The organism is Methylotuvimicrobium sp. KM1 (genome assembly GCF_044788715.1).
Classification (GTDB): Bacteria; Pseudomonadota; Gammaproteobacteria; order Methylococcales; family Methylomonadaceae; genus Methylotuvimicrobium.
On the sequence record NZ_CP173170.1, the window covers coordinates 3863264 to 3978606 of the forward strand.

97 protein-coding genes and 5 pseudogenes (2 of these 102 running past the window's edge) are annotated in these 115343 nt (G+C 46.1%); 53 read left to right on the plus strand and 49 right to left on the minus strand.

The features are described 5' to 3' along the window. Positions 1-263: the 3' portion of a hypothetical protein gene (locus ACINK7_RS16550; protein WP_404356940.1), read on the plus strand. The gene continues 148 nt to the left of window position 1, outside the view; the window shows 263 of its 411 coding nt (coding positions 149-411); its start codon lies off the left edge, out of view; its stop codon occupies positions 261-263. A gap of 568 nt (positions 264-831) precedes the next feature. Here ACINK7_RS16550 and ACINK7_RS16555 read toward each other — a convergent pair. The 3 genes from ACINK7_RS16555 to ACINK7_RS16565 all read right to left on the minus strand — a co-directional run bounded on the left by ACINK7_RS16555 (position 832) and on the right by ACINK7_RS16565 (position 4891). Next, the gene (locus tag ACINK7_RS16555) at positions 832-2334 is read right to left on the minus strand and encodes a VPLPA-CTERM sorting domain-containing protein (RefSeq protein WP_404356941.1); all 1503 of its coding nucleotides are present in this window, start codon (positions 2332-2334) and stop codon (positions 832-834) included. Positions 2335-2489: 155 nt separating this feature from the next. Further along, a complete protein-coding gene (locus ACINK7_RS16560; protein ID WP_404356943.1) occupies positions 2490-3935 on the minus strand; it encodes an HDOD domain-containing protein in 1446 nt (481 codons plus the stop codon). Positions 3936-4282: 347 nt separating this feature from the next. Beyond that, positions 4283-4891 (minus strand): DedA family protein, encoded by a 609-nt coding sequence (locus tag ACINK7_RS16565; protein ID WP_404356945.1) that lies wholly within the window; start codon positions 4889-4891, stop codon positions 4283-4285. A 106-nt stretch (positions 4892-4997) separates the two neighbouring features. Between ACINK7_RS16565 and ACINK7_RS16570 the strand changes: the two genes are divergently transcribed. Together ACINK7_RS16570 and ACINK7_RS16575 are read left to right on the plus strand one after the other, a co-directional pair. Further along, positions 4998-6611, plus strand: coding sequence for a SagB/ThcOx family dehydrogenase (locus ACINK7_RS16570; protein ID WP_404356947.1), 1614 nt, complete (start codon positions 4998-5000; stop codon positions 6609-6611). 59 nt (positions 6612-6670) lie between these two features. Further along, complete coding sequence (locus tag ACINK7_RS16575; protein WP_404356949.1) at positions 6671-7252, plus strand: DUF4405 domain-containing protein; 582 nt, start codon at positions 6671-6673, stop codon at positions 7250-7252. Between the two features lie 43 nt (positions 7253-7295). Here the strand turns inward: ACINK7_RS16575 and ACINK7_RS16580 are convergent, their stop codons facing one another. Continuing rightward, entirely contained in the window at positions 7296-7895 is a 600-nt protein-coding gene (locus ACINK7_RS16580; protein WP_404356951.1) for a DUF3365 domain-containing protein, read from the minus strand. A gap of 692 nt (positions 7896-8587) precedes the next feature. On the opposite strand from ACINK7_RS16580, the gene mgtE reads away from it, so the two are divergent. The 3 genes from mgtE to ACINK7_RS16595 all read left to right on the plus strand — a co-directional run bounded on the left by mgtE (position 8588) and on the right by ACINK7_RS16595 (position 11365). Continuing rightward, entirely contained in the window at positions 8588-9940 is a 1353-nt protein-coding gene (gene mgtE, locus ACINK7_RS16585; RefSeq protein ID WP_404356953.1) for a magnesium transporter, read from the plus strand. A gap of 289 nt (positions 9941-10229) precedes the next feature. Then, positions 10230-10709 carry an inorganic diphosphatase gene (locus ACINK7_RS16590; RefSeq protein ID WP_404356955.1) on the plus strand — a complete coding sequence of 160 codons (480 nt, stop codon included), beginning with the start codon at positions 10230-10232 and terminating at the stop codon, positions 10707-10709. Positions 10710-11044: 335 nt separating this feature from the next. Continuing rightward, complete coding sequence (locus tag ACINK7_RS16595) at positions 11045-11365, plus strand: hypothetical protein (protein ID WP_404356957.1); 321 nt, start codon at positions 11045-11047, stop codon at positions 11363-11365. Between the two features lie 216 nt (positions 11366-11581). Here ACINK7_RS16595 and istB (ACINK7_RS16600) read toward each other — a convergent pair. Then, a pseudogene (gene istB, locus ACINK7_RS16600) lies at positions 11582-12046 on the minus strand (IS21-like element helper ATPase IstB); the annotation flags it as partial. A gap of 616 nt (positions 12047-12662) precedes the next feature. Here istB (ACINK7_RS16600) and ACINK7_RS16605 point away from each other — a divergent pair. The 9 genes and pseudogenes from ACINK7_RS16605 (at position 12663) to ACINK7_RS16645 (ending at position 24041) form a co-directional block, all read left to right on the plus strand. Further along, a complete protein-coding gene (locus ACINK7_RS16605) occupies positions 12663-14171 on the plus strand; it encodes a YfjI family protein (RefSeq protein ID WP_404356958.1) in 1509 nt (502 codons plus the stop codon). A gap of 211 nt (positions 14172-14382) precedes the next feature. After that, positions 14383-15279: a ParB/RepB/Spo0J family partition protein gene (locus tag ACINK7_RS16610; protein ID WP_404356960.1), complete on the plus strand. Its 897-nt coding sequence runs from the start codon at positions 14383-14385 to the stop codon at positions 15277-15279. Positions 15280-16015: 736 nt separating this feature from the next. Further along, complete coding sequence (locus ACINK7_RS16615; protein ID WP_404356962.1) at positions 16016-17029, plus strand: inovirus-type Gp2 protein; 1014 nt, start codon at positions 16016-16018, stop codon at positions 17027-17029. A gap of 347 nt (positions 17030-17376) precedes the next feature. Next, positions 17377-17517, plus strand: a complete 141-nt coding sequence (locus tag ACINK7_RS16620; protein WP_404356963.1) for a hypothetical protein — start codon at positions 17377-17379, stop codon at positions 17515-17517. Between the two features lie 214 nt (positions 17518-17731). Beyond that, positions 17732-19432 (plus strand): hypothetical protein, encoded by a 1701-nt coding sequence (locus ACINK7_RS16625; RefSeq protein WP_404356965.1) that lies wholly within the window; start codon positions 17732-17734, stop codon positions 19430-19432. Between the two features lie 407 nt (positions 19433-19839). Next, a pseudogene (locus tag ACINK7_RS16630) lies at positions 19840-20498 on the plus strand (SOS response-associated peptidase). Positions 20499-20581: 83 nt separating this feature from the next. Beyond that, positions 20582-21922: an N-6 DNA methylase gene (locus tag ACINK7_RS16635; protein WP_404356967.1), complete on the plus strand. Its 1341-nt coding sequence runs from the start codon at positions 20582-20584 to the stop codon at positions 21920-21922. Between the two features lie 5 nt (positions 21923-21927). Further along, on the plus strand, positions 21928-23511 hold the full coding sequence (gene tnpC, locus ACINK7_RS16640; protein WP_404356968.1) for an IS66 family transposase: 1584 nt from the start codon (positions 21928-21930) through the stop codon (positions 23509-23511). Positions 23512-23663: 152 nt separating this feature from the next. Then, entirely contained in the window at positions 23664-24041 is a 378-nt protein-coding gene (locus tag ACINK7_RS16645) for a YceK/YidQ family lipoprotein (RefSeq protein WP_404356969.1), read from the plus strand. 91 nt (positions 24042-24132) lie between these two features. Here the strand turns inward: ACINK7_RS16645 and ACINK7_RS16650 are convergent, their stop codons facing one another. The 4 genes from ACINK7_RS16650 to ACINK7_RS16665 form a co-directional block, all read right to left on the minus strand. After that, a complete protein-coding gene (locus tag ACINK7_RS16650; protein WP_404356971.1) occupies positions 24133-24342 on the minus strand; it encodes a DUF3820 family protein in 210 nt (69 codons plus the stop codon). Further along, positions 24342-24605 carry a hypothetical protein gene (locus tag ACINK7_RS16655; RefSeq protein WP_404356972.1) on the minus strand — a complete coding sequence of 88 codons (264 nt, stop codon included), beginning with the start codon at positions 24603-24605 and terminating at the stop codon, positions 24342-24344. Before ACINK7_RS16655 ends, ACINK7_RS16650 begins: the two co-directional genes overlap by 1 nt. Before the next feature lie 9 nt (positions 24606-24614). Continuing rightward, positions 24615-24926, minus strand: a complete 312-nt coding sequence (locus ACINK7_RS16660) for a hypothetical protein (RefSeq protein ID WP_404356973.1) — start codon at positions 24924-24926, stop codon at positions 24615-24617. Between the two features lie 205 nt (positions 24927-25131). Continuing rightward, positions 25132-25362 carry a tyrosine-type recombinase/integrase gene (locus tag ACINK7_RS16665; protein WP_404361469.1) on the minus strand — a complete coding sequence of 77 codons (231 nt, stop codon included), beginning with the start codon at positions 25360-25362 and terminating at the stop codon, positions 25132-25134. 100 nt (positions 25363-25462) lie between these two features. On the opposite strand from ACINK7_RS16665, the gene ACINK7_RS16670 reads away from it, so the two are divergent. Then, the gene (locus ACINK7_RS16670) at positions 25463-25747 is read left to right on the plus strand and encodes a type II toxin-antitoxin system Phd/YefM family antitoxin (protein WP_404356974.1); all 285 of its coding nucleotides are present in this window, start codon (positions 25463-25465) and stop codon (positions 25745-25747) included. Beyond that, positions 25728-26156, plus strand: a complete 429-nt coding sequence (locus ACINK7_RS16675) for a growth inhibitor PemK (protein WP_404356976.1) — start codon at positions 25728-25730, stop codon at positions 26154-26156. The genes ACINK7_RS16670 and ACINK7_RS16675 overlap by 20 nt, the downstream gene beginning before the upstream one ends. A 265-nt stretch (positions 26157-26421) precedes the next feature. Here the strand turns inward: ACINK7_RS16675 and ACINK7_RS16680 are convergent, their stop codons facing one another. Continuing rightward, positions 26422-26865 carry a hypothetical protein gene (locus ACINK7_RS16680; RefSeq protein ID WP_404356978.1) on the minus strand — a complete coding sequence of 148 codons (444 nt, stop codon included), beginning with the start codon at positions 26863-26865 and terminating at the stop codon, positions 26422-26424. Between the two features lie 684 nt (positions 26866-27549). On the opposite strand from ACINK7_RS16680, the gene ACINK7_RS16685 reads away from it, so the two are divergent. After that, positions 27550-27987, plus strand: a complete 438-nt coding sequence (locus ACINK7_RS16685; RefSeq protein WP_404356980.1) for a hypothetical protein — start codon at positions 27550-27552, stop codon at positions 27985-27987. Positions 27988-28027: 40 nt separating this feature from the next. Here the strand turns inward: ACINK7_RS16685 and ACINK7_RS16690 are convergent, their stop codons facing one another. The 3 genes from ACINK7_RS16690 to ACINK7_RS16700 all read right to left on the minus strand — a co-directional run bounded on the left by ACINK7_RS16690 (position 28028) and on the right by ACINK7_RS16700 (position 31191). Further along, entirely contained in the window at positions 28028-29026 is a 999-nt protein-coding gene (locus ACINK7_RS16690) for a site-specific integrase (protein ID WP_404356982.1), read from the minus strand. Then, positions 28993-29577: a tyrosine-type recombinase/integrase gene (locus ACINK7_RS16695; protein WP_404356984.1), complete on the minus strand. Its 585-nt coding sequence runs from the start codon at positions 29575-29577 to the stop codon at positions 28993-28995. Before ACINK7_RS16695 ends, ACINK7_RS16690 begins: the two co-directional genes overlap by 34 nt. 372 nt (positions 29578-29949) lie before the next feature. Further along, positions 29950-31191, minus strand: coding sequence for a site-specific integrase (locus ACINK7_RS16700; RefSeq protein WP_404356985.1), 1242 nt, complete (start codon positions 31189-31191; stop codon positions 29950-29952). Between the two features lie 140 nt (positions 31192-31331). On the opposite strand from ACINK7_RS16700, the pseudogene istA (ACINK7_RS16705) reads away from it, so the two are divergent. From istA (ACINK7_RS16705) to ACINK7_RS16720, 4 genes and pseudogenes are all read left to right on the plus strand, one after another. Then, positions 31332-31820, plus strand: a pseudogene (gene istA, locus ACINK7_RS16705) (IS21 family transposase); the annotation flags it as partial. Further along, complete coding sequence (locus ACINK7_RS16710; protein WP_404361470.1) at positions 31815-32543, plus strand: Mu transposase domain-containing protein; 729 nt, start codon at positions 31815-31817, stop codon at positions 32541-32543. The pseudogene istA (ACINK7_RS16705) and the gene ACINK7_RS16710, both read left to right, overlap by 6 nt. Then, the gene (gene istB, locus ACINK7_RS16715; protein WP_404356987.1) at positions 32536-33294 is read left to right on the plus strand and encodes an IS21-like element helper ATPase IstB; all 759 of its coding nucleotides are present in this window, start codon (positions 32536-32538) and stop codon (positions 33292-33294) included. The genes ACINK7_RS16710 and istB (ACINK7_RS16715) overlap by 8 nt, the downstream gene beginning before the upstream one ends. Next, entirely contained in the window at positions 33291-33482 is a 192-nt protein-coding gene (locus ACINK7_RS16720) for a hypothetical protein (RefSeq protein ID WP_304898736.1), read from the plus strand. Before istB (ACINK7_RS16715) ends, ACINK7_RS16720 begins: the two co-directional genes overlap by 4 nt. 54 nt (positions 33483-33536) lie before the next feature. On the opposite strand, the gene ACINK7_RS16725 is transcribed toward ACINK7_RS16720, so the two are convergent. Continuing rightward, positions 33537-34394, minus strand: coding sequence for a tyrosine-type recombinase/integrase (locus tag ACINK7_RS16725; RefSeq protein ID WP_404356989.1), 858 nt, complete (start codon positions 34392-34394; stop codon positions 33537-33539). 633 nt (positions 34395-35027) lie between these two features. Here ACINK7_RS16725 and ACINK7_RS16730 point away from each other — a divergent pair. From ACINK7_RS16730 to ACINK7_RS16785, 12 genes are all read left to right on the plus strand, one after another. Beyond that, positions 35028-36977: a DUF3987 domain-containing protein gene (locus ACINK7_RS16730; protein ID WP_404356990.1), complete on the plus strand. Its 1950-nt coding sequence runs from the start codon at positions 35028-35030 to the stop codon at positions 36975-36977. Positions 36978-37212: 235 nt separating this feature from the next. Further along, entirely contained in the window at positions 37213-38091 is an 879-nt protein-coding gene (locus tag ACINK7_RS16735) for a ParB/RepB/Spo0J family partition protein (protein WP_404356992.1), read from the plus strand. Positions 38092-38567: 476 nt separating this feature from the next. Further along, positions 38568-39584 (plus strand): inovirus-type Gp2 protein, encoded by a 1017-nt coding sequence (locus ACINK7_RS16740; protein WP_404356993.1) that lies wholly within the window; start codon positions 38568-38570, stop codon positions 39582-39584. Between the two features lie 926 nt (positions 39585-40510). Next, complete coding sequence (locus tag ACINK7_RS16745) at positions 40511-40675, plus strand: hypothetical protein (RefSeq protein WP_404356995.1); 165 nt, start codon at positions 40511-40513, stop codon at positions 40673-40675. 3 nt (positions 40676-40678) lie between these two features. Then, on the plus strand, positions 40679-41014 hold the full coding sequence (locus ACINK7_RS16750) for a hypothetical protein (RefSeq protein WP_404356996.1): 336 nt from the start codon (positions 40679-40681) through the stop codon (positions 41012-41014). A gap of 92 nt (positions 41015-41106) precedes the next feature. After that, entirely contained in the window at positions 41107-41397 is a 291-nt protein-coding gene (locus ACINK7_RS16755; protein WP_404356998.1) for a DUF6794 domain-containing protein, read from the plus strand. Next, positions 41394-43097 carry an esterase/lipase family protein gene (locus ACINK7_RS16760; RefSeq protein WP_404357000.1) on the plus strand — a complete coding sequence of 568 codons (1704 nt, stop codon included), beginning with the start codon at positions 41394-41396 and terminating at the stop codon, positions 43095-43097. Before ACINK7_RS16755 ends, ACINK7_RS16760 begins: the two co-directional genes overlap by 4 nt. 145 nt (positions 43098-43242) lie before the next feature. Next, entirely contained in the window at positions 43243-43869 is a 627-nt protein-coding gene (locus ACINK7_RS16765; protein WP_404357002.1) for a cold shock domain-containing protein, read from the plus strand. A 22-nt stretch (positions 43870-43891) separates the two neighbouring features. Further along, on the plus strand, positions 43892-44224 hold the full coding sequence (locus ACINK7_RS16770; protein WP_404357004.1) for a hypothetical protein: 333 nt from the start codon (positions 43892-43894) through the stop codon (positions 44222-44224). A 322-nt stretch (positions 44225-44546) separates the two neighbouring features. Continuing rightward, positions 44547-45068 (plus strand): NERD domain-containing protein, encoded by a 522-nt coding sequence (locus ACINK7_RS16775; protein ID WP_404357006.1) that lies wholly within the window; start codon positions 44547-44549, stop codon positions 45066-45068. Positions 45069-45254: 186 nt separating this feature from the next. Then, positions 45255-46244, plus strand: a complete 990-nt coding sequence (locus ACINK7_RS16780) for an AAA family ATPase (protein ID WP_404357008.1) — start codon at positions 45255-45257, stop codon at positions 46242-46244. After that, the gene (locus ACINK7_RS16785) at positions 46245-48728 is read left to right on the plus strand and encodes a S8 family peptidase (RefSeq protein WP_404357009.1); all 2484 of its coding nucleotides are present in this window, start codon (positions 46245-46247) and stop codon (positions 48726-48728) included. It abuts the gene before it with no gap. A 3-nt stretch (positions 48729-48731) separates the two neighbouring features. Here ACINK7_RS16785 and ACINK7_RS16790 read toward each other — a convergent pair whose 3' ends face one another. From ACINK7_RS16790 to hsdR, 5 genes and pseudogenes are all read right to left on the minus strand, one after another. Beyond that, complete coding sequence (locus tag ACINK7_RS16790) at positions 48732-49301, minus strand: hypothetical protein (protein ID WP_404357011.1); 570 nt, start codon at positions 49299-49301, stop codon at positions 48732-48734. Between the two features lie 15 nt (positions 49302-49316). Beyond that, the gene (locus ACINK7_RS16795; RefSeq protein WP_404357013.1) at positions 49317-50093 is read right to left on the minus strand and encodes a phospholipase D-like domain-containing protein; all 777 of its coding nucleotides are present in this window, start codon (positions 50091-50093) and stop codon (positions 49317-49319) included. Next, positions 50084-51685, minus strand: coding sequence for a restriction endonuclease subunit S (locus ACINK7_RS16800; protein ID WP_404357014.1), 1602 nt, complete (start codon positions 51683-51685; stop codon positions 50084-50086). The genes ACINK7_RS16795 and ACINK7_RS16800 overlap by 10 nt, the downstream gene beginning before the upstream one ends. Then, a pseudogene (locus ACINK7_RS16805) lies at positions 51678-53228 on the minus strand (N-6 DNA methylase). Before ACINK7_RS16805 ends, ACINK7_RS16800 begins: the two are co-directional and overlap by 8 nt. A gap of 17 nt (positions 53229-53245) precedes the next feature. After that, positions 53246-56716, minus strand: coding sequence for a type I restriction-modification system endonuclease (gene hsdR / locus ACINK7_RS16810; protein WP_404357016.1), 3471 nt, complete (start codon positions 56714-56716; stop codon positions 53246-53248). Positions 56717-57122: 406 nt separating this feature from the next. Here hsdR and ACINK7_RS16815 point away from each other — a divergent pair, with 406 nt between their 5' ends. Then, complete coding sequence (locus ACINK7_RS16815; RefSeq protein ID WP_404357017.1) at positions 57123-57635, plus strand: recombinase family protein; 513 nt, start codon at positions 57123-57125, stop codon at positions 57633-57635. A gap of 5 nt (positions 57636-57640) precedes the next feature. Here the strand turns inward: ACINK7_RS16815 and ACINK7_RS16820 are convergent, their stop codons facing one another. From ACINK7_RS16820 to lexA, 9 genes are all read right to left on the minus strand, one after another. Next, entirely contained in the window at positions 57641-58111 is a 471-nt protein-coding gene (locus ACINK7_RS16820) for a hypothetical protein (protein ID WP_404357019.1), read from the minus strand. Between the two features lie 349 nt (positions 58112-58460). Then, positions 58461-58907, minus strand: coding sequence for a hypothetical protein (locus tag ACINK7_RS16825; protein ID WP_404357021.1), 447 nt, complete (start codon positions 58905-58907; stop codon positions 58461-58463). Between the two features lie 409 nt (positions 58908-59316). Then, on the minus strand, positions 59317-60312 hold the full coding sequence (locus ACINK7_RS16830; RefSeq protein WP_404357023.1) for a DUF697 domain-containing protein: 996 nt from the start codon (positions 60310-60312) through the stop codon (positions 59317-59319). Further along, on the minus strand, positions 60309-61763 hold the full coding sequence (locus ACINK7_RS16835; protein ID WP_404357025.1) for a YcjX family protein: 1455 nt from the start codon (positions 61761-61763) through the stop codon (positions 60309-60311). Before ACINK7_RS16835 ends, ACINK7_RS16830 begins: the two co-directional genes overlap by 4 nt. Positions 61764-61765: 2 nt before the next feature. Beyond that, positions 61766-62848 (minus strand): hypothetical protein, encoded by a 1083-nt coding sequence (locus ACINK7_RS16840; protein ID WP_404357027.1) that lies wholly within the window; start codon positions 62846-62848, stop codon positions 61766-61768. Positions 62849-63824: 976 nt separating this feature from the next. Next, positions 63825-64244: a lysozyme inhibitor LprI family protein gene (locus ACINK7_RS16845; protein WP_404357029.1), complete on the minus strand. Its 420-nt coding sequence runs from the start codon at positions 64242-64244 to the stop codon at positions 63825-63827. Beyond that, on the minus strand, positions 64241-64756 hold the full coding sequence (locus ACINK7_RS16850; RefSeq protein WP_404357031.1) for a hypothetical protein: 516 nt from the start codon (positions 64754-64756) through the stop codon (positions 64241-64243). Before ACINK7_RS16850 ends, ACINK7_RS16845 begins: the two co-directional genes overlap by 4 nt. A gap of 147 nt (positions 64757-64903) precedes the next feature. Further along, positions 64904-65047 (minus strand): hypothetical protein, encoded by a 144-nt coding sequence (locus ACINK7_RS16855; protein WP_404357033.1) that lies wholly within the window; start codon positions 65045-65047, stop codon positions 64904-64906. A 29-nt stretch (positions 65048-65076) separates the two neighbouring features. Then, positions 65077-65703 (minus strand): transcriptional repressor LexA, encoded by a 627-nt coding sequence (lexA, locus tag ACINK7_RS16860; protein ID WP_404357035.1) that lies wholly within the window; start codon positions 65701-65703, stop codon positions 65077-65079. Between the two features lie 115 nt (positions 65704-65818). Between lexA and ACINK7_RS16865 the strand changes: the two genes are divergently transcribed. The 4 genes and pseudogenes from ACINK7_RS16865 to ACINK7_RS16880 all read left to right on the plus strand — a co-directional run. Continuing rightward, the gene (locus ACINK7_RS16865; RefSeq protein ID WP_404357037.1) at positions 65819-66253 is read left to right on the plus strand and encodes a LexA family protein; all 435 of its coding nucleotides are present in this window, start codon (positions 65819-65821) and stop codon (positions 66251-66253) included. A gap of 276 nt (positions 66254-66529) precedes the next feature. Then, positions 66530-67276: a hypothetical protein gene (locus ACINK7_RS16870; protein WP_404357039.1), complete on the plus strand. Its 747-nt coding sequence runs from the start codon at positions 66530-66532 to the stop codon at positions 67274-67276. Positions 67277-67791: 515 nt separating this feature from the next. Further along, entirely contained in the window at positions 67792-68433 is a 642-nt protein-coding gene (locus tag ACINK7_RS16875; protein WP_404357041.1) for a hypothetical protein, read from the plus strand. 55 nt (positions 68434-68488) lie between these two features. Continuing rightward, a pseudogene (locus tag ACINK7_RS16880) lies at positions 68489-68554 on the plus strand (NrdJb); the annotation flags it as partial. Positions 68555-68982: 428 nt separating this feature from the next. On the opposite strand, the gene ACINK7_RS16885 reads toward ACINK7_RS16880, so the two are convergent. From ACINK7_RS16885 to ACINK7_RS16960, 16 genes are all read right to left on the minus strand, one after another. Beyond that, entirely contained in the window at positions 68983-69654 is a 672-nt protein-coding gene (locus ACINK7_RS16885; protein WP_404357043.1) for a hypothetical protein, read from the minus strand. Positions 69655-69664: 10 nt separating this feature from the next. Further along, positions 69665-70735 (minus strand): ParA family protein, encoded by a 1071-nt coding sequence (locus ACINK7_RS16890; protein ID WP_404357045.1) that lies wholly within the window; start codon positions 70733-70735, stop codon positions 69665-69667. A 66-nt stretch (positions 70736-70801) separates the two neighbouring features. Beyond that, complete coding sequence (locus ACINK7_RS16895) at positions 70802-71026, minus strand: hypothetical protein (protein WP_404357047.1); 225 nt, start codon at positions 71024-71026, stop codon at positions 70802-70804. 31 nt (positions 71027-71057) lie between these two features. Further along, positions 71058-72260, minus strand: a complete 1203-nt coding sequence (locus ACINK7_RS16900; protein WP_404357049.1) for an NYN domain-containing protein — start codon at positions 72258-72260, stop codon at positions 71058-71060. A gap of 3 nt (positions 72261-72263) precedes the next feature. Next, positions 72264-73154 carry a glycerol kinase gene (locus tag ACINK7_RS16905; RefSeq protein ID WP_404357051.1) on the minus strand — a complete coding sequence of 297 codons (891 nt, stop codon included), beginning with the start codon at positions 73152-73154 and terminating at the stop codon, positions 72264-72266. A gap of 55 nt (positions 73155-73209) precedes the next feature. Next, a complete protein-coding gene (locus ACINK7_RS16910; protein WP_404357052.1) occupies positions 73210-74364 on the minus strand; it encodes a topoisomerase DNA-binding C4 zinc finger domain-containing protein in 1155 nt (384 codons plus the stop codon). 14 nt (positions 74365-74378) lie between these two features. Continuing rightward, positions 74379-75962, minus strand: coding sequence for an IS66 family transposase (tnpC, locus tag ACINK7_RS16915; protein ID WP_404357054.1), 1584 nt, complete (start codon positions 75960-75962; stop codon positions 74379-74381). Between the two features lie 156 nt (positions 75963-76118). After that, positions 76119-77054: a hypothetical protein gene (locus ACINK7_RS16920; RefSeq protein ID WP_404357056.1), complete on the minus strand. Its 936-nt coding sequence runs from the start codon at positions 77052-77054 to the stop codon at positions 76119-76121. A gap of 615 nt (positions 77055-77669) precedes the next feature. Then, the gene (locus tag ACINK7_RS16925; RefSeq protein WP_404357058.1) at positions 77670-78020 is read right to left on the minus strand and encodes a hypothetical protein; all 351 of its coding nucleotides are present in this window, start codon (positions 78018-78020) and stop codon (positions 77670-77672) included. A 405-nt stretch (positions 78021-78425) separates the two neighbouring features. Beyond that, complete coding sequence (radC, locus tag ACINK7_RS16930) at positions 78426-78899, minus strand: DNA repair protein RadC (RefSeq protein ID WP_404357060.1); 474 nt, start codon at positions 78897-78899, stop codon at positions 78426-78428. 124 nt (positions 78900-79023) lie between these two features. Then, positions 79024-80778, minus strand: coding sequence for a DUF4942 domain-containing protein (locus tag ACINK7_RS16935; RefSeq protein WP_404357061.1), 1755 nt, complete (start codon positions 80776-80778; stop codon positions 79024-79026). Between the two features lie 138 nt (positions 80779-80916). Further along, on the minus strand, positions 80917-81837 hold the full coding sequence (locus ACINK7_RS16940) for a hydrolase or metal-binding protein (protein WP_404357063.1): 921 nt from the start codon (positions 81835-81837) through the stop codon (positions 80917-80919). Positions 81838-82032: 195 nt separating this feature from the next. Beyond that, positions 82033-83049 carry a YqaJ viral recombinase family protein gene (locus ACINK7_RS16945; RefSeq protein ID WP_404357065.1) on the minus strand — a complete coding sequence of 339 codons (1017 nt, stop codon included), beginning with the start codon at positions 83047-83049 and terminating at the stop codon, positions 82033-82035. A 269-nt stretch (positions 83050-83318) separates the two neighbouring features. Next, entirely contained in the window at positions 83319-84287 is a 969-nt protein-coding gene (locus ACINK7_RS16950) for a DUF932 domain-containing protein (protein ID WP_404357067.1), read from the minus strand. 14 nt (positions 84288-84301) lie between these two features. After that, the gene (locus tag ACINK7_RS16955; protein WP_404357069.1) at positions 84302-84661 is read right to left on the minus strand and encodes a hypothetical protein; all 360 of its coding nucleotides are present in this window, start codon (positions 84659-84661) and stop codon (positions 84302-84304) included. A gap of 259 nt (positions 84662-84920) precedes the next feature. After that, positions 84921-86156, minus strand: coding sequence for a hypothetical protein (locus ACINK7_RS16960; RefSeq protein ID WP_404357070.1), 1236 nt, complete (start codon positions 86154-86156; stop codon positions 84921-84923). A 299-nt stretch (positions 86157-86455) separates the two neighbouring features. On the opposite strand from ACINK7_RS16960, the gene ACINK7_RS16965 reads away from it, so the two are divergent. Together ACINK7_RS16965 and ACINK7_RS16970 are read left to right on the plus strand one after the other, a co-directional pair. Then, positions 86456-87538 carry a tyrosine-type recombinase/integrase gene (locus ACINK7_RS16965; protein WP_404357072.1) on the plus strand — a complete coding sequence of 361 codons (1083 nt, stop codon included), beginning with the start codon at positions 86456-86458 and terminating at the stop codon, positions 87536-87538. Positions 87539-87995: 457 nt separating this feature from the next. Then, positions 87996-89096: a Fic family protein gene (locus tag ACINK7_RS16970; protein ID WP_404357073.1), complete on the plus strand. Its 1101-nt coding sequence runs from the start codon at positions 87996-87998 to the stop codon at positions 89094-89096. A 184-nt stretch (positions 89097-89280) separates the two neighbouring features. On the opposite strand, the gene mobH is transcribed toward ACINK7_RS16970, so the two are convergent. Both mobH and ACINK7_RS16980 read right to left on the minus strand, forming a co-directional pair. Next, entirely contained in the window at positions 89281-91152 is a 1872-nt protein-coding gene (gene mobH / locus ACINK7_RS16975) for a MobH family relaxase (protein ID WP_404357075.1), read from the minus strand. Positions 91153-91754: 602 nt separating this feature from the next. After that, positions 91755-92015: an IS3 family transposase gene (locus tag ACINK7_RS16980; protein ID WP_404357077.1), complete on the minus strand. Its 261-nt coding sequence runs from the start codon at positions 92013-92015 to the stop codon at positions 91755-91757. Positions 92016-92772: 757 nt separating this feature from the next. Between ACINK7_RS16980 and ACINK7_RS16985 the strand changes: the two genes are divergently transcribed. From ACINK7_RS16985 to ACINK7_RS17020, 8 genes are all read left to right on the plus strand, one after another. Continuing rightward, the gene (locus ACINK7_RS16985) at positions 92773-92931 is read left to right on the plus strand and encodes a hypothetical protein (RefSeq protein WP_404357079.1); all 159 of its coding nucleotides are present in this window, start codon (positions 92773-92775) and stop codon (positions 92929-92931) included. A gap of 746 nt (positions 92932-93677) precedes the next feature. Then, positions 93678-95180 (plus strand): N-6 DNA methylase, encoded by a 1503-nt coding sequence (locus ACINK7_RS16990; protein ID WP_404357080.1) that lies wholly within the window; start codon positions 93678-93680, stop codon positions 95178-95180. After that, the gene (locus ACINK7_RS16995; protein ID WP_404357082.1) at positions 95177-96679 is read left to right on the plus strand and encodes an N-6 DNA methylase; all 1503 of its coding nucleotides are present in this window, start codon (positions 95177-95179) and stop codon (positions 96677-96679) included. Before ACINK7_RS16990 ends, ACINK7_RS16995 begins: the two co-directional genes overlap by 4 nt. Further along, positions 96672-97823, plus strand: coding sequence for a restriction endonuclease subunit S (locus ACINK7_RS17000; RefSeq protein WP_404357084.1), 1152 nt, complete (start codon positions 96672-96674; stop codon positions 97821-97823). The genes ACINK7_RS16995 and ACINK7_RS17000 overlap by 8 nt, the downstream gene beginning before the upstream one ends. After that, a complete protein-coding gene (locus ACINK7_RS17005; protein ID WP_404361471.1) occupies positions 97823-100885 on the plus strand; it encodes a type I restriction endonuclease subunit R in 3063 nt (1020 codons plus the stop codon). The genes ACINK7_RS17000 and ACINK7_RS17005 overlap by 1 nt, the downstream gene beginning before the upstream one ends. A 349-nt stretch (positions 100886-101234) precedes the next feature. Continuing rightward, complete coding sequence (locus ACINK7_RS17010; protein WP_404357086.1) at positions 101235-101609, plus strand: hypothetical protein; 375 nt, start codon at positions 101235-101237, stop codon at positions 101607-101609. A gap of 240 nt (positions 101610-101849) precedes the next feature. Beyond that, positions 101850-107414: a DUF3883 domain-containing protein gene (locus tag ACINK7_RS17015; protein WP_404357088.1), complete on the plus strand. Its 5565-nt coding sequence runs from the start codon at positions 101850-101852 to the stop codon at positions 107412-107414. After that, positions 107414-109117: an NERD domain-containing protein gene (locus ACINK7_RS17020; RefSeq protein ID WP_404357090.1), complete on the plus strand. Its 1704-nt coding sequence runs from the start codon at positions 107414-107416 to the stop codon at positions 109115-109117. Before ACINK7_RS17015 ends, ACINK7_RS17020 begins: the two co-directional genes overlap by 1 nt. Positions 109118-109220: 103 nt before the next feature. Here ACINK7_RS17020 and ACINK7_RS17025 read toward each other — a convergent pair whose 3' ends face one another. Then, positions 109221-109565 carry a group I intron-associated PD-(D/E)XK endonuclease gene (locus tag ACINK7_RS17025; RefSeq protein ID WP_404357092.1) on the minus strand — a complete coding sequence of 115 codons (345 nt, stop codon included), beginning with the start codon at positions 109563-109565 and terminating at the stop codon, positions 109221-109223. Positions 109566-110286: 721 nt separating this feature from the next. On the opposite strand from ACINK7_RS17025, the gene istA (ACINK7_RS17030) reads away from it, so the two are divergent. From istA (ACINK7_RS17030) to ACINK7_RS17040, 3 genes are read left to right on the plus strand one after another with little or no spacing between them, the layout of a single operon-like run. Next, a complete protein-coding gene (gene istA / locus ACINK7_RS17030) occupies positions 110287-111921 on the plus strand; it encodes an IS21 family transposase (protein ID WP_404357093.1) in 1635 nt (544 codons plus the stop codon). After that, on the plus strand, positions 111884-112642 hold the full coding sequence (gene istB, locus ACINK7_RS17035) for an IS21-like element helper ATPase IstB (protein WP_404357095.1): 759 nt from the start codon (positions 111884-111886) through the stop codon (positions 112640-112642). Before istA (ACINK7_RS17030) ends, istB (ACINK7_RS17035) begins: the two co-directional genes overlap by 38 nt. After that, positions 112639-112830, plus strand: coding sequence for a hypothetical protein (locus ACINK7_RS17040; protein WP_404357097.1), 192 nt, complete (start codon positions 112639-112641; stop codon positions 112828-112830). The genes istB (ACINK7_RS17035) and ACINK7_RS17040 overlap by 4 nt, the downstream gene beginning before the upstream one ends. 577 nt (positions 112831-113407) lie before the next feature. Here the strand turns inward: ACINK7_RS17040 and ACINK7_RS17045 are convergent. Next, on the minus strand, positions 113408-113698 hold the full coding sequence (locus tag ACINK7_RS17045; protein WP_404357099.1) for a hypothetical protein: 291 nt from the start codon (positions 113696-113698) through the stop codon (positions 113408-113410). A 407-nt stretch (positions 113699-114105) separates the two neighbouring features. Here ACINK7_RS17045 and ACINK7_RS17050 point away from each other — a divergent pair, with 407 nt between their 5' ends. Next, positions 114106-114762 (plus strand): hypothetical protein, encoded by a 657-nt coding sequence (locus tag ACINK7_RS17050; RefSeq protein ID WP_404357101.1) that lies wholly within the window; start codon positions 114106-114108, stop codon positions 114760-114762. Here ACINK7_RS17050 and ACINK7_RS17055 read toward each other — a convergent pair. Next, positions 114757-115343 carry the end of a conjugal transfer protein TraG N-terminal domain-containing protein gene (locus tag ACINK7_RS17055; RefSeq protein WP_404357103.1) on the minus strand. The gene runs 928 nt beyond the window's last position, so only the last 587 of its 1515 coding nucleotides appear in the window; its start codon lies beyond the right edge, outside the window — the gene reads right to left on this strand; its stop codon occupies positions 114757-114759. The genes ACINK7_RS17050 and ACINK7_RS17055 overlap by 6 nt on opposite strands.

Here is a 115343-nt window from a genome sequence, read left to right on the forward strand (position 1 = left end):
AGCATCTTTTTCATACCAGCCGGCACACGACTCAGGTTATCGTTTTTTACATCATGTGGGGTCTGTTTATTGGCGCCGCTTATTGGTTCTATCATTATTCAAAACAATTATATTTCAACATCAAAGCTGAATTCCCGGATTGGTTGTTTAAAACCCGCGAACAGGCAACATTAAATTGGAAGGTATTGCCGTTTAGTAAAAAAATCAAAATGATTTCCGGTTGCTCGCTCGGCGCGGCATTTGTCGCCGTAATCGTTTTATAAATTCTCCCGATTCAAAAAGGCTTTAGTTAAAACGCCATACCCGCTACCTAAAGCCAGGGAATAAAAGCTTGGTCCCGTCGATGACACTTAAATATATGCGACACTCCCATTTGCAAGCCAAATTTCGGCACTGGGGAACGCGTCAAACGACCATGCTTAGGCTTGAACCCTCGCCAAAATGGATTGCCACGGAGAACGGACATTCGGATTTTGCATGAGCAATAATTCGCCGAACACCCCGGCGTCTTTATATACCAATACCGAAATTTGACGTACGAAAAATATAAACTGATGAAGGGGAACATTCCATCAGATTAAGTTCTTGCCGATAGGAAGCAATTTCCCCCTAATGCTTCCGTGCTTTGAGAGTTGGAAAATAGGATTTTCCAACTCTTTTTTTTGCCTTTCGCCTTGTGAAGGTCAACGGTAAGGAATATGTGCAAAATCACTTCCCAAAACACTAAGCTTTCTGGAGTTTCGGTGACTCATTTGACAGGAAGCTGCAACCCCAGATCCTTCCTATCGAGCAACTGCACCCTTTTATGACCGTGCGCGTTTATAGAAACCTTTACGATCCCGAACGAAATCTAAAGCGGACCAAACCCAATAATCCTGTCAGAAAAAACCAAAACCCAGCCGGCAAAGGCACAGGAGTGAAAGAAGATACGCGCCAAGCTAGTGCAAAATCCCAGTTAAAATCCTCATCGTCCACTGCAACTACCCTCAACTCATAGTCCCGTCCACCGTCCAGAACGACCCACAAATTCTCTGTATTATCAATAGCGCTGGTTGAGCTTGCAAAGAGATCCTCGTTGCCGTCGGTTACATCATATATAAACAAATCCAGATTATGGAGTTTGGCAGAGGGATTAAAACCGGGACTACGGTTATCCCCGATATCGATATTCCAAACCAACGATACCGACAGTTGCATTCCGTCGACCGCGGTCGTTGCAAAAGAGTAAGAAGCGACGTCGTTACTACCCTGTGCGCCGCCAAAACTCGTATCGTAATCCCAGCCAAGCCAATTGACGGCTGCAGATCCTTGGTCTTGCATGCTACTTTGTTGGCCGGCATCCATAATTTGATAATTATTGTAGACATTCAGTTGGCCTGCTCCGAATCGCACATCGAGACCATTTTGGGCTTGGTTTATCGCGTCGGCGCGATAGTCTGTAATCTGCGCTATCGTATGAAAATTTTGGGTCGCTCGGTCGGCACCGGCCATCATGATCGCTTTGATAACTTCCGAACGTTCGCCGTTATAGATCGTGTCTCCATTGCTGATCACGGCAGCCGGTCCCTCCGCGATGGTTTGCGCTTGTTCGATTAGCATCGCAGCAGCCCCGGAAACCGCGGCGGTCGCACTGCTCGTCGTACCAAAAGGAACCACCAGATCGTGTCCCGACCTATCCGATGCATAAACCGAATCCAGCGCCATAGTGCCTTTTTCATGCTGACCGTCGGTACGACCGACCGCAATCACATTAAAGGCATTACTGATCAGAGGCTTTTGAACCGATCCGTTATTTACACCGACAACTTGAATAAATTCATCTTCGTCGACCAGCCAATCGATGCGGTGCAAAATATCCAAAACATCATGCGTATTAACCAACTCTCCGACCCAGCTATGATTAGCAATACGGCTACCGCTAACGGATGGAACAAGAATTGAGCCTGCACTCAAAAATCCACTCTGCAGCCAGTTGCTTGCCGAATAAATGTCGACCTCAATGATACCCGGAGCCATAGAACCGGTATTTCCATAGAACAACTGCGCAACGCCTGTCGCATGCGAAGACAGACCATTCGAGGGAGGAACCGATTGATCTACTATTATTTTCCCTGTGAACTGAGTACTAACCGTATTCGGCATCCAGAAGCCGACATTGAAATCGGTTGCGCCTACGGCGGCCTCAACTTGTGTGACTTTAATGCCGGCACCATCGGGAGTGTTCATTCTCAATTCCGATAGCAATTGGTTATAACCAATATCGTCACGATAATCGGCTTGAGCTTGGACCGTTAATAAGAAAAAAGGAAGAACCCAAAATTTCAGCTTTTTCATTTTGCTACCGATCATTAAAAAGAGGAATGTTCATTGCTGCAATTTCCAGTTCGAGCAGTTTCGACGATCCTAGGGTGTGCTGTCGAGGAACGCTACAAAACTCATAGCACCAGGAAGTTATTTTTCACGAAATCCAAAGTGCCCCTATCAAGACCTTACCTCGCTTGCATACGGTAGAGAGATAGACCAATATTAGCCTGTTGAACAAAATGTTTGAACGCCTTGAGATCATCCTCGGTCAATTCGAGATTGCTGTAGGCTCGATCGCAATAAATTAGGCCGATAGGTTTGTCGCCTGAACAAACAGCCATCAATAAACAAGATTGTATACCGATCGTCTTAACATCGCTTGCGCTATACAAATATTTGTTTTCTTTCGGGTTTATCCAATAACCCTCGTGATTGGCAATCGCTTGAAAAAACAAATTAGGCGGAGACTTACTAAGCTCAAAGCGAATCTTTTGTAAATAACTATCCTTACGCCAACCCAAAGCCACTTTCTCCAACAATGCATTTTTATCTTTTGTTAAAAGAGCGAAAATGGTCCGATCCATGCCGATTCCACGTTGAATACCCTCCAATACGGTTTCAAGCAACAGATTGATATCGATTCTTCCGCTTAATATTGCGGTAATATCTTGCAAAATTTGAAATTGCAAGACTTTTCGATCCACATTTTGCGCCGATGCATTCGATTCGGAATTTTGCCGAACATTATGTTGAATTAAATTCGAAGCCTCCGTTGCGCCGAAATGGCAAGCAATGTTTGCCGCAATGTCGGTATTTTTACGGAGACCCGCCTCAATCGCTTCTTTCGATTGGCCTGTCATGGTCTCGATTTTTTCGACACAGGCGTAATAACTTTGGGTACCGACTCCTTCTCGTAACGCTTCGACGACTTCGCAGCCGACGCGAACGAATTTAACACGCGGATCAACGTCTCTGGTACTTTTTTTAATAGCCGCTTCGATCAAACCTTTTAAATTCCAAGTTTTGCACAATGAAATATCCAAATCAGCCAGTTTGAAACCCAGCACTTGCTTTTCGGCCGCTTCGTTGCTTAGGCCATTTTTCAGCAAAGCCTGAATTCTATCGCCCTGTGCTCCGCAAAAACACCAAAAGGCGATGCTTCCGATATTTTTGAGCAACGCTGCGATAAAAACTTCTTCGGGCGAAGGATCTTTCGCTGCGATCGCCAAAGCCTTGGCCTGAACTGCCGCATGAATAGCTTTGGCGATTTCTTCATTGGCGCGTTGCCTGTTATTCGGCAACAAAATCGCTTCAAAAAGCGAGCAAGCCAGCGTCAGCTCTCGAATGACCTCGATACCGAGAATCACAATGGCCCGAGATACGGTCACCATCTGTTTTCGCGAAGGGTTGTAATAGATACTATTACTTAGCTTTAATAGCTTTGCGGTTAGATTAGGATCTTGAAGTATCACAGGAGCCAGTTCCATCGCGCCTTTCTTTTCGTCCTCTAAAATATAGTTGATACTCTGCACGGTATCGGAAAATACCGGCATTTCCCGATCGCGCAATACTGATGTCCAATCCTCAAGCGACCGAGGCTCACCTTTAATTTCAGCGCCCTGTATTTTCATGCTTAGCTATGTTGTAATTATTCTTTAACTATTAAAGCGCGCAATCAGAATATGGCGCGGCTGCTCGACAGACAGTCATTTTCGCCAAGCACATACATCCCGCACTCTTTTTTAGCTTCAAATTGGGAATTGCTAACCGAACCGGCTACTAAACTCATAGATCAAGGAAATTTTTTATCACGAAATGCTTAGCTCAATCACCGCTGAAGCTTAGTGCTCACCCCCTGTATTTAAAACAAGTTAGAACTTTGGCTATTCCTTGAAACAGGGGATATTATTTAAATAACCTCCCCTATCCTCTCTTTTTGGAAGAAAGCACTGAATACTTGCCCGCTGACAACCTATCATTAGCAAATATTTTTCCCTTTCCTACGCCGTTGTTTAACATGAAAAAACAAATAGCTCCCGATAATTGCCGCTAAAACAAATACTACGATATTCGCTTGCATGACATATGACACGACTACCTTCCCGTAATGATAGTACAGCGAGAAGAATACAACCGTCGAAATCGTGCAAGCTAATAAGTCCGCCAATGCAAACTTGATAAAACTCATCTTACCTAGCCCCGCGCACAAAAACAGCCCGTTTCTAACCCCAAAAGGAATAAAGCGCCCTAATATCAGCGTTGCAATACCGTGACTTTCGTAATAGGCATGAATCTTTTCGACCCTTTTTGGAGGCACCATTTTAGCAAAAAAACGAATATGTACGATTTTAGGCCCGACAATTCGCCCCAAACTATAGCAGATCAAATCCGAACCGTAAGCACCTAGATAGACTGCGGCAAATAAATAAGGCAATTGATCCGGATACTGCCTTGCCAATACCCCCGAAATAAACAGCATTGCATCCTCGGATACCGGAATATTGAGACCCGCCAACAACAGCGATCCGAAAATAATAAAATGAGCGTGTTCAATATGAGCTTGGATGAGAGCTATCAGCGTTTCCATGAATTAATCAAGTATAAATATGTTTAAAATTTATTTGCCTCGTCATGGCAGAGCCATGCAGAGTGTTTTAAAATCGGTTTGTCGATCACTCACTTCTGAAACAAGCATGACACCACCCCAACTCAACAGCATACTGGAATATCACCAACGAACCAAACACCATTTGGACCGTTATGCCAAAGGCCCAAACGGACTCGATTGGGCCGATCAACCGGACCCGTTCAGACGTTTCGAAGGCAGCGAACGATTTCAACTGCCTTTACCCAAAAACACCCCCTCACCAACCTATAACGAGCTTCGAAACCCCGATCTAATAACAGCACAGCCATTCAACCGAAATAACCTGGGTCTTATGATGGCATTGAGCTTCGGACTTTCCGCCTGGAAACAATACGGCGAGGATCGTTGGGCTCTGCGCTGCAACCCGTCCAGCGGTAATCTCCATCCGACCGAAGCCTATCTAATCAATACAGTGGACACAGACCTTCCGCCCGGTGTTTATCATTATTTGAGTCACGACCATGTCTTGGAAATGCGCGGTAATTGGCGTCAGACGCCGGCATTTAGCGGGATATTGATCGGTTTGAGCTCTATCCATTGGCGGGAAGCCTGGAAATACGGCGAACGCGCATTTCGCTATTGCCAACATGACATCGGCCATGCACTAGGCGCGTTGCGCTATGCAGCCGCCACTCTGGGTTGGTCGGTCGAACTGCTGGCCGAATGCGGCGACGAAGCGATTGCGCGACTATTAGGTCTGGACCGCCACGATGAGTTCATTGCAGAGGAAAACGAAGCCCCCGACTTATTATGCCGAATTCACGCCGGCTCTCAGATATCTCCGGACGAATCGGTTAGTCGCTACCTAGCTGAACTTAGCATCGACAATTGGTTTGGCAAGGCCAATCGCTTGAGCCGTTACCACCATTTTCATTGGCCGTTAATCGATTCAGCAGCGCAAGCTGCTGCCAAACCCGTCACAGAAGAAAACCACCGGCATCCGGCGATGGCCGTATCGCCCCAATTAACAAACGCTTCCACAAGCGCGTTCGAAATCATTCGGCAGCGGCGTAGCGCTCAACATTTCGACGGTCAAACTCCGATCGAGCTAAATCATTTTTATCGCATTTTGCAAGTCACGATGCCTGAAAACCTAATCCCCTTCGACCTTTGGCGTTGGCCTGCGAAAATTCATTTATTTTTATTCGTGCATCGCGTCGAAGGCTTGCAACCGGGTCTCTACGCCCTACCGCGGAATCAGGCAAGCCTTGAAATACTGAAGGAAAGCACTCGCCCCGAATTTACTTGGCAAAAGGTCGAAAGCGCGCCTGAAACATTAAAACTGTACAACTTACTCAACGCCGATTGCCGTCGCGCAGCCAAAACGCTATCGTGCCATCAAGATATCGCCGCCGATAGCGCCTTCAGTTTAGCGATGGTCGCAGAGTTCGGCGATGAATTGGCAAAAGAACCGTGGCAATATCGCCGTCGATTTTGGGAAAGCGGCTTGGTCGGCCAAGCATTATATCTTGAAGCCGAAGCCATAGGAATGCGCGGAACCGGCATCGGCTGCTTTTTTGATGAAGCGGTACACGAGGTTCTGGGAATAAACGACACCGGCCTACAAAGCATTTATCATTTTACGATCGGCAAGCCATTAGAAGACAGCAGACTTCAAACGCTGGCGCCGTATTTTCATCTACACAATGAACCACGTTAAGCTTTTTGAAGAGCAAAGCTCAAGCAGTAACCTTTCAAGCATTTGCGGATAAACCGACAATGAAACGTAGCCATTTAAATTTCATCATCGATATAGCAGCCTTCGCGGGTTTTGTTTTTCTCACCACGACCGGGGTGCTGCTACGCTATCTGTTACCGCCCGGTAGCGGGCGTTTCGCGACAATTTGGGGGATTGACCGTCATCAATGGGGAACCGTTCATTTCTGGGTATCGGTACTTTTTTTCGCGATATTGGCGTTACACTTATTACTGCATTGGCGTTGGGTTGTCGGCTTCATTTCGGGACGTGTTACGGAAGGGTCGGGACTGCGCTTAGGACTGGGCCTAGTCGGCGTACTGACTTTGATCGCTTTCGCCGCTGCGCCGCTAGTCGCACCGATTGAAATATCGGGAGCATCCGGCAAACAAATACGTGCATGGAATAACGGACCTCTAACAATACGAGGCAGCATGACTTTAACAGAGACAGCGGAGACAGCTGGCGTACCGATCGAATATATACTTGAAAGCCTTAATTTACCCGAAACAACGAACAAAACGTCAAAACTAGGTCCATTAAGCAGACAATACAACTTCACGATCAGCGATGTTAGAAAAGCCGTAATCGACTATAGAGAATAAAAAAGGCTCTATATCGGAATAGTTGCCCCCAAAAACATTTTTTCTATTCATGAGCAAATATCTGGCGTTTAATCGAAATCGCACCGCGTATTTCGCCGACACTATAATTTATTGCGTCGTCATTCGGGTATTCATGCGCCAATATCGTTTTAACCCCATCAGGTATATCTTCCGCTTTACCATGACATTGCAAACACATCGGCTGAGTCGGTATGGCTTTCAGGTAACGAAACCAAAGCCCATCCACTTCATCTACGATTGCGGACATTTCGAGCTCGTCGGTAGGTTCTCCAGACAAGTGATGCCTATCAAAACCTTCCAACTCCCGCCGCTCCCAGGTATCAGGAACTCCCATCGATTTGTTGCGCGATTTAAGCGATACCCGTTTCACAATCCACCCGTCTTTCGAATAATCGGCTGCCATTGCCGGCGCAATTTGTTTACAAACAATGAACGCGTTTTCCTTGTCGGCTGTTTCCAGTAAGGATTTCAGCTTTCTACCCAGCGACTGCATGAACTCATGGGCTGTTGCACGACTTTGTTCCAGATAATGAATTTGCTCTTTTGGGCTGTCGGCAAAGACACATGTCGAAGAAGCCGAAGCGATTAAAATCAAAAGACTTTTAGTCATGAATTTTGGCATTTTATGCTCCTGATATGGAAAAGTTGAATAAGGCTGACATGACTTTAAGCCCCTCAATTCGCCCTTTGACAAGAGGGGGCCATTACGAAAAGAATAAAAATATCGTAATAACCTGAACTATCAAGACAACAAAAATTCGAGATAAGCCATCTAATCCGTATCATCTTCATATCCCAATAATAAGCCTAAAACAACGCAGAGAATAAATAATATTTATAAATCAAAGATTTAAAATTATGAGACTTATTTAATAAGCTATGTGAGCTGAATTGATCAGCGCTATCCAACGAGCCGGTTATGGAAAGTTCCAGTCGAAATATTATAATAGATTTACACAATCCCTTTATAATGTCTAACGCGCATTCCTTTCCCGCTACTTTACTCCCTTTATACTCAAAAAATGGCTACCTTTGTGAAGTTATGGGGTGTGGCTGCCGACATCCCTGGCGTTCGAGCGCTGCCGTCAAGCCTCCATGGATGGGTTTACCGCCCAGCATCTAAATTATCCCAGCTAATTAATCATAGCCAATGGGCTATGGAATTTAGGTGCCGGGTGAACGGCGGTCCTCGATAGACATATCCCATACCTTTTATTCCTAGACGGTCTTGCGATCAAAAGGGAGTAGCGACAACCTAATTCAGTTTGTTTCCGCTGCGGGCAAACGCGTTCGCAAATAAAAAGAGACATAAATATGCCGACCGCCATCCTGAACGACTACTTGCGCCGTGCGATTGAGCGTAAAGATTACCAAGCCGTTCGTCAATTTCTAGAAGAGTTTCAAGCTGTCGACCTGGCCGAACTGCTGCAAACCGTTCCGGTCGATGGTGCACGCGAACTTTTGATGTACTTACCGGTTGTGCAACGTGCGTCGGTTTTCGGGCATTTACCGGTCGACTGGCAATCACAATTAACCACCGCAATGACCGATAAGGAAGTATCGCAGTTGCTACGTCATCTCGACGCCGACGAAGGTGCCGATTTGCTCCATGTTTTGCCTGAACACCGTCACGATCGCGTACTGCGTAAGATCGCTCATGCCGAACGCGAAGCACTCAGACGCCTAGCGAGTTACGAAGAAGGCACAGCCGGCGCGATCATGACCAGCGATTATATGACCGTACCTGCCAAAATCACAGTCGGCGAAGCACTCGACGTTATTCGCAAAAGCGCTCCTAGCGCCGAATTGATATACCAAATATATACCGTCGACGCTCAATATCGTTTAATCGGCACGTTATCGTTACGCGAACTGATCATGAACAAACCGGAAGCGCAAATTAAGGATGTCATAACTACCGACATGGTCAAAACAAAGCTATCCGCCAAGCAAGAAGATGCCGCTAAATTAATCAGTCGTTACGATTTACTAAGCTTGCCGGTCGTCGACGATGACGAGCGTTTGGTCGGCATCATTACCTATGACGATGCAATGGACGTTGCCGAGGCAGAGGCAACCGAAGACATGCACAGAGGCGCAACGATCGGCCCATTGGCCGGCAACTTTCGCGATGCGAGGTTATTTACGCTTTACCGCAAGCGCATTCTCTGGTTACTGCTCTTGGTCTTCGGTAATTTAATTTCCGGTGCTGGAATCGCTTATTACGAAGATACGATTGCCGCTTATGTCGTACTGGTATTCTTTTTACCGCTACTCATCGGCAGCGGCGGCAACGCCGGATCGCAAGCCGCGACACTGGTCGTGCGCGGCATTGCCACCGGCGATGTCGCAATCAGCGACTGGGGAAAATTGCTACTGAAAGAAATCGCCGTTGCAAGCGGATTGGGCCTAACCATGGCCGCTACCGTTTCATTGCTCGGCGTTTATCGGGGCGGCTTCGACATTGCCTGGGTGGTCGCACTGAGCATGATCTGTATCGTAATGATCGGAAGCCTGGTGGGGCTCTGTCTGCCTTTTATCTTGAACCGATTGGGCTGGGATCCTGCCACCGCTAGCGCGCCCTTAGTCACGACGATCGCCGACGCCTCCGGCGTGCTGATTTATTTTTGGATAGCAAATTGGATACTGCATTTGCCGGCGCCTTAATCCATACTTATCAAGCTAAAATAGGCCAATCCACTTCTGCCCTTTTCCAAGCTGCTATTAAAGCATGTAGCCCGTATGCAGCGCAGCGGAATAGGGGAATGGCGCAGCTCCGAGCTTCCCGGATTGCGCTACGCTCCATCCGGGCAACGCTGTTAGGACTCGGCGGAAAAGGTCGACAGTGACGGGGGTGAGATAAAGGATTTCTGGTATAAAGCACGGACGTATTTAACCAGCCCCTAACGGGCACCCCGGTGCCAAATTTCGATCTACGACGGATTATATATTTCAGATGCAATCTTTAAACACTCTAGAACAAGCCCCTTTGGTTAATGTCATTATTGAAACGCCTCGCGGCAGCTTTTTAAAGCGGGGTTCCACTGGAAAGCTGGACTTTATCTCTCCGTTGCCCTGTCCATTCAACTACGGCTCAATTCCGGCTTATATCGGTACGGACAGCGATTTTTTGGATGCGGTCGTGCTGGGACCGCGTCTTCCTTTAGGAGCATCGATTTCAGTTTATGCATGGGGAACCGTTGGAATGATCGATGGAGGCATTTATGAAGATAAACTGATATGCGCTCAGAAACCCATCTCTGTGAGACAACAGCGGCTTATTCTTCTGTTTTTCATGGTTTATGCCAAGGCCAAATATCTGCTGAATTTAATCAAGGGGCGCAAGGGGCACAACAGCTGTGAAGGCTGGCACGATGCTGCAAGCGCACTAGCCAGAGCAATACCCTGTATTCATCAGGGCAAGAATGCAGTTTAAACATTGGACTGGCTGGTTGCTATACCCGTAGATCAAAATTCGGCACCGGGGTGACCGTCAAAGGACGCCGTGAATACGTCCATGTAGGTCCCTCACCTAGCGCTAGGTGAGGGACCGATCACCCTTGAACTTCTTTAAACACTGCCGAAATTGAAGTGCGAAAGGTATAACTCTTGAAGGAACTCTGGCTTTCATCGCTAGTCGTAAGTTACGGAGATAGTAAAACGTCGGTGAGTTTGTTGTGTCATCACGCAGATTCACCGACATTTTTATGCTCCAGGTTTTCGCTATTATTCCTTTCAATCACCTTTTCGGCATTCCCTCGGCTCCGACTCATGTTTAGAATTTACAAACGAACCATTCGTATTGGCACGACAAACGACCCCCAACGGCGACTTGAATATCACGTCGAAGAAAATTCCAATTCTAGCCTCGCCAAAATCCTGGCTATTCCGGCCATGATCGCAGCAGCTGTCGTCGGCGCTCTGGTCTTGTCCGTGTTTTTTGCCGTATTGTTGATCCCGTTGAGTATTGTGGGCTTCAAAGCGTGGCGACTGATCAAAAGCGCTCAGCAAAAATCGGTTCGGCAATCCCAATCCGAGCCCGATAGCATTACCGCTGAATACACCGTTGTTTCTGATGACGATAAGCCGTAAGTTAAATGAACACTAATCGTAACTATTCAGCCCCCGGTAATTATCGTTCTCACGATTTGCGTCACTGCCATTAATTTAAGCTATGTATGCGGTAATAGTTGAAAACTACCCACCACTACCGGAAGCGCTTATAAATCCAAAGTGAATTGTAGGTACGCTGCGCTTACCTAATGCCGGTGTCAATCAGCGTCCAAAAATTCCCATAGGTTTAGTAAGTTAATGGGTTTTAATACCGGTTTTTCGATGCTTGAATCGATAAGATTCATTGCCGGTTTCCAGGATGTCGCAATGATTCGTAATCCGGTCTAAGAGCGCTGTTGTCATTTTGGCATCGCCAAACACCTGAACCCATTCACTGAACTTGAGATTGGTTGTGATAATCAAGGATGTGCGTTCATATAGCTGGCTGATCAGATGAAACAAGAGTGCGCCACCGGATTCCGGAAACGGTAGGTATCCGAGTTCGTCGAGAATGACGGCATCGACTTGAATCAGCTTGCGAGCTAAGGTTCCGGTTCGCTCTAACTGTTTTTCTTGCTGCAAACAGTTGACTAGATCCACCGCATTAAAGAAACGGACACGATTGCCTCGGTGGATCGCGGCTATTCCCAGGGCCGTGGCGAGATGCGTTTTTCCGGTTCCGGTGCCGCCGACCAGTATTAGATTATGGGCTAATTCCATTAGTCGCCCAATTTAGGTGACGGCTGAATTTCTCGCTGATAAACCGGCTCGCTTGTTGTGGTGAGATGTTTTCTAACGGTAGGACAGGAAATCTTCAATGACCTTGCGATCGAACTGATGGATTCCCCACTGACAAAAGACCCTTTGGATTTCGGCAATGATATCCATGTATAACACTCCAGGATTCTCCGGCTAAAAACCGGTTATTGAAACAACTGGGCCGGCAACTTTTCAACGCTGTTTTCCCCAGAACCCTGGTAAGTTTTGCACGCTGATTAACACCAGAACACCTAGCAGCTAACATTTCTGGCACACCGGGACACATTTTGGCCACATAAAAACACAAGGCATAAAAAAACCAGTCGCCCCGAAAAAGCTAACTGGTTGTTTTATTAAGTATTTGGTGGTGGGTCGTGTGCGATTCGAACGCACGACCATCGCATTAAAAGTGCCTTCGTCTTATTTTATTTCTTTAATTATCAACTAGTTACTATTTGGCTTTTCGTTCGCAAACCTAATAAAGCCAAACGTAGCCCACATTAAAATCGTCAAAAAGTCGCCAATACTCTTTAGCGATTTGGCAAACGGGCGATTCTTTTTAAAGAGGTAAATTCAAATGAATCAGTTCAATCCAAACAACTTCCCTGTCCAATCTCTCCCGCCCTTGATCAAAAATGTGGTGTTGGAAGCGGACACTAACACGGGTTTTCCGATCCCATTGATCGTGAATTCGTCCCTTGCAGCGCTCTCCGCCTCCTGCCAAAACCAAGTTGACGTGGAGCTGCCGTATGGCTCTCGATCACCGGTTAGCTTGAATTTCATTTTGGTCGCTGATTCTGGCGAGGGAAAATCCCCCACAGATCGGATGTTTAATAAGCCATTCAGGGACTTTGAAGCCGAGCAAAATAAAAATTCAGACCAAATATTGGCGCATTATCAGGCTGACTTAACCAGCTGGGAAATCGAAAAAAATGCCCTTGAATTTGAAATCAAAAAGGTAAAAAAATTGAAAGTGACTGCGAGCGATTCTTGTCGTAGCGCTGAACTAGTCCTCCGGGAGGAAAAGCTTCAGAAACAACTGAAAGTGCATCTTTCCAGTAAATCAATATCGCCGTTAAGGTACAAAATTATTCAAAGCAATACCACTCCTGGAAAACTTGCATTGGATTTGTCAGAAAATGTGCCAACCGCTTATATTTTCAGCGATGAAGGCGGAACTCTACTGAAAGGTCATCTTGTCAAAGATTTGGAAATGCTAAATCGAGCTTGGGATGGTTCCCGAATCCAAGTTGACCGACTTAATTTGCCTGGCATAAACGTTGAAAGCCCCAGGGTTACGATCAATGTTCCAGTTCAACCAGAAGTGTTCACAAACTATCTTAATCGACGCGGCAAAGAAGCTCGGGGGGGTGGTTGGTTTGCTCGCTGCTTGGTGGCTTGTCCCTATTCGACAAAGGGGGAACGCTTTCTAAGCGATAGGCCTCAATTTACGGAGCATCTCAATCTATTCCAAAACCGTATTACCGAGTTGTTAATCCAAGATGAGCAAGAATTACAACAAGGTAGGTTAGAAAGAAAACTACTGAAGCTTTCCGATGAAGCTAAAGAATACTGGTATTTTTTTCATAACCAATTGGAATACGACCTGAAGCCCGGCGGATATCTGGTCGATATATCCGATTTTGCTTCGAAAATCACCATTACCCTTTGCCGAATGGCTGCCCTTTTTCATTATTTCGAAGGGTATGAAGGCGAGATTTCACTCCTTACTATAAGAGCTGCCGGAAATGTTTGTAACTGGTATATCGGCGAATTTAAACGGCTATTCGGTAAAAAACCGGAAATCCCGCTAGAAGTTCAGGATGTATACTCACTTGAGCAGTTTCTTCTCCGATGGAGCCAAACACATCCGGGTAACGGCTACATGTTGAAAAGCTTTATCACTCAGTATGGTCCAAGTTCGCTACGTTCGAATAAGGGGCGACGAGAATTCGCCATTAACGCGCTTGTAATGCAAGGAAAAATTGGCATCTATGTCCAAGGAAAGGCTAAATTAATCGGACTTCACCAATCTTTATTTAGTCAGCAATATCCATCGTGCCCCCCTTTGCTACCCGTGTATTAGTCTCTTAAACCGCCAGCCTTCATTGATTGGCGGTTTTATGACCATTCTCAATACTGGTATTTAATCTCATGGTGTTTTTTCACCAAAATATTTAACTCTCAAAAAAGGGTTATTAGCAATTTTTAATGCCAGGGGTAATCGCGCTGCTGACACTACCAAAGGTTACAGTATTAGTAGCACATGATATTAAACTCTAAAACTTTCACAAACTATGATAAATTCAAATTTTAAAGAACAATTACAATCGCCTGTCCCCACAGGAGAATATTGTCTGATCGATGTCGATCAAATCGATCCAAATCCAGCTCAGCCCAGAATCAATTGTAATAAAGAATTATTAGACAACCTCACACAGTCAATCAAGGAAAACGGCTTGCTTCAGCCGATCATTGTTGAAAAATCGGGAGACCGGTATCAGATCATCGCAGGTGAGCGACGATGGCGAGCACATTTGATTCTGAAAATGCAACAAATCGAAGCGTTAGTGCGGACAGTTGGCGACCAAAGCAACGCAGTTCTAGCTCTAGCTGAAAATATAGCCCGAGAGGATTTAACTGATTATGAAATAGGCAAAGCGATTCGAAGGATCGAGGATGATTTTCCCAATAAAAAAGACCTTGCTGAGGCTATTGGCATTAATCGTGGCGATATGTATCGCTATTTGGCTTTTGAGCGCCTACCCGATTTCATCTTGAACGATCTAAATCGTGATCCAACATTATTGTCACGTTCTGCCGCAGAGCAAATTAAAAAAATGTTAGCCCATCATAAAAATTCCGACGCAGTTCGAAAGTTTTTAGAAACTGCGTGGATATTACTCAAAGAAGGAAAACTTCAACAAACCAAAGTCACTCGATTTGTTGACAAAAAACTCAAGGAAGTCTACGGGATAAATCAGGTTGCCACTGAAGACGTTCTAGAAGATGAAGATGGCGGCCAGCTTGGACGGGTAAAACAAACTGGTAAGTACTGGGCCATTGAGTTGGGTGTTGATGTATTTGACGAGGATCAGCGGTGCCAGATTCTACGTTTTATCCATGGCTTACGCAGCGACCACTCCGGAAGTGTCGCAAGTTGCGACAACTTAGACGACCGATGCACGCCGTGAAAGAAGCATCACGGAGGTTCTCAAGCTAACCGGTAACTCGATTACCAGAGCCCAGCAGACGGGCTTAGATTGCCATTCTGCATGCCCATTTCGATTGGGTGGCTCTGTATTCGGCTGCTAATTCCGCTAATTTAGCAACATTAGCAGGTGTTTTTTGACGGGTTATTGTTTTTTGAACCAGATGATTCGATTTTCCAATTCACGCCTAGTGGTTAATAGGCGTGTCTCTTTATAGCAGCAGAAAACTATTTCATGTTGCTAATAATATGAACCAGCACTATCTTGGTATAAATTCAGGATTTCAATTTTACTTAAATTTAAATTAATTTGATTCTGCTTATCAAGGAATACTAGGGATTTCTGATCGCTGTTAATTTTGCATTAATATTTTATTAATTAAAACTCATTGCTACCAATACCAGTTCAGCAGTATTGCTACCAATAGAAGCATTACCAGCCAGGCCGTTATTAATAACTATTAACAGCTTGGTAGACCAACAGCTCAATTAATAACCGCTTAGCAATAAAAGCATAACCGATGTTTGATAGGCGTTAGACTTCTATGCATCAAGCCTGAGCGGTAAGCAATACTCATCTCTAGCTCCTCTGACAAAGTGTTTCCTTCATACTATTACTGTTGTTTTTAACGATGGATTGTTTTGAGCAATCCATCAAAAACAATAAACAAGGCAGTGCAGGTTCATAACTAAATCCATTTCATTCAAGAGGTTTTACTATGAACAATTTAAGCAATCATCTCTTCCACATAGGTCAACTGACTCAGAAGATCATCAATCAACACCACGACCCACTCTACACGGTCATAGATCGCGGTCACGGTTGGAAACTCGCAAAACCAACCGCGCTAGCGATCCAGATCATGGATGCGGTTGAGCAATGTCTATATGAAGTCAAGGAAGGGTTTCCGATCTACGGTATCCATCCTTATGTAAATGTTTTTGTCAGCAATGCACTCGATTGTAATCTGATATTTGCCATCGAACAGCATCGAGCAATAAGAAAAGAAAATAATCTCTATCAGGTCGGAGTCGACTATAAAGCGATGTTAAACCTCATCATACGGATGAAAACATTCGTAAAACAGGTAGTGGAAAGCACCGGTACCATGGAGTTCGAACAATTCGTTAACAAAGCACATTGTTCTGCCAAGAAAAACCATGCTGGCATGATTCGCTATATCGATTCGTTATTCGAGCATTATGCCCGTTTAATCGTCATTCGTCTTGACTTACATGAGGACAGTCCCATCCTCTGTCCAGAGGACATAGAACTTAAATACAGGCAAGTGAAAAAAGACTATCAACATCTACAAAACAACGCCAAGATGAACAGCATGTTCAATACGATGGTGGGTCATATTTGGTCGTTAGAGTATGGACCTGAGCGCGGTTTTCACTATCATTTGGTCTTATTCTTTGATAGTTCAAAGATCAAAAACGACGTGATCCATGCACAGAAGATCGGTGAGTACTGGAAATCCGTTATTACCAATGGGCGTGGTTCCTATTGGAACTGCAATGCATATAAAAACCAGTATCATCAGTGTGGTATTGGTGAGATCAATTACAGTGATGTTGAAAAGATTAACTACCTGAAACAAGCCGCTGCTTACTTGATTAAAGTCGATCACTACGTTCGTGGGCTGACACCGGATAGCGCAGACACCTTTGGTCGTGGTGAGATACTACCCCCAAGAACCAGTACTGTTGGTAGACCGAGAGCAGCGTAATACGCTGATTTGTTCATCGGTACCGTTGGCATTTGCTTACCATATGGGCGTGTCAACGGTACTTCTTCTTAATCAATGGAAACAGTGATTGTTTGTCATGATTGCAGAGATAGGGTTACTGTTGGACAATTGATTTGAAAGGATAGAAGAACAGTTACTCAAACAGATTGACTTAAAGATCGGACATTGACCAACAATAATACCCTCTATACGCCGTTATCGATCAAGGTAAGGTTTGTGTTAAGTAACTCTTTGTCGTTAACACACGCGATCTATGATGCCCTAAGAGGCTATTTGTATCCATTACCGATTCAGTTTCCGCTACATGATTCAATACCAAGAACAACATGTTCTTTCAAAGCGTTAAAAACCCTAATAGTATGGAAAGCGTTGAACAACATGCTGCATTTAAAAAACAACATGATCAGTATCAAATCAATAGTGATTATCCAATCATGCTGGGGTTAATGAACCAAATGCATGCTTGAATTTCTCAAATAAGAGAAGAAACAAAAAGCGAAGCATTTAAAACGATCATTTCTAATGCTAATTCGCACACAGTATAGATTGCGATTCAACGGCATTTTTCGGTTTGATGATTGATGACATCAGAATTAATAGGGTACTTCTCGTCCGTAATTGACTCCTTGTACTATCCTGTTATCGACATGATTTAGAAGTTAATCCTTTTATGGACAAGACATGATCGACAGCATTTTCGAGAAATACCGAATTCCAGTTGAATTACCCAGAGATCCGCTTGGTACGCTGTACTTTATTCTTCGTAAAGCCGAGCTGGTGAAAAATCTGACTACTAATGAATGGGGCTGGCTGGAATCTCAGCGCCTTAACGATGCAATTTCGCTTATTAAGACCCAAGAAGAAAACCGGAAGATAATCGAGGATTACCGAGCCGTAATTGCTGAAACTGTTAGAAATGATTTGGCCTCACTGCGTCACAATCGATTTGTTCGGTCGCATGTGTTGACGGTTCCATTGCCGGAATCCGATCGGGCTTTGGCATTTTTTAAAGTTCATAACCGAGAGGAGTTGGCAGAAAACGAATTAGCCTTGATCGATAAGACGTATAAGCATTTCTTATCATTCAGCAAACTCAAAGAAAAATTCGCTATCACCGAAGACATTCCCTTCGATCAAAATTCCGTTCACCGGTTATCAAAAGTTACGTTCAAGCAAGCCTTATCTGCAAGCGACTTTGAATGGCTTTTACAGAACAGAGTGTTTTCAGTATTTCATTTCATAGAACCGCAAGCCAGGTCATTATTCAGTCAGTATCAATGTAATGCGACTACATTGGCAGTCGATGGTCTTATTCAGATGTGTTCGATCCTGCAAAAACTGAATGAGGGCTCACTGCCCACGGAAACCGAACAACAATTTTTAATCCAGCATCAATGCCTGGCAGCCTTGGCCTCCGTTCAGTCACTTGAATTTATTGCTCTGAAGAAGCAGTTCCGTGCGTCGGCATTTACATCGGATGATCCAGGTCAACATCTATTTAGGGTGCTGCGAAAAATCCGTGACGAAAAACCGCTCACAGAGCCTGACGTCAATTATCTCAAGAAGCGAAAATTGTTAGAGACGCTTAAGTTTATCTATAAACGTAAAGCGGATGCGTTGACCGACAAAGTCAGACAAGGCCATGGCTTAACCGACGATGATATCGTGTGGTGTAAAGAACACAACTTCGAAGACATCATTTTTCTGGCATTGAAAATTGATTTTAACGTCACGCGACGCATCGATGGCATTGAAAGCCAACTCTATTCAATACTCGTCAAACTCATTGAAAATCAGCGTTTATCGGATGATGACCTGATTTGGCTAGAGGGGGAAAAGCTGTTTTATCCTGACACGGCGATATTTGTTACCCATCATCATCTTGAGGCACTACATTCCGAAGAGGGATTTAAGCGTACCAAAGGCCACTGGAATCTAGTCAATGCCAGCGCCCATTGGCGTAAAGCCAACAAACCGCTCTCTGCCTTAAAGTTGACCAATAACCTGCAACAACTGCGCTTGCTAAAAGAAGCGAAATTACGGTCTGCGTTATTCACGACTCGCGGCGGCGCATTGCGCGATCTTGATCGACTGACGGATGCCGAACACTGTGCCTTGGAAGCGATCAGTCATTTTTCCAGTAGCCATAACCCGTATACGCTGATGGGAGCACTTTGTTACGACACCGGGCGCTTTGATGAAGGCGATCAATGGTTTGAAAAAGCCATTCAACGGGGCGCTAAAACCAAGGATCAAGAATCTGAGATCAAACGTATTCTGCAGAAGAAAAAGGGCAAAGAGCGTCAACAGATCATCAATCACTTATTGGCAAAAGACTCGTGGCGATTTGCCTGGGTCAGAGACTATGAATCAAAACCTTAGTTCATTTATTGCTTGCGCGTATATCTGCTGATCAAGGGTTGTTTACAATAGCAGATTGAATAAGAGGCAATGCTCGAATGCGAACTTTGCAATTTAAAAAGTGGATTGGGTATAGCTGCAAAGAATATTGATGACTCAGGAATATATCCCTGCTTTGGCAGTAATGGTTTAAGAGGGTTTACCAAGAGTTTTACCCACAATGGCAACTATGCATTGATTGGAAGACAAGGGGCATTATGTGGCAATGTCCAATATGTGAAAATCGTATAGAGATTCAAAACGGTGGGCTACAATTTCCTTTTCGATTAATTGGCAGGTGGAGTGAATCTCCAAGGGAACACATGTATTCGTTTGATCAAATAACACGAACTGGCAAACCTCTTCTTTAGTCATATTGCTAGTAATAAATGTGCGGACGCTACAACCTCATCGCAACACCGGAAAGCATAGCGGAACATTTTCAGTTACCGCGCTTGCCGCGTTTTGAAGCGAGCTACAACATTTGTCCTGCGCAAAAAATTCTGTGTATCGTTGGGCTAAATGATAAGTCACTAAAAGCGGTCAATCTGTTTTGGGGCTGGTGCCTTCGTGGTCAAAAGACGATAAAAACAGTCATCACCTGATCAACGCCCGTGCTGAAACGATCAGAGAAAAACCATCCTTTCGCGCGGCGTTCCATAAACGTCGCTGCTTGATTGTAGCAAGCGGTTTTTACGAATGGCAAAAGCTGGAAAGCGGTAAGCAAGCTTTCCACATTCACCGGCAAGATCATGGTCTATTCGCATTTGCTGGATTATGGGAATATTGGGAGCACGACACAAAAACGCTGTACTCCTGTACTATTATCACCACCGCAGCAACAACACTGATGCAACCGATTCACGAACGTATGCCGGTTGTTATGCTAAAAGACCACTACAGAGACTGGTTGAATAAATCTGCGACTAATGATGAAGTGTTTCCGCTACTGGAAAATTCCGCTTACACTGATATGACGACCACTGCGATTAGCGATTACATCAACAATCCGCGTCATGATCATCAGCGCTGCGTGTTAGCCATATAAAAAGGCCATTATCGCTACTGATTGAATCAACTGAACCAACATAACTTGCAGGCAGCAAGCGTTATAAACAATAAGGAACCCACATGGCAAAAGCGCCAAAAGTCGTCAAAGAAGAACCGCTGGAAACCCAACTCTGGAAAGCTGCTGACAAGCTTCGCAAAAACATAGATGCTGCTGAATATAAGCACGTCGTGCTTGGGCTGATTTTTCTCAAATACATTTCCGATGCGTTTGAAGAACATTTTGCCAAACTCCAAGCAGGTGAAGGCGAATACGCCGGTGCTGATCCAGAAGATAAAGACGAGTACCAAGCAGAGAACATTTTCTTTGTGCCTGCTGAAGCACGCTGGTCGTTCTTGTTAGCCAAAGCCAAACAACCGGAAATTGGCAGCTTTGTTGACGGTGCTATGGATGCGATTGAAAAGGAAAATACCTCGTTAAAAGGCGTGCTACCCAAAGTCTTTGCCAGACAAAATCTTGATCCCACCAGCTTAGGCGGTTTGATAGATTTGGTCGGTAACATTGCGTTAGGTGATGCCAAAGCGCGTAGCGCGGATGTGTTAGGTCATGTATTTGAATACTTTCTCGGTGAGTTTGCACTGGCGGAAGGCAAGCAAGGCGGTCAATTCTATACACCGCGCAGCATCGTTGAATTATTGGTTGCCATGCTGGAACCCTATAAAGGCCGGGTGTTTGATCCTTGCTGCGGTTCCGGCGGTATGTTCGTGCAATCGGAAAAATTCGTTGAAGAACATCAAGGCCGTATCAACGATATTTCCATCTACGGACAAGAAAGCAACCAAACCACTTGGCGGCTGGCCAAAATGAATCTGGCGATTCGCGGTATAGACAGTTCGCAAGTTAAATGGAATAACGAAGGCTCGTTTCTCAATGATGCGCACAAAGATTTAAAAGCGGATTTCATTATTGCCAATCCACCGTTCAACGTCAGCGATTGGAGCGGTGAATTGTTGCGTACTGATGGCCGTTGGCAATACGGTACGCCACCAGCCGGTAACGCCAACTTTGCTTGGCTACAACATTTTATTTATCACTTGTCACCGACCGGCAAAGCGGGTGTGGTTCTGGCAAAAGGCGCATTGACCAGTAAGACCAGTGGCGAAGGCGAGATTCGTAAAAATCTGGTCACTGACGGCAACTTGATGGATTGCATTGTTAATCTTCCGGCTAAGCTGTTTTTGAATACGCAAATTCCAGCCGCGTTATGGTTTATGAACCATGGTCGTAACAATGGACATCCACGTAAAAACGAAATTCTGTTTATTGATGCGCGTAACTTGGGTCATTTGATCAACCGTCGCACGCGTGAACTATCGCATCGTAACTATTCAGACCCTCACTACAAAAATCATCCAATCAGTCACTCAAAAACTGTATTTTTAAGCCACCAAGACGTAACCTGAGCACCATGCAACTGAGCGATCATGACCTAAACCAACTGGATGAAGACAAGCTTCTGGACTTGCCAGAAGAGGATTTGCGTCGCCTTTCGATTCGCTTGCTCAACGATCTCAAGGAAGCACGCGAGCGCTTGAAGCAAAACTCGCGCAATAGCTCCCGGCCATCCAGTAGTGAAGCACCGTGGGATAAAGCGAACGATACAGCCAGTGACACCGATGCTATAGACGCTGGTGAAGACACGCCGGACCAGGAGGCAGATAATACCTCTCCCGCGCCACCCGCTAAAAAATCCAAACAAGAGTCTCAAACCGACGCGTCTCAAGCTTCCGATGATGTGCGTAAACCCGGTAAGCAACCCGGTGCGCAAGGCTTCGGTAGACAGCAAGTCCTGCCGGTGACCGACTATCAAGACCATCGTCCCGAGCTTTGCGCGTGTTACGGTACTGTGTTCACGGCAAGTCAGCAAAAAGCGTATACCGCTTTTGATACCGTTGACCTCACCTGGGCTGACGCGAACGATCCGGGCTTGAGATTGATCGCGACGCGGCATACCTATTATGAAGCAACGTGTCACTGCGGCCATGTGACGCGAGACGAACCGTATCGTCACGTGCCCCACGGCAGTTTGCCGAACGTCGTGTGCAGCGAATGGCGCCTGGTCGGCCCGGGTTTGGCCGCCTTGATTGTGTGTCTGGCCTATCGCATGCGGCTATCCCGAGAACGCATCCGCGAATTCTTGCAGGATTGGTTAGGGTTAAGTCTCAGTGTCGGCACCATCAACAACACCCTGCATGAAAGCGGCGCGGCGGCGATGCCGATCGAAGACGAACTCATTGAGGCGGTGGTCAATAGTCAATTACTGCATGTCGATGAAACGTCCTGGATGGAACTGACGACCTTCTTATGGCTGTGGGTGTTCAGCACCGATAGCGTGACCGCCTACTGGATTGCCTACCGCAGCGCCGAATTGATCGAGAACCTCTTGGGCGCGGATTACTTGGGCTGGCTCATGAGCGATGGCTGCCAAGTCTATCGCAGATACCCGAATCGTGCGCGCTGCTGGGCGCATCTGCTGCGCAAAGCCCAAGGGCTGGAAGAGAGCTTCGACCCCGTAGCACGTCAGTTCGGCAAGCAAACACTGACATTGCTGAATACGCTGATGAACGCGATTCGGGAGGCCCGTGTCGACCCACCCGACAAACCGTTGACGGAAACCTTTCAAGAATCACTGGCGCTCTATCGAGCGCTATGCGAAAGCCTGCGCGAAGCAACGCATAAAAAGACGCGTGAGCTGGCCGGTGAAATGCTCAATGATTGGGATGCGATCTTTCAGGTCGTTGCGTCCTATCATTTGCCGTTGACCAACAACGAAGCCGAGCGGGCACTGCGGCACTGGGTGATTTTGAGACGCATCAGCTATGGCACTCGCACCGAACAAGGCTCGCGGGTATTCGCCATTTTAATCAGCGTGATCGAAACCTGTCGTAAAAGACAGCAATCCCCTTGGCTTTATTTGGCTCTCGTCATTGATCATCAGCGGACCGGGTGGCCAATTCCAAAATTGCCTCCAGTGGCCCGGGGGTCTGAATAATTACGAAAGTGGCGCTGATGTCAACGTTATCTAAATTGCAAATTAATCAATAAACGACAGTTCAATACTTTTAATGATTTAACATCAAAACTTGTAATCGGCGTAAGTTTGCAACCCTTCTTTCTTCGTAATGCCTAGATTTAGCAGCGCTGATGTCGTGTTACTGTCATTCACGACTTAGAAATTTTCTCAACAGCTACGCCGTCAGAAACATAACCCATCCAGTGCTTATTCGTTGCTACAGGACAGCGGTGATAACATTTAAGAACGCCCTATACGTAGTAGTTTGCATCATCGGACTATTAGGTTGCGCAACTTTCAAAAGCTTAAACGCTGAGGTTCCCTTGTATGAGCGCGATTTCATATACAGCGGAACCCGATTAGATTGGGCAGCATTACAAAATGACAATGTGACAATCCGAAAATCCAAGGCTGAACCACCAAGCTATCCGCTCGTTGATTTGCCTTTCAGCTTTGCTATGGATTCTGTGTTTTTGCCGTTAGCGATCAGTGCGGAAATTTTTCACTGATGGCAGTTTCTAAAACTCGTGATCGTCGTAAGCCTAAAAATCTTCAGAGTACGCCATTACGGTAAAAATCATGTTGGCCTTTGATTCGTAGTTATTTTCTCAGTGGGTCAAGTATTGACTTCAACCCATTGTGGTCAATCTCCTGCATCAGCGCCAATAACCGGCCCAGTTCACCATTGGGAAAACCTTCGCGTGCAAACCAATTGAGGTAGTGTCCAGGCAAATCGGCAATAATTTGCCCTTTGTACTTGCCAAAAGGCATGGCCAACGTAACTAGCGTTTTTAAATCTTCAGGATTCATCAAGCCAGCTCTACACCGATAAAGTGGCCCTCAGCATCCATGTTCAAACGCAAGCGCCCGTAACAAGATTTCTGGTCACATTGGCAACCGGAACCCTCCATGATGCTTTCGAGAAACGTCACATAAATCAGCAAATGGACGGAATGCCGTTCGAGGATTTCATAGGCAATCGAATCGCTGATGATCCAGCCATTTTGTGTGCAAAAAGCACTGAGCTGATTGCTGGTTTCCAGTAGTTGGGTGATGGCTAAGGCTTCAGACATAGATTGTGTCTACTTCTGGTCTTTATCCGAAATCACAGTGTATTCAGCAGCAAGGCTTTCACCTTTATTTTGACTGACAGATTGCTGTTGTGCGGTTCTGATCAGTCGCCATGCTCTATATGCTATAAAGCCAAACGGAATTAACAGCGCCACAAAAAATACGGAAAAAACCAGTGTGCCTACGACAGCTCCGGCAATCATGACTGGAATCGCTAAGAACTTGGAAATCTTTGAACGATCATTGACTTCAACTTGATATTCAATCTGCTGCGGGTGCAATGTAGTACCAAGATGAATGGATCGCTTGTAGACTTTGAACATGCAGCTCACCAAAAGCTAAACTATAAAAAAGCACTGTCAGATTGACGGAATAAATAAAAATATGAAGCAAAAAAATGTCGGTGCAACTGTTTGTTAACGGTACAGATACACCGAAATTTTAATTTTACTATCTCCGAAAATAAGACTTTGATCTTCAGATGAAGTTCCTATTACGGAGTAAAAAGATCAACTATTTTTTTACCGACTACAGCTCATAGTCATCATAAGTCTGCAACATTTCTTCCTTCGTGATACCGAGATAACGCAGCGTAGACCTAATGTTGCTGTGATTCAGCACTTTTGCAATCTTTTCTACAGGGACGCCGTCTTTGTACATGGCCATGCCGCGACTCTTACGCATGCTGTGCGTGTTGATCGTCAGTCCGAGCATATCGCCAGCTTCCTTGAAAACATGACTGACTGAGACGCGACTAATCGGGTTACTATTAAATCATGACTCTTGCTTCAATCAGGCGACGCTTTGCAAAAATCAGTAATTCACGTAAAATGTGCAAATTACGTAAATAGGAGGGTTTATGCTAGAGGTTTCTGCTACCGACTTTGTCAAACACTTCGGACAGTATCGCGAACGCGTTCAGCGTGAAGCAATTGCTGTAACCAGTCACGGTAGAACCAGTGGCTTTTTTGTATCTGAAGAAGAATACAAAGAATACTTGCAGCTAAAAGCGAATGCTCGGAAAGCTTATAGCATCAGTGATTTGCCTGCAGACACTATCAACTCGCTGGCAACTTCGGTGATGAGCTCGTCGCACGATCATTTGAACGAGTTGATGGATAGTGATGGCGCTCCCAACTCCTGAGGCTGGACTTGTTATTTCTTACGCTTACCTATGGAGCAATGAGTATAAGCAAGGGAAGCTTGAAGGACTGAAAAACAGACCCTGCGCAATTATATTGGTTGTGCAGAATGAAGAAGGCGGCAAAAAAGTCACTGTTGCCCCTATTACCCATACACCTCCCTCAAATCCAGATGCTGCTATTGAAATACCAATAAAGGTGAAAAATCATCTGGGATTGGATTCCGAACGGTCATGGATCATTTTGAATGATTTTAATGAATTCCTATGGCCCGGCTATGATTTACGCCCGATAGCAGCTATGGATAACAAAGTTGACTATGGTGTTTTACCTCCACTATTTTATACACAAATTGTCAGCAAAATTTTAGAGTTGCGCCAAAAGGCAAAAAGCGTTACACCTCGGGATTAGAGCGGTATCCCAATAAAGAAATGACGAGTTGTATCAAATGCGGACTTTCATGGATTTGCTGACTGCCGATAAATCTAACTGACTTGGTGCCGTTTACGGTTGAATCTGGCGAGTGCTTACGCAATATTTGATTCTGAACACCTGTTTGGAATGTTTGAAACAGGATCGATTAAATGATCTTTTGGCAAATATACAAACCCAAGCATCAGAACGAGATCAGACAATAAATGTAACGTACTGGCCTAAACCAGTACGTTACTTGTGTTTAAAATTTCATCGAGTCGAATTCAGATGGGTAGCCAGGATTGGCTTTCTCGATCTCCAGTTGATAGCGATTAAAGCGTTCACCGGGTTGCTTACCAAAAAACTTAATCAGGATTGCGTCGCCCACTTCAGCCTGTTTTCGTTTCATGCCTTCTTGTAACCAACCACTTAAAAAAGCCGAAGCGAGTTCACCTGTATCAGCGAGTTTCACGGTCACTGTATGTTGCTCGCCGTACACAGGGTGCTCAAAGCTATGGACGCTATTAATAGTGCCCAAAATATCGCCATCTCGTTCAAAGTTCCAGTGCTTGACATTATCGTCCGAGCCTCCATTCCCGTCACCGTTGGCAATTGCTCTTAATCGTGCGAATTTATCTTTTGGATTATTTGTTGTAAAAACCAGCCCAAACCCGCAGTTATTTGCCGAATAGTAAAATCCCCGCACGATCTCCCCCCTGCCTCAAATAGCCTGCTGAAAAATCGTGATGGAGGTTTTTTTTACGAACTCGATTCATCACTAATCAAGCAAAACATCACGGTCAGCGGTATAAAGAGCGGTGTCGTTGAGAGAAGGTATGACGCCACCAAGATTTGACGGTCAACGCTGACGCCATACCCCCAAAACCGTGCCGAAGCACGATCCTCAGTGTGACACATCTGAGGAATAAATCCAGCCCTCATCGGCCTCTTTGTCGATGTGCCGCACCGCCCGCCTTTATCATTGTCACCGTTGTCATGCACAGGTCATCATCTGCTCAGGTTGTGATCGCGGCCAGCGTTATTGCAGCCGCGAATGCGCCGTGTCCGCTCGTTTAGAGTCTCGCAGGCGTGCCGGGAAAAAATATCAGTCTACACGCTCAGGTCGCTTTCATAATGCCGACCGTCAACAACGGTTTCGAGAACGACAGAAACAAAAAGTAACGCATCAGGGTTCCTTACCGGTGACCGCTCATGATGTACTGAAACGTAAGCGCACTGGGCTCAAACAAACCGAGTCCATCGATCTCATGGACGGTGATTTGCGTTGTCACCATTGCGGTGCCGTTTGCGGGCCATTTTTACGCCGGGATTTTGTCCATGCCGGTCGGAATTTACCGTTATTCCGGAATCGATATGCTGGTGAGGGGGGATGATGACCATCAATAAAGACATTGAAGCGAAAATACTGCGTTATCATTTTGTGGAACAGTGGCGAGTCGGCACGATTGCCTCACAGTTGGGCATCCATCATTCCGTTGTTGACCGCGTGTTATCGCAAGCAGGCTTCCCGAAGGTTGAACGCTCGCCGCGGGCATCGATCATCGATCCGTATTTGCCGTTTATCCGGGAGACCTTGGCGCAGTTTCCGACCCTGACGGCCGCCAGGTTGTATGAGATGGTGAAACAACGGGGTTATCCCGGCGGCCCCAGCCAGTTTCGCCAGCGCATCAGTCAACTGCGCCCGCGCCGACAGCCGGAAGCCTATTTGCGCTTAAAAACCTTACCCGGTGAACAAGCCCAAGTCGATTGGGGATTATGCCGAGGAGTAAAACACCTCTGCGCTCATGCCTTGAATAGAAAGCTATGACGCATTCCATGCCTTAAAACACTCGGCATTATTCGTTTTCTTAAAGCGACTTGAGAAATGCAAGTAACGTATCGTCAGGCTGGTAAACGTCGACACTTCCCTCATGTGGTGCAACCTTAGCAAGGATTTTCTCTTTCATGGCTAAATCAGCTTCCAAATAAATCTGTGTCGTTTCAACCGATTCATGACCAAGCCAAAGTGCGATCACTGTGGTGTCGACACCCGCTTGTAGAAGCTCCATGGCCGCCGTATGCCTCAGTACATGAGGCGATATTTGCTTGCTTTTGAGTGACGGACATAGGCTGCTGGCGGTTTCCACATGCTTTTTGAGTAAGTATTCGACACCATCATTGCTTAATCGACTGCCGTTCCGATTAGGAAACACCAACTGCCCATCGCCGGGAGGCAGCCTTGTCAACCAAGCTCGCAATACCGCTGTCGTCTGTTTGGTCAATGGCGTGCAACGTTCTTTTCGGCCTTTGCCGATGACATGAACATACGCCCCCGCATCCAGATGAACATCTTGGCGAGTCAGACCGGTCAATTCCGACAAACGCAACCCGGTTTGCATTGCCAGCAGTAACCAAGCGCGATCACGACAGCCAGACCATGTGTTGCCATCAGGAGAGGCCAGCAAGGCATCGATTTCTGCTCGATTTAGAAAATTAATCTGCCGATGGGTATAGCACTTACTTGGAATGGCCAAGATGCGCTGGATTGGTTCTGACTGGGCGGGCAACTCGAACGCAGCAAACCGAAAAAAAGAGCGGATGGCCGTGAGACGAAGATTGCGACTGCGAGCTGAAATACCTCGGCTTTTCTGAAGATCGTCTAGAAAATCGCAGATCAATGGTGCATCAATATCTTCCCAGGTTAAATTGGAGGGTTCTTTGCCAAGTCGAGTTTTAGAAAATTGTAACAAGAGACGAAAAGTGTCTCGATAGGAACTTATCGTATGCGGGCTTACGTGCTGCTGTTGAGTCAACCTCTGAGTAAAAAAGCGTGTTAGCAAAGTCGGGAAATGGGTGCTGGTTGCCATGATACCTGCTCCCAACGTTGATCTAATCGGGCGGCGGCTATCGCCATCAATTCCGGAAATGCCGAGAGGTACCAATAGGTGTCTCTGATCTCAACGTGACCGAGGTAAGTCGACAGAATAGGAAGTTTCCGCTCTATATTTTCGTTGGCGTGATACCACTGCAATAGAGTGACCACTGCAAATCGGTGACGAAAATCATGCAGATGGGGTTTACGGTTTCTAAGAAGACCGCACAATTTAATCCTTTCCAACAAGCTATTAAATGTATCCCTGACAGTATCGTAACCCAAGCGTTTACCTTTGCAATTGACAAACCAATAGGAAATTTGCTGTCCGGCTACAAACTGTTCTCGGCATAGACGATAATCGGCCAGGACTTCCACCGTGCTGGAATGCAGGGGGATTAGGCGAGACTTACCAAACTTGGTCGAGTCAATGGACAGAATACCCTCTTCCAGATCGACATTATCCAAGGTAAGTCCCAGAGCTTCGCTAATGCGCAGACCGGACACGCTTAACAGGCCAAACAGGCAATAGTAGGTTTTACCCACAAAAGGGCGGCTTGGACAAATTTGTAAGGAAGCTTGCAACAGTTGATGAATATGGTCATCCGAGAAGAAGAACGGTGTAGGCCGTTGATACTGGATGGGTAATAATCCTGTGGGCGGAATTTCTGTACGGGGATCGAACGCGCGACAATAGCTTGCAAAAGCGAACATAGCACAAACGGGCTGACCATCGGCCTTTATGCGCCGATTTTGGCTGGGTTGCCCAAGCGAGCGCATGGTTTGTGGAAATAAAGTCGGCTTGCTGTTGTTCCATAAAGGAAACAAACGATGACAGACTGGCGCCGTCACTACGTAATTTGTATCCCAAGGCACGTCGCAGGGTCAGGTAATCCTGCAATAATGTTCGCAGAGTACTCATGCCGCACCTCCCGGCCAAGGAAGACTGAGTGGACGAAGTGATGTGAAATCAACTTTCGCATAAATGCCGGTTGTTTTTGGGTGCTGATGCCGTAATAGGCTACCGATTTCGTTAAGGGTTGCACCTTGTTTTAACAACTTGACAGCCAATGCATGACGGAACTGATGAGCACCGCGGTGAAGCGTTACAATTTTGGCTCGCGTGAGTGCAGTATTCACAATCGTGCCTATGGTCGCTTCTCCCCCAAGCCCACGGATGGGAGCATGATCCCGCAAGAATAGCGCTCGATCATGGCTTGCCGGCCGGCCGTTCTGCAGGTATTGGACAATTGCTTCGCCAACTTCGGACGGCAGAGGCAAGGACGCGATTTTATGGCCTTTGCCGACCACACGGATGCTTCCCGATTCCCAATTGATGCTATCCAGTGTCAACGAAACAATTTCGCCTGCGCGCAGGCCTAAATGCACCAACAACATCAGAATGGCATAATCTCTTTTCCCGATGGAGGTATCGCGAGGGCAATGCGCCAAAACGGCTTGAATATGTTCGGGGGCGATTGCTCTGGGAATTCCGCTCATCGACCAGTTCGGCACCTTTGGAACGGCGGCAGCCAGATTGGAATAAATAGCACCGCGATATCGGAGGTAGCACAGAAACGATCGTAAGGCAGTTGTTGCGGATTTCGCTACGGAGGAACTTTGCCGTAACGCCTCGCGTTTGATAAATCCGATGACATCCTGAGCACAAATAGAAGCAAAATCCAAAGGCTCATTCCCAAAACGTTCGAACAGAAATCGCTCGATAACCGGGCTATATTTGATGATTGATTTTTCGGATAGCTCCCGTTCTTCCCGCAAATAGTGAGCGTATGTCTTTACGGCTTGTTGAATGGGCGTCAACTTCTCGGGTGCGGTTGATTTCCGTACCACCTCCAACTGGCACAGGAAATCCATAAACCGGTTCACAGCGGCCTTTTCCCCGGATTTCACAGCGCTCTTTAAAGCATGCGCCTTAAAAAAACTAGAGACATGCGCTTCGTTTAGAAAGTTTATCGTGATGGCTTTTTTCTGGAGCCATTTGCTGAAATAGGCCACCGCACGAATTTGCCGACCGATCAAATGGCGTTTGAAGCCCTGTTCATCCAGTCGTGTTGCGAAGGAATCAAGGTAAGGCACCAACGGACCTTCCGGCTCATGCAATAAGTTCCACAATCTATCATTTTCTATAATCTCTTTCATTTTGACTCTCCTTTCAATTTACAGGCTTATGGAAGGAGTCATACTATGCCGAGTCGTAGAACCGAGATATCTGCGCGGGCAAGCCTACTCTACATTTTCTCGGCATAGTCCGGAACTCCGCATAGTGGGGACACTTTGGTTCGATTCAAATCGGCAAAGCCAAACGACCGTTAATGGCGTTTGTGATGGTGTTGAGTTGGTCGCGGCACATCTATTTGCAGTTTTACCTCTCTCAACAAATGGAGAACTTTCTACGCGGCCATGTGGCGGCGTTCGAAGCCTGGAACGGTTTACCCAAGGTGCTGCTCTATGACAATCTCAAGTCGGCCGTGCTGGAACGCCAAGGCGACGCCATCCGTTTTCATCCCACGTTACTGGCCTTATCCGCGCATTATCGCTTTGAGCCACGCCCGGTCGCTGTCGCGCGCGGCAATGAAAAAGGCCGTGTGGAGCGGGCGATTCGTTATATCCGGGATAACTTTTTTGCCGCGCGGCATTTTCAAACACTCGACGAGCTGAATCAACAGGCCGATCAATGGTGTCAAGGCGTTAGCGGCGAGCGGCGCTGCCCGGAACATACCGAGCTGACGGTGCAGGAGGCTTTTCATCAGGAACAGCCGAGTTTGCTCACTCTGCCGGACAACCCGTTTGATACCCGTGAAAGGACACAGGTCTCGGCCCGAAAGACGCCTTATATCCGCTTTGACTGGAATGATTACTCGATTCCGCATCAGCACGTACAAAAACCGCTGACGGTGATCGCCGATCTTAAGCGGCTATGCATCCTGGATGGCGAACAGGTGATTGCCGAACATCGACGCAGTTTCGATAAGGCTAAGCAAATCGAAGATGAAAGCCATATCAATTCCTTATGGCTGCAAAAAACCAACGCCAAGCAGCACCGGGGGCAAGACCGCTTAAGCGCCGCTTCCGCGCATACTCCTCTCTTCCTACAGCAGTCCATCCAACGGGGCCATGTGTTAAAAACTACGGTCCGGTTACTCAATCAGCTATTGGATGACTATGGCCGGGACGAATGGCACAGCGCGCTCGAAGAAGCGCTCAAACAGCAATCGCCCTACCCGCAAGCGGTGCAGCAAATCCTGGAACGCCGGCGTGATGAAAAACGGCAGCCGCCGCCCCTGGCCGTCGCGGTGCCCGATAAAGTCAAGCCGTACCACATCAAAGCGGTCAACCTGGCTGAGTATGACCAACTCAATACCAGTCACGAGGACGGCCCCGTCAATGACAGCGAACAAGAGCAGGAGAAGGAGCAAAAGAAAGCGTCAGAGCAAGAGCCAGAACCAAAGAACGCTATAACAACGATAAAAAGGGGGGAAAACCATGATTGATGCCGAACAACTCAAGCAACAAGCGATTGAGCTCAAGCTTCATGGTGTGCAGGCGCATTGGCATGAACTGACGCCAGCACAGTATCCCTGGCTGGAAACCCTATTAAACTGGGAACGGCAAGAGCGAAAACAACGTTCACTGGAGCGCCGTTTAAGCCACGCCAAACTGGGGCGCTTTAAACCCTTAACCGAATTTGATTGGCAGTGGCCGGATAAAATCGATCAACACGCCATACACGCGTTAATGCAATTGGATTTTTTAACCGGGGCCAATAATATCATCCTACTGGGCGGAAACGGCGTGGGCAAATCAACCCTGGCGCAAAACCTGGGCTATCAAGCGGTGATGCACGGCCATACCGTCTTGTTCACAACGACCGCCAACATGCTCAATGACCTGGCCGCCCTGGACAGTGACAACGCCCTGCGGCGAAGAATCAAGCACTACGCCAAACCGGCTTTGTTAATCATCGATGAAGTCGGCTATCTCTCCTACAGCAACCGCCACGCGGATCTGCTGTTTGAAATCGTCAATCAACGATATGAACAACGTTCAACGCTGGTCACCACCAATCGACCGTTCGCCGAATGGAACGAAGTCTTTCCCAATGCCGCTTGTGTCGTCTCCCTGATTGACCGGCTGGTTCATCATAGTGAAATCATCGCGATCGAGGGAAAATCGTATCGCATGAAAGAGGCCAAAGAACAGGCGACGGAACGACGCAGCAGACAACAAGGGGGCGCCAAATGAAAATACTGAAAATCACTACCCATTGGACACCGGAAGAGGCCGATTGCGTCTATCAGTTCCTCGATGATTTGAAAGAAGCCATTTGGCAACGTTATGGTGAGGATATCCTGGACATGTACAAAACAATACAGGATGAACAACAGGCGGAACATGAGGAGTGCGATTTCAATGATGAGATCCCGTTTTAGCAGGTCGTTTTTTTAATGCTTTTAAAATGTGCCGTCCGCCGTTATTTTTGGTATTTATCCTGCGGCAAATAGTTGCGGGTTTAGGTCGGCGTTAACAGTACTTGAAGGAAACAATAAACCGTTCCCGATTTCCCGATACTTTTTTAGTTCGTCCATAGTCACGCTCGGAATGGGCGTGTGTCGTGGCGCTCCGTTTTTGGTATCGGACAAGAGAGCCAAGCCATTATCAAAGTCGATATCTTTCCAGCGCAATCCCTCCAGTTCGCCCTTTCGCATGCCAGTGGTTAAGGCCATCACGACCTTCAGATAAAACTTGCCGCCAATGTTTTTTGCCGCTTTGAGTAAGCGAGGTTTTTCCTCATCGGATAAATATCTGACAATTTTATTATCGACCCTTAATGAACGGACACGTTTGCAGGGGTTTTCCTCGATGTATTGCTCCAAGACACTGTCATCCTCCTGTTGCAATGTCGCATAGTCCAGAATCGCTGAAAGAACGGCGAGGTGTTTATTGTACGTTGCCGGAGCTAATGATTTTTTTGCCTTGAGAGCGCCCCGAATAAGTTCCGGTGTGATATCTGAAAGCAGGATTTTGCCTAAGCTTTGCTCCCACCATAAAACAAGACGTGCACGATCATGATCCTTGCCTGTCCACCATTGCATATATTCATCGGCTAATCGACTGAAAGTCACTGCACAGGGCGTAATGCCTTTAGCCTCGTTTTCCTGATGATCTAAGATAGTTCTGGTTCCCCATGTCTTAGCATCGGCTTTACGTCTAAAGGTTTTGGATTTGATATCTTTACCAGATTTGGTAATGATTGCGCGATAACGTGTATCGCCATTTTTAAGAATGATTTTGCGGATGTGGAAATTTAGCATCTGTGCTTCCTCTTTAAAGAGAAAAAACAAGACTACTGTAGTCGCCTGTTTAGTACACAGTTACTAAAGTTTAAAATCCTTTTAAACCTTTGATTCCTGAAAGGAAATTTGGTGGGTCGTGTGCGATTCGAACGCACGACCATCGCATTAAAAGTGCTATATTAATTTTTAAGTCATTGATTTGATTTAACTAAAACAAATGGCTCTCACGTTGCTTTGTCTATTTGTGCACATCCTTGCATATCCAATTTACCCAGATTTTACCCACCATTGAGATCGAACTGAACAAATGACCGAAAGCTTTTTTCCTTCCCGTTCTGACCTGAAGGAAATATATAGCCAAGGTCAACTCTCCGGTAAACATCAATCCTGCTTACCACGTTAATAATAACAAATCAATACCCGATTGCAATTAAGCAACCGGTCATTGGCCTTTCAGTACAAATTTGTAATTTTATTGCTGCTTTCATTTCGAAGCAGTTATTCAACAATACTGAAAGGACAAAAAATGAACCTTCAATCTATCGACAAGAATCAAACTTCAGGGTCAAGTACTTACGGGCAATCCTCATCGTTCAGGCCAGTTCAAGCGGCATCTGATAAATTTTTTCAGAATATATTCGGTAATACACGCCTCGTCGTAATATTCTTGGGGAAATAGTTATGTACGAAAAACAAGTAGACCGTAGCTATGGTGAGAAAATTGAAAAATTCAACAGTATATACGATCTCCATTTACTGCTTAGAGGTGCGAGATTCGTGGAAGACATCAATGCAGTAAAATTTGAGTTTATAGATCGTATCCTATATTCGCTTTATTACGATTCTAATAGTGTGAGACTCGACGTCCAATTGAACTGCCAAAATGGTTTAATTGACATCTACATTTCCAATGGCGTTGTGCTTGAAAATTCGTTTGACGTTTACGTTTATTTCTACCACGCTGGAAATGCAACAAATGCACTTAATTGGGAATATGATCAGCGAATTAATATAGCTCAACCACAAATTCGGCAACTACCTTCTCAATATCAGCAAAGTCAACAGTGTCAAGGGTGGCCTTACCAACCACCGCCACCTCCTACACCTCCTACTTTTCAAGGCTATCCAAAACCGACTTTGGATATTGATTTTGTTTTGGATAATTCGATACCAAAGCAATATTTAAAGCTGGAAGATTGTCTTCACGATAAAGATTCGTTGTCTTGTAAATTACCTCAATATATTAGCCACAAAACGGACATCTCTAACGGCACAAATATTATGCTGACTTTGAGTGTATTTAGTGGACTGACCAGTAAACGCTTCAAATGTTCTTATAAAGATGGACGTACTGTTTCTATTGGTTTGTATGCAGTTTTGGAGCAAAGTTCTGGTACAAGTAAATCACTCGCCCTTTCAATACTACTTGAACCGTTCAAAAATATGATCGAATCAAAGATTTCTGAAATCAAATCGAGCATTCAAGAACAAGAAAAGAAATTAGACAAATTGAACGAATCGCTTGCGGGATGCACAACGAAAGAAGACAGGGCATACAACAAGAAACAGATAGCAGAAACGAAGAATTTGGTTAAAAAGCTCTATAAAAAGCTTAATAGATTGCAAAACTTGATGTCTATAACCACTGCCACGTCTGCAGCATTGGATGCGATGTTAACCACTACTGGTGGATTCTTTTTTGTTGCCACGTCAGAACAAGGATTTTTTAATTCAATTTTAGGGCTGCGTAATGGCTCCAAATACAATAATGATGATTTGCTTCTTAATGGACGCGAAGGTGGTGACGTGAACAATAAGCATCTTAATCGTAAATCCTACAGTGGTCCAGTCCGTGGCGCTATCGCCTGCTTTGCTCAAGAGGGTCTAATTGGGAAATTATTAGCCGCTAGTTGCGAAACTGGTTTAGCTGAACGATTTTTTATGATTAGCGAGCCATCATCCATAGGTTACCGCGACAGAATTACCGACAAAATAAATGGTAACCATATTCTTGAACAGTACGCAAAAAGGTGTGAGTTTTTTAAAATCTATATCGATGACGAAAACGCATTAAGTCACGATTTGCTAATTACTTTGAGGATATCTGACGACGGTTGGCGACATATTGCAAACTTCGAACAGGAATTAGAATATAAGATGCGGCCTGGCGCTGAATTTTCGCATCCCATATTGCAGCGAGTAATCGGAAAAACCAAAATGCAGGTAATGGGTATTGCTGCGAATTTGTATCTACTTCATACAGAAAATCCGCCTACCAGTGCATCGGATGATCCATTCATACCCGATGAGTTTGTTGTAATAGCAATTAAAATTTTCAACCAGCTCATAATCGGCGTGAGAGGTTATTGTGAACGCAAAGGACTAATCAGTGACGTGCCGCAACTGAACGCTGTCTACAACGTATTTATTGGCAAGAGCGAGAACGCAGCATTCACACAACAAGAACTTAAAAAACGGTTGCATCAAGTTAAACCTTTTAAGGACATGGAACAGCCCAGGAAGGCCATTCAGCAGGCGCTTGATTATCTTGTCCAACACCACATACTCCTGATAGACGCCAACGGTAATTATTTTAAAAACCCTGTCAAATATGACCCTAATTGCCGGTAAAAAAATGACATTGCATCAGCAAAAATGCCAAAAAACCTAGGTAACCTAGGTAAAACTGCGTTTTATAAAAAACGGCGTTAAAAATTCTTCCCTTTCGCTAGGGTCCGTTTGGCCTTTCTAGGAGCAGCGGCTTAATCGCTTTGGCTGCCTAGCCAATCTCGGCAGCAGAGCGACTCATTCCGGCGAACTTAGCCTAATGAGCCGCACATAGCAACCCATTATTACTTTTCAAAACATGCTGAATATAGACCCCAATAAATTCATTTCAAATCTTGAATCCAAGATTGCCCTCGACGGATACTATTGCCTGATTGATGTGAAGCTGATCGATCCGAATCCTGATCAACCACGCCGCCTTTTTTCCGAAGAATCATTGGAGAGTCTCGTAGAGTCAATCCGAGAAAAAGGCTTACTTCAACCCATCAATGTTCAAAAAAATGCGGACCGTTTTCAACTCATCGCAGGCGAACGGCGATGGCGAGCTTATCGTATTTTGAATAAGCAACATATCGAAGCGATAGTGAGGACAGTAGATGACCAGAGCCGAGCGATTTATGCCTTGGCAGAAAATATAGCCCGAGAAGATTTAACCGATTATGAAATTGGTAAAGCGATTCGCAGCATTGAGGATAATTACCCAAACAAAAAAGTCCTCGCCGCAATTATTGGCATAAATCGCACCGATATGTACCGCTATTTGGCTTTCGACAGCCTACCCGATTTCATCTTAAACGACCTGAATCATGACCCAAAATTACTATCCCGTTCTGCCGCAGAACAGATTAAAACATTATTAGTTGCTCATCAAAATTCCAGCGTAGCGCTTGCATCTTTAGAAACAGCGTGGGAGTGGCTCAAGGCTGGCAAGCTCCAGCAAACCCATATTACTCGGTTTATTATTAAAGCACTCAAGGAAGTCTATGGGCTAAATCAAGCTGCCACTGAAAACGTACTTCTGAATGAAAATGGCAGCCAGCTTGGACGAGTAAACCAGACAGAAAACTACTGGACAGTTCATTTGAATGTTGCCGGGGTTAATGAGCATCAACGGGAACAAATTCTTAATTTCATCCGGAAACTCCTCAATGAACAATCCGGAAGTGTCGCAAGTTGAGACACCATTCGAGTGATTCATTCCATTAGTGATGCATGAAGGTGTAGCTACGTTCTTATAGCGTATTCATTCTGGTTGTAAGACGGGTGACGATACTCAAGTTAAAAACAAAAGCTTGTATATACTATGGACCTGCACTAACTCGGTATAAAAAACGGATTTTATTTTTGCTAGCGCTCAAGTATCTGATGAGTATTATTCTCAAAGAACGTTAGGGATTTTTAAGGCAAGATAGTTTTGTATTATATATTATTAATTAATAGCCACTTTCATGCTCTTATTAACCCACATATCTCTACGTCTTAAACCCCCTCTCGATACCCATTGATCTACTCATACATCCAACTGAAGCAGACTTAGCACTCTCTCATACTATTACTAGTTTTTAGGAAAGATGGATTGCTCAAACAATCCATCGAATCAATATCAAGCCAGCGCAGGTTCATAACTAAATCATTCATCTAAGAGGTTTTATTATGAACTCATTAAGCAACCAACTCTTCCAAATAGAACACGTCACTCAAACCATCATCAATCAACCAAAAGATCCACTCTACATCGTCACAGATCAGGGTAATGGGATACTTCAAGTGAAGCCTACAGAACTTGCGGTCGCTATCGAACAAACGGTTGAACAGTGTTTGTTCGAGGTATTGAAACAATTCCCAATACACGACTTTCATCCCTATGTGAGTATTTTCGTTAAGACTGCACTGGATTGTAATCTACCCGCCGCGATTGAACAGCATCGATCATTGGGAAAACAGAGCGATCTCTATCAGGTCAATGTCTACAACAGAGTGATGTCAGATCTTATCACACGTATGAAAACGAGTGTTAACCAGATTCTTGGAATGGCGGGGAGTGTTGAGTTTAAAAAACTGATCTATAACGCTCATCGTTCAGCAAAGAAAAATCATAACGGCATGATCCGTTACATCGATTCGTTATTTGAGCATTACTCACGCTTGCAAGTGATACGGTTAGACTTACACTATCACGAAGGTCATGCTATACAAAGTCACAGCGATATTTCAACCAGATACTGGCAAGCAAAACATGACCTAAAGCATCTGTTAAACAACGCCAAGATGAACAGTCTGTTTGATCCTATGGTCGGTTATATATGGTCGCTGGAATATGGACCAGAAAGAGGTTTTCATTATCATGTCTTCTTCTTTTTCGATGGATCTAAGGTCAGAGACGATGTGTATCTGGCGAGGGAGATTGGTCAATATTGGGAATCCCTTACGAAATCGTGTGGTAGTTACTGGAACTGTAACCACCATAAGTATGCGTATTCTCAATGCGGTATTGGTGCGATTCATTACAGTGATGTTGAAAAAATCAACTATCTGAAACAAGCGGCTTCCTACTTGGTTAAAGTCGATCATTATGTTCGTATGCTGACCCCTGATAACGGAAGAACCTTCGGTCGTGGTGAGATTCGACCGCCTAAAACCGATCATATAGGAAGACCTAGATCCGCGTAAGTAGTGGCTTTTGGATCACCGTTGGCAGCATTCATCTTATGGGTGCCAACGGTGCTTCTGAATTACTAAAAAGATCGGACATCGACCAATACAGCAATCCTCTATACACCGTCATTGATTAAGAAAAGAGTGTGGTACAAGTAAGGCTTATGCCTTAATAGACGCACTCTACACCACCGTGAGGGATTATTAATGTCCACTTCTGAATCCATACATCAATGCTTTCTTTAAAAACTTAGGGCTGGTTTTTAGAACATCAACTCGCTCTTTGCTCGACATGATCGGTTGTTAGTATTAAGAGTTGATTTTGCTTATCATATGGGAAACACCATCACCAAGGACTCGGAAATCTTGAGCAAATATCGGGAAGCTAACGATGACTTTCGGCATTTCCTTAACAACAGCAGATCCAATGCCTTATTCAAGCACTTGAAAGGTTACGTGTGGAAGCTGGAGTATAGTTCGGAACGTCAAAGAACTGTGAAATCCAAGACTCCCCGGAAACAGGAAGGTCAGGAAGAGAAGCAAATTATTCAGTTGTTTGAATGTAAGCCTTGGAAGTGAAGACATCAAGTCGGCGGTTTCTGGCATTTGGAAGCAAAGTGTTGATATTGATCTTTCTACACATCGATTATTATTGGATATAGCTATCCCTCGCCGGCAATTATCGTTGTCTCATTGAAACAGGAACCGAAAGGGATTTTACCTATCATTGAACTAAATCCCAGGAGCTAACAAAATTGTCAAAACCCTGGGCACCGGCTAACATTGAAATTTATTCGCACAATTAGGATCCGGCAACGATAAAGCCGGCTATGCCGATGTCATCAGCGAAGCGTTAAAGCGCCTGAAAATCGACATAGCCCCGCCCGACACCAAAAATATGGTCCGGTATGGCCTACTCTATCTGAACAACGTGGGTGAAAATGAACGACGATAAGCGCGAAGTGATAGTCACCGACATTCAAATGCCGTTTATGTCGATGGTGTTTTTCATGGTCAAATGGGCGATTGCCTCGATACCGGCGATTATCATTCTGGTCTTTATCGGCTCATTCGTTTCAACATTTCTCGCCGCGTTGATGCGCTGACCGATGCTAACCCCACAGGAGCGGGATTTTATCGAGAAACGACGACGCCTTACGCGGTACTGGCCAATTGGCGCCGGCTTGCTGTTGGCGTCTTTGGCGGCTCTTTCCATTTGGCTATGGAACTACTCGCCTTATCTGGCCAACCCTTATTACGTCATTGATCGCCTGGAGTCCGGCAAGACCGATGCCGGCATGATGGAAATGTCGGCAGTGCTCTTGCCGAGGATGACGCTGACAGTTATTGTCTTGCTCGGGCTTGCGGTCGTGATGGGCTTCGCCAGTTTCGCCAACGAAAAGAAATACCAGGCTATCATTAGTAAACTGATGAACGACAAATGACTGACCCAATTATCCACAAAATCTGTGGATAACCTTGTCATTAACTCGTCATATTGGCTTTACAAGCCATGAATAATAAGGGGTGACGTGTTTTGACCAAAAATTGGACAACGCTTTTGGATCATAGTTTTGAGCCCCCGATGATAGTCGGGGAGGCCATCGAGCGACTGATGGAAATACTGAGCGGCGAGGAAAAGCTGATGATTGCGATGATGCCGGAAGACGAACTCATCGATCTGAACTTCGGCCTTGGCTTGGCGATCCGGAATGCGTTCGGCCTGCACGAATCCGGGAGCAAATTGTTGTCTTCGTGCGGCGCTACTCACCCGGTTGATGCATCGGGGGTGATTATTTTGGAGTTATGGCGAGCGTTACAAGCATGAGTAAATCAACAATTGACTACGCTAATGCCACAAAGCTAGTGGTGTTGCTTCATGGCTTTATGGGTACTGCCGAAAGCATGAAGCATGTTAAGAATGTGGTGACAGAAAGTTACGGCATCAGCAACGCAAACTTTTTTATACCGGAATTGCCACTTAGACAGTGGTCATGTACCGACCCGATAGATGTATGTAATCAATTGCTCGAACAGATCGACGCTTTATGGGCGGCTCGAATTGAAAAATACGGCAATGCTTACGACAGTATCGTTATTGTTGGCCATAGTTTTGGCGCATTGCTGGGTAGGAAGCTGTATGTCTACGCTTGTGGAGAAACAGACAATGCCCCATTCGAGCCCGGTATCAAGCAAAAAACCGCTCGCCCTTGGGCAGCTAACGTGGAAAGGATTGTTTTGCTGGCTGGCATGAATCGAGGCTGGAGTATATCGCATCATATGTCGCTGACTAAGGCCCTTCTTTATAGCATAGGAGTAGGTTTAAGCGGCTTTTGGTTTAAAGTTCCCATCATCATGCGTATCCGGCGCGGTTCGCCGTTTGTGACTAATCTTCGTATTCAGTGGCTAAGCATGAGACACGCAGCAGAACGCAGAGGTGTCGGCAACGCTTTGACAGTTCAGCTATTAGGATCTATCGATGATTTGGTCAGCCCCGAAGATAATATAGACTTGGTTAGTGGACGAGACTTTATTTATCTTGATGTGACTAAAACCAACCACAGCAATATTATCGAGATGGATGACAGCCAGGAAGCAAAAGACCGCAAGTACAAATTTCGCGCCGCGCTGTTAGGCAGTGAACATATCTTGAAACAAGACTACAATCAGTTGCCACAAGATGAGAATTTATTGGGGAAACGCGAAGATGTCACCGATTTGATTTTTGTTATTCACGGCATACGCGATCCGGGCTACTGGACGCATAAGATCGCTCGTCGGGTTAAGCAACGAGGCAAAAAACATCAGCGTATTTTCGAAACTGAAACTTCCAGCTACGGTTATTTCCCAATGCTGTCTTTTCTATTTCCTTGGCGGCGGCGTGAGAAAGTTGAATGGTTGATGGACCAATATGCGGAGGGTTTAGCACAATACCCAAATGCACACTTTTCCTATGTAGGCCACAGCCATGGCACGTATTTATTAACAAAGGCACTGAAGGAATACCCTTGCTGCCAATTCAAACATGTGGTTTTGGCTGGCAGTGTAGTTAGAACCGATTACGCTTGGGCGGAACTTCTCACGCAAGGTAGGGTGAAAAAGGTACTGAACTACGTCGCATCTGGTGACTGGGTGGTTGCTTGCTTTCCTAACGCTATGCAGATGCTAAATTGGCAGGACTTGGGCGGGGCTGGTCATAGAGGCTTTCAATCTGGTCAGGTCAACCAAATTCAATATGTTAAAGGCGCTCATAGTGCAGCATTGCACGAGGATAACTGGGATGCAATTGCCGATTTTGTGATTGAAGGGAAACCCGTCGATCCGCCTGGGTCAATCAAACAAAACACCCCGTCTTTTTTGATCAGCGCTATCGGCAAAGTCGCACCATTACTATGGTTAGGCATAATCTACCTGCTGTATCTAACCGGGCGTCAATTTTGGCCTGACTTAAGTGCGCAGCAATGGCGTGATGTGGTTCTGAGCGCGTTGTATGTAGCCGGTATTTTGATAGTTTTGACCAAGGTTTAGCGACTAAAACCGTAACTGGATGAGACGGTCCGGAATGCGTTTGGACTGCACGAATCCGGGAGCGAATTGCTGGCTTCGTGCGGCATGTCTCACCCGGTTGATGCATCGGATGTGATAATTCTAAATTTGTGGAGAAGACTGCAGGATGACGACTAACAAAGGGACGCTGGTTCGATGGCTTGATGACAAGGGGTTCGGTTTTATAAAACAAGATAATGGCGACCCGGATATTTTCATCCACATTTCGGCATTAAAGGGCATGAGCCGAAAGCCTGTCATTGGCGATGTCATTCATTACCGGATCGGCTTTGACAAAAGCGGCAAGACCCGCGCGATCGATGCCAAAATCGAAGGCGTCAGCCAGGCTTTGACCTTGGCCGCATTTGAAGAACGTAAGATTTCCAAGCCTTCCTTGTCCAGAGTAAAGCCGCACAGAACGCCGGCGAACTTCAGCAAGCCGCAAAAGCGCTTCAACCCATTCCCTATACTTATTGTCATCGGGATTGCTGCCGTTGCCTACAAGGAAGCTTCAAAGCGTCATGACTTCTCAGTGCCGGCAGAACCTATTCCCATTGAATACGAATCCCTGGAAAACGATCCCGTCGAATACCAACGGGAGGCGGATACTCAACGGTTCCAATGCCAGGGTAAGGAGCATTGCTCCCAAATGACTTCATACGAAGAAGCGTACTTTTACCTCCATAATTGCCCGAATACTCAAATGGATGGTGATGGAGACGGCATTCCTTGCGAACGACAATTTAACCGATAATCAAATTATTGATGCAGATATTATGAAAAGAAAGACCCGGAATATTTTTATGGCTTATGTTTTACTTTCGACCTCGTCGCTTGCATATGCAGAAGAATCCTTCTTGAAAGAGCTGGGCGGTCTCATTGGCAAGTTCGGTACCGGAGTTGGCGAAGAAATCGGCAGCAGCATGGCCAAGCAACAACCGCACTGGATTACGATCGAGCCCGGCAGTAAGGAGGAATGCATCGCCAAGGCCGGCGGCGTTCTGAACAACACTTACATGCGTTGCCGCAATGGCCGCCAAGAATTTGTCCGTTTTGACGCTAACGGCAATAAGGTTGTTCTTAACGAACGCCCGATACCGACAAATTGATACAGAAAAAAATCGCGAAATGAGAACATTCAATAGTTTTTCCACCGATTTGCATTTTTCAACAGCCTGTTAATAAGCACCTATTGGTGGCTGATTCCCTTACTGCTCATGCTCGCCTTCTTGAAATCGCCATTGATGAAAGGCGTGTTGGGGGAATTCCAAGTTAACTTGGCGGCCAACTTCTTTCTCGACAAAATGTCTACCAGTCTACCGGCTATACCGGCTATTTAAGAACGTGTCCCTGACGACCGAAGAAGGCACCACGTAGATCGATCGCGTCATCGTATCCCGTTATGGCGTATTCGTCATCGAAACAAAGAACATGAAAGGCTGGATATTCGGGAGCCCTCAGCAAAAAACTTGGACCCAAAAGATTTACCGGCATACCAGCAAATTCCAGAATCCTCTGCATCAAAATTACAAACACACTCAGACGCTGCAATCGGCGCTAGCGCTCGATCCTGGTAAAGTGTTTTCAGTGGTTGTCATTGTCGGCGACAGCACATTTAAAACGCCGATGCAGGACAATGTGGTCTATTCAGATGGCTATATTCGGTTTATCAAAAGCAAAAAGCAACCAGTTATAAGCGATAGTCAGGTTATGGCAATCTGCGACAAGATTGAATCCGGCCGGCTTAAACCATCGCTCAAAACGCACAGGGAGCATGTGAAGCATGTAAGAACAATCGTCGAGGAAAAGCAGCGCTCGATTGATGGAAAGTCATGCCCCAAATGCGGCAAACCAATGGTGCTAGGGACTACACGAAACGGCGAAAATCAGGGCAAGCAGTTTTGGGGATGTTCCGGATTCCCAAAATGCAGAACAGTTAGGCAAATATCATGAATACTGATTAACTCTTACCAACTACTTTTAGTTTTGTATTATGATCGAAGTAGCGCGGCCCCTACTTTTTTCTGCATTCCACTAATTCATAGTGCTTGATCATTCCGCCATAGTCTCATTTTTACTTTAATGTTCCTTTCAACTACAATTTCATGATCTAAATTCAAAACTTTCAACCCTTATTCCATGGCTATTGCTAATCAAATCAAAGCTTTGCTCAAATCGCACGTCGATGGCGACGAGGCTATGTTTTTGTCGATCGCCATGCAAATGGCCGCACAAGAAGCTAAAAAGGGACATGGCAACCTTGCCAAAGAGATACGCGAACTAATCGATAGTGCAAAGGTAAAAACTCGACTCTCTGAATCCAAAACCATCCCGCTAGCCAAGCCTAAAGGCGAACTTAGCCAGTTACTGAACGTTTCCTACCCTCAGCTAAGATTGGCGGACATGGTGCTTTCGGAAAACATTCAGACCAAATTAGATCGTTTAATCAAAGAGCATAAACACGTCCAACGCTTACGTGCTCATGGTTTGGCTCCGCGTAAAAAGCTGTTGCTAGTTGGCCCACCAGGTACAGGTAAAACCATGACGGCTTTGGTATTGGCGGGTGAGCTGGGATTGCCACTTTTCATTGTGCGACTCGAAAGCCTGATGACCAAATATATGGGTGAAACTGCCGCAAAATTGCGCCTGATCTTCGACGCAATCGAGCAGACTCGCGGGGTCTATCTGTTTGATGAATTCGACAGCATTGGCTCACAACGAGGTAGCCCCAACGACATTGGCGAAGTCCGCCGAGTATTAAATAGCTTTTTACAGATGATAGAGCAGGACAGTTCCGATAGTTTGCTGATTGCTGCAACGAACCACCATGAACTTTTGGATCACGCTTTATTCCGCCGCTTTGACGATCTAATCGAATATGAATTGCCAACGAAACAAGAGATCGTTGCTGCCCTAAAATCCAAATTGGCCGCTTTTAAAACCACTCGCATTCTTTGGGCTAAAGCAGCAGAAGCAGCAAATACATTGAGTTTTGGTGACATCAACCGCGTCTGCGAAGATGCAATTAAAGATGTCATCATTCATAATAAGGATGCCGTTACCCATACCGACATAATGCACTCGATCAAAGAACGGCAACTTGTTCGACAAAAACAAAACAGCCGATAAATGTCCGACCAAAGCAGGGAACACCTTCCGCATTTACTGATAAGAGATTCGGTAACCACCGAAAGTTACTCCCGTCCAACACAAGGAATGGGCGGCGCTGGTTTACGAACACCACCAAGAGATCGTCAGGCCCACTCTCAACAACTGATTGAGCAAATTCAGCACATTCAGTCTCAAGAATCCGGCATCATCGAACAACAAAAGGCATTCGGTTTGGATGTCGGTAATGGTCTTTATCTGGCCTTTGAAAGCGAACCGGATTTCGAACTTAAGTTTGCCAGCCTGGAATTTCAGCGAAGCGGGATTGAGCTTTGTAACGTAAAACTTGTTGATGGCAAAACCATCGCCACCGTTTTCGTACCGGAAGGTAAGCTTGCCCATTTTCTAACCAAAATCGCCCAATACCAGTCTGAAAACACAAATAAAAACCAACCCAAAAATAGAGAGTTGGTTGAAAGCATTAGTGCGATCAAGCTTGCCGCAATCGATGCGCTTTGGACAGATGAGCCCGAATTGATGCCGGATGCAGGGCAAGCGATTTGGTGGGAAGTTTGGCTAAGACATTCGGAAAGATACGATTGTGAAGCTTTTGTTCGCGAGCATGCTCCGCAGCTCAATCTCAGGGTAAGTTCCGAGTCGATTCGCTTTCTCGACAGAACCATTATTCTGGTTTTCGGTACACGCGAACAGATTAGCCATTCAATCCATTTGTTAGGTGCAATTGCCGAGCTCAGAAAAGCCAAAGATACCGCCGATTTTTTCACCGGTATGAGTCGACAAGACCAGCGAGCTTGGATGGAACAAACCTTACAAAATCTAACGCCACCGTCCGACACTGCACCGTCGGTTTGTATTTTAGATACCGGTATCAATCATGAGCACCCGCTATTGCAGCCCGTCGCAGAAACGACCGACATGCATGCCTATATTCCCGGTTGGGGTACCGATGATCGAAACGGCCATGGCACCAATATGGCGGGCGTATCGATCTATGGCGACTTAACTGAGGCACTGGCTAATCCATTGCCGATACAACTCACTCATCGATTGGAATCAGTCAAAATCACGCCCAATCCTGATTTTCATAATGACAAAAAACTATACGGTGCCATCACCCGTGACAGCATAGGCAAAGTGGAAATTACAGCCGCAGATCGGCAGCGCGTGTTTTGCATGGCTGTATCCACTACAGATGATAGAGATCGTGGTCGCCCCTCATCGTGGTCTGCAACTATTGATGCCATTTCCTCAGGTGCGGAAGATGAGCAACAGCGATTGATTATTTTGTCGGCGGGCAATACTGATCCACAACACAGACACCTATATCCAAACAATAACCTGACCGATGAAGTACACGATCCAGGTCAATCCTGGAATGCGCTTACGGTAGGTGGCTATACTGAAAAAGTCTGGCTAGACACAGCGGCGAATCCTGATTGGTCCCCACTTGCGCCAATAGGCGGTTTGGCACCGGCCAGTTGCACGTCAATGGAATGGCAAAAGACATGGCCAATCAAACCGGACATTGTCATGGAAGCAGGTAATATGGCCACTAATCCAGCACACATTGAAGCCGACTACATCGACGATGCCTTGCAATTGCTCAGCACTGGCCATCAATTTGTGTTGGGTAAACAATTGGTATCGTTTGGCGATACCAGTGCTGCGGCAGCCTTGGCAGCAAATCTGGCAGCAAGAGTACAAGCCTTATACCCAGACTATTGGCCGGAAACCATCAGGGCACTATTGATTCATTCTGCCTTCTGGACGCCAGCCATGAAAGCTGTGTTCGAACCTTTCACCACTAAGGAAAAATACCGGCAACTCTTGCGTTATTGCGGATATGGTGTACCCGATGAAGACACACTATTTTGGAGCGCTCGTAACGAACTTACTCTTGTCGCTCAAGACGTGATTCATCCATATACCAAGGAAGGCAGTAACGTTAAAACCCGTGACATCAATTTACACACCTTGCCTTGGCCAACCGATGATCTGCGCAACTTACCCCCGAATACCCAAGTTGAAATGAAGGTGACCTTATCTTATTTCATTGAACCTAACCCAGGGGAACGCGGCTGGGTCAATAAATACCGCTATGCATCACACGGTCTGCGCTTCGATGTGCGTCGTCCATTAGAGACACTTACAGATTTCAAACAACGCATCAATCAAAAAGCCAGAGACGAAGAACATGCCTACAACGGCGCTACGCCCGATAGCGGCCAGTGGCTGTTAGGTGAAAAATTGCGCAGTCTGGGTTCTGTTCACTCTGATACCTGGACAGGCCAAGCTGCTGAACTTGCCGAGCGAGGTTATATTGCCGTTTCTCCAGTGCTGGGTTGGTGGAAAGAGCGAGCGAATTTGGAGCGTTGGGGAAAGTCGGCCCGTTATGCCTTGATCGTTAGCATTAAAACGCCGAGTGTGGAGACGGATATTTACACTCCGATAGCAAATCAAATTCAGCTCTCAGTAATGGTTTAATGATTAACCAGAATGTATTCTAACTTTATACCCTAAAGCCGTAAGTGCTTTGCTAGTTCTGCCATTTCTAGGGGGAAACAAATTTGGTTTGGCCCAGCCAACTAATTCACCTAACGTACTTAATCCCAGATGAGGAATTCGCCATTTTTCATCATGCGTAGCGTCCCAAAGCCTAACCGGTAAATCCTTGTCAGGCCCATCATATAAAACATAAGTGATCACATCTAAAATAGATTTCCCTGAAACAGAGCGTTGACTCCATAGAAAATTGGCTAAAAGTTTGATGCACTCATCCTGGCTTTTTTGCTTTGTACATTTAGACAATCCGTAAGTTTGATTATCAACTCTTAATGAATGATCTCTAGCCGCATGTACCCGTGAACAAAGTTGGATTAGGTTTTCTATAGTCCATTTTTTGATAGCCTCTTTTTCTAGTAACTTTCGATTAGGTTCTGCCCATTCGTTAATTATTTCGCCTTCTGATGTTGGTGGATTGTCCAATTGTCTCCACCAATCAATAGCATTTTTAGTTGCCATCTCTGGATTGGATTTGTTTAGTTCAAAATTATCCATATAGGGATGTTTGTTTCATTCACGAATATAGGAATAATAATAAGCATGCAAAAATTGATCGGCTTGTATACCCTTGGCGGAATCAGCAGGCACCCAACTAGGTCTATTTTCATCCTGACAAACCTTTTCGGAAATATTTCTCAGAATTTGTAATGTTTCATTCCATTCTTTCAAAAACGAGGCTTTTAATCGATCTTCAGCACGGGCCTTTTTTGAGGGAGCAATAAACGTAAGCTCTGGAATACTGCGTTTGCTGCCTAAGCCTTCTTTCAATTTCTCCATCTGATTTAATAAGTCGCGTTGCTTGCGCTCAAAACCTTCCAACTCGTCTATTAACTCTTGAGTTAAAGGGCAGGCATATTCATCAACACTTTCAAAAAAACGCTCTAATTCTAGGTCAACGCCATTAGAAATAAGCTCGGACTCTGTTAAAAACAAACCACATTCAATATTTTCATGCCAAGCCCTATCAGTTAGATTCGCTGAACCAATATAAGCGCCATAACCACCCCACCAAATAACTTTCGGGTGAAAAATGTCTGGAACGAGCTTGCAAGTATAGTTAGCCGATTTTTTCCTTAAAAATTTTTTCAAGATTTCAGTGCTAACTGGCACAGAACAATCGTATCTCCCCCAATATTCCAAACGTATATTGTGGTCAAAACAAAATTTAATTAATTTTGGATCTCCGCTAGCATAGGCAATAGCCGCTTTAACCCAATCGGTGCCAACAGCGCCATTCAGAATGGTTTCAAGCCATTGGTTATTAAGGCGTCCTGCTATCAGCTGCATTTCTTGCCTCTTACTTTCTGAGTTGTTCGTTCCGCATTGATTTTTCTTAACAAAGCCTCAGCACTGTTTTCGCCGCTGATTAAATCGGGATTTTGCGCACGCCAATCTGCGGTGAGTTCGCCGCAAAAGGCTTTGGCGAGGATGGACTGAGTCAGGTGGTTAACGCGGCTCTGAGCGTCTTTGACGCGTTGTTCAATTTGGTCGGCGTAGGTGAAAAGTTGTTCTACTCGGTTGACGATTTCGGTTTGTTCTCCGTGCGAGGGGAAATTTACGTACACACTTCTTAGTGATTTTTTATCAATCGACTTGGTCGCAACACCTCTTACATATTTCTGAATATTTTGTTCTCCAATATGACTCTTTAAAAAGTAATAAATGTACTTTGAATTAACCAATTTATTTGAAAATCGAATTGCAAAAAGGTTCATTGCTAAACTTGCAGGCCTATTAAGATTTGGCATTAGGTAAACTGACCCTGCATTACCGATTTTTCCAATCAATATCTCGCCGCCGAACAACTTACTTTTTCCTAAAAAATGGTAAGCTTCTACGGATATATAGATCAGTAAGTCAGAGAAATTATTTTTCTCAAAATTTGTCGCACGAATCATGCAGGCATAATCTTCATTTTCTTTTAATTCGACATGCTCTTTTAATGTTTCATAGCTCCCATTTGCATGATAATCGGTCAAATAACATATAATTTCCCCTAGCTCGATTAATTTCCAACCATTTGGAATATCTCGAAAAGGGGGCTCATCATTTAAAGTTGAAAAATCCAATTTCCTTGGGTTTTGCCCACTTCGCTTCAATTGTTGCTCAGCTAACAAATTAAACTCATCGTCTCTATCTTTTTTAAGCAGTAATATCTCTTTGCCAACATCAAATGAGTTTACTTCTCGCCAATCTTCAGTCAACTTCCCACTCACCGCCGCAGCCAGCACGGATTGGCGGAAGCGTTTGAGGATTTTGGGAATGGAATCGAGGCGGGTTTTGATGCTGTCTACTTGTGCCAGCAGTTCGTCCAGTTTAGCGGCGATTTGGTGTTGTTCGGATAGCGGTGCAATTGGAATAAGAATTTCGTCGAAATGGGAAGGCTTTAAGTTATTTATATTTACACCTGCTGCAAGCTCAGAAACCTTATTCCGATATTCGCTTGATACCGTAAACCATTTGACATAACGAGCATTGATTGACGTTATGGGACGCAATACTCCGCAAAATGCTCCAAAACCACCAATCCAATCCTCAATGGCGCTTGCCGCTTTACCTACTATATTTCGACTTCCACTTGACATTGCAACGACAATGTCTCCACATTTTATTTTTTGTTGTTCGGATATTAAATTACCAGGAACATAAACCAGATCATCAAATAAGAGCCGATTGTTCTGGATGTTGTTGGCCCTTAATACCGGCAAATACCCATCAACTTGAATATCAGCAGAATCATTCTTTCTATACGTAACTCCACGTATTATTTGAGTCACCTTTGACAACGGAAGACTCGGCCAATCACTCGTTACAGTAGTTGCATGTTGGGCATCGTTAGCACTAACTGAGTCCATATCTCTAACTTCGGAATTAGTCATGTTCAGCTAATCCCAAAACTTCCGCCAACAAATCTTTCTGCACCTGCGCCTGATCGCCAGCCCCCAAAGCCTGCATCAACCCGTCCAATTCCCGCAAGGCCTCGGTCAATTCGCTCATCGCTTCGGCAGCCAATACATCCGGTTCCGGTAGGCTAGCGGCATCGACGCTGTCCTGATCTTTCAACCAAGCGATATCCAGCGAGTCGCCTTTTTGGGTTTTGATCCAGTCACGGCTGAAGCAACGCCAGCGGGATTCTTCCAGCGTTTTATTGGCGTCATCGTCCTTGCCGGTAAAACTCCATTCGCCTTCCTGACGGCCGGCGCTGAATACAGCTTCGAAAGGAGCTAGATGCTGTTGGCCGAATGGCGTGCGCTTGCCGAAGCTGGGCATGTTGGTACGCAAGTCGTAGACCCACACCTGTAGAGTGCAATTTTCTTCCTGTCTTGGATTGGCAGCTGTGCCTTTGCTAAAGAACAACACATTGGTCTTGACACCCTGGGCGTAAAAAATGCCGGTCGGCAGGCGCAGGATGGTGTGCAGGTTACATTTGTGCATCAAATCGCGGCGGATGTCGCTACCGACACCGGCCTCGAACAGCACGTTATCCGGCAGCACCACTGCGGCGCGACCTCCTGGTTTCAGGCTACGGTAGATATGCTGCAAGAACACCAGTTGCTTGTTGCTGGTTTTGTAGGTGAAGTCGTCGCGAGTGACGCTGGCTTCGCCGCCTTTGGCGGTGCCGAACGGCGGATTGGTCAGAATCACGTCGGCTTTGGGTAAATGGGTTCCAGGTTGCCCCAAGGTATTGCCCAGATGCACCACGCCTTCATCGTCGCCTTCCATGCCGTGCAGCAGGCAATTCATCAATGCCAAGCGGCGGGTGCCTGGCACCAACTCCATGCCGACAAAGGCTTGATTGCGCTGGAAGCGTTGGGCTTTTTCGTCCCGATCTTAGAGATCGTCGGTCTGTTGTTTGATATAGGCGTCGGCGGCAATCAGGAAACCGGCGGTGCCGGCGGCAGGGTCTTGAATCAGTTCACCGGCTTGCGGCTGGATGCAGCGAATGATGCTGTCGATCAACGGACGCGGGGTAAAGTATTGACCGGCGCCGGACTTGGTTTCGCTGGCGTTTTTCTCCAGCAGGCCTTCATACAAGTCGCCCAGGCCATCGCGCTTGGCGCTGAACCAGTCGATGGTATCCAGGCTTTTGATCAGTTGTTCCAGATGGCGCGGTTCGCGCAAGCGGGTTTGCGCATCAGCGTAAATGGCGGCAATCAAATGGTCATCACTTTTGGATAAATCCAACAGCAATTGCCGGTAATGGTTGAGTAGATTCAAGCCCGATAGCTTGGTCAAATCCGGCCAACGGCAGCCTTCCGGCAGTTTATGTTTTTGCAGGATGCCAGCCTCGGTGTTTTCGAATTCCATTTTGATGAACAGCAGCAACACCAGCTCGGTGACGTAATCCGAGTAGTTGATGCCATCGTCTCTTAAGACGTCACAGAGATTCCACAGTTTTTGGACGATTTCGTTATTGCGCATTAGTATTTATTGATGATTCAAGCGGCTGACCAGATTGAGTCGGCCAGGGTATCCAGTACATTATCCAGTTGCTGGTTGAGTAAATTATTGAGAGTTTTGGCGCCGCCGTCATTGGCGAATACGCGATTGACGAAGGTTTGATCGATCACCACTTCATGACTGAGTTGTTTGGCCAAGCGATCAAGCCATTTGCGTTGTACTTGCGTCCAGGGATGCAATGCGTAGATTTTTTGCATGGCGTGAACAACACGTTGCTCGAACGGGATCAGGGCCTCGCCGATTGCTGCTTGGCGGATGTAACCGATGATACTGGCGGCGATGTCCTGGTTGGTTTGATTGCGCCAGGCGCTTTGCAGTTTGGCTTCGCTGTAGCCGTGTTGATCCAATAACAGGCGGATTTCGCGCAGTTGCTCGCGGGTCAGGTCTTTGGGCTTATTGACCACCACGGCCAAGGCTGCCGACTGGTTGATTTGGTTTTTGATGAAGTCGTTAAAGCTTTCCAGGTAATCGGCGGGCTTGTCGTATTTACCATAGCTTTGCTCACGGGCTTTCAATTCGTCCTGATGGTCGGCGAGTAGCGGGTAATATTCGGATCCAAGCAAGGTTTTGACTTGTTCCAGTTGATTAAGCAGATTGGCATTATTTTGGATGAACTGTGCCGCTTGTTCCGGGCCAAGCTGATGCAAGTGTTGATGCAGTTTTTCCGGCGCTACGCCCCATGAATCTTCCAGTTCGCTCAGTTTCTTTTGTAGCTCCGGTTTATTGGCGGCCTTGGTTTTGGCTTTGCGCAGGATGCGCATGATGCGTTGGCTCAAGGCATTCAAGACATCCTGGGCATGGCTGATATCCGGTTTAGTGCCGGTTGCGGTTAGGCTTTCTGGATTGTTTAGTTCCTCGATAAGCTGCTCGATCGAAATATTGGGGTCTTTGACCAGCGGTTTCATATCGCTGACATCTTTCAATGTGGCATAGATGTCGACCGGATCGTAAATCCTGAACACGGTTTTACCGATTTCGTCGCAACGGCGTGTGCCACGGCCCAGCATTTGTTCGTACAGAATCCGCGAGCGTACACGGCGGAAAAATACAACATGACAGATTTTCGGTACGTCGATACCGGTGGTGAGCAAATCGACAGTAATAGCGATACTGGGGTAGCGTTCGTTTTTGTATTGGCGGATTAACTGGTTAACCTTGTCGCTTTGGCCGGTGATTTTCTTGACTGCCGCTTCGTTGTACTCGTCACCGTACATTTTCTTGTATAAGCGGTCGAGAATACGTTTGACCATATCGGCATGGCGATCCGAAGCACAGAAGATCAAGGTTTTCTCGTCGCCGAACGGATCGAGCTCTTTGACCAATTCCTTGCAGATCACCTTATTGAACGATGGACTGATGACGCGGCGATTAAAGTCATCGACATCGAAGTTCATGTCATCGTCCAGCGTTGCCAGCTCGACCGCGCCGGTTTGGGTGTTGACGACATTGACCTGGCTGCCTTTGGCAAATTGGATGCCTTTTTGCGACAGCAGGGTTTCATAACGAATCGGCGGCTCATGGTCGATCAACCAGTCGTCGGCCACGGCTTCGCGGTAGGAATAGGTGTAGACCGGCTTACCGAAGATGTCGGTGGTATGTTTAGCAGGCGTGGCGGTCAGGCCGATTTTGACCGCATCGAAATAATCCAATACGCGGCGGTAACTGGACAGATATTGCGCGACATCGCGCATCGCCATTTCGCCTTCGGTCATGTCCTGATCCAAAGCATAGCCACGGTGGGCTTCATCGACGATCAAACAATCGTAGGCATCGATATTCGGCGGATTGTCGGATTGGAAAATGCGTTTGACCATGGCTTGCACGGTTGAAACCTGAATGCGGGTTTCCGCTTCGGCGGCCATATCACCGAGTTCAGCGACGTTGTAGATTTTGGATAAGGTTTGGTTTTGTTCCAGGGTCGCATCGTTAAACGAATCGATAGCCTGTTGGCCGAGCGCGGTCCGGTCCACCAAAAATAGGATGCGTTTGAAGCGTTCGGCTTTCAAGAAGCGATACATCAAGCCGATGATGGTGCGGGTTTTACCTGTGCCGGTGGCCATGGCCAACAGACAGTTGGTTTGGTTGGCTTCCAATGCCAACTCGGTAGCCTGTATTGCTTTTTCCTGATAATCACGCAGGCGCAGATAGGCAAAGCCTTCTTGTTTCAGCTTTTCTTCCGCCGCCGCTTTACTGCGTTCCAGTTTATCCAGTAAGCCGGCGGGACTATGAAAATCGGGTAAGGGTTTGGCCAAATTAGACGGCTCGCGCACATCACGAAACCAAGTGCCGGATTGTTCGGCGAGCTGTTTGACGAAAGGCCGGCCGTTACAGGAATAGACGAATGGAATCTGGTAATGGCCATCTTCATGATCCGGCCAAGCAATGGTGCGTCCTTGTTTTTGCCAAGCGGGTTGCATGCTGTTAGTCGGTGTGAAGCCGCGTGAATAGCGTTCCGCTTGCGGGATTTTTCCAGCAACATTGACGTTTTCGCGCTTGGCTTCGACCACGGCAATCGGCGTCAATCCGGCAAATAGCACGTAGTCGGCTGATTGTTTGCCTTTCGTCGGCCATTCGGCAATGGCTTTGTTTTTGCCTTTTTCCGGTCTTGCGCCTTTCTGATAAGTCAATTGTTCGGTATCGGCTTCCCAGCCGGCGGCGATCAGCTGTTGATCGATCAGAATGCGAGTTAATTCTTCGTTGAGCGAGAGTTCGGCAGTCGCCTTTTTAATGCTGGCACTGGCTTCCTTACTGGCATGTGCCTTCGTTTCCAGCTCTGCCTGCATGGCTTGCAATCGAGCCTCAAAAGCTTGGCGTTCTTGATGCAGTTGCTGTTCATGCTCTTGCGCCATCTGCTCGAAGATTCGAGCCTCGGCATCCATCTGTTCGGCCAAGACCGCGTATTGCTCCCTTTCGCGCGCCGTCAGTTCGATCAGTTGTTGGTTGGTCTCGACTTGCTCGCTGGCATCTTGAAGTTTAGCCTTGAGTTGTTCGATCTGGATAATCAACTCACGCAATTCAAGACTAGGATCGGTCGGTGCGATGAATGGACCAGGTTTGAAATTTGTGCCTTGCTTGCCAAATGCCTGATGAAACCAAATCGCCAAGGCGCGGGCGATACGCAGACCATCTAAGGCTTCTTTGTGTTGTGTTTTGAATTGATGGGTAGCGCGGTTACCTTCAATGCGTAGGGTATGGAACAGCTCGGCCACATTGGCATCGAGACGAATTTCTCGATTGAGCTTGAACAATAAATCGGCTTGGCTGGTTTTGTCGCCGAATTGAATGCCGCAACGTGCTGCCAGGTCTTGGGCGATTGCTTCACCGAGTTGGCGAAGTTTAATGAGCGTTGTATTTGGATCGCTGGCGAAGGCACGCTCGGCAGCCGAGGCTAACTGGAAAAATAGTGGGTCGTGCTCTATTAAAAAATTAAAGTTGCTTTTTTCATCCATAAAACACGATACCCCTTATTATTTTCTTAAACCATATTAGTGATTGATTCCCTGAAAACTCGTGTTCGCCCCAGCAATCTTTGATTCGTTACGGCCGCGATTTTCCTGGTTTCTTAAAAACAGTAACAATATCGACACTATCTTTGTCGCTAATTTGACACAAATCTATCACAAATGACACTTTTAGTGTTATTCGACACAAATATAAGTGCATTCATAAGTTCTTTATGAACGGATCGGCTGATGAGTTAGGTTTTGAACTGTTCAACTTGGCCAGAATCGGTGTTCAAATTAATCAGAATACGCACATTATGATAGGAACTCTATCACAGCATCTGTGATTCTATTTAGAGAAACATGATTATCGGTTACGCCAGAACGTCGACTACTGAACAAATCGCAGGGCTTGAAGCGCAACTTCGAGAACTCGAAACGGCTCAGTGCAAAAAAAATCTTTCAGGAGCAGGTTTCCTCGGTTTCCGTTCGGGCTCAATTAGAAGCAGCCTTAGAATTTACTCGGGAAGGCGATGTCTTGGTCGTGACAAAGCTTGACCGGTTAGCCCGATCGGTGGCGGATCTCATGGCCATTATTCAGACGCTGGAAAAAAAGCAGGCCGGCCTGCGCATTCTTAACCTGGGCATGGACACGCAAACGCCCACCGGCAAGCTGATGCTGACCGTCTTGGGCGGTGTCGCTCAATTCGAGCGGGAAATCATGTTGGAGAGGCAGCGGGAAGGTGTCGCCAAAGCAAAAGCCGCAGGCAAGTATAAAGGCCGAAAGCCTTTGGCCACTGAATTGCGCCAGAGAGTCGTTGAACTCGCGTCTAATGGCGTAACAAAAACGCAGATTGCCCGGCAGCTTAATATCGGTGAGGCCAGCGTTTATCGAATTTTAGCGGATAATAGAAAGGTAACTTGAGAAGGCTATGGTGATACCTTGAAATGACTAATCTTATAAACCGAATAGATTAGCAAGGAAATACCGATTGCTAACACAACTCCCCATTGCCATGTTTCATAAACAGGGGCAACATGTGTGATGGTAGTTGTGACCGTATCCACGGATGTCGAGTCACCTGTAGCAGCACCTGCAACCGCACCGGCACCAGCACCAAGGGTTGCCGCAAGGGAAATCAAACCTATTCCTGCTGGCAAGCCAACACCGGTACCCGCAACAACAATGCCGATCCCACCAACAATCGTGGCCGTGACCCCGCCACCGACTGCACCGACACCTGCACCGATAGCTGCATTTCTACCTTTGGTGCCTGGCTTTACGATTAGGTCAGTCTTTTTCTCATCCCACATATTTTGGGCTTTAGACATATTAATGCCAATAACGATGAGAAAAATGCCCATCGTTAGACTGATTAGCGGTTTGATGTATTTTTTCATATTTTTAATCACCTAGGTTCATAGGTATAAAAGATGCCGTTTACCGCAAAACGATGAGCATTAAAATAATGCTAAATCGTTTACCCGATTTTTTAATATTACAAAATGACGACATTCTTTCTTTTTTGAAATATTAAAAATTTCAGTTGTTTCATAGCGCTTTTTGCAATGCCACGTATGGCGTGGCTTTGACTCGATTTTGAACATCCCAATTTTAGATCTTACTTTAGACCGAATTTTTGGGGAGTCGATAATTGACGTCAAGCCTTGGCAGCTATAGGTTTCCATGTAAAGTCTATGGGACTTTGGTGTCGTTTGTTTAAAGCCACCGTGATTGTTATGTGTTGATCTAATCGATGTTTGGGAATCTATTATCAACATCATATTTTTTTATTATAAATTCTTGGGTTTTCCGAGGTAGATTAAAAAATCCTTGTTTTAGCCCCTCTCTGCCTTTGAAAACATCAGATTTTTCTTCCCTGTTCATCAAAACCCACTCACTTTTTGAAATACGTTTCATTGCATCTTGATATCGCCAATAGTAGTTCTCAGCAACTTTAGGACGCTCTTTTTCCTCTTTAATTTGAGCCTCCTCTTTTATTTTTCGATCTATTTCTGCCCATTTTTCAGGATTCTTTTTTCTATCAAAATGTACCCAAATAAGGCGAATGATAGCCAGAACAATTAAAACAAAAAATCCAGTATTGATACTTATATTCAGTAGATCAAGAACTGAAAAAAAGACTATAAAGAAAAGAAATTCAGTGAAGCTTATACCTGAACACAAATTTAACACTAAAAAAATGACTATAAGAAAAAAAACCAGCGAAGCTCATATTGTCCTTTTTAAATAGTTAATATATTTTTTACCTATACATCTCGAGTTGACGCAAAACGAGCTCAAGCTTTACATTTGACATCCAGGCCTCCTTTTTCCGTCTTTTTCATTGCGCCATTCGCTAGAGAGATTAGCCAACAACAAATTATTAGCCAACATAAAAGGCTTTATCGCGAATAGTGATCGCTAACCAAACCTAAACAATTTGCAACTATAAACATGACTAACAATGTCTGATGCAAGACACCGAAAGCCATAGACACCTTCTCGTCTAAGAAAATACCTGAATGTCAATATGCCCCCTAGCTCCTCGACACTGTTTTAAAAGTTTTGACAGCTTAGTGTCGTTTATTTAAACGCACCCATTTTACCGTTGCGGGGGTATTGGACGACACGCCACAATAGTCAGTTTACCTAAACGCTCTAAACGTAGTGTGATCAATCCCACTTGCGCAATATTGCCTGCGATTTTCTTAGCGCCATCGAGTGCTACGTCACTTACGAAACTGATTCCAGCTGCCAAGCTCGCGCTTGTGAGTGCATTCCGCAATAAACGCCACGACGACCACGCGGTCGGTGATAGCCCGTACAATATTGAAATCGAGCGTACAAGTTGCTTTGCACGCCAGATCGCCACCATAGCATCTAGAGCCGGGTGTGGAGCAACGGTCAGTGCAATTGTAGTGACTTGATATTCTCGTGCGATCAGATTATGGCACTGTCGATCGATTTCGCGCAGCACCAAATCTTCAAACAATAGGGCCCAGTCGCGCGCTGTTTCTGTATGGGATTGCGCTTTCTCGAAAGATGCGATCAATTCGGTGTGAACAGGACGTAGTTCTGTCAAAATCGGCGATAGAGTGTTACGTAACGTCGTAAGGTCGTTTCGTTCGATTGCCGTCGCTGCACTTACACGAGCCGTAGCGCGTTTTTCCAAACGCCTTGCCGCGCTTTGTTCGAAACGTACCGCATGCCAAAAAAATAGTAGTGCAGTAACGGACAAAAAAGCTAAAACCGCAGCATACCACCATCGCGTTTGCGCATAGAGCCACAGGGTTTCGCACCAATCTGAAAACATCGCAAAGGTAACTAATCCCATTGTCGCGTACAAGGCATAGCGCCACGGCGTCGAGCCGAATTCTTGTGTATCGGTGGCTATTGTTGAGGCTTGCGATATCGAGTATTTTGAGGAAGGTTCCTCATCTGATAGCTTCTCGTAATTGTTATTCTTGGCTTTAACTTCATCCGTTACGATGATGGGGCGACGCGGTGGAGTGTACTTTTGCGAGGCGGTTTCGCATTGCCTTTCGATCTTATCTGCGGGTGTATTCACGATGCCCGGTCGTCTTGGGGGAGAGGTCATTTGCAATCATTTCCAATTAAAAACTCTATCGCTTTCCCAAGATTTATAGCGGGAAAGCCCTCTTGTAAAGCGGAAAGCATCGGCAAGGGTTCGAACGCGGCATATTCGAAGGCAAGCTCTTCCCAGTTTATCGGAAAATCCAACGGAATTGCTCCGGGATCTCTCAGGAGCGGTTCAGGTTCGCCCGCGCGTCGTCCCGACAAAAGTTCGCGATAAGGCGAGTTTTGTTCGCGCATGTCATGAGTTGCGCGCACCGAAGCAAGCGCCATTATCGCTGCGTCCGAGGTTTCTTGGGAAATCCTTTGATGCTCCCCAATCAGGTGTAAAATATTGCCCAACAACCGTTCCAGATGCACACGATCACCGCGCACCACATGATCCGCTTTTGTGGCCACAAAGAGGGCCTTGTTCGTTCGGTTACCCTGTATACCGCTTAACAAGGTACCCTGGCCATAACGAAATGCGGAAAGGCTTAGGCGTAGAGCTTCGCTGAATTCCTTGAACGTTTCTTCCCGTTCCTGAAGTGTCAGGTGTTTATCGCCATATCGTTGCGATAAGACGCGCACAATATCTACCAATACAACCTGCCGATCCATTTTTGCAAAATGCATTTTGAAAAATGGCCGGGCGAGTTCATCTTGATAAAGTTTGAAGCGTTTGCGCAATACTTTACGAAGCCTAGGTAAGCCGAACTGATTGGGAATCGGAGCGAATCGCAGCACGGGTGCATGTTTGCCCTCTGGCCCCGGTCGCAGCAAACGCCCAGGTTGATTGAACGGCAATCCCTCATCTAATGCGGCTTTGAGATAATTCTTCCACTCGGCGGTGAGCGCGATGATGATGTCTTCATCGGCATTAGTATCGCTCGGTAAAGAAGCCACCAAAGATCGAAAACCTTCGCTCATCCGGGCACGTCTCCCACTTATGGCCAACTGCCACATATCTTCCGACCAGGCGTCGTATTCCTTGTCAAGCAAAGCTAGGTCCATTAGCCATTCGCCGGGATAATCGACCAATTCCAATTGGAGGTGGGGTCGACCGATGATTTTGGTTCGGCATGCATGGCTTGCTCGTGAAAAAGGCAACCAAAAACCGCTCTGGTTAACGTGGTCGGGTTCGTACTCTATTTCAAGGATGAGACGCGAAATGCCTTCGGTGGGTGTTGGCCAGGCAGGAATACGGCCAAGCAGGGCATCGCGCATCGCGCGAAATGGGAAATGCGGATAGGTTGGGCTGAGATCGTCGCGAACACGAACCGATCGCAAACGTTTTTGCTGGGCCAGAGAAAACCCGGTAAGCGGCCCTTGTCCCGGTTGATTTTGAAACGCTGCAAAGGAGATCAAGGCATGCGCAAAAGAGGTGATAAAGACTGTTTTACCACTCCTTGCAAACCCCGTGACACCGATTGTCAGTCGTTGGGCTAACCAGTCTTCTAAACGGCTACTTTCCATTTTTAAACCTCTGTTGTCTTTTGGCGAAAGACAGTCCGCTGCAGCAGTTGGCGAGGAATCCATGCCAACACCCCAGAGACCGTCAGCGTGCTCAAGAGCCATGATGGTATATCGGCAAGCCAGCGGAAAATATATTTCCACCAATGTCCATTATGCAACCAACTTGCTAGGCGATTGACCTTTACCAAGAATTTAGTTGGGCCAAAGCGCTCTAAAACACGCATGCCATCAATGCCAAATGTGGCAGCCAATCGCACCGTATCCGTGCCGTAGCGTTGTGTCTTTTGCGTTAATTGTACCGCTTTAATTCCGCCTAAACGGTAAATCACTGCGGCATGAGGCCCGAAGACTTCAGCAAAATACGCTATTTGGCGAAGCGATTCGGCGTCTTTCGTGGCACTGAGCAGCAGTAAACCGCCGCGAACGTTGGTGAGCGTATAGATGTGATCCTTGATTTCCCTCATTGAACTGAAGCTGTTCGATACAATGAAACTATCCAACCAGGGCGGGAGTTTTCCGGTTTTGCGAGCCAGCTTGAGTGTAGTTAGCGTAGACTTTATACCCGATGTGGCAACGGTTGCCGGGACGGTAGTGCCGCCACTCGCCATCGTACCAGCAATGCTTGCCAATTGCGCAGTGCTTGTGGCAACGCTCATGGAAGAAAGCGCTACAAGTATCTTATCCGTTTCTTCGCCATCCATGAATTTCGCCATTTGTTGCGTAAGGTCGCGTAGATCTCCGATTACAAGAAAATCTGTAGCCACAGCGGCATACACTCCAATCGTTTCATCGCTTTCACCCGTCCTTATTCCTTCCCAAAGTTTACTTAGGCGATAATTCCAATTGGTTCGAAGATGAGCGACTTCTTTTTTTTGTTTCTGGATTTCCGGGATATCCTTGTAGCCGTCAAATGTGATGAAAAAATCGAGATATGCTTGCGCCTCGGAATACCGCTCTTCCTTGATCAGACGATCAATCTCCGGTACCGGATCGATGCTCGTTAACGCAAGCACTGCCAGCGAAACATTTTGCCACAGCAAAATTGCCGAGATCGCGGCGAGACACGTCAACAGTAAACGCAGCATTTTTACTTCAACGCTTCGACAATGTTTGGAAACACAGTAGTAAGCTGAGCACCGGTGCCAAACTTAACCAAAAAAACGCGGTATAGCTTGGCTAAATCCATATTTGTTAAATACTCTTCAGACAACAAGCAATAAGCTATTAAGCCAGAACCGGATGTCACCTCAGTTGATAGTATCGTCTTATTAAGCATATCTTTGTAATTTTTTCCACAGACAATAAATAGGGCTGTAATATCTAGCTAACAAGTACGTGTAAAGGATGGCAACAAGGCGAATTTTTACAATCTAGCATCTTGAAAGTGATATTTGATTGTATGCTGCAAATTTTACCAGCCACGCTAAATAATCGTTCTAATGACGCTATTCACGTTTTCAGGCATTGATTATACAGGGCATTTGGTCTTTATAGCCAAACAGTAAAAGAGGTCAGAGCCTACGGCAAGTTCAATGACTCATCTCCATTCGCCTGGAGGCTCAACCGGCAATATCTGCGACGATAAATTCAAATACTAACAACTATGAATAACACACCAAATGCAGTTGGATCGAATGAGGTATTAGCGGCGCTTAGAACTCTTCGTGACAGTGGCCACGTAGAATACGAGCCGCGACATTAGCAGAAACTCTCTGGCCTGGGGGACGTGATCACAACAGCAACCGACAAGTTTTACATTTAACCGCCGGAATTGCCGGGCGAATGTTACGACAATGCCCGGCAGTGACCGAGATTGAGCCGCGAATCTGGGAAATCATAGATGAGCGACTTTACTCCGAGTTTTAAAACATCCCCTCCAAAACGGGGGGCCATAAGGATTCCTTCGTAAATGAGTAACATCCATGATTTGATTACATCTGGAACCTCACACCGTAAGTTTCCGTTCAAATGTTCCAGCTAGTCCAAGGTGACGCGCTCGATCGAGCCGGAGAGGCGTTCTTTCTATTCTCGTTTGTTAATGTGAAAACCCGAAAGACAAAATCAGAGAGGTTCTGTCATCGACCGAATAGCTTCAAGTTCTTTCGCCCGTTTAGCCGTTTCGGTCATGAAACAATCGTTGGCCTGAACACGAGCCATTGTCCCGCCATCGGGATCGTTGTAAAAATGGCAGTTCGCCTCCCGGTATTTCAGCCAGGCTCGTTGCGCATCTCGCAAGGCGCTTTTACGCTCTTCCGGAAGCGTGTCCATCAACGTCTTGTAGACTCCGTTAAGCCGATCGTCTTGCCGCTCGTGTTCCTGGCCGATACAGTCAATCATGTTCACCGTCACGCCACCCGATTGATCCATACAGCTAGAAAACTCGGGATTGAGTTCGACATCGGCGGCAAAAGCTGAATGGCTCAATATCAACAACCAAAAGGCACTGGCTCGGTACGTTTGACTTGTTATTTGCAGATTCATCGAGTTGATCCTTCTTTTTTATATTGTCTCAGCAATTCATCCATAACGGGGTCCAGCTTGGTTTTGACGCCTTGCCACTTAAATAAAGACAACCCACCTTTTCCAACCAAATGGTAATTTGCTCGAGCGATCACTCCTTCCCGATTCAAAATCTCAATATCGGCAGAAGATAGGTAAGTTCCCAAGTCCCATGAACGTCTAGCCGTATAAGCCAAATTGAACTCGCACTGATCTGGTACCGGGGTAATATGCATATAGTATTCACCAGATTCAGTGCCTTCTCTGCGCACTTTATCTTTATCCTGCGTTGACTTAATAAACTCACTCTCTATCTGATGGCGTGCCAAACCGTCGGTAATCACTGGCACTAAATCCTGTACCATAACTTTAGGGTTCTCTCTGATACAAATGTGCTTAACATTATATGAAGAGGTTAATGGCTCGACCGTTATTGATGTGCATCCACCAATGAAAATGCTGATGAAACCGAATAAAACTAATGTTCTTGCCATTTACTTGTCCTTATTGCGGAAATTAACTCACATTTTCGCATAGCCAGGATAAATAAAGGCATTAAAACATCCCCTCCACCCCCCCGACGTCACAAACCGCCCCGCCAGAAAAGCTCAACGCCACCGCCGCAGTCCCATACCTACCCGTCACCAAACCACCCCCACCAACAAAAACGCCGATACCACCAACACCTTCATGCCCCAAGCAATCACGCAAACCGATCGAGCATCTTCCATGATCTCGGCAACCCGGTTCCTGACCTGATCCTGCATGTGAGTTTTGCGTTGCATAGCGGCTCTCCACGTTTAAAGATTTGTTGCTAATGTGCCCGGTAACTGCGCATTTGTCCGACCAAAATGCCCTGAATTTGAACTTGTTCGGGCGCATAAATTTGGGTTGTCATCGCTGAATTGGCCGGTATCAACAGCACTTTCCCCGGCGATTGTTCGATATATTTCAACGTCGCTTCGTGATTGTCGATTAACGCCACGACTATTTCCCCGTTGCATGCGTAATCGCGCTGTTCGATCACGACCCAATCTCCGTCGAAAATGCCGGCCTCTTTCATCGAATCCCCTTTGACTTGCAAGACATAACACGGCTTGTCGCTTTTCAGCAGCTCCGGAACCGGCAGGTAATGCACATCGGCCAATGCTTCGATCGGTTTGCCGGCGGCGATTTTGCCGACATAGGGCAAGGCATGTTCGCACGCGGCATAATCCCGCTGCGCCTGGGCCGTCAAACGAATGCCGGTTTGCTTGTTGCCCGCGAACGGTTCGATCAGTCCGGCATCGATCAAGGCGCTGATGTGCTTGTGCAGCGATCCGCGCGAAGCCATGCCCAAAGATTCGCAAAGCTCGTCGAGCGTCGGCGGATAGGCAAAGCGTTCGTAATTGTCGCGCAAAAACTCGAAGATTTGTCGTTGTCGGCGGGTTAATTCGGTCATTGTGTCAACATCATTTGCTTTTGGGATGTTTGGCAGTTTAGCAAAAAGCGCCTAAAATGAGAACATAAAGAGAACATAAAAACGCCTTTCGGCTTACCCTCGCTCTCAACCCGCTATGCTCATTATGCCAACGAATGTTTTATCCGCCACCCCAGATCCGAAAACCGTGAACTTGCCGCTGTTTTCCGGAAAAGTCTCGGCCGGCTTTCCGTCGCCCGCCGACGATTACGTCGAAAAGTCTCTGGACCTGAACGATCTGTTAATACAGAAACCGGCGGCTACGTACTTCGTCCGCGCGCAAGGCGAATCGATGCTCGGCGCCGGCATCCACCCGAACGATATTTTGGTCGTCGATCGCTCGCTGGAACCGGTGCCGGGCAGGATCATGATTTGCGCGCTCGATGGCGAACTGGTCGTCAAGCGCTTGAAGCGCCGGGGCGGCCAGTGGGTGTTAGGCTCGGAAAACCCGGCTTATCGTGATATCGAGCTTCGCGAGGAAATGGATACGGTGATTTGGGGCGTGGTGACGAGTGTGATACATGCGGTGTGATGACCGGTCAAAGGCAGCACGAAGGATGGATGGCCCTTTTTTGTTTTAGCATTTATCATCAATCAAAGATCTAACACCTTTCTTGATCGCTTTGTCATAATTCAAAGAAGTAGTGGTGTCGTTCCAGCATTTTACAGGAGGTTTCGGTCTTCTGGCATACTATATGTTGTGGTCCCCACGGGAAATCCGGAATAGCCAATATACTATTGTATTTATAATTAAAAAGGAAAAGTATATGAATTTAAAAACCATTTTTTTTTATTATTTTGTTTAGCATTGGTACTTGATTTTAGATTAAAACAAAAATCGATAGAACAAGCTAAGCTAGATAATATTATTTACTTTAATAATAACAAAGAAAAAGTCCTTGCTTCAATTAAAGAATATTTTGAGAAAGGAGATTTTAAAACCGTTGTTTCTGAATCTGAGATATATTTATCTGCTAACGATAAAGAATTAGAAGAACTTTATAACCAAGCACAAAATGAGATTGTAATAATAAAGACAAATGAAATACTTAAATTATTAAAAAATATTCCTATGTCGGAATATGAAAAAAATAAAAATCTGTATGCGGAACTTGTAAATTATAATCCAAACGAAACAAAATATAAGGATAAACTGAAATTTTATAGCAAAAAACTTCAAGAACAAAAATCTAAAGAAAAAAATGAAATAGAAGACTACAAGAAAGCACAAAAAGCACCAGAAGAGTTTGTAAAAATAATAAAGCAGTCTTGGCGTAAAGATGGTTTTGGTACAATTGCTGTTGTGGATTTAACGGTAAAAAATACGGCCCCTTTTGACGTTAAAGACATTATTTTTCTGTGTAACTTTTATGGAAATAGTGGAACTCAGCTGAATAGCATAGAAAAACAAGTTTTTGAAATTATTAGATATGACGAAACGAGAACATTCAAAAATATTGATCTAGGGTTTATAAATTCTCAAGCAGCAAGAGGGGGGTGCAGAGTTGTAACTATGCAGACCCCACCAGGCAACTTGAGGAAATTTTATAATTGACCGTCCGCCCGGTCCGATGATGATCAATGACGGCAGCCACAAATTATGGGTGCTAATCAACAAAAGGCTCCAAAGTTCCACAGGCTATATAAGCCAGCGCGAATGTGGGGCACGCGGACAAGCTAATGAAACAATTGGACCCACACACTGAGTTTGCTCTGCTCTATGAGTCGCTACGTCGGCCTGTATTTAAAACAATCCCTTTATTCTGGGTACGAAAAAGTCTGGAAGTTTAGATTGCCTAAATATTACACGTTCAAAACGGCTTATTTTTGAGAAGTTTAAAACAAGCTGAAAGCCTTTCTGGATAAGGTGCTCAGCAAATATCTATAAAACTTTAGTGCCTTTTGTTTATTTGTACCCTATATTCATTTAGCCGGGTGGGTACGGTTTTTGTACCCACGCGGAATTAAAAACTGTAAAATTGATAATTTACTACCGCGAAATAAAATTCAATGTCGCTTTCCTATACTGCCTGTTTTAAAGCCTTGGATTTATCAGCTAAAAGGATGTCTATGAGCCAGTTACAATCAATATTCGTGTCTTTGCGTGGAATTATCATTTTTGCGTCGCTGATTTTCTCAGGTTGTGCGTCTTTTCCAGATCATAAAATTGCCAAAGTCGAAGATATTTCGATTTCTCAAGAGTATGCGGCGAATAAGCCAAGTGTTTATATCCCAATTACATTCCTCACTAATTTATCATCCGGTGATGAAAAAGGATATGTTGAATCCGCAGCGCCATTACCAACTCTAAAAAGATTAATTGAAAAAATGGCAAATGACTTGTCGTTATTCAAAGATTATTCGTTTGAAACCTTTCAGGCTCAAAATATGGATTTTGTTTTGAAGATTGAAATGCTAAATCACGGGAGCTCAGGAAAAGCTGTTGGTGCGGGTTTGATTACCGGTCTTACCCTTTTTGTAATACCGAGTGTCGCCACGGATAACTATACGTTGACTGGCAAGGTTTATGACAAAAGTGGCAAACTGCTAAAAACCTATTCTTACGAAGATAGCATGTCAACTTGGATTGGGTTGTGGTTGCTTCCAGTGGCGGGAAATACGCTAAGCGACGCGGTAGACGAAACGTTTAGCAATATGCTCAAAGCTCTATTTAGAGACATATTAAACGACAAAATTTTAGAGAAAAAGTAATCGCGTTTTTGATGCAAATAGCCCAAAAAAAGGCTAAAAGAAGAAACAATGCGAAAAGGCGATGGTGCTGATGGACGGGTGCATGACGTGTTTGAATTGTGGGGAGTCGAAGTGTGGGTGATGCGACGGGCGGATGCCGATGGGCGATCCGCCAATTCGTTGTCGGTCAGTTAGCGGAGCCTCTGCGAGTTCTTACTTACGCGGGTTGATTATGGGGTTTGAGGCGCAGTGGAACGAATAACCTTGTTAGCGTCTAACAAGGGGTCATTTGACCAAAAGAACGATTTGTCCCGAGACCCACTTGAAACCCTTGGTATTAATGGCTTACAGACGAAATATTGATTTTAAAATCGCTTACAGTATTACTTCTAACCTATTGAATACTAATAACATTACCTAGATCATAAAATTCATACATTTTGTTTGTATTTACTGGATTTTTACGTTGAACAGGCAAACAAGTAGCAAAAAGGATTAAAAAGATACATATTAGAACTTCGAAAACGGGCAGTAAAACCCTGTTATGAAACATAACTCATTGAAATATTATTAAGTTGACACGAATCTCTCACTCTGAAATTCATCGCTATCCGGAAATGTGTATGCCGCATAGTCGCGAAGCCATCGCATCTTTTCTCTAACTCGAACAGGTGTTTTTTGCCACTTCTCAGTCGCATTCAAAACAGCGGACTTTGCTTCCTGAGGAGTCATTTTTCTAAGATAATCGATAAAATAAGCACCATCGGCTTCACGGACCAATGCTGTCTGGAGATTACTTGTTGAAGTGTTCAGCAAATCGAGAAGATCATCATCCACAACTACTCGCGGGAAGATTGCGCGGTCTCGCTCAATTTTGTATGCGCGTAATAGCGCATCACTGAAGATGAATTCCTGGTTAGAGTAATGCTTACCATACGATAACCCTCCTCGTGAAAGAATGCCATCTTGGAGAAGACCCTGCTGCAATAAGGCAACGTGGTCAACTACTTCAGCAAAATTATCAGGAGAGTATGGGAGTGCGAGAATAATAGAGTCAGAAAATTGCGTGACTTTAGCCCCGGAAAACTTACTAGCATATTCGAAGGCCTTTTTATGAACTTCAAAGAGTTTTGGTAAAAAAATCGCACTTGCAGAAGGGCCACTGCAGTCTTTCTCCACCATATCGGAAAAGCCCAAAATATCAATAAAGGCTACGTAATGATATGTTAAACCATTGTGCATTAGCTTGTTCCTAAATAATGCAGCGAATGCAAGTTGCGATCGTTTCGATTCTTTCTCTATACGTTTTCATGCGTTCTTGAGCATCGGTCCAAGTACCACCACCCCATGGTTTGCCGCTTTCGGTTACTGTAGCAGTATTATCACGAGTTATTGAGTAAACAGGTTTTCCAAACTCTTGCATGAGAGGAGCCAGACTACCAAAATCAGGTATTTCAGCAACCGACTGACATTCTTCCTCATTCACATGCTCTATAAGGTTACAGTCAGGAGTTGAGAATTCCCTGAGAACTGGAATAAGTCTTTCTCTAACAGCTATAGGAATGCGTTCCATCCAAAGACGGTATCCAGGCTTTGGTTTTCCTCCGAAAACTTTGAAATGCTGGGAAATAGTTCCAAGAAACTTTGGCCTACCTAATCGTACTGGTAATCCTAGAGAAACGAAATCCTCATACACTTCAGCGTGTTCCTTCATCCAACGTTTTATTATGGTTGACAAGGTGCCTATGGCTTGCACGTTAAATCGATCTGGAGCAACTGGGATAAAAAAGGCGTCACAGGCCAGAAAACATGCTCTTGTGAGAGCACCAGAACTAGGACCAACATCAATCAAAATGACATCGTATGATCGTTCTCGAGCTAAACGAGTTAAAAAGTCACCCAATGCTACATAGGTTCGCTTGTCATGTATTTTTCCAGAAAAACGTTGTGAATGTGCTTCAGCAAGAGAATCTTCAATGCTATTCAGTGACACATCACCCCGCAAAATATCAAGTGAAGCATTTACACGAACTACTTCTATCGATGCCGTGTCAATAAAAGGTACGTCACCATCAATCCTAGGACGTAAAATACTTAATAACGTAGATCCAGGAAGTTCATTTAGGGTATGGGCAGATTCAGCTTCCTTATCGAGTTCTTCAATGAGCTTTGATAACATCAATTCGGTCATATTGCATTGAGGATCTGCATCGACTACTAAAACACGCTTGTCGGCGGTTGACAAAAAATGAGCTACATTGAATGCAGTGGTGGTCTTGGACACTCCACCCTTGTGATTGTAAAACGTAATGATTTTGGTCATATGGATTGTTTCCTTAAATCTGTATGCCAATAAGTTATCATTTAAATCTGATTATGGTCGAGCCAATCAATAAAACAACCTATCCAAAACCCCCGGCGTCACCACCTTCCCTCCCCCACCGGAAAAACTCAACTCCACCATTTCATCCCCCGGCCGCAACCAAAATTGCACGACCACCTCACCCCGGATCGCAGTCAAATTCAAATAATCCCGCAAATCCCCTGCCTTCGCATAATGCAGCTTGATCTTCGCCCCGCTCCAGCTGACCGGATGGTAAACCCAGTTATTCAAGAATCGGTTGAGTTCCGCTGGCCATTTAGCATTATTCGCCAACCAGTTTTTTTATACTGTCCTTACTGATTGAGGATATGGTTATTTTCTTGATTTCTTTGGCTTTGAGTTGTAGTGGCGCAATCTTACTCAAATTCATTAGCGTAGTAATCATAAGCTGGTCGATTTTCAAAAGGAATTCTTTCAAGGCAATTTTTTTGACCGTGATGAACGTGTTTGATGAAGTGGTTTCGGTATGTACCAAATCCAGTTTGATAAAAAAGTGAAACGCTTGATTGACATTTTTTTTGGTAAGCGTCGGCTCTATTGCCTGACACTCCTTGAAAACGATCTCCTTGAGTTTCGTAACTTCAGAACAGACTATTTTGTTGGCTGTTGCTTGTTTGTAAATCAGTTTTAAAGCCTTCGCATCCATCAGGATGAAATTGTATTTTTTCAATAATCTGGGATAGTCCTCGACAATATTTTGACCGGATGCTTGGGAAATAGGTTTAGACAAACGCATCTGTGCGGAGTTGACGGTACCGACTTTACTCAAAATGATACCGTCAATAGTCTTCAAAAGGTCTGTGAAACTTTTGAAACCAAATGTTTTCTCGTTAAAACTAGGTTTTTGCTGCAATAAATACGATTTGACTTTTGAAATATTGACGGCTTCGCCGGTTTCGCTCAAATAGTGCTTGATGATTGCCCTAACAGCATTTAATTCGTTATCTTGTGCAATGCTAGAAGGTTGAGTTGGGGGTACAACAGGGATAACCTGATCAGAGATTTTGGCTTTCGGTTGGGAATCGGTATAGATAAAGCGCGTACATGAGGTTTTTACGCATTCGCTCAAGGCCGAATGCCGACCGACGCCGATAACCTCTTTATCCATTTCCCGTAACCGGCGAAAGACTGGGCTAAAATCCGAATCGCCGGTAACCAATACGAAGCAATTGATGTTAGGCAGTTGCCAGGCACACTCAATGGCATCGACCGTCATTTGAATATCGGCTGTATTTTTGCCCGTTACCGGATGGTAGCAATGGATCAGTTCGAAGCCTTGTTTATTGATGGCGGCTTGATGCATGGCCAATTGCGGACGACTCCAAACGCCATAAGCACGACGGATAACAATTTGCCCGCAGGACTTCAGTTCTTCAAGCAATTGGCTGATACCTTCTTGTTTGATCCATTCTCCGACATTTTCGGCATCAATGAATACGGCGATTCTCTTGGTTTTCGCTGTCATACTTTAATAAGCCTGCACGCCAAACTTCAACAACAATCGTGGCAAGATATCATCCAGATTAAGCACTTCGTCGTCGGTCAGCTCGATCAGGTTGAAGTTGTATTTCTTGTAAATGGCCTGTTTTTCTTCTTTACGAGCCAGGTATTTAGAATCGTTATCGTAGCCCCAGAACTCGATGTAAACCTTGCCCGTCGGAATATAGAAATCGCAATACATTTCCTCTTCGATCGGTAGCTTGCGCTCATAGGCATGAACGATCTCGGCCATATACAGCCAATTGTCGATCAGCATTTCCGCTTTCGACCGGACAAAGTGGCCATCGGTCGCCCGGTGGGTCGCCTCGAACTTGTGCCGGAAGCTATCCATCTTGTCGCTCTCGGTCTTCGGCTTATCGACGCCTTTAATGTTGTCGATGCTGTCTTTCAACGCTTTGACGTTCAGTATTTTTTCCGGCCAACGGACATAAGGAATACCGGAGCGTGAATCCTCGCCTTGCAGTGCGCCAAGCTTGGCGCCTTGGTCGGTGATCAGCCAGCCTTTCAGGCCTTTCTTGATCCAGCCCAGCTCCGAAAGTATGTAATTCATCTTATTGGCCGACAGCTCGAAATGCTTGCCGATCGCTGTCGCGGTAATGAGCTTGTCGTTCGAATTTCCCGCTAACGGCTCCGCTCCGGTAGTTTGACCAAAATCGACATCTTCCGGCCATGCCGCATACTGGCCGTATTTACCGTTCATATGTACGCCGCCCAAACGTTCGCCGGCTTCGGTCAATACCCATTGCTCCTTATCCCTTTTGAGTAACCCCCTCTCGCTCAATTGGGCGAACAATTCGTTCGAGGTCATTCCGCGTTTTTTAGCTAGTTTGGTCGTAGAGATCTTATTGACTTCGGTCATCCTCATCGCTCCTTTTTATCCGTTGGTAAATAATACTAATGTGTGAACTTGAAAATCAGGTGATGTAATCTTCGTCCGTTAGACTGCTATATTTAGCAGCTTTCAGATCAATAAATTTCTCGGTATGATTGCATGAGAATTCGGTGCCTTTCCGGTAGTGGGAGCAGCCCCAGAACTGCCCGTAAGGGCCTCTCCTCAGACTCAGCTTGCCGCCGCATAGAGGGCAAATCGGTTCGACGTAATCACAGCGCTTGTTCTCGCAAACCCGGAACCGGCCTTTTTCGCGCAATCCGCCCCCGCACCATTGGCAAGCCGTTACGGTGTTCGTACACAGCGGATATTGGCTGCAGCCGAAAAAGCTGCCGTGCTGGCTGTCCCTGGGCACCATGTAGCCGGCGCCGCATTCGTTGCATGGAATGTCGGCGATCTTGTCTTGAAAACCCTCGCCGGTAAATTCGTCAACGCGAATCTCATAGCGCTGTGCGACAAGCTCCCGGACAAAACCGGAAGCTTTGTTGGCGTCGCAAATCAGGTAAACATGATGCCGGGCGCGGGTCAGCGCCACATAGAACAAGCGCCTCTCTTCGGCATGAGCGAAGGCCTCCGCAGGCGGCAACAGTAGCTCTAAAACCGGATGAGTAGCTTTCTCAGACGGGAAGCCGTGCTTGCCTTTCTCCAATCCTAACACGACCACATAATCGGCTTCTTTGCCCTTCGAGGCGTGCACCGACATGAATTGCAGTTTCAGCTTGGGATACTGCCGCTTGAATTGGGCCAAATCCAGCTTCCTGAAGTTAAACCTGGCCAGGATCAACACGCTCGCTTCATCATCGGCTTTGGCGTCGATCGCCGACAGCGCCGCATCCAAACCGACCGAATCGCTGTTGGTTTTGACCAACGAGACCGCCGCTTGCTCGATGACCGCATGGCTTTGAATCCGTTTAGCGATTTGCGTCGAGTTTTGCATGACGAACTGCGACGCCACGTCCCCGATCTTGTTATTGAAGCGGAAAGTCAGGTCCAGAACGCTGATGGCGGTATCCCCGAAATGTTCCTCGAATTCCTTGGTAATCGTGACATCGCTCCCGGTGAAACGGTAAATCGACTGCCAGTCGTCGCCCACACAAAACAACCCGTTGTCGGGGTTTTGAGCCAACAGGCCCTTGACCAGCCTCGCGCGGTTCGCCGATATGTCCTGGAACTCGTCCACCAGGATATAGGTAACTATTCAGACCCCCTGGCCACTGGAGGCAATTTTGGAATCGGCCGACCGGTTCGCTGATAATCAATGACGAGAGCCAAATAAAGCCATGGGGTTTGTTGTCTTTTACGGCAGGTTTCGATCACGCTGATTAAAATGGCGAATACCCGCGAGCCTTGTTCGGTGCGAGTGCCATAGCTGATGCGTCTCAAAATCACCCAGTGCCGCAGTGCCCGCTCGGCTTCGTTGTTGGTCAACGGCAAATGATAGGACGCAACGACCTGAAAGATCGCATCCCAATCATTGAGCATTTCACCGGCCAGCTCACGCGTCTTTTTATGCGTTGCTTCGCGCAGGCTTTCGCATAGCGCTCGATAGAGCGCCAGTGATTCTTGAAAGGTTTCCGTCAACGGTTTGTCGGGTGGGTCGACACGGGCCTCCCGAATCGCGTTCATCAGCGTATTCAGCAATGTCAGTGTTTGCTTGCCGAACTGACGTGCTACGGGGTCGAAGCTCTCTTCCAGCCCTTGGGCTTTGCGCAGCAGATGCGCCCAGCAGCGCGCACGATTCGGGTATCTGCGATAGACTTGGCAGCCATCGCTCATGAGCCAGCCCAAGTAATCCGCGCCCAAGAGGTTCTCGATCAATTCGGCGCTGCGGTAGGCAATCCAGTAGGCGGTCACGCTATCGGTGCTGAACACCCACAGCCATAAGAAGGTCGTCAGTTCCATCCAGGACGTTTCATCGACATGCAGTAATTGACTATTGACCACCGCCTCAATGAGTTCGTCTTCGATCGGCATCGCCGCCGCGCCGCTTTCATGCAGGGTGTTGTTGATGGTGCCGACACTGAGACTTAACCCTAACCAATCCTGCAAGAATTCGCGGATGCGTTCTCGGGATAGCCGCATGCGATAGGCCAGACACACAATCAAGGCGGCCAAACCCGGGCCGACCAGGCGCCATTCGCTGCACACGACGTTCGGCAAACTGCCGTGGGGCACGTGACGATACGGTTCGTCTCGCGTCACATGGCCGCAGCGGCACGTCGCTTCATAATAGGTGTGCCGCGTCGTGATTAATCTCAAGCCCGGATTGTTCTCATCCGCCCAGGCGAGATCAACGGTATCAAAAGCGGTATACGCTTTTTGCTGACTTGTCGTGAACACAGTACCGCAACACGCGCAAAGCTCGGGACGATGGTCTTGATAGTCGGTCACCGGCAGGACTTGCTGTCTACCGAAGCCTTGCGCACCAGGCTGCTTACCGGTTTTACGCACAGCATCCGAAGCTTGAGACGAGTCGGTTTGAGAATCTTGTTTGGATTCTTTAGCGGGTGGCGCGGGAGAGGTATTATCTGACTCCTGGTCCGGCGTGTCTTCGCCAGCGTCTATCGCATCGGTATCACTGGCGGTATCGTTCGCTTTATCCCACGGTGCTTCACTACTGGGTGGCCGGGAGCTATTGCGCGAGTTTTGCTTCAAGCGCTCGCGTGCTTCCTTGAGATCGTTGAGCAAGCGAATCGAAAGGCGACGCAAATCCTCTTCCGGCAAGTCCAGAAGCTTGTCTTCATCCAGTTGGTTTAGGTCATGATCGCTCAGTTGCATGGGGCACAGGATACGTCTTGGCGGCTTGAAAATACAGGTTTTTAGTGACTGATTGGATGATTTTTGTAGTGGGGGTCTGAATATTTACGATATACGTGGGTTAACCTTGCGTCGTATAGCCAAGATTGGCTCCGACCGTAATATGCACTCGTTAAGTTAAAAGTTAAACTGCCTGTTAACAATTCCTGGAATCGAAGAAATAAGCATGTCGATGGGATTCTCCGTACTTGCATAGCAAAGGTGTTTTCCTCCTGTATATTCAGAAATAATGGTTGGTCGTTCAGATCTATAAAAAATACAGTTTCGTGAATAGACTTGGACAACATCATTCAGGATTTTAGTTTCTTCTCTGCTTGTCACAAAAGTAAAAAGACGTGGCTCACTGATGTATTGTAATGGTCGCGTGTAAAGTACACTTATTTCGGGGGTTATTGGAGCAAGAATTTTTGGACTATGAGAGTCGAGATTATGAAAGAAACCATCACCGTAAACAAACTCACATGACGGGGAATACAAGACAACAAACTTTCCCCTAATGCCTATCGATGAAACAGCTTTTTTCTGGTTATCACGCATATTCAAGTTAATTAAAGCATTTCTCTCTCGTTCGGGCAAAGTTCCTCGAAGCTCCTCTGCTAGCCCAACCGAAGATTCTCTGTGCATTGGACTTCTGATTGCTAATGAAACAATACTTTCAACAAGCTGGGCAAATTGATTGTCGCTTGCATTTTCAGGAATGAATCGATCAGTTAATGTTTTTGCGTCCCAAACATCTTTTCGTGTTAATGATTGAAGCCATGAAATTACCTTCGGAAAGCCATTGTCCGCTTTATCAAATATTGGTTCGAAATTTTGATCCCAGGCAGTTGTTTCTCCTTCGTTTTTGCCTAGTTTGATATAGTGTCCATTGCCAATACAGCCAAAATTTTTGGGCGGTGCAATTCTTATTTCTCCATTTGGTAATATCCAGTGCACTTTGCCATTAGCATTTTTCCAATGCTTTGAAACGCATTCAGGCCACCAATGGTGTCGTTCAGATTTTGTTTTACCCTTAGTTTTCATTGCTATTCCAGAGTTTAAATCATCAACCATACCCCAACATCGATTTCAAATGCGTCAGATTAGCCTTGCCGTACTGTTTCAATCCTTCCTTCTCCAGGGCCGTAGGTGCTGAACAGCGTGAAGCACATCGTTCGCGATTGGTGCGGTTCAAAAACTCATCACAGTCTCTACACCTGCTATCGGTTGGACTGTTGTCATTGGCACGTTCGCTTCGTCTGTCGGGTTTTGGCCGATCATTTCGTTCTTTTCAGTAGGCTGGGCAGGAGTTTCCTACGGAGCTTCTTGATTCATCGACTGTGGGGCATCAGCGCTAACCATTGCTGAGTGTGCAGCTTGCTTGACTTCACCATTATAAAAAATGCTAGCTGCACCATCTTTTTTTTACTGTGAGCTTATTTCCTTCGGATAAAGTCGCTATGTTCTCCGAACAGCCATCTATCTCCTCTTTTCCTGTTACCGGTTCTGACGACCTTAGCCACAAGGTCATTATATGAAAACCCTCTCTTACTCGCCTGGGATCATTATCGGCAATGATCCCAATCTGATTCAGTAAAGGCCAAACTTCTCGTGCAAACGGTACGAACAAACAAAAAAACAAGACACCAGCCGAAGCCGGTGTCTTGTGATCACGCATTGCAATCAACCTTACGATTGTTTCTCAACGTACAACTGGAACTGGTTGTACTCGTTACCATGCGGGCTTCTGGCTTTGCCAAGCAACTGGATCAGGACTAAATCACCGGGCTGGGCATTTTGCTGAACCATGCCATTCGCAACATAGTTATTCATGATGGCAGAGACGATATCACCATTCTCCAGTTTCACGATGACCGTTTTCTGTGGACCGTATCGGTCATGATGAAATTCACTAAACCCTAAAATCGTCCCAATCAAGGGCTTGCCGACTTCATGTTGCCAGTGTTTCGGTTGTTCCGCCGACACTTCGCCGGCGGCAATGGCTTTTAATTTTGCAAATTTATCCTGGTTATCAAACATTTTTGGAGCTCCTAAATAAAGGTCAGAAACGCATCGATGTTGTGTATGACTTGTCGATGCCTGCTGTGGAGCATGTACACGCTCCATATTATTAGGATTTTTCTGACACTCAGAGCTCCGCCATAGGCTGATGCAACCCGTTTCAAAATGCGCAAGGTTCTGAATACACGCTATCGATTCAATTGACATAGCGATAGGCCGTTGGCAATGAAGCCGAGATAGAATCAAAAAAAAACCTCACAAATTGACTAACCAACTGACTAACTAAAGAAAAAAAGCACCCATTTTGGCCCTCAGGACGGCCCAAAACCGGTGCTTTTAATGAATAATATTTTATTTAGTTAGTTCCAAGATGGCGACTGCCTTGTGTGGAATCATTTTAAGTGACTCATACGACGCAAGCCGTTACAGGAGTCCATGCTCGACGAAGGAATACACGGTTTCGCCGACCACGAAATGATCGAGCACTCGGATGTCGACCAAAGCCAAGGCTGCTTTGAGCTTGTCGGTTATTGACTTATCCGCCTGACTGGGTTCGCTGATGCCGGATGGATGATTGTGCGCCAAGATCAGCGCCGCCGCGTTATATTGCAGCGCGGTTTTGACCACTTCGCGCGGATACACACTGGCGGCATCGATCGTCCCTCGGAATAATTCGTCGCAGGCAATGACTCTGTGCTGATTGTCCAAAAATAGACACACGAACACTTCATGTTCAAACGGCGCCAGTTTCAATTTGATACAGTCCTTCGCTTTGTCGGTACAAGTCAAGGCTTCGCCTCGACTGAAACAGCGGTTGTAGATCTGAATGGCCTCGAAGATCACATCCTGTTCATCGGCGACTCGGTAACGGTTATTGGTTCCTTTAATGAATAACATAGGCTTTCTCCCGTAATCATGAAAACCGGGGCAACGCCTTCCCCTGCCGGGAAAGGATTTTCCCGGCAGGGTTGTTAAAAAATAGCGGAAACATCTAGCGGGTTCCCGCGCGTGTTCTCTGTCGTCACGGCAAGAGCTCATCTCCCGAGGCGGTTGTTACTGGCCGCTCCAATTGCCGCATGGCCGTCTGATCGCAATCCAACATGGCATCGGGATCGATGCCATGGTTAGTCAATACGCTATGCATGGCTTCCGTTAACAAGGTACGGCCTTTCTCACGCTCCGTTTCGCCGCCGTGCTGGATCGCCCAAAAGGGATCGAAACGAACAGTCCTACCATTCCGTTGACACTGCTTGTGTACTTCGGCATGGAAAGCCTTATCGAACTTTTCCGCTTGGTCGAACTGCCGCCAAAAGCCTTGACCGGCCTGGTTATCCGCCGGCGGTAACCAACGGCGCCGACGACCGACCACCCGATTCATGCGATCGATCAAGGTCTTGCTTTTGGGAAAGAAATGAATGGTGCCGACGCCGGGATAATAGCGAACGTCGAAATAGCTCCCACCGATCCTTCTGCCGACCCGCAGTTCGTGAAAATGGCATCGAAACACCGAAACCAATCCCATTTCCGCCTCGACCTTGCCGTCGAGCAAGGCGAACACCTTGTCGAAATCCGCCAGCAGCCGCTCGGATTCCCAATTCAAACCGTTCTGGTACGAAGGGGTGGCATGGCCCGGCAAGATGAAGCGCGTGGTTTTGATCCGCATGCCCAGGGTGCGGTGTTTATCGTTGGATTTCCAGCCCAGATAAAACACCGTGTTGTCACTGTGATAGCGGGTGATCAAATCGAACACGTCACAGACCATGGCCGATTGGATATCGCCTTGTTGATCGATGATGCCCTGCACAAAGCCGTAGATATTCGGCACGGTAAACTCCAACGACTTCACCGCTTCGAAATCCGATTCCAAGCGCTTTTGCGCCGACGACGACAAGCGCGAGGTCACCTGAGTCGATCGTAGAATGCTGGTCCAGGCCCTATTCTTCAGATCCTGATAGCGTTTGAACATGCTTCGCCTGACCGCATCCAATGATGATGCGTCATCACCGCTGCCATTCAGTTCACCCAAGGTTTTTCCCATCATCGACCGGTAACGACAGGCACGAGCCTCGCTGACCACGGCTTGACGCGCGGCTTCCAGCGCCGCATTGAACATCAATACCGCATTGTCGACAAAGGCATTCGGCAACGCCAGCTCATTGGGCGGTTGAAAATCACCGGCCAAATCCTCGGTACGCGACCGATCCTTGCGCAAATCATCCAGAATATTGCCCAGAATGTCCTGATCGAAGGTGGCGGTTTTCTTTAACCACACCAGGGCAATTTCCACGGCGGTTTTGCGCTCGACAGCCTCGCCGGTAAACATCTCAGACACATATTCGACTTCGCCAAACTGCTCAATCAAACGGACTAAATGCCGCCGTTCCTTGGAAAAAGGATTTCGAATCGTTTCGGCATTCACAATGGCGACGATTTCTCCGTCGAACAAAAGCCCCCAGGCTTTCAACACATGCTGTACGCCATCGGCAAACGGCGGATTCATAATGATGTGCGAATAGACACTGCCGCTTTGAAACTGCAGGAAATCCATGCCCACCACATGGAATCCTTCGTCCCTCAACCGACCGTGTTTGCGAATATCGATTTCGATGCAATCGATCGGCACGCGCTGCCCATGGTGGTAAGGTCTGGATTTCAGTAAATGACCTTCTCCCGCCGAGGGTTCCAATACCCGCACAAAGCGGGTGTTCTTGAAGGTGGACCACGCTTTACGGCTCAACGCCTCCGGCGTGGGGTAATATTGATAAAGGTCTGTCATGAAACACTCCCATGATTCTCCGACGAGCGTTTCAGCCCGGACGGGCATGCAACAACCCGCCGGGGACAGTGAATAAACGAGAATTGACTCAACCAGGTTTTCTAAACGTGGATTGACTCAACGAGGCTTTACTGTGAATCAGGGATGGACGGCGTTGGCGTGGGGAAACTTAGATGTTTGCAACTGCCGCGCTTTCGCGTCCAGTTTTGTGGCTAAAGAAGCCTGCGGCGTTACCTGAACCTCGCCGGTTTCTGTCTGCTGTTCCGGAAAAAACTCCTCGACGACCGTCGAACCGTCATCCTCTTGGCCTTCAAACGCACCATTAGCAAAACCCAGTCGCGCGGCCTGATCCAGCGCCGCTTGATCGAATCCTGCCGCGTGGCGTTGTTCTTCGATCCGCCGGGCGTCATTGATCGCCTCTTCAATGCTTTGATCGCCGCGTAAGGTGATATCCACATAAAAGATCGCCGAGCCATGACTTTGCCGGGTGGTTTTGCCGCGCAGTTTCAATTCCAATGGCATGCACGACAGCCTGTTGCCGGAAATGGCATGGAAGTATTGCAGACGGGCGGTCAAGGTCCGGATACTGTTGAAACCCGTGGTACGGAAGATGAAACTGCCTAAAGGATCGTCATCGCCAATCAGCACATTCAGACGACCGTAGGGTTTACAAGCACCGGCTTGTGCCAAGCCGCAACCTTCCGGCGCCGGACACGGCAGGTTGGCAATCCCTTCATCCGTTCTACGCCGGCAGGTTTCACCGTTACCGACGCACATCGGCCGCCCGGTTTTTCGATCGAACAAACTGTATTCGGCCCGAAAGTTTAAATCCGGCTCGTTGAACAACAACCGAATCGGAATACTGCGAATTTTGCCGCCTTGCTGTGTTCGCAAGGTGTTGTCGAAGGGATGCAAAATCCAACCGTCCTTGTTTTGTAACTGACTGGTAATCGTAAATTGATCTTCTTTCATCGGTAAACGCTTGCCGTCCTTTTCGACGATCTTCCCGATGGCAATTCGTCCAAGGACGGGCGGAGTGATCGCTAGACCTTTTAACATGATGATCTCCTATGGTTATTGACTTTAAAAAGCAGGCATAGCGCCTTGAGCGGGGATGTCTCCCCGCTCAAGGCTTTTTGTTATGTTTGCATTTTGATTAATTGAATCCGCGAAATGCTTTAATTACTTTAAGTTGAATTAATTGGATTTTCCCGTGTGTGACAGAAAGCCGGTGTCGACTGTTTGTCGATCCGGTCAATCCGCTGCCTGAACAAGGAAACGCCGACTGCCGGCTTTGGTGGTGGCATACTGTTGTAACAGCGCCGGTTGATCTTTGAGCAGTCGTGGAGTATCCAGGACGAGGCTGTCCTTGGCTTTCTTCCAGGTAACGGTACCGGTTTCAAAGGTGGCTTTACTGGCTTCGCCGATGGCTTGTTGTAGGGTTTGTTTGAACAACGCTTCTTGCCGTTCCAACTCCGCCAAGCTTTGCCGGACAGTGACCAAATCGGCAAAGGTGCCGGACAACCTGGCATCTTGGCTGAAATCGACGGTCTGGCCGCTATCGTGCGGATACAAACAGCGCAAAGCTTGTTCCGCCGAGTCCGAACCGTCCGCCGGCGGCGGGGTATCGGTTTCCACGTAATGCCAGAAGGCTTTTTCCAATTCGATCAATCGGTCGATCAAGCCGGCATCGCGTTCGATACGATGAATCTCCAATTGTTGGCCACCGATCAAGACCGCGACGTCCGCCGTCTGTTTGCCGGTGACGGCCAGTTGATGCTGTACCTGCAGTTGCACATACTCTGGCACGCCGTCCCGCCACAATTTGGCGCCGTGGATTCCGGCGGTTTTACACTCCAGAATCTGGACTTCATCCGTGCCGACCACTTCCCGGTCGATATTGGCCAGCATCCAACTCAAGTCGGGATGAGGATGTTGTAAGACCGCGTTGACCCGGCGGACTTTATGCCCGGTTCTGCGGCTGTAATGCGCGGCAACGATCGGTTCCAGCAAAGTGCCCCAATAAGTCGGGCTGGTTTCATCGTGGGGACCGATCTTGGGCAGATTGACGTCGCGGCCGGTTTTGATCAGCCACAATTCCAGGGGCGACTGATAAGGATTCAAACCCACCGCCGCAGCGGCATCGGAACTGCCTATGCCGCGTTTTCTCACGGCCAGCCATTCCTCGCGGGGCAGGTTTTTGGTCTTGACCAAGCGCAACGCCGGTTTAGCGCTCGGGTTCGGGGGTGTTTTTAAAGCGGTTCCGGTCATGATGACCTCCTTCTCTATATAAAGGGTTAGAAACAAGCCCAAGCCCCAAAACAAAAACGCCCGGTCGGAAAACCGACCGGGCGTTTTTGTCAGGGGATGGGGTGTTATGAAGAATGAAAGGTTTTAAGCGTCAGGTGACTTAGCGATTCTGAAAAGAACTAGCCACGAAACATTCGCCAGCGGTGACATCGAAAATGCGGTCAAACACTCAGCGGTGATCCGAGACATTCGGTTAAGCACAATCGATCAAAGTCGACCACTCTTTGTACTTATGCCGCCAACGACAATGCTGCATCCAACGCGCGTTGCTTCAGATGGGCGCCTTGCCCGAACCAGGCGGAATCCATTCGATGTTCGGCACTACGGGCGCGCTTTTCATGGTCGACATACTCGGTCACGGCATTGAGTAAACCCCAGGCGGTACCTTTGGCTGCTTCCAGGTCGGCGCCATGGCCTTGGCCTTCGTACAGGCTTTGTACTTTCTTCAATGCCCGTTCGTTGCTCAAGATGACCGCTTCACCATTCGTCGACGATGTATCGCAGATGACCCGCAAGAAGTAGTTCATCGCTTCATGCGATTTCACTTTGCGTTCTGACAAGGTACGCATCCGGTACATGAAGGTATCCCATTGCGAAACAGCGATACCCAATTGCTGCTTGACGGCTTGGGCATCGAACTTGGTGCTGTGCGGCACTTTGATCGCTTGGCTGGCACCGTTGACCGCGATGGTCAGGGTGTTGTTGCACACCACCCGGATCGTGGTCGGCGTGGCCGTGGTCGCCAATGTGCCGTCGCAAGATGTCGCCAACAGCAAATAACCGTAGATCAGATCGCTGCCTTTTAACGCGGTCGCTTGACCGGTCTTGGCCAAGGCCCAGAACTTCTTGCCGCCTTTCAACACGCCGGCGGTTTCCAATTCATAGCCAGCGATTTCGGTTAAATCCCGATAAAACTCCAACACCTCGCGCGGTTGAACCACTTGGTAACGTTTGGACACCACCGACAAGGCTTGCTTGTTATCGGAGCGGTACAACACCTTGTGCTGGTCAAAGGTATGAATCTCTCCCAAGGGTCCTGTGGTATTCGAGGTAAACCGCACCGGCGTTTCCTGGATTTGCCAATCCATGCCGGCTTGTTTCGCCCAAACCTCCAAGGGTTGTTTAGGCGCTAACAGATTTCCTAAGCCGTGCCAGGGCTGCACCCCGACATAAGCCATTTGTTCGACTAAATGAGCCATTGCCGCCTCCCCCGTTACTCAAAATGTTGATCGGTGTGGACATCGCCGAACTGCAAACCGCAGTCTTGACAGACGTAGTTGTGTAACACTTTTTGATCGATGACTTGGCCCAATTTGGCACCGGTCACGCCACCCGTCGCGGCCCAGACCAATGCGCCAATTAAGGCCCCCCCGGCTGTGCCAACCGCCGAACCAACCGGACCGCCAATAAAGCCGACGACACGGCCGATTTCAGCGCCCACGACCGCACCGGAACTCGAAGCGGCCCAACCACTCATCGCACCACCGACGGTGCCGACCATTCCGCCAATGCGCTTGGCACGGTCTAATGAAATCACTTGATGTGACCGACAAATCGGACATTGCATACTCATATTCACTACTCCCCAATTAAATGCCGGACAGATGTCTAGGGAATCGATACACTGAAACGCACCGATCAACCGAAACAACGCAACGGCAGAAAAAGACAAACACTCAACGCATCGCGTCAAGCCAGATAAAATCAAGCTTCCCCAAGGCTATTTGGACGGGATGTCCTTAGCAGATGGGTCAGCTCAAGGGAGGTATATGTGATTGAGATTTTTTAAGAACGGGATTGATTCAAAATAGCTTCGCTAAAACCAAGTTTTTTTATTTGTCTGGTACTTTATTTTTAAATTCATATTTCTCTCCATATTTCAGTCTGTTCTGTTTGAGTTTTACGATGTCATCAATTAAACTGATTTTATCAAAGATAGAATTGTAATTAGCCTCTACAGTCCTGAACTCAACGATTATTTTTTTGTTTGAATAAATGTTCTTCGAGACAGTTTCAGCTGCCTTCTTGATGATCTTAGTGTCTTCGTATACATTTTTATTGTGCGATTTTTGGGTATTTTTCACCTCATCGAAGCACATCAATCCTATAATATAATTCATTATAAAATCATATCTGGTTATTATTTTGGCATATTGATTAGATTGGTCTAACTGTACTAAGCCAGAATTATGCTTACGCTGTATCAGATTAAAGCTTGGAATAGACTCAGATTTAATCTGTTCGGAATTCCAGTTCGAATTGTCGAATCGAAGATGCGCTCTAAACAGATCTACTGCCTCACCGATGTCTTTAATGTCTTTATCAAACCGGATACTCAATAAAGTAGCGTTTGATAACTCCTGCCCATCAACCGTAATCGTTTGCGTGTTAGTACTATAAATACGATAGCGGTCATCGTTATTTAAAAGTACACTCGGTGAAGAAAAATTTGGTGCTGTTCTGACAATATAGGAAGGATGAGAGCCGTCGTCATTTTTTATCGGCTCTTCTATCTTCATACTAATATCTCTTAGGACCTCCTTTTTTTTAACAGATTGGAGGTCTATATGATTGAACCACCAATCAAACACGGAATTTATACCATTAGGGTGGGTTAAATCGTAAAAGCGATAAGAAAGTTTTCTTTGGCTTGGTTTTACATATTTCTTTAATGGCAAGATCTGCGTGGATAAAAATTTTCTGACATCGTCGGGGAAAAATAGCGCGCTCAAGTCTATTTTTTTAGGCAAGTCTTCAGTGCTGATGGGAGGACTTTGAAGTTTATTAAGCGCCCACATGATTAAACAATCTATGTCCAATGGAATTGGAGGTTGATTTTGTGTATCACTAGGCAACTTAAATTCAATTCCAGATAGACTATGAGTCTTATCAAAATCAATAAATCTTTTTGTAACAATCTTGTTTAGTCTTTGAATTCTTCGTAAATCGTGGCTGCGATTCATCTCTAAATATCGAATGTAGAATTCAAAAGTCAACATTCGTTCGAAGTAACCCATAACCTCTTCTTCATTCTCAGACATTTGCGGTTGTCTATAATTTTTTTTCATTGTCAATACCGTTTGCAACATGGTGAATGAAATTTTCAAGTTGCTTTAAATATGGCGGAATAGAGTCTCATTTCACGAAACACTGTTCCGCCGATGTATGGCTTTCCTCCACGAATTCTAAGACCTGACGAAGCTGCCTATTATTGTGGCATGGGACGAACATTGTTTGATCGGGAGATTAGGACCTTATTAACAGAGATTTCATTAGGAAAGCAAGGCGTCGGGTTTGATTTACTTGAACTTAATCGCGTTTTGGATGAGTATATGATCCGCAACGTGAGGGTTACGGAGAAACCATCATGGCAAAAAGAAACAGTCTCCCAGGCTTGTACTGGGACAAAGAAACAGGGAAAGGCTCGATTGACAAACGCATCGACGGACTTGGAAGAGTTCGCCACCGCTTTACAGCGAGCACGTGGCAAGAAGCGGAAGTCGAATACCACCGGGCCATAGCGGTTGCAAAAACTGAGGCGGCAGCGCCAAGGTTCAGAACGTTCCGCGAAGCGGCTACGAAGTATTTAAATGAGGAAACCAAGGCAAGTTTATCGAGGGATGCCGGGTGTCTTGCGAATCTCGATCCCTGGTTGGGCGGTTTAAGGCTAGACCAGATCCATCAAGGCAGCATACAGCCTTATATCGATCATCGTCGGGAACAGGGAGCGAAAAGTGCCACCGTCAAAAGGGAGCTGTCTGTTGTTCGAAGGATTCTGACATTGGCTTCACGGGTATGGCGTGATCTCGATAATCAGCCTTGGTTGCCAGTTGCGCCGTTGTTAAGGATGCCGGATTGGAAGGATGCAGCCAATCCTCACCCTCTCTCCTTTGACGAGCAAAAGCGCTTCTTTAGGGAGTTACCGGCCCACATGGCTGAAATGGCGCTGTTTGCCGTACATACTGGAGCCCGTGAACATATCGTGGCAGAATTGCGGTGGGAATGGGAGATCAAGGTGCCGGAATTGAACACTTCGATTTTTCTGGTTCCTGGTGAGTTCACCAAGAATCAGACGACATGTTTACTGGTACTAAACGGCTTGGCAAAAAATGTGGTCGATAGTCGGCGCGGTAAATCGAATACCCATGTGTTCGGTTTCCGTGGAAAGCCGGTGAAAAGGATGAATAATACCGCCTGGAAAAATGCATGGAGAAGAGCCGGGTTACCGATTGGCGATAACGTTCTATCAGGTCCGCACAATCTTCGACATACCTTTGCAAGGCGTTTGCGATTGGCCGGAGTGCCGTTGGAGACCCGAAAGGCACTCATGCATCATATTGATGGCGACATCACGGTTCATTATTCACCGGCGGAAGTTGGGGAGCTTCTTGCTGCTGTTGAGAAGTTAACCAAAGTGGAAGGGGTGACCATGTTGCGTTTGGCATCATGATTTACCCACTGGGTAATTTGGAAGATTGCAGGCATAAAAAAACCAGTCGCCCGAACAAAGCTAACTGGTTGATTTGTATATTAAATTGGTGGTGGGTCGTGAGCGATTCGAACGCTCGACCATCGCATTAAAAGGTTTATCTTTCCTTTTTAACATCAATTAATTCAATGCTTTACATCCTGCTAATCCTTTAAAATGAGCCTAAGAAAGCCTGAAAAATCGTTACAGATAGCTCATTGCCGGACATTTTTGGGCACATAAAATTTTAGGCCCGGATCCTAGTGCCCCATAATTTCTGCAAGATTTCCATCTCTGAATTTTAGAGACGTTCCAATCAGAAAAATTAATCTCGTAAAATGATGAAACGGGACGCAATTATTGAGGATGATGAATAAAATATCTTTTTATACATCATAAAATAAACTAATATAAGCTATATAAGTTACGGTTATAGCTCATGGTATGGAATTGGCAACAACCCGATTGGCCTCATTTTAGATACGAAGAATTACCCCTCGTTGGCTATGACAACAGGCTACTGCTTGGTGCAGGCCTTTTGTTTGGGGCTTTTAAGCATCTTGACGATGAAGAAAAAAGCCAGTTAACCATCGAGCTTATTAGTAATGAAGCTTTTAAGACCTCAGAGATTGAGGGCGAATATCTGGATCGCGATAGCCTGCAGTCATCCATCCGCCGCCAATTCGGATTAGTCTCCGATAACCGTAAGATTCCACCTGCCGAACACGGAATAGCGCAGGTCATGGTTGACTTATACCAGGGGTTTCAATCGCCCCTATCTCACGCCACCTTGTTTAATTGGCACACCATGCTGACCAACGGTAGACATGACCTCAATGATATCGGGCGATACCGAACTCATCAAGAGCCTATGCAAATAGTATCCGGGCCCATCTATTCCCCCAAAATCCATTATGAAGCGCCGCCATCCGCACAAGTCATGACGGAAATGGATAGGTATATTGACTGGTTTAATACGACAGCCCCAGACGGACATTCACCATTACCCGCCTTAGTGCGAGCGGGTATCGCCCACCTATATTTTGAAAGCATCCATCCTTTTGAAGATGGCAATGGCCGGATCGGCCGGGCAATTGCCGAGAAAGCCTTGGCGCAGTGTGTGGGGCAACCTACGCTGATTGCTATCGCCCACACCATTGAACGGAACAAGAAGGCGTATTACATCACACTTGAACTAGCCAACAAAGACAATGAAATTACAGCCTGGTTAATCTATTTTGCGGATACCGTATTAAGCGCCCAACGCTATACCCAAGTAAGACTTGAATTTCTGATCAATAAAGCCAAATTTTATGACAGATTACGAGGGCAACTCAATGTCCGCCAGGAGAAGGTATTGTCCAGACTGTTCCGCGAAGGCCCGGAGGGGTTCAAAGGCGGTTTGAGTGCAGAAAAATATTTGGGCATAACCGGCACAACCCGTCCGACAGCGACTCGGGACTTACAAGATTTGGTGATGAAAGGGGCGTTAACAAGGACAGGGGAACGTAAGCATACCCGGTATTATCTTAATCTTTAAAGCTAATACAGCCATGGCTGGCGCCATAGCTGTCCAAAAAAATAATGCGGACAAACTCGGGAGGCAATAGATAAGCGGATGATTCGTTAATGAATCGAGATGTTGTTGAAGAGTGATAATTGATGCGACAATTCGGTAAATTGACTGGCATCTTTCTGCAAACACCTACCAATGCAGATGCAACTCAACAAATTCGGTTCAAATGCGGATTAGCCGTTGGCGGCTCTTTTCCTCCGAATACCAGCGATTCGTCATTAATAAGTATCACATTGATCGTGGCCGATTTATTGCCGCCTTCGACTCGGTATTTGATCACATTCAAGCCTTGGACATCGCGAACATGCCAATTTTTCTTCAAAACTTTTTTCTGGATGGACGCCCAGTCTGTGCGGCCGTTGGTTTGTGCCGAAGCATAATCTTGGAATATGCCGGGCGTCATGAGCGCGACGCCTTCGTTGACCACATGCACCCGCGCTTTTGGCCGATTGGTTTTTATGTCGCCGCTTTGTATGCCGTTGCGTAGCCACGCAAAAAACGCATCGGCAGGATCGTCCGTTTCATCATTGACCGGTACAGCCAATTCCGATTGTGCATTGGAATGGCTTTTCTGTTCTGTTGTGATGGTATCCGGATCGGGATTTGCCGGTTGACTTTCATCGCGAGCACTCTCGTCCGAGGGTAAGAAATTCTGCAAGTCAAAATCGTGCCTAAGTTGTTGTCGATTTGAAGCCGGTGATTCGTCTTCCGGTTCCATGGTCAAACTCGGCTCGTTTTCCTGATTGTGCTGCGATTCTTCAGGAGCAGTTTGATCCGAACAGGTCTTCATTGTCGTTATTACAGAACTTGGCCGATTTTTTTCGTTGCCCGCCGAAGCATCTAACTTTGTTGATGCCTCCATTTCGGCCGGGATGATTCGTCCCTCGAATGCCTTCGGCCGGCTGTCGGAGTTTGGCCAAATTTTCGCCACTGCAATGCGGATCATCGTCAATTCATTACGCCACCCTTCCCCCTCGACAATACAGGGCCAGATGGCTTTGTCGCCATACGGGATCAACACGCCATGCTCTTGAAGCATATCGAACAGTCGGCCGTTTTTCGTGGGTATGCCGCTATGGCCTTCTTGGGTTAGTTGATCTCTGATCGCATCGACTGTTCGTTTACTGACCAACCAACAGTCATCTCCGCTGACCCAGCCGGCGGCTCCGTTTCTGTTTAACGGCAACTCCCCTTCGTTCAATAAATAGCGTAAAGCCGTCAGCATTTTTTCATGCAACGGTTTAGTCTTGACCACCGGCATGCGGTTGGTGTCTGCACCTAGATTGGCGGCCACCGATTTGCCATCGGCGATCCCGACAATTTCCCCGATGGATGACGCATTGTCGATGTCGCCCGATACACAGGCTAACCAGTGAGTAAATATGTAGCGATCGCTCGAGATCCAATTGAGTGCATAGGCAGGAATAATCCGATGGATCAATAATAATGACGCTTTTTCGTGTAAGCGATAGTGCCGGCCATGCTGGAATTCCGTGCTGTACCATGCGCCCTGCTCGTCCAAAAACGACTCCCAAGGCGACCAGGACTTTGATTGATGGTTAAGATCGTAAACGGTCACGGTTTGGTCGACGGTAACCTTGGCCACGTCATGGCAGAGCGCGGCCAGGAAAACGGCGTAGGTCCATAAGTCTTGTTTGGCCGCGATTTCTTCGGCACCGCCGGTTTCCGATAAAAGATACGAACGTCGTATCTTCAACGCATTGACACAAACTTCCAGGGTATGGATCAGCATGCCACCGGGGCCTGCATGATGGTGGACTTCCGAAGCCGGCAACAGTTGTACGAATCGTGCGAAATTGCCAATCGCATCGAGATAATAGCGGTTGAAATTGCGTTCCGACAAACCGGCCAATTCATCGATTTGAACAATCATGCCCTTGTGACGAGCCAAGAGATCGTCTACTTTACGAACGGTCAGAATACCGGGAACATTGGGCGGTGCCCGCGTGCCTGCTTCGGATTTTTTCCGGTCTTTTTTTAGCCAGTTAAAATGCAACATGGGCTTACTCATCTCCTAGCACTTTCTTGCCGTATTCTCGCAGTAACCCATCCGGAGCGACATAGCGATGCGGCAGCGATGGTTGCGACTCCAGATAAAGCCCATTTTTGCGTTCAGTTTCGAATGAACCTGCCCCGCCCCACCCTCGCATACCAACGACCAATCGCCGAATAACGCTGGGGCAACAAACCTCTGATTAAAAGCGATGCAGGTTTTGGAGTCGTCGTGTCGCTCAAGATAAATGTATTCTCTATTTTATAGGACTTTGTGGCAGATACAATTTCCGGATCGACTGCAGGGTGCGTTATGTGTAGATGCCTGAAAATATCAATCGAAAGACCTGCAATAGTCATATCTAAAGTGAGCCCTAACGTCAATGCAGAAAATGGTCTAATTTAAAATGGAGCCTGCTCTTTAAAAAAAATATCACTTGTTATTATTGCGCCGCAGGCGTTTTCATCAACCACTTTCGGTTCATGGCGGACTGTGGACAAAGGGTGAATTAGTGTAGTTAAGCTTGTGGGAAACTGCTTCAGCAGTTTATCAAAACGGTCCGAAGGACATTTACGCTTCGTCCATAGGCCTGCCACGCGGCATGGCTGCTAGCCACCATGGAATTCATGTGTTGTCGCGTTATTCAGGCTTTGATGAGGCCTCGTTTCGTTGTAAAACTGAAAAAATACTCGGCCAGTCCGGTTTTGGCTGTTATTGGGCTTGCAATAAATGGCTTCCAAGCCCATCTTCGCCATGAGCAGTCGGATGCGCTTACGATTGAGCCGATAGACTAACCGTCTCAGCGCATGCGTCATCCGCCGACTTCCGTAAAAGAGATAGTCGGTATAAAGCACATCGATCCAATACATCAGGTTGATCGTGAGCGCGTCTTCCGGTGCGCTTCGGTAGTATTAGCTACCCCGCGACACGCCGGTTAATGCGCACCGACGACTCAAGGAGAGTTCCGGGGCCGGTTCCAGTCACTGGTGCAGTTCGCTTACAGGGACAGTCCGGACTTTTTTTGAGTCAGTCCAACTCGATTTTCAATCGCCCGATTTGGCTATACAGCGCTTCCTTGTACTTGGCTTATTCTACATTCAGAAGCACCTTTGGTGCTTATGATGACGACATTCTCAAGGCCGCTATTACGTTTACCGGATATTGGAACCGGAACGGGCAACTTTAGGGATCAAGATCCGTCGAAACCAAAGCCACATTTTGGAATTACGAATCGATCAGTTACAAGGCAAACAAAACCAAAAAGTGACTGATGCAACGCATCAAGCCGTACTCAGTTGGTTCAATACCATGAATGCAAAACGAGAAGGGGCGAGCCATGACTGAAGATCAATTCCAACAAAAGCTCAGAAGTTATTATCAACTGATTCAAACTCAATAAGCTGACCCACTCACGCTATATCTGCAAGTATTTGTTCCCACCGGCAGACGTTCGGTCAAAAGTCTGCTAAACCGCCACGGATATTTTGAAACCCGAAGGCGTGTTGGAGCAGATGCCTTGGAATATTCTCGAATACCAACACCTGGCCAAAGTACGTAATACGCTACAAGAGCAAAAGAAATCGGCCAATACCGTCAACCCTAACGTTATCAGCACTTCGAGGCGTGATGAAAGCCTGCTTCAACCTGGACTTGATCAGCACCGACCAATTGCTCTTGTTCAACGAGATCAAACGGGTCAGAGGCAAACGAGATTATGCGCTGATCGCAACACTATTGGCGACCGGGCTCAAGGGTTCGGAAATCATCAATATTCAGCTAAGCTGATTACCACACACGCAATGGCATGCTGACCATTCAAGCCGGCAAAGGCAACAAACAAACAGCGCACGACATACCTAAATACCGACACTCGTCGAATCGTCAAACAATGGGTCAACGTCATAAATTAACATCTCGAATCAGTAGGTTACCTGTTCAACCCCATCAGCAAAAACGGCACGATTCAGGATTGCAAGCTATCCAAACAAGCCGTTTACGCCATCATTCAACAACGAGCAGACCAAGCCATGCGAATGCTCAACGTCTAATGCGACGCATCACTGTGCTATTTAACTGCCGCAACACATGTTTTTGAGTCCTACTTTTTTCAAAGGGAGAATAATCTCTCTTTTTGTTCAGCAATTCTCAAGTTACAGCGTCAAAATAAATCAATGATTTATAAATCATTTTCAAGCTGTATTTTGGGTCTGATTACACAGTAAAAAGCGGGATGTAGTTGCTCATGAGGCTCTTCATTCCGTTTGATCCTCTAAATTCTGAACGCAATGCTTCTGTTGTGCCATAGTTACTTGAATCCAAGCAAAAAATAACTGAATTTCTATATAATTGATTTTTATGTAATTTTAAAAATATTTCGAAATTGAGAATTGCTGCTTTTTGTTGCCGAGCTTCCATAACTGGTAAGATATAAGACAACTCAGAAGCGCTAAGATAGCTTTTTAACTTGCATCGCTTCGTATGGATAAATATTTAACACCGCTTTACCTTATTAAAGCAGTAATGGATGCTTAATGACTCTCATCACATTAAAGGACTTAGAAGCCCATCTTTGGCATGCCGCGCATATCCTTACCGGCCCAATTGACGCCTCAGACTATAAAACCTACATCTTCCCCGTCTTGTTCTTCAAACGTATTTGTGACGTATACGATGAGGAATATACTGAAGCGTTAGAACAAATCGGTGACGCAGAGCTTGCCAAAGGCGATATGTTCCACCGGATTCAAATTCCGGAACAATGCCATTGGCGACACGTATTCAATAAAACTAAAGACGTTGGCCAAGCACTGAAGGAAGCCTTCCGGGGTATAGAACTTGCCAATGAACGTTTGCACGGCATTTTTGGTGACGCAGGGTGGACCAATAAAGAACGGTTGTCAGATGAATTGCTGGGTACTTTATTGAATCATTTCAATAAAGTGAATTTGGGTGTGTCCAGTGTTCGCGATGATGACATGGGCCGCGCTTACGAATATCTCATCAAACGCTTTGCCGATAAAGCCAATAAAAAAGCCGGCGAGTTTTATACCCCGCGCACCATTGTTCGCTTGATGGTCAACATTCTTGATCCCAAAACTGGCGAAAGTGTTTACGATCCAGCTTGCGGTACTGGCGGCATGTTGCTGGAAACCATCCATCACGTTAAAGAACATGGCGGCGATCCTCGCTTATTAAAACTCAAAGGCCAAGAAAAGAATCTCACCACCGAAGCCATTGCCCGTATGAACTTATTTCTACACGGCATGGAAGACTTTGACATTGTGCGGGGCGATACCTTACGTCACCCAAAGTTTATCAAAGGCGATACGTTAGAAACCTTTGACAACGTAATTGCCAATCCTCCGTTCAGCTTGAAAGAATGGGGTTACGAGCTATGGCAAAACGATCCTTATGGACGTAAACAATTTGGTTTAGCACCGCAAACCAATGGCGACTTTGCTTGGGTCCAACACATGTTTGCCTCGTTAAACGATAACGGGCGCATGGCCGTAGTGCTACCGCATGGAGTGCTTTTTCGTGGTGGAGCTGAAGGCAAAATCCGCAAAAAGCTTCTGGAAGAAAATCGGATTGAAGCCATTATTGGCGTTGCAACGAATTTGTTTTACGGCACCGGTATCCCCGCTTGCATTCTGGTGCTGAGAAAACAGCGTCCGGTTGACCATCAAAGCCATGTACTGATCATTAACGCTGAAGAAATCTTTACCAAAGGTCGTGCGCAAAACACATTGTCAGTTGCGCAAGCGGACGAGATTTATCACATCTACCAAAGCCAAGAACAAGCTGGACCGCAGAATGCCAAGGAAATTGAAGGTGTCGCACGATGGGTCAATCTATCCGAAATTGCAGAAAACGACTTCAATTTAAATATTGCCCGTTACGTGCAAAAACCGTTAGAAGAAGAAACAATCACCGTTGAACAAGCCTTGTTAGATTTTAAAAATAAACTAGCTGCCTTAGAACAAGCGGAGCAAGAGCTTGAAGACTTGTTGATCAAAGAGGGCTTTGAAATATGAGCACCCTAAACAAAAAGAAATTAGAAGACCTCCTTTGGGGCGCGGCGGAATATTTACGCGGCCAAATAGATGCTTCCGATTACAAACAGTACATCTTTCCGTTGCTGTTTTATAAACGGCTGTCGGATGTCTATTTAGAAGAATACAACGAGGCATTGCTTATTCACGAAGGCGACACTGAATATGCCGCCATGCCCATGTTTCACCGCTTCAACATTCCAACCGAAGCGCGTTGGGAAGTGGTGCGTAATACCACAAAAAATATCGGGGAAGCGATTCAAACGGCTTTGCGTTTAATTGAATCCAGCAACGAACGCTTGCATGGTGTGTTTGGTGATGCGCAATGGACTAACAAAGAGCGCCTGCCAGATCATCTGTTAGCTGATCTGATTCAACATTTCAGCAAAATTCCATTAGGGATCAACACCGTCAATCAAGATGATCTTGGCGAAGCGTATGAGTTCTTGATTAAAAAATTTGCAGACGATTCCGGTCATACCGCTGCGGAGTTTTACACCAATCGTACCGTTGTCCATTTGATGACGCGCATCATGGGATTGCAACCGGGTGAAACCGCCTACGATCCGACTTGTGGCACAGGCGGCATGTTGTTGAACGGCGTCATGGAACTGCGTAATCAAAATAAGGAATGGCGTAGCGTTAAGCTTTATGGGCAAGAGGTGAATTTGCTGACCTCAGCGATTGCTCGCATGAACATGTTCTTGCACGACATTGAAGAATTTGAAGTCCTGCGCGGTGATACGCTCAGCGAACCCAAATTTATTGAAAACGATCAGCTCAAGCAGTTTGATGTCATCTTCGCCAATCCGCCTTACTCTATAAAAAAATGGAACCGCGATAAGTTTGCCGCTGATCCTTATGGTCGCAATCTGTATGGTGTACCGCCGCAAGGTTGCGCGGATTATGCGTTTTATACCCACATCATCAAAAGTTTAAATCCCAAAACCGGACGTGCTGCGATGTTGTGGCCGCATGGTGTGTTGTTTAGAGATTCCGAGCAAGCGATTCGTAAGCAAATTATTGAAGCAGATTTGATAGAAGCCGTCATTGGTTTAGGGCCCAACTTGTTTTACAACTCACCGATGGAATCGTGCGTCGTGGTGCTGCGTCGCAATAAACCGACTGAACGCAAACACAAAATTCTGTTTATCAACGGTGTGGAACAAGTCACTCGTGAACGAGCGCATAGCCGGTTATCGGATGAAAATTTAAGCGTACTGACTGAAGCGTACTTTCAGCCAGACAACCAACCCACTATCGCAGCATTGGTGGCAATAGAAGATATTCGCGCTAATCAGCATAACCTGTCTATTCCGCTGTATGTGCAAAACGATAGCGGTCACGAAGCGCAAGACATTGAACACGCCATTGAAGCCTGGAAAATTAGCCGCGTGAAATTGAAAAAACAAACCACTGAATTATTTAACAGCCTTGCTGAACTGGGATATGACATTAGCGAGGTTGAAACGAATGTCTGAAACGCAATTACCGGAAGGTTGGCGCATGGTCAAATTTGGAGATATGGCGAAGCATATTTCCAAGCGTGTAGAACCCAGTGAAACCAATTTAAACATCTATGTGGGGCTTGAACATTTAGACCCGGATAGTTTACGAATTAAGCGGCATGGCGTACCCAGCGATGTTGAAGGGCAAAAGCTGTTAGTCAAAAAAGGCCAAATCATTTTTGGCAAGCGAAGGGCTTATCAGCGTAAATTAGGTGTGGCGGATTGGGATTGTATTTGTTCGGCACATGCAATGGTTTTGGAGGCAAAGCCTGAAACGGTATTACCAGAGTTTTTGCCGTTTTTTATGCAGTCTGATGCTTTTATGAATAGAGCGATAGCAATTTCAGAAGGCTCTTTATCACCTACTATAAAATGGAAAGCTCTTGAAAACCAGGTATTCGCCATGCCTGACATTACAATTCAGCTGTCAATAATCAGAATCTTCAATAAGATAGAAGATTGCTTTAAGCATATTCAACATACAAAGAGCATCATTGAAAATATTTTATTCTTATTAAGACAAAATGTTAAGAATAATGAAAAAGGCGACTCTGGCATTCTAGAAGATTTTGTTAGCCTTAAAGGTGGGAATGCTTTTAAGGAGAAGTATCAAGGCGCTCAAGTTGGTGATCTACCTTTTATAAAAGTAAGCGATATGAACTTACCTAATAATGAGAAATTTATCGTTGATTCATCAAACTGGATTAGTAATTCACAAATAAATGAAATTCGGCCGAATATTTTTCCAAAAGGAAGTACCGTTTTTGCGAAAGTCGGTGCCGCGTTGCTTTTGAATAGAAGAAGAATTCTGACGCGGGATACTGCAATAGATAACAATATGATGGCTGCAGTCCCCATTAAAAATATATTACCTGAATATCTGTATCATTTTCTATGTAGCCTTGATTTTAAAGATTACGTTCAATCAGGAGCACTTCCATCAGTCAACCAAAATGTTATTGGAAAAATACAATTATCAGTGCCTGAAATTGATTTTCAAATAAATATATCAAACATCATTTCAGAATTTGAGTCCTTGAATGAAGTGTTATCCGATAGATTTGTTCGGATGCAAAATCTTAAAAACTCGATATTTCGCAGCTATAGGGAAGTATGATGTTCACCGAACAAACCGTCACCGAAAATGGAATTATTGACCGCCTAAAACAATTAAGCGGTGTAAAGTGGAATTACTGTCACGGTGATGCTCTGCCGAAACAGATCAGTGACATCTTTGTGGATGAATGGCTGAAAGCGGCATTATGTTCGTTAAATCCTGATATTGCCGCCAATCCCGATTATGCCGATGAAGTAATCTATAAACTGCGCGGCGTTATTTATGAAGCTAGACATACCGGCCTCGTTAAAGCGAATGAAAACTTTAACGAATGGCTGATGGCAGAAAAAACGTTGCCGTTTGGTCAGGATGGCGATCATGTCACCATCAACCTGATTGACTTTAACCAGATTGAAAACAACCATTTTGTGGTGTCGCAGCAGGTACATTACCTTGCGGCCACTGAAGTGTATTTTGATATTGTGTTGTATGTAAATGGCATTCCGTTAGTGGTCGGTGAAGTCAAATCGGCTACACGACCTTCTATTAGCTGGCAGGATGGCGCATCCGATTTTATGGGCGGTCAAAAGCACTACTGGAAAAATGTTGAGCCGTTCTTTGTGCCAAATTTGTTGTGCTTTGCCAGTGAAGGCAAAACCTTTGCTTATGGTGCCATCAACGCCAGTGTTAAAGACTGGGGACCGTGGCATAAAACCAGTCAGCGCGATGAAATCCCATTAACGTTGTCGTCTGTGTTGGATAGCGCGGAAGGCTTGTTAAATCCGCAGACGCTGTTGCAACTATTACATTCCTTCGCGCTGTTTTCTACGCTTAAAACCGGCAAACACACACCACCCAAACGCGCAAAAATCTTACCGCGTTATCCGCAATTTGAAGCGGCCAAACAAATCGTGGATCGTGTTAAAGCAGGCTATCCGCGTAAAGGACTTATCTGGCATTTTCAAGGTTCCGGAAAATCGCTGCTGATGCTTTACGCTGCTCGCATGCTACGTGCTGATAATGATCTAAAAAATCCAACCGTGTTAGTGGTGGTAGACCGCAGAGATTTGGATACGCAAATCAACGAAACCTTTGGCGGTGCGGATGTAAAAAATCTAATCAAAGTGCGCAGCTGTAAAAAGCTAGGACAACTGATTGAACAAGATAGTCGCGGTATTTTGATTACTACCATCTTTAAATTTAAAGACGTTGAAATTGACGTCAACGATCACAACGGTTTGAACGCACGCGATAACATCATTGTATTGGTGGATGAGGCGCATCGCACTCAAGAAGGCTCGTTAGGCGACAAAATGCGTTGGGCTTTACCGAATGCGCACTTTTACGGTTTAACGGGTACGCCTATTTCAAGCTTGGAGCGCAATACCTTCAAGCTCTTCGGTGCTGACGAAGACGAAGGACGTTATATGAATCGTTACAGCTACAAGCAATCTATTCGTGACGGTGCGACTAATCCGGTCAAGTTTGAACCGCGCTTGGCTGAACTTCGCGTTGATCAAGCTGCGATTGACGAAGAATTTCAGCGACTCATTGAAGAAAATAATCTGGATGAAGACGAGAAAGCGGCGCTTTCCAAACGAGCCGGCAAACTGGCCATTTTGTTGAAAGCGCCTAAACGCATGAAGGCCATCAGCAACGATATTGCCCAACATTTTGCCAGCCACGTTAAACCGAAAAAAATGAAAGGCATGGTCGTAGTCTATGACCGTGAAGCGTGTGTACAAATGTATTACCTGCTGGGCAATTTAATGGGGTTTGATGCGGTGGAAGTGGTCATGAACATTGACCAAGCACCCATCAAAGCCACTGAAGGCGATAAAAAAGGTAAAAAGAATAAAGACTGGTTGCGCTGGAAAGATGAATTAGAACTGCCGGTTCAGGAAGCTGATTTTGAACGCTGGCAACAATACGACGGCGATGAACAAAAACAAAAAGACCTGATTGAAGATTACAAAGACTCAACTCATCCGTTACAACTGATTATCGTCACCGCTAAATTATTAACGGGCTTTGATCCGCCTATTTGCTATTGCATGTATCTGGACAAACCACTCCGTGACCATACTTTGCTACAAGCAATGTGTCGCACCAATCGTTTGTTTGAGATTGACGGCATCCGTAAGGAATTGGGATTGATCATTGACTATCTGGGTGTGTTTGAGAATTTACGCTCTGCTCTAGCTTATAACCCGGAAGAAATCGAAGGCGTCATTGAAGGCATAGAGGCTTTTAAAGAACTATTTCCGCCGCAACTGGAAAAATGTTTGGCATTCTTTCCCAACGTTGATCGCACTGTAGATGGGTTTGACGGCATTATGGCCGCGCAAGAATGTTTGCCGACCAATGAAAAGCGTGATGCGTTTGCCGCTACGTTTGGTGTGTTGAATAAATTGTGGGCCGCTATTAGCCCTGATCCGTTCTTAGCGCCGTATCGTAAAGACTTTAAGTGGTTGGCGCAGATATATGAATCAGTACGTCCGGTAGGCCAAACAGGCGCTTTAGTCTGGGCAGCTCTTGGTCCAGAAGTGATTAAGATGATTCACGAGAATACCGACATAACACGCATTCGTGATGATATTGACGATCTAGTAATGGATGAGCATGCAGTATTTGTCCTGACTGAAAAGGAGCAAGAAAAGCGCGCCAGACAACTAGAAATCAACTTAATGGGCCGTTTACGCGGTCATGAAAATCCCAAGTTTGTTGCACTGGGCGAACGCCTGGAAAAACTACGTCAAGATTATGAAGCGGGTGTTATCAAGGCGATAGATTGGCTAAAAGGCTTGTTGGATGCTGCCAAGCAAGCGGTACATCTGGAACGCGAGCTAGACGAAAAAGTTGTTACCGAAGAAGATAACATCCAAGCATTAACTAAACTGTTTCTGGAAACTAGACCTGATAGCACACCCAAAGTCATTCATGACATCGTGGAACAGATAGACAAAATCGTTAAAGCGACTCGTTTTGATGGTTGGCAAAAATCAAATAGCGGTCCGCGTGAAATACAAAAAGCGTTGCTACTGACATTGGCTCAATTTGGATTAGGCAAAGACAAAGAGCTTTTTAGTAAGGCTTATGGGTATATTGAAGAGCATTATTGATATGGAGTTTCTCTTAGTTCCACGCGGGGAAAAAATACCAAATACAGGTGTTAATGCCGTGTATTTACAGGTCGACAGGTGGAATGATTACGCTTTCGTAACTATGTTTTATATGTCGATTCATGATTCAGAGGGTAATTACCATGATATTGGCAATGTAAAAATTGGTTTTAACAGGCTGTTGAAAATCAGTTGTGTAGACGTTAGTCGAATAACAAATTGACTATATATTGTAGCGAAAAGCGAGACTTTCCATTAAATACAGATCATATAACGTGCCAAATATAGAAAATCAACAACCTGTTAAAGACCAAAATGAAATACGAGATAAGCTGAAAGATATTGGTCAATGGCTTGGATTGGATTGGATAGCCGCACAGAAGTTAAAGTAGCGGATGGCTCACGAGTGGATACATTATGGGAACAAACCATAGGAAATATGGGGCGTGTGGTCTACGTCTTTGAAGTCCAAACAAAAGGATCGATTGATAGCATGATTCTAAATTTACTTAAAGCAGTGAATAACCCTGCAGTTCAGGCCGTTGTTGCGGTTTCCAATTCAGTCCAGATCGAGAAAATCAAGAAACATGCTGCAGGTGTTCAAGCGCTTAACGATCGCCTTAAGTACTGGGACTATCAGCGAGTTTTAGAAGTGCATGAAGCACTTGCATCAGGCAATGAGGAAATTAATAGCTTGGGATTGGTGCCTTTAATTACATGGTAAGTGAAAAATATCAAATCGCTTACCCAACACGAGTCAATGTCGCTTAACCGACAGTAAACTAGACTCGATTATCGTTTTGAATGGACATTTTGTATGTATCCCTTCGAAGGTGATTCATAGGCCTACATTGTTGTTCAGTAACTAGAATTCTAAAGAAACACAATACGAAATGACTCCTTTTGATATTTACAGAGGCGGAGTCTCCCAGCTTGATCAAGCATATTTCAACGGTGACACTAAGTGACGATAGGAAGAGAATTCGGGCAGCATGAGCCCTTAACAACACGCTTACACAATCTTGTGCGTAGTTATCCTAAAGGTTTGGGCGTTCTTAAGGAGTTTATACAGAACGCAGACGATGCTGAGGCAGATGAGGTTATGTTCGTCATTGACGAGCAAGAGTACGATGTTACAGGCCTACCAGATAGTATGCGTTGGTTACATACGACACCGGCACTGCTTGTTTATAACAATAAGCCGTTTAGTGACCGTGATATCGAGGGTATCCAGAATATTGGTGAAAGCGGAAAATCTCGTTCTGTTGGCAAAACCGGTCGTTTTGGATTGGGTTTTAATGGATGTTACAACGTAACTGATGTCCCTTGTTTTTTTACGAGGGGCGAGCTGTACTTCTTTGATCCACATTTTCATACTGTCCCAGAAGCATCAATGGTAAACCCCGGGCGAAGCTTTTCTGTCGATGAGCTTATCGATGAAGGATGGCCAATTCTGGATTCGCTTGCGTCATTTATCGTAGATGAAAGCAATTTTGAAGGGACGGTTTTTCGGCTACCGTTTCGTAGTTGTCAGCAGGCAACCACAAGTAGGATCAAAAGGGAAGAATATACAGTCGCGGATGCGCTTGAAGCAGTTCAAGAGTTAGAGCAAATGGGCTCCGCAATGCTTTTATTCTTGAAATACGTTCGACACCTGAAAGTTGAACACAGAAAGCGTGATGGCTCTGTTCTGTGTCTTTTGTCTATACAGGCCACTAATTCCGATGAAATCGTCAGCGCAAGAGCGAAGGTCAATGCACTCTTATATAGTGCTAATCCAGATTACATAGTAGATAAGCTTTCAGAGATGGGGAGCATCTTTTCCAACTGTCGCCACGAATACAAGGTCGTAGCAAACGGAGTTCAGAGAACGGAAAAATGGAGGGTGATCGACGGCTTCTTTGTCGATGAAGAGCAAAAGGTAATTAGCACTTGCCGTGAAATGCTAGAGAAAGACGAGAAGGCATTACCTTATGCAGGAACTGCGTGGCCTCTTGATAATAATCCGCAAATGACAGGACGAATTTTCTGTTTTCTCCCCATACCGATGCAAACAAGTATGCCTGTACAGGTCAATGGTTACTTTGATCTTGATGATTCAAGGCAGAATATATTTCTCGATTGGTCGACACATGGGACTAGTCGCCTTCGCGTTGATTGGAATCAAATATTACTAGAGACCTCGGTTACGCTTGCTTACATACAGCTTATCGAAGAGCTGCGTTCTGATCTTGAAATCGTTGGCATTGACTCATATTACCGAGCTTTTCCTCAAGCAGTCACCAACGAAGGAAACTGGGAGCATTGGCTTACCATAGCTTTTTATCAGCGAGCCGCAACAGCTCCGATAATTAGTGTTTCAGGAGAGTTTCCTTGGTTAGAACTATCCGAAACTCGATCCTTGCCTGAAGAACTAATGCCACTTGGCGATTTGTTGATTTCAGAACAGTTCCTTCCGATACAACAACCACAAATGCCTATTCACGTGGTAAACGGATTTGCTGTCTGTGGCATTCAAACTACGACGTTGAAACCATCGGAACTGCGAACGCAACTTATGGTACGACAAGATATTGATACTCCCCTTAATTTGGCTCCCAGAGCTTGTCTCCAAAAGCGGGAATACATTGAGCAGATATTTCGTTTCTGTTTGAAAGACCAACCAGGAGAGACGATTGCGGGCTTACCGTTAGTGATCGATTGTCGCGGACATCTTCGCACAGTTGGATTCACCGAATTACCTCTTTATTTGGCGAACACCTCATTGGATCTCGAAGTTTTTTGGGATCATCAAGAGTGGTTTGTCGACATGGAATTCGCGAATTATGTTGGTTTATCTGCCTCAGATGGCATAAATGTCCTTGACATGAATGACGAGTGCTTTGTGCGGGAATTAGAAAAATACGTTTCTACACATTCCAAAAATGGGCAGTTAAAAATGATAAGGAGTTCTGCAGGGACTCTAACTGACTCATGGCTCCGTGCTGTGTTTAAACGATTACTTGATAGTGAATTACGAGGGCTCAAAGATGAAATAAAGTCGATTCCGCTGATCCCTGACCAACAGGGTGAACTTCATAAAATGGGATCGGCAGCAACACCACTTTTATTTCAAGGAGCGAAAGAATTAAGAAATGCACTAAATGAGCTAAATATTCCTCTTGTTCATGGTGTCAGCAGTGAGTTATTTCAGCTGATTAGTGAATTTTCAAGGAAGGAAGATTGCATTTGGTATGTAACTCCAAGAGACCTAATCGACACTCTTGATTGTGTTTGTAACGAAATACTTCAATCGTATGACCGTTTAACAGACATACAACGGGCTTTACTCGATTACTTGAGCAAAGAGGAATGTATTGTAGAACTTCAAAAGTGTAGCGATAGGCAAGATACACTTAGAACGCTAAAGATCTTTCCATCTGGGACAGGCCTGCTTGTAGACTTAAAAACCACCGCTTACATACCTCAAGAGTTTACGTTTCCGGCACTCGATTTAGATGTAATGTTACTCGATGATGGTCCCAAGCATCGTTGGCGCGACTTGCTTTTATTGCTGAATGTTCCTGAATTGTCCCGCTCCCGCCTTATCAGAGAATTACTGCTCCCAAGCTTTAATTCTCTAAATGCTGCTGACAGAATAAGTGCCACAGCTTGGCTAAGGGACAATTTAAGTATTGCACAAAGTGATGACGAAAAAGAAACTGAGGGCAGACTTTTTGCTGAAGTGCAAGAGGCACCGATAATCATCTGTGATGATCAAACACTACGTCCACCACAAAATGTGTACCAGCCCGATAGTAAGCTCGCTGCCGACATACTCGGGAATCAAGCATCATTTCCTGATATGACCGGAGCCTATGCACAAAACAAGGAACGATGGCTTGAGTTTTTTCGTCAACTCAATATGCCAATTGAGCCAAGAATCAAGGACGTGGTTTCTTACGTTCAAACGTTGGTTAATGAAACGCCAAAAAAAGAAACCGTTGACAGACTTCAGACAGTTTATGAGTTTATCAAAGAGCGTGTTGATTCCGATCTTAAACATCACAAAGAGCTTACAGATGAGCTTTCCGAGGCCATCGACGAATTATCAATGATAGCATGGATTCCGCTAAGAAATGAAGCTGGAGATCTCCTTTGTTTTTCGGCGCCGACAGAAAGTTATGGGTATCCAAGTAACATTTATTTCCCTAGGGTTGGTCAATTGGTCGCTAGCCAAGCCCAAATTACTGTTTTTAGAAGCGAACCGAGCAAGCAGGTACGTGAAGTGATGGGCTTTCCTATTAAACCGCCACTTGACTTGGTTGTAAATCACTTTGAAGAAATTCTTGCCCAATACGCGCATGTGGAAAAGATGCCTAACAAATCGGCACTCATCAAATCCCTTTCTCAAATCTATCGATTTTTTGGAGGTGAAATCCCGAAAGAAGTTGACGATACCGATGAAGTTATTAGAGATTCAGATAGCGACAGAATTTTAAATCTGGAAGCAAAGTTCTTCTCAAAGGCATGCATCTGGGATCAAGAGCAAATGCGGTTTTGGCGGCCAGACCGTGTTTTCTCAGACGACGTTCGATACATGGAACCTTGGAGGACAACAATTAGAAATAGTGAAGATGCAGTTGAACGCGGTTATGCGGCACTTGGTAGAAGGCAATCAGCATCAATTTCTGATTGGAAGCAAGTGCTGCATGAAATTTCCGAGAGCGAATCCAACGTGTCGCAAAGCAAAATAAGTCATGTTGTTCGGGAAATTATACGCCATATTGTCAACTATCTTGATTATGAAGATATCGAAGATGATGAAGTATTGGTTCCTACTAGGAGCGGCTCTCTTTTAGCCGCAAAGGCAGTGTATTTAGCAGATGCGCCTTGGTATGAAGAAATACTCGATTCCCGTGAGATACCAATACTATCGGATTCTGTATCCGGTATACCTTATATTCAAAGTCGATTAAAGATTTCTAGCCTAGCTGCATCCATTAAGCAACGACTTACTGAATATCCTACTGAAAGTGTTTTAGAACAGGAGTCTGCACAATGCTTCCGTTTTCAATCATTGTTACGTTCTGATGAGTTTGTTTCTGGTTTGCAACGTTTACTTAAGCATGAGGGGTTTGAAGTATCGAATAGATCACTGATTTTTCTAAAAGAAGTAGAGGTCCAATGCGTAAAATCTATCCAAACGTGCCTTTATTTGGTGACGGAGGACAGTGAGCAGCTTATTGGCGATAGTAAAGCGGAATTTTATTTAGATGAAGACCAGATGGTAGCGATGCTTGCAGAATACCGTAGAAAATATTTTCGTGATGACCTAGCTGATTTACTCAATCGAATGTTGAAAGACAGCTCTTTGCGAAATTTAGCCCCTTTAGTACGCATCCTAGAGTGTTGTCCAGATGAAATTTCGGAAACGCTCGATGCGCTAAAGATAAGGAAATATGCATTTGATATTGATGATGAGCCAAAGAAGAGAGATGAAATAGCTCCTCAAGAATTCCCCGATTATGAGTCCGGGGAAATAGAAATTAGGGATGAAGAAAAATTACACGAAAGCGAAACTCCTGACCTAGTAGTTGATATGGATCTAGCAGTAATTGAGGAAGATGAGGAGCAGTGTGGAACGACATCTAATGCAACAGCAAGCACTTCAGGTTCTAACTATCCACATGCCACCTCGACATCGGCTCGACCTCAGTCATCTACAGTAGGACATTTTAAAGACGCAACAACAGGAGCTCATCAGTTAGAAGAAAATGGAAATAACGGAAAAATCCGGTCCGGTATACCTGATACTGGTAGCGGGCATAGACAATATCTAGATATGGAAAAAGAAGACACGGTCGATGGTAGACTTCAACCGGTTCAAACTTCAACTATTTCCACTCATCAGCCTTCAGTGCAACGCCGACTCGTCTCATACGTATCGCATACAAATACGAATAAGCTATCAGACCGATCAAGCTCTGTGTCAAATGAACGAGAACTTAGGACCGGTGAGATTGCTGTGGAACTTGTTATTGAATATGAGCGTAGTCAAGGCCGAGACGCCCGATCCATGGCTCATCAGAATGCGGGATATGACGTTATGGCGGAAGGAGCCGATGGAAAGCGTTATATCGAAGTAAAGGGTACTGAAGCGGCATGGGGTGAGCGAGGTGTTTCGATGACAGCCGCACAGTTTTTCTATGCTAGAGAAAATCCTGATCGGGATCATTGGTTATATGTCGTGGAGAGTGTTCGCTCCAGTTCTCCGAAAATTCACAAGATCCACAACCCTAGTAATGAGGTGGATCGATTTGTATTTGATGGAGGTTGGAAGCAGATTGCAGACAGCAACGATGCGAAGGTACTTGAAACTGTGCAGCCGGCGCCTGGAGACGAAGTTTATTTAAATGGCATTTTCGTTGGAATAGTCGAAACCATTCGCCCGTTTGGAAAGTTTCCCCTTGTGCTGTACAGAGACTCAAATGATGTCCTGCAGCGAAAGCGACTCGCTGATATCACGGTTCGTTCGAGGCAGGCATAATGGCTCGCATATACCCTGAGCTAACAGAAACAATGTTGCTCGAATTGCCTTCTCAAGCAGAAGCCAAAGTGTATCGGTGTCTTCGAGATTCTTTAGATGATCGTTATCTTATCATCCACGGAAAATCATTTATTGCACCTAGAAAGAGTGGTGGTCATAAAGATGGTGAAGCTGATTTTGTAATCTTTTCAGCTAAGCAGGGTCTTCTTATTATAGAGGTAAAGGGAGGAGGTATTCGGTTTGATCCAGCGAGAGGCTGGCAATCAGTTGACAGGAGGGGCGAAATTCACGAGATCAAGAACCCTGTTGCTCAGGCAAAAAATCAAAAATACGCCATTCTCAATCAGCTTAATTCCAATCGTGTGTGGACGAATCTGCGTAAACGGATGCCGGCAGGACACGCGGTTTTACTGCCCGATATCGAGTCTATTGAGGAATTGGGCTTATCGGAATGTCCAAACGAGATTATTGGGAGCAGGTCTGCGCTTGATCGTATCAATGCTTGGTTAGATCAGGTCTACGGTTATTGGATGGGGAGAGATGACGTTCCCTTAGGACTAGATGGGCTGAAAGTCGTCGAGCAAGTATTTTGTAGTCCCATCATTGTGAGACCTTTGCTGCGCGACATTCTTAAGGTGGATGAGAAGCTTCGCATCAAACTGACTAATGAACAAGCGTCTGTTCTTCGTATTCTTAGCCGCCATAAAAGGGCCGCTATCGTAGGTGCAGCTGGCACAGGGAAGACAATACTTGCTGTCGAAAAAGCTCGTAGGATGATTGATAACGGCGCTAAGGTTTTGCTGTTGTGTTACAACAAGGCTTTAGCCGTTACTCTTCGTCGCCAGTTTCCTCAATCGGAATCAATTTTGGTATACACCTATCACCAATTTTGCCACCATTGCTGTGATGAGGTTGTTAAAAATGGGTGGCAGAATCCTTTGGATAGAGTGCGGGAGGAAGTACCCAATGATGATCTCTTTGACGTTCAGCTACCGTTGGCTGCGTTCTATGCTATCGAAGAGCTTGGAGATAAACTGCAATTTGATGCAATCATAATTGACGAAGGTCAGGACTTCGGTGAGGAATATTGGTTGCCTGTCGAAATGGCTCTTCGGAGTTCAGAAAGGTCTTGGTTGTATGTTTTCTATGATGAAAACCAACGTCTCTATTCTCGGGTTTCCTCTTTTCCAATCCCAGAATCAGACACGTATCCACTCACTAAGAATTGTCGGAACTCAAAGCCTGTTCATACCCTTGCTTACCGATACTACGATGGTGAGCAAACTGACGATTCTGGTATCGAAGGGCTTAACCCCATTCTGATTTCCTCCCCAACAATCGAAACTCAAGCTAAGCAGATCGCTAGGCACATCATAAAGCTTATTCATGATGAGGGAGTAGCACCTGAATCAATCGCAGTTCTTGTTGCCGGTCAGCCAAAGGACGTATTTTACAATTTGCTTGAAAAGGAAACATTATCCAAACCGGCAAAATGGTCGAGGGAGGAGCATTTCGTGACTAATGGGGTTTTGATTGATACAGTAAAGCGTTTTAAAGGACTGGAGCGAGAGGTGATTTTTTTATGGTTAGATCAACTAACTTTATCAAATGACGCTATCATGTATGTGGGTATATCTAGAGCAAAGTCGTTGTTGTATTTTGTGGGAGATAGTCAATCATTACAGCAGCTACAAATTGACTAAATTGAGTTACTTCCGCAATTAATAACTTACGTTAATATAGATTAATACCAGTAATCTAACCCCGGCTAAAAATAAGCCAGGGTGCTTTTGATTTGTTTGACTACTAAATCTTTTTGAAGGCCTTGAGAAAGTTGTTGGGATGGGCGTGAAATCGAATGTGTCCAGCTGAATTCAACCGTTTAGAGCTTTCCTCAAATGCGGGTGCGATGTAGCCCCATTCTGCCGTTCGAGAAAAATAGATGACATAGTCAATTTTGGCACCTTTCCATTTGTTCTCAACTTTGATTGATTCATCACTCGACTCAAGCGTTTTAACTTGGATTCGATAGTAGTTGGTGTCGTCGGCAACAACTAAATCTGTTTTTTTGCCGTGATCAATAGCTGGAATTAAGACTTCCCAACCATCACCCAACAACCAGGCTGCGACTAGATGTAAAAACCAGCCCAAATCCGCAGTTATTTGCCGAATAGTAAAATCCCCGCACGATCTCCCCCTGCCTCAAATAGCCTGCTGAAAAATCGTGATGGAGGTTTTTTTTACGAACTCGATTCATCACTAATCAAGCAAAACATCACGGTCAGCGGTATAAAGAGCGGTGTCGTTGAGAGAAGGTATGACGCCACCAAGATTTGACGGTCAACGCTGACGCCATACCCCCCAAAACCGTGCCGAAGCACGATCCTCAGTGTGACACATCTGAGGAATAAATCCAGCCCTCATCGGCCTCTTTGCCGATGTGCCGCACCGCCCGCCTTTATTATTGTCACCGTTGTCATGCACAGGTCATCATCTGCTCAGGTTGTGATCGCGGCCAGCGTTATTGCAGCCGCGAATGCGCCGTGTCCGCTCGTTTAGAGTCTCGCAGGCGTGCCGGGAAAAAATATCAGTCCACACGCTCAGGTCGCTTTCATAATGCCGACCGTCAACAACGGTTTCGAGAACGACAGAAACAAAAAGTAACGCATCAGGGTTCCTTACCGGTGACCGCTCATGATGTACTGAAACGTAAGCGCACTGGGCTCAAACAAACCGAGTCCATCGAGCTCATGGGCGGTGATTTGCGTTGTCACCATTGCGGTGCCGTTTGCGGGCCATTTTTACGCCGGGATTTTGTCCATGCCGGTCGGAATTTACCGTTATTCCGGAATCGATATGCTGGTGAGGGGGGATGATGACCATCAATAAAGACATTGAAGCGAAAATACTGCGTTATCATTTTGTGGAACAGTGGCGAGTCGGCACGATTGCCACCCAGTTAGGCATCCATCATTCCGTTGTTGATCGCGTGTTATCGCAAGCCGGACTGCCGAAGGTCGATCGCTCGCCGCGGGCATCGATCATCGATCCGTATTTGCCGTTTATCCGGGAGACCTTGGCGCAGTTTCCGACGCTAACGGCCGCCAGGTTGTATGAGATGGCGAGACAACGGGGTTATCCCGGCGGCCCCAGCCAGTTTCGCCAGCGCATTAGTCAACTGCGCCCGCGCCGACAGCCGGAAGCCTATTTGCGCTTAAAGACCTTACCCGGTGAACAAGGCCAAGTCGATTGGGGACACTTTGGTTCGATTCAAATCGGCAAAGCCAAACGACCGTTAATGGCGTTTGTGATGGTGTTAAGTTGGTCGCGGCAAATCTATTTGCAATTTTACCTCAATCAACAAATGGAAAACTTTCTACGCGGCCATGTGGCGGCGTTCGAGGCCTGGAATGGCTTACCCAAGGTGCTGCTCTATGACAATCTCAAATCGGCCGTGCTGGAACGTCAAGGCGACGCCATCCGTTTTCATCCCACGTTACTGGCCTTATCCGCGCATTATCGCTTTGAGCCACGCCCGGTCGCCGTCGCGCGCGGCAATGAAAAAGGCCGTGTGGAGCGGGCGATTCGTTATATCCGGGATAACTTTTTTGCCGCGCGGCATTTTCAAACACTCGAAGAACTGAATCAACAGGCCGATCAATGGTGTCAAGGCGTTAGCGGCGAGCGGCGCTGCCCGGAACATACCGAGTTGACGGTGCAGGAGGCTTTTCATCAGGAGCAGCCGAGTTTGCTCACTCTGCCGGACAACCCGTTTGATACCCGTGAAAGGACACAGGTCTCGGCCCGAAAGACGCCTTATATCCGCTTTGACTGGAATGATTACTCGATTCCGCATCAGCACGTACAAAAACCGCTGACGGTGATCGCCGATCTTAAGCGGCTATGCATCCTGGATGGCGAACATGTGATTGCCGAACATCGACGCAGTTTCGATAAGGCTAAGCAAATCGAAGATGAAAGCCATATCAATGCCTTGTGGCTGCAAAAAACCAACGCCAAGCAGCACCGAGGGCAAGACCGCTTAAGCGCCGCTTCCGCGCATACTTCTCTCTTCCTACAGCAGTCCATCCAACGGGGCCATGTGTTAAAAACTACGGTCCGGTTACTCAATCAGCTATTGGATGACTATGGCCGGGACGAATTGCACAGCGCGCTCGAAGAAGCGCTCAAACAGCAATCGCCCTACCCGCAAGCGGTGCAACAAATCCTGGAACGCCGGCGTGATGAAAAACGGCAGCCGCCGCCCCTGGCCGTCGCGGTGCCCGATAAAGTCAAGCCGTACCACATCAAAGCGGTCAACCTGGCTGAGTATGACCAACTCAATCCCAGTCACGAGGACGGCCCCGTCAATGACAGCGAACAAGAGCAGGAGAAGGAGCAAAAGAAAGCGTCAGAGCAAGAGCCAGAACCAAAGAACGCTATAACAACGATAAAAAAGGGGGAAAACCATGATGGATGCCGAACAACTCAAGCAACAAGCGATTGAGCTCAAGCTTCATGGTGTGCAGGCGCATTGGCATGAACTGACGCCAGCACAGTATCCCTGGCTGGAAACCCTATTAAACTGGGAACGGCAAGAGCGAAAACAACGTTCACTGGAGCGACGTTTAAGCCACGCCAAACTGGGGCGCTTTAAGCCCTTAACCGAATTCGATTGGCAGTGGCCGGATAAAATCGATCAAAAAGCGATCCATGCGTTAATGCACTTGGATTTTTTAACCGGGGCCAATAATATCATCCTACTGGGCGGTAACGGCGTGGGCAAATCAACCGTGGCGCAAAACCTGGGCTATCAAGCGGTGATGCACGGCCATACCGTCTTATTTACAACGGCCGCCAACATGCTCAATGACCTGGCCGCCCTGGACAGTGACAACGCCCTGCGGCGAAGAATCAAGCACTACGCCAAACCGGCTTTGTTAATCATCGATGAAGTCGGCTATCTCTCCTACAGCAACCGCCACGCGGATCTGCTGTTTGAAATCGTCAATCAACGCTATGAACAACGTTCCACGCTGGTCACCACCAATCGCCCGTTCGCCGAATGGAACGACGTCTTCCCCAATGCCGCTTGTGTCGTCTCTCTGGTTGACCGACTGGTTCATCATAGTGAAATCATCGCGATCGAGGGAAAATCGTATCGCATGAAAGAGGCCAAAGAACAGGCGACGGAACGGCGCAGCAGACAACAAGGGGGCGCCAAATGAAAATACTGAGAATCACCACCCATTGGACACCGGAAGAGGCCGATTGCGTCTATCAGTTCCTCGATGATTTGAAAGAAGCCATTTGGCAATGTTATGGTGAGGATATCCTGGACCTGTACAAAACAATACCTGACGAACAACAGGCGGGACCTGAGGAAAGCGATTTTAATGATGAGATCCCGTTTTAGCAGGTCGTTTTTTTAATGCTTTTAAAATGTGCCGTCCGCCGTTATTTTTGGTATTTATCCTGCGGCAAATAGTTGCGGGTTTAGGTCGGCGTTAACACTAGATTTTCATAGGAAAGCTGTTTGTGAACAGCAAGAGTTTGTTCTTTAATGTTGGAGTTTTTTACAGGCACAAGCATTACCGTTATTAAGGGTTATGCCGTATGACAGCCGTTGGGGGCCTCCTGTATACGGACCGAGGCAGCTCATGCTTGACCTCCCGGTTACATCACCATACTGCAAGTAACAGTATCGAATAGCTCAGGCTGCCAACCCTACAGTTTCGATCGTATGCTATTTCTGTATTAAAGCTACTCTCAGACTCGTATGAGCCGTGATGGGGTATTTAAAAAACATAAATTACAAATTATATGGCTGTCAACTTTCATCTAACTTTATGGAAGAAGACATTAGTTGACGTCCTTGTCATCGCAGCCCGTAGTCTTGCCGCTCTTCCGGTCATTCATTGTTCCTCAAAGCGTGCTATCCCTGCGCGTCCTGCAGTCCCAGTAGCGCACGTCCTTGTGCTCTTATGCGCTACTTAGCGGATGTCGATCGTACCGGTTGTCGCCACCGAATCCCTGCCGATCGCTTGCGTGTTGGTCAGCGTGTTTTTCGAGGCGTTGATCAGAGTCGATTTCTCTACTTTCGAGCCGACGATGCTGATAGAGCCTGTGTGAGCGGCGCTGTTGCGACCGATCGCCTGAGTGTTGGTCAACGTGTTTTTGGAAGCGTTGATTATCGTGGATTTTTCGATTTTCGAGCCTTCGGCCATGGCTGTGCCGGCGACGACTGTCATCAAAACGACTGCTGCGAAAGATACTGTTTTCATGGTGGTTTCCCCTTGGTTTTTGTTGGTATGGTTCGTTCAAGCGTTTCGTTGAACTTGGGTACAGTATCCCGATTTCCGGAAGAAAAGGCGGTGATCGAGTCACGCCGTTTGTGTGATTTATTCACCGGTTGGCGAAGATAACGGGAATGGTTCACAGAACAGCAAGCTGAAGCATCTTGCTAATCAGAAACCCTTATCGCCCAAAAACGATAACGATCAAATCGATTAAAAAATAGACACCTTTGTCTAGCCATTGATATGATCAGCAAGAAGGTTGCTTGTACACAGACTTTTCCACAGATTTTGTGGATAACTCAATAGCTCCGAGACTTTGTCAGGGCACATAATACTGATTATGCTGCATAAATTAATTCCGAAATCCTAAACGATTCGGTGTGGAGGTAACTATGGAAGCGTTTTTGCTTGCGGCCGCTTTGGTCGCCTCATTTGGCACGCTGGTGTTATTTTACCGTGCGAATAGGCTGTTGGCCGCCCTGCCCGCCGACAAGGCCGCCGTTGTGTCCGGAAAAGTCACTTCCCTCATGGTCTCTGCCGGCAAGTGGCTGACCGTTGCCGGCGGTATCGGCACGCTGCCGTTGGTCGCGTTGTTGGTCTTTGCGCCCAATGCTCCGGGTTTCCAATGGATTGCTGCCAGCGGGTTCGCCGGCTGCCTGGCTTACGTTCTGGCGGCATTACTACTGGTTCCGGCCGGTCTGATCAACGGTATTAACCATTCGATCCAGATCAAGCGCCTGGCCGTCGGCGGCGCTCGTTTCGTCCTGGATAAAGGTCTGAGCTTGGCCCGTCAAAAAGCCTTTTGGATTAGCCTGGCCGTCATTACGGTCGTTATTGCTTTCCTGCCTTGGATCATCGATCTGTTGACCTTTGTGGGTTATGCTTGGCTGTTGTTTATCGCTGGGCGGTTAAGTTTATTGGATGTTTCTGATAACAAGAGCATTAATAACGGTTTTTATTACAATGCTACTACTGGAGAAATGGACGAGGGTGATGATCCATTAGGGATATACCCTTACGATTATCATGAAGAATTTTATGAATCATAATTTTCCTTTGCTAATCATTTTTTTACCAGAATCACCTCCTTTAGTACCTGCATTCTGTGGTCCTTGAAACCCTTTTTTGGTTACATCACTTATACCGCTCCCAACCCTAAACCCCGCCCAAGCCAACAACCCCGACCAAAACAGCGGCATCACGACGAACAACCCACCGATCACGAAATCGATGATCATTTCGACGAGCATGTTGTTTTGCATGCTCAATTGATACCAGGATGGCTTGATCGCCTCGATCAAGTTATTGTCCAGCCAATTGGCAATCGCCCATAGCACGGTCCAGAACTTGACCGAAAAAACGATGATCGACATGAAAATGATCTTGCTCGGCTGGTAGGACGAAAACCAAAAGTAAAACGGCATCAAGGCATAAATCAGCATCAGCACCACGGCCTGGATGATCGGAGCCGCCGCTTTCATTGCGTATAGCGCCGGATAAAACGACATGGCTTCCATGAAGGAGCCCAGCGTAGCGCCTGCCGAGCTGGCGGCGTTGGCAAAGCTCGCTTCGTTATAGCTATTCAAATTCCTCAGTCCGTTGAATGCCGTTTCCTCACGGCTGATCAATG

Bases quoted from the DNA above. Each gene is read 5' to 3' on its own strand.
- ACINK7_RS16555 (WP_404356941.1), bottom strand. From the start codon at position 2,334: ATGAAAAAGCTGAAATTTTGGGTTCTTCCTTTTTTCTTATTAACGGTC.
- ACINK7_RS16560 (WP_404356943.1), bottom strand. From the start codon at position 3,935: ATGAAAATACAGGGCGCTGAAATTAAAGGTGAGCCTCGGTCGCTTGAG.
- ACINK7_RS16565 (WP_404356945.1), bottom strand. From the start codon at position 4,891: ATGGAAACGCTGATAGCTCTCATCCAAGCTCATATTGAACACGCTCAT.
- ACINK7_RS16570 (WP_404356947.1), top strand. From the start codon at position 4,998: ATGACACCACCCCAACTCAACAGCATACTGGAATATCACCAACGAACC.
- ACINK7_RS16575 (WP_404356949.1), top strand. From the start codon at position 6,671: ATGAAACGTAGCCATTTAAATTTCATCATCGATATAGCAGCCTTCGCG.
- ACINK7_RS16580 (WP_404356951.1), bottom strand. From the start codon at position 7,895: ATGCCAAAATTCATGACTAAAAGTCTTTTGATTTTAATCGCTTCGGCT.
- mgtE (WP_404356953.1), top strand. From the start codon at position 8,588: ATGCCGACCGCCATCCTGAACGACTACTTGCGCCGTGCGATTGAGCGT.
- ACINK7_RS16590 (WP_404356955.1), top strand. From the start codon at position 10,230: ATGCAATCTTTAAACACTCTAGAACAAGCCCCTTTGGTTAATGTCATT.
- ACINK7_RS16595 (WP_404356957.1), top strand. From the start codon at position 11,045: ATGTTTAGAATTTACAAACGAACCATTCGTATTGGCACGACAAACGAC.
- ACINK7_RS16605 (WP_404356958.1), top strand. From the start codon at position 12,663: ATGAATCAGTTCAATCCAAACAACTTCCCTGTCCAATCTCTCCCGCCC.
- ACINK7_RS16610 (WP_404356960.1), top strand. From the start codon at position 14,383: ATGATAAATTCAAATTTTAAAGAACAATTACAATCGCCTGTCCCCACA.
- ACINK7_RS16615 (WP_404356962.1), top strand. From the start codon at position 16,016: ATGAACAATTTAAGCAATCATCTCTTCCACATAGGTCAACTGACTCAG.
- ACINK7_RS16620 (WP_404356963.1), top strand. From the start codon at position 17,377: ATGTTCTTTCAAAGCGTTAAAAACCCTAATAGTATGGAAAGCGTTGAA.
- ACINK7_RS16625 (WP_404356965.1), top strand. From the start codon at position 17,732: ATGATCGACAGCATTTTCGAGAAATACCGAATTCCAGTTGAATTACCC.
- ACINK7_RS16635 (WP_404356967.1), top strand. From the start codon at position 20,582: ATGGCAAAAGCGCCAAAAGTCGTCAAAGAAGAACCGCTGGAAACCCAA.
- tnpC (WP_404356968.1), top strand. From the start codon at position 21,928: ATGCAACTGAGCGATCATGACCTAAACCAACTGGATGAAGACAAGCTT.
- ACINK7_RS16645 (WP_404356969.1), top strand. From the start codon at position 23,664: ATGTCGTGTTACTGTCATTCACGACTTAGAAATTTTCTCAACAGCTAC.
- ACINK7_RS16650 (WP_404356971.1), bottom strand. From the start codon at position 24,342: ATGAATCCTGAAGATTTAAAAACGCTAGTTACGTTGGCCATGCCTTTT.
- ACINK7_RS16655 (WP_404356972.1), bottom strand. From the start codon at position 24,605: ATGTCTGAAGCCTTAGCCATCACCCAACTACTGGAAACCAGCAATCAG.
- ACINK7_RS16660 (WP_404356973.1), bottom strand. From the start codon at position 24,926: ATGTTCAAAGTCTACAAGCGATCCATTCATCTTGGTACTACATTGCAC.
- ACINK7_RS16670 (WP_404356974.1), top strand. From the start codon at position 25,463: ATGCTAGAGGTTTCTGCTACCGACTTTGTCAAACACTTCGGACAGTAT.
- ACINK7_RS16675 (WP_404356976.1), top strand. From the start codon at position 25,728: ATGGCGCTCCCAACTCCTGAGGCTGGACTTGTTATTTCTTACGCTTAC.
- ACINK7_RS16685 (WP_404356980.1), top strand. From the start codon at position 27,550: ATGATGACCATCAATAAAGACATTGAAGCGAAAATACTGCGTTATCAT.
- ACINK7_RS16690 (WP_404356982.1), bottom strand. From the start codon at position 29,026: ATGGCAACCAGCACCCATTTCCCGACTTTGCTAACACGCTTTTTTACT.
- ACINK7_RS16700 (WP_404356985.1), bottom strand. From the start codon at position 31,191: ATGAAAGAGATTATAGAAAATGATAGATTGTGGAACTTATTGCATGAG.
- istB (WP_404356987.1), top strand. From the start codon at position 32,536: ATGATTGATGCCGAACAACTCAAGCAACAAGCGATTGAGCTCAAGCTT.
- ACINK7_RS16720 (WP_304898736.1), top strand. From the start codon at position 33,291: ATGAAAATACTGAAAATCACTACCCATTGGACACCGGAAGAGGCCGAT.
- ACINK7_RS16730 (WP_404356990.1), top strand. From the start codon at position 35,028: ATGTACGAAAAACAAGTAGACCGTAGCTATGGTGAGAAAATTGAAAAA.
- ACINK7_RS16735 (WP_404356992.1), top strand. From the start codon at position 37,213: ATGCTGAATATAGACCCCAATAAATTCATTTCAAATCTTGAATCCAAG.
- ACINK7_RS16740 (WP_404356993.1), top strand. From the start codon at position 38,568: ATGAACTCATTAAGCAACCAACTCTTCCAAATAGAACACGTCACTCAA.
- ACINK7_RS16745 (WP_404356995.1), top strand. From the start codon at position 40,511: ATGAACGACGATAAGCGCGAAGTGATAGTCACCGACATTCAAATGCCG.
- ACINK7_RS16750 (WP_404356996.1), top strand. From the start codon at position 40,679: ATGCTAACCCCACAGGAGCGGGATTTTATCGAGAAACGACGACGCCTT.
- ACINK7_RS16760 (WP_404357000.1), top strand. From the start codon at position 41,394: ATGAGTAAATCAACAATTGACTACGCTAATGCCACAAAGCTAGTGGTG.
- ACINK7_RS16765 (WP_404357002.1), top strand. From the start codon at position 43,243: ATGACGACTAACAAAGGGACGCTGGTTCGATGGCTTGATGACAAGGGG.
- ACINK7_RS16770 (WP_404357004.1), top strand. From the start codon at position 43,892: ATGAAAAGAAAGACCCGGAATATTTTTATGGCTTATGTTTTACTTTCG.
- ACINK7_RS16775 (WP_404357006.1), top strand. From the start codon at position 44,547: ATGAAAGGCTGGATATTCGGGAGCCCTCAGCAAAAAACTTGGACCCAA.
- ACINK7_RS16780 (WP_404357008.1), top strand. From the start codon at position 45,255: ATGGCTATTGCTAATCAAATCAAAGCTTTGCTCAAATCGCACGTCGAT.
- ACINK7_RS16785 (WP_404357009.1), top strand. From the start codon at position 46,245: ATGTCCGACCAAAGCAGGGAACACCTTCCGCATTTACTGATAAGAGAT.
- ACINK7_RS16790 (WP_404357011.1), bottom strand. From the start codon at position 49,301: ATGGATAATTTTGAACTAAACAAATCCAATCCAGAGATGGCAACTAAA.
- ACINK7_RS16795 (WP_404357013.1), bottom strand. From the start codon at position 50,093: ATGCAGCTGATAGCAGGACGCCTTAATAACCAATGGCTTGAAACCATT.
- ACINK7_RS16800 (WP_404357014.1), bottom strand. From the start codon at position 51,685: ATGACTAATTCCGAAGTTAGAGATATGGACTCAGTTAGTGCTAACGAT.
- hsdR (WP_404357016.1), bottom strand. From the start codon at position 56,716: ATGGATGAAAAAAGCAACTTTAATTTTTTAATAGAGCACGACCCACTA.
- ACINK7_RS16820 (WP_404357019.1), bottom strand. From the start codon at position 58,111: ATGAAAAAATACATCAAACCGCTAATCAGTCTAACGATGGGCATTTTT.
- ACINK7_RS16830 (WP_404357023.1), bottom strand. From the start codon at position 60,312: ATGACCTCTCCCCCAAGACGACCGGGCATCGTGAATACACCCGCAGAT.
- ACINK7_RS16835 (WP_404357025.1), bottom strand. From the start codon at position 61,763: ATGGAAAGTAGCCGTTTAGAAGACTGGTTAGCCCAACGACTGACAATC.
- ACINK7_RS16840 (WP_404357027.1), bottom strand. From the start codon at position 62,848: ATGCTGCGTTTACTGTTGACGTGTCTCGCCGCGATCTCGGCAATTTTG.
- ACINK7_RS16845 (WP_404357029.1), bottom strand. From the start codon at position 64,244: ATGAATCTGCAAATAACAAGTCAAACGTACCGAGCCAGTGCCTTTTGG.
- ACINK7_RS16850 (WP_404357031.1), bottom strand. From the start codon at position 64,756: ATGGCAAGAACATTAGTTTTATTCGGTTTCATCAGCATTTTCATTGGT.
- ACINK7_RS16855 (WP_404357033.1), bottom strand. From the start codon at position 65,047: ATGCAACGCAAAACTCACATGCAGGATCAGGTCAGGAACCGGGTTGCC.
- lexA (WP_404357035.1), bottom strand. From the start codon at position 65,703: ATGACCGAATTAACCCGCCGACAACGACAAATCTTCGAGTTTTTGCGC.
- ACINK7_RS16865 (WP_404357037.1), top strand. From the start codon at position 65,819: ATGCTCATTATGCCAACGAATGTTTTATCCGCCACCCCAGATCCGAAA.
- ACINK7_RS16875 (WP_404357041.1), top strand. From the start codon at position 67,792: ATGAGCCAGTTACAATCAATATTCGTGTCTTTGCGTGGAATTATCATT.
- ACINK7_RS16885 (WP_404357043.1), bottom strand. From the start codon at position 69,654: ATGCACAATGGTTTAACATATCATTACGTAGCCTTTATTGATATTTTG.
- ACINK7_RS16890 (WP_404357045.1), bottom strand. From the start codon at position 70,735: ATGACCAAAATCATTACGTTTTACAATCACAAGGGTGGAGTGTCCAAG.
- ACINK7_RS16900 (WP_404357049.1), bottom strand. From the start codon at position 72,260: ATGACAGCGAAAACCAAGAGAATCGCCGTATTCATTGATGCCGAAAAT.
- ACINK7_RS16905 (WP_404357051.1), bottom strand. From the start codon at position 73,154: ATGACCGAAGTCAATAAGATCTCTACGACCAAACTAGCTAAAAAACGC.
- tnpC (WP_404357054.1), bottom strand. From the start codon at position 75,962: ATGCAACTGAGCGATCATGACCTAAACCAACTGGATGAAGACAAGCTT.
- ACINK7_RS16920 (WP_404357056.1), bottom strand. From the start codon at position 77,054: ATGGTTGATGATTTAAACTCTGGAATAGCAATGAAAACTAAGGGTAAA.
- ACINK7_RS16925 (WP_404357058.1), bottom strand. From the start codon at position 78,020: ATGTTTGATAACCAGGATAAATTTGCAAAATTAAAAGCCATTGCCGCC.
- radC (WP_404357060.1), bottom strand. From the start codon at position 78,899: ATGTTATTCATTAAAGGAACCAATAACCGTTACCGAGTCGCCGATGAA.
- ACINK7_RS16935 (WP_404357061.1), bottom strand. From the start codon at position 80,778: ATGACAGACCTTTATCAATATTACCCCACGCCGGAGGCGTTGAGCCGT.
- ACINK7_RS16940 (WP_404357063.1), bottom strand. From the start codon at position 81,837: ATGTTAAAAGGTCTAGCGATCACTCCGCCCGTCCTTGGACGAATTGCC.
- ACINK7_RS16945 (WP_404357065.1), bottom strand. From the start codon at position 83,049: ATGACCGGAACCGCTTTAAAAACACCCCCGAACCCGAGCGCTAAACCG.
- ACINK7_RS16950 (WP_404357067.1), bottom strand. From the start codon at position 84,287: ATGGCTCATTTAGTCGAACAAATGGCTTATGTCGGGGTGCAGCCCTGG.
- ACINK7_RS16955 (WP_404357069.1), bottom strand. From the start codon at position 84,661: ATGAGTATGCAATGTCCGATTTGTCGGTCACATCAAGTGATTTCATTA.
- ACINK7_RS16960 (WP_404357070.1), bottom strand. From the start codon at position 86,156: ATGAAAAAAAATTATAGACAACCGCAAATGTCTGAGAATGAAGAAGAG.
- ACINK7_RS16965 (WP_404357072.1), top strand. From the start codon at position 86,456: ATGGCAAAAAGAAACAGTCTCCCAGGCTTGTACTGGGACAAAGAAACA.
- ACINK7_RS16970 (WP_404357073.1), top strand. From the start codon at position 87,996: ATGGTATGGAATTGGCAACAACCCGATTGGCCTCATTTTAGATACGAA.
- mobH (WP_404357075.1), bottom strand. From the start codon at position 91,152: ATGTTGCATTTTAACTGGCTAAAAAAAGACCGGAAAAAATCCGAAGCA.
- ACINK7_RS16980 (WP_404357077.1), bottom strand. From the start codon at position 92,015: ATGTATTGGATCGATGTGCTTTATACCGACTATCTCTTTTACGGAAGT.
- ACINK7_RS16985 (WP_404357079.1), top strand. From the start codon at position 92,773: ATGAAAGCCTGCTTCAACCTGGACTTGATCAGCACCGACCAATTGCTC.
- ACINK7_RS16990 (WP_404357080.1), top strand. From the start codon at position 93,678: ATGACTCTCATCACATTAAAGGACTTAGAAGCCCATCTTTGGCATGCC.
- ACINK7_RS16995 (WP_404357082.1), top strand. From the start codon at position 95,177: ATGAGCACCCTAAACAAAAAGAAATTAGAAGACCTCCTTTGGGGCGCG.
- ACINK7_RS17000 (WP_404357084.1), top strand. From the start codon at position 96,672: ATGTCTGAAACGCAATTACCGGAAGGTTGGCGCATGGTCAAATTTGGA.
- ACINK7_RS17005 (WP_404361471.1), top strand. From the start codon at position 97,823: ATGTTCACCGAACAAACCGTCACCGAAAATGGAATTATTGACCGCCTA.
- ACINK7_RS17010 (WP_404357086.1), top strand. From the start codon at position 101,235: ATGGCTTGGATTGGATTGGATAGCCGCACAGAAGTTAAAGTAGCGGAT.
- ACINK7_RS17020 (WP_404357090.1), top strand. From the start codon at position 107,414: ATGGCTCGCATATACCCTGAGCTAACAGAAACAATGTTGCTCGAATTG.
- istA (WP_404357093.1), top strand. From the start codon at position 110,287: ATGATGACCATCAATAAAGACATTGAAGCGAAAATACTGCGTTATCAT.
- istB (WP_404357095.1), top strand. From the start codon at position 111,884: ATGATGGATGCCGAACAACTCAAGCAACAAGCGATTGAGCTCAAGCTT.
- ACINK7_RS17040 (WP_404357097.1), top strand. From the start codon at position 112,639: ATGAAAATACTGAGAATCACCACCCATTGGACACCGGAAGAGGCCGAT.
- ACINK7_RS17045 (WP_404357099.1), bottom strand. From the start codon at position 113,698: ATGAAAACAGTATCTTTCGCAGCAGTCGTTTTGATGACAGTCGTCGCC.
- ACINK7_RS17050 (WP_404357101.1), top strand. From the start codon at position 114,106: ATGGAAGCGTTTTTGCTTGCGGCCGCTTTGGTCGCCTCATTTGGCACG.